Origin of the sequence: Ruegeria sp. Ofav3-42, from assembly GCF_022347725.1 — a bacterium.
In the GTDB taxonomy this organism is placed as follows: domain Bacteria; phylum Pseudomonadota; class Alphaproteobacteria; order Rhodobacterales; family Rhodobacteraceae; genus Ruegeria.
Genome location: NZ_JAKRGB010000010.1, coordinates 111,536 through 202,779 on the forward strand (window position 1 = coordinate 111,536; position 91,244 = coordinate 202,779).

A 91,244-nucleotide genomic window follows, 5' to 3' on the forward strand; every position below is an offset into this window, starting at 1 on the left:
GTCGCCGAACCTTCGGTTATCTTGCGTCGTAAAGCCGTCAGGCGCGACCATAGGTGCATTCTCTTCCCATACAACCAACGCGTCATCAGCTATCCATCCGCCTTCAATCGCCTTGGTCAGGGCTTTCTGGCCCAGGGACTTTCCGTAGGGTGGGTCCAAAAAAATCAGATCATAGGCTGCTTGGGTATTCTCGCCCAAGCGTGTCGCGTCGCGACGGATCAGGTCCGTGCGGTCAGCGCTGCGCGTCAGATCGATGTTCTTGCGGATCAATCCCTGTGCGACACGCCCGTCGTCGACAAAGGTGACATGCGCCGCACCGCGCGAGAGGGCCTCAAGCCCCAGCGCACCTGTTCCTGCGAACAGATCCAGCACACGCAGGCCATCAAAAGCGATTTGGTGGCTCAGAACGTTGAACAGGCTCTCGCGGACCCGGTCCGTGGTGGGGCGCAGATGCGCCCCGGCGTCGCCTTTGCCAACCGAGGCCAGAGCGCGGCCCCGGAACTCTCCGGCGATGATCCTCACGCCTTGAGCAGCGGTTTCAGATCCGCTTCCGGGTCCGCCACGATCGCGGGATCAGCGGTTTTACCGGCCTCGATCAGGCGTTTGCCGATCATGTAGGCGCGCGGGTCGTTCATCGCGTCCACGGCGATCAGCTGATCGCCTTTATAGTACCAGTACGACACCGTTTGCCCCTCACCCTTGCGGGTGATTACACGATCATATCCGGTATTTAGACCCGCAATTTGCAATTTGACGTCATACTGATCCGACCAGAACCACGGCGTCGCAACGTAGTCCTTAGCGGCACCCAGCATGTTCTGCGCAACGATCTCGGCCTGGTCTATGGCATTCGGCACGCTCTCCAACCGGATACGGCCGCCGTTATGCGGGAATGAGGCACAATCGCCAGCCGCCCAGATCGACGGATCGGACGTGCGCCCGTGGGCGTCGGTCTTGATCCCGTTGTCCAGCTCCAGCCCAGCCATCTCGGCCAGCTGTGTCGACGGAGCAATGCCTACGCCTACCACGACGAAATCGACCTCCAGCTCGGTGCCGTCGGTCAGGATGGCTCCGGTGACCTTACCATCTTGGCCCACCAGACGGTCCAGCCCGACCCCTTCGCGGATATCGGCACCGTACTCGCTGTGCAGAGCGCGGAAGTAATCGCTGGTTTCCGGCGCCGCGACACGTTGCAGGATGCGATCGGCCATCTCAACCAGAGTAACCTTGACACCGCGCTTGGCGCAAACGGCAGCCGCCTCAAGCCCAATGTAACCGCCACCAACGATCAGGGCGCGGGCGCCCTCTTTCACTCGGGGCTCCATCTCGTCGATATGCGTCAGATCGCGCACGACATGGACGCCTTCCAGCTCCCCGCCGATAGCGGCTGGCAGGTAGCGCGGGTCTGAGCCAGTGGTCAGGGCAAGTTCATCGTAGGAAATCACCTCATCGCCCAGCGATACGGTTTTAGCCTTAGGATCAATCGCGGTCACGCGCTGTCCCAGACGCAGCGTGATGTTGTTGTCGGTGTAAAAGCTCTCGGGACGCAGGAACAGACGCTCAAGCTCCATCTCACCCAGCAGATAGGCCTTGGACAGCGGCGGGCGCTGATAGGGCAGATGCGGCTCGGCCCCGATCAAAGTGATGTCGCCTTCAAACCCGTCCTTGCGCAGCCGCGCAACAAGCGACGATCCCGCCTGTCCGGCTCCGATCACAACAATATGGCTCATCTTCTTCCTGCCCCGTCAAATACCCGTGGTTTCATTCACGCGCTCACCTATATTGCGGCTGAGCCCGACTCTGCAAATCCAATCGACAGGAGGAACAAGATGATTTCAACAGGTGATATGCTTCCCGACGCAACGTTGACCCAAATGGGGGCGGAAGGACCCGAAGAGGTTCGGATTTCAGACAAGACCAAGGGCCGCAAAGTCGTGATCTTCGCCGTGCCTGGCGCATTCACGCCGACTTGCCATTCGGCCCATGTGCCCAGCTTTATGCGCACCAAGGACCAATTCGAAGCCAAGGGCGTGGACGAGATCATCTGCGTCTCCGTCAACGATCCCTTTGTAATGGGCGCGTGGGGAGAAGCGACAGGCGCGACCGGCGCTGGTCTGACCATGCTGGCCGATGCCGCATCCGAATTCACCAAGGCTATTGGCATGGATTTCGACGCCCCACCCGTGGGCCTGATCGCACGGTCGAAACGCTATGCCATGCTGGTTGAGGACGGCAAGATCACAGCACTGAACCTGGAAGAAAACCCGGGTGCCTGCGAGGTTTCGGCCGGCGAAGGTCTGTTGGATTCCATCTGAGGCAATCGGCCCCGGAACTGCCGGGGCCATTTGAATCCTATTTAACTTGATGCAACTCCCTGATGGGCCGATACTTGCCCTATTAAATCAGGGAGTTCGTTGATGAAACTGAAAGTAATCACACTTGTTCTGGGCTCAGCGGGCGCTTTGGCCGCTTGCGGTCCGGCCCCAACGCCCCAGCAGCAACAGGCGCGACAGCATGAAATTGCCTGTCTCAGCGGTACTTTAGGTGGTGCGCTTGTCGGCGGCGTCATTGGCAATCAGTTCGGCGGTGGCTCGGGCCGGGACATTCTGACCGCGGCCGGTGCCGTAGCGGGCGGCGCCTCGGGTCAGCGTTACGCGTGCTAAGGAGATTTGCGATGAAACTAGGAATTTTCACGGCAGCCGTCGTTATGTTGGCTAGTGCAGTTTCTGCGGAATCTGCAGGGGAACTGCACGAAAAGCAACTGAACGCCATTGATGCGAACAATGATGGTTTCCTGTCCAAGGATGAGTTCAACGCGTTTTCGGACTATGCCTTTCAGGAAATGGACGAAGACAAGAACGGAACGCTCGGGCTGGAAGAGGCAAAACCTTTTCTGGACATTAAGCAGTTCCAGAATGTTGACCAAAACAACGACGATCTTATTTCCAGGGCTGAATACAACGCGCAAATGAACGCTGATTTCTCATCGGCCGATCAGGACGGAAACGGCCAGTTGGATTGAACTCAGCCCCAGGCGGCACAGACAGGAGCGTAGAATGAAAAAGTGGTTTACCCTCGGCATTCTGGGATTTCTTGCCGCCTGTGACGCGCCACAGGCGCCCGTGGTGACCGGACCGGACGGACAGGCCCGAATTCAGATCAGCATCTCGGGCCTGACCTGCTATGAGACCCGCTGTCTGGACATCAATCCATCAGCACGCAGCGTGAGGTCGGTTGGAAACCGAACAACCCGTATCCCCGGCGACATTGACGTCAGCGACGGCACGCTCACGCCCGCCGAATTCCGGCGTCTTGGGGAAATCGCCACCCTCGCAGGAGGAATGGGATCAAGAGGAGACCGTTAGACGAGACTGTCCATCTTGCGCGCAAGCTTGGCGTCCTGCGCAGAAAGCCCGCCCACATCATGGGTCGACAGAACCACCTCGACCGTGCGGTAAACGTTTGACCATTCAGGATGGTGGTTCCATTTCTCGGCAAAGATCGCCACTTGGGTCATCCAACCGAATGCATGAACGAAATCCTCGAAAATAAAGGTTTTCGTCAACGCGTCCCGGTCCTTGACCATGGTCCAGCCGTTCTTGAACAGCGGGTCCAGAAGGGGGCCGCGCGTCTCGGTCGACAGTAACTCCGTCATTGCTGTTCCTCCGGGTTCGGTTTTCTGAACGGGCCATAGTCCGTCAGAATCTCGATCTCTTCTCCCACTGCGTTGGCCTCGGCGTCCAGGTATTTCTTGATCGCATCCGCAAAGCCCGGGTCGCTGACCCAATGCAAGCTATGCGTGCGCGTGGGCAGATAGCCGCGCGCCAGCTTGTGTTCGCCCTGCGCACCAGCCTCGACCCGTGCCAGACCGTCCGCGATGGCAAAGTCGATCGCCCTATAATAGCACAGTTCGAAATGCAGACAGGCGTGATGCTCGACACAGCCCCAGTACCGGCCATAAAGCGTTTCGCGACCGATAAAATTCAGCGCCCCCGCGATGGGGTGTCCATCCCGTTCCGCCAGCACCAGAGCCATATCATCTGTCATGGTTTCATGCGCAATATCAAAGAATTGACGGGTCAGATAAGGCATGCCCCACTTTCGTGACCCGGTATCCTGATAGAACTGCCAGAAGGCGTCCCAATGTTCCGGGCGCAGGTCTTCCCCCGTCAGAGTGCGGATTTCGCCACCAAAATCGTTGGCCTGCGCGCGCTCTTTGCGGATGTTCTTGCGTTTGCGCGAGGATAGTGCCGCGAGAAACCCGTCAAAGTCAGTGTATTCATCGTTCAGCCAATGGAATTGCTGCGAATGGCGCAGCATCAGACCCATTTGCTCTCCTGCCAGCGCCTCTTCTTCGGTGCAAAAGGTCGCGTGGATCGAGGACACCTGATTGTCGGCGGCCAGTTGTACGGCCCCCTGTACCAGCGCAGAAAGTCCAATCGCATCATAACCTGGTCGCACCAGAAACCTGCGACCTGTCGCGGGCGTGAACGGTACCGCGATCTGCAGCTTGGGATAATACCGCCCGCCCGCGTTTTCGTAGGCATGCGCCCAGTTGTGGTCAAAGATGTACTCGCCCTGGCTGTGGGATTTTGCGTACATCGGTGCCGCCGCGATCAGCATGCCGTCCAGATAAGCCGTCAGGTACTGAGGCTGCCAACCGGTGCCTCGCCCGACTGAACCGCTGTTTTCCAGAGCCGACAAAAACCGATGGGTCGTGAAGGGGTCAAACGGACGGCCGCCATCTGCAACCTCCGGGCAGGCGCAACTATCCCACTCTGCCGCAGGTATCTGCGACAACGAGCCCAGTATCCGAACTTCGATCTGTGCCTGATCCATATGCCCTCCGCGTCTGATCTTTATCTGTGACGACGTGGGGTTGGATCAACCCGAATGCGCGGCGAGATACCCTTCGAAGGTCACATTATCGGCAACTGCGCGCGCCTTTGCCTCTTGTTCGGGCGACCGCACCGTCCAGCACAGGATCGGCACGCCGCGCGCCTTCAGCTCGGCCACACGGGGGCGATCCAGATCCTCAACCTCATGACTGATGAAACTGGCACCGACGCGGTCGAAATCGGGGATGTCGCGCAGATGGTCACAGACGCTCTGAGGCAGCAGCTCGACCTTAGGCTGGTACGATCCTGTCACGATACCGCGCGGCAAATTCGGAGCCAGCCGCGCCAGTTCGGCCACGGAATTGGGGTTGAACGACATCAGCGCAACCGGCCCTTCATAGCCCTGCAAGGCGCGCACCGCGTCCTGTTCCAACGGACCCACGGATGTGCCCATGGTGCCATCCTGATCCTTGAATTCGATCAGCAGCGGCACTTTGCCCGACACGATGTCCAGCACCTCATCCAACGTCGGGATGCCATCATCTGCGTGCAGCAATGCCGTTTCCGAAGCCTGGGCCGACGTGATCTGCTGGATCGGTCCGGGCTGCCCGGTCAGACGTTTCATGTCGTAGTCATGAAACACCATTGCGCGGTTGTCTGAGGTCCGTTGCAGATCGATTTCGATCCCATACCCGGCTTCGACAGCGGCACGAATGGCCGCCCGGCTGTTTTCCGGGCGGTTGTCCTCTTTGTCGTGCAGCGCGCGATGCGCCAGCGGGACTTGAAGGAAGGCGTCAGGCAGCGAAGGCGTCATTGAACTTCGAAAATGCCTTCGATCTCGACAGCGACGCCCAAAGGCAACGCCGCCGCGCTGACGGCCGAGCGCGAGTGGCGACCCGCGTCACCCAGCGCTTCGACCAGGAAATCCGATGCGCCGTTGATCACCTGCGGTTGCGCGGTGAAATCGGCAGTCGAGTTCACGAAACCGGTCAGCTTGATAACCCGGACCAGCTTTTCGATGTCGCCACCGCAGGCTGCTTTGACTTGCGCCAGCAGGTTGATGGCACAGACCTTGGCCGCGGCAGCGCCCGCTTCCACCTCCATGTCATCCCCTAGCTTGCCGGTGATCAGATCATCATCCTTCGAGATCTGGCCCGAAACATAGACGATGTTTCCCACGCGCACGAACGGCACGTAGTTGGCAGCCGGCGCAGGTGCGTCCGGCAGGTTGACGCCCAGGCTTTCCAGTTTAGCCGCGATGCTCATGAAGTTTCCTCCCAATTTTGAGTCGGGGCGAAGCTAACCGGGAAGACCGGGATCGGAAAGTGAGAAAACAGCGATGTGATCCGCACCAAAAGTGGGCGTAACTTTTCTTATTCCGAACTGTTGAACTTGTGTCACTTTACCTAGACCCGTCGGGCGGGTTAAACGCTATCTGTTTCATATTGGTGGTGAAACGGATATGTGACATCGGATTAGGCCGGACAAAACGGCCACAGGCAGTATTGATTGAGCGTTCGGGCAGGTAACAACCGAACGGTTTGGAGTGGCAAAGACCGTGTTGAGCAGAATCAGCCTTAAACCCCTGATCGTCCTGTCCCTGATGGCAGTTCTCAGCGCTTGCACCACCCGGCCCCCGGAAGGGGCACCACAGGGTGAAGTGTTTGATCCGTATGAAAGAAACAACCGGGGCATCCACAAGTTCAACCTTGGCGTCGACCGGTTTCTGTTTCGCCCTGCCTCGAAAGGGTATGTGAAAATCGTCCCCGACCCGATGGTGACCAGCTTCAACCATTTTGCCGAGAACCTGACAATGCCAGGTCAGGCTTTGGACTACCTGCTGCAGGGCAACATCAAGCAATCGGGCAACGCATTGCTGCGGTTTGTGATCAATACCACTGTGGGCGGCGCGGGTCTTTCCGACCCAGCCAGCGAACTGAATCTTCCGCCCGTGGACACCGATTTCGGTGAAACCCTGCACGTCTGGGGCGTGGGCGAGGGCGCTTATGTTGAACTGCCCCTTTATGGCCCGTCCACTCAGCGGGACTCGATTGGTGTTATCGTCAACCTGTTCTCGAATCCGATCAACTTCTCTCCTGTCCGGCCGGTCGACAATATCGGCGTCTATGCCGAGGTCGTGCGCCGCATGGGCGATCGGGGGCGTTTCTCGGACACGGTCGACTCGATCTTGTATGAAAGCGCGGACAGTTACGCGCAGGCACGCACCATCTACCTACAAAATCGCCGCTTTGAACTGGCAAGAGACGATGAGGAAGCCTATCTGGGTCTGTACGATGACCCCTATGCAGACACCGGGACCGACCCTGTCAGGGACCCCTACCTTGACCCCTACGAGGACCCATATGAGGACCCATATGCCGAGTAATCATTTGAACCGTCGCGGCTTTGTCGCCTCCGGCCTTGCCGGTCTGGCACTGACCGCTCTGCCCCTTTCCGCCTTTGCCCAAACCGAAGCCAGCGCTAAGGCGCTGGTTGTCAGCGTCGTGGACGACATCAACCGCGTCATTGCCTCGGGCAAATCCGAAAAAGCAATGATCCGCGATTTCGAAAAAATCTTCGTACAATACGCGGATGTGCCAATCATGGCGCGCTATGTGCTGGGGGCAGATGCCCGTTCGGCCAGCCCGAACCAACTGAAACAGTTCACCAAGGCGTTTCAGGGCTACATCTCCAGCAAATATGGCCGCCGTTTCCGCGAGTTCATCGGCGGCACCGTAACTGTCCGCAACGCCCGCAAGATCAAGGCAGGATACGAGGTGCGCACCTCCGTCAAGCTGCAGGGTTCATCGCCGTTTGAGGTAACCTTTCTGGTCTCCGACAAATCCGGCCGCGACAAGTTCTTCAACATGTTCATCGAAGGCGTGAACATGCTGCTGACCGAACGCACCGAAGTCGGAGCGATGCTTGATGCCCGCGGTGGAGACTTGAACCGCCTGATCAAGGACATGAAACGGACCAGTTGATCTGGTTCGCAAGTTGAAAAAGCGCCGCGCGATACCCTCGCGCGGTGCTTTTGCATTCAGTTCAAGCGCTCGCCGGTTTCCTTGGCGAAATAGGACACTTTGCTCATGTCAAATGCCAGGTTCAGCATTTTGCCCGCCTGCGCACTGGTTTCTGCATGCAGACGTGCGGTGACCTGCTTGCCACCCAGTTCCGAGACCACATAGGTATCCGCACCTGCGGGTTCGACCATATCGACCAGGCACTCGGCCTCCTGCACACTAGCACCAGCGCGGAAGCCCGCCTCAGCGATATCTTCCGGGCGCAACCCGAGGATGACGTCCTGCGGCAGAGAAAGCTCACGCGCGTCGTTCAGCACAAGCGTTTCGCCGGTCTCGCGGGCAATCGAGATCTGCGTGCCCGAACCGTTCTTCACAGCCTGCGCCGGGATCAGATTCATCGCGGGTGAGCCCATGAAATCAGCCACGAACAGGTTAGCCGGGTTGTTATAGATCTCGGCCGGAGTGCCGATTTGCTGCACAATGCCACCTTTCAGCACAACGATCTTAGTTGCCAGTGTCATCGCCTCGATCTGGTCGTGAGTGACGTAGACGATTGAGGCATCCAGAGTCTGGTGCAGCTTCTTGATCTCGGTCCGCATCTCGACCCGCAGCTTGGCGTCGAGGTTGGACAGCGGCTCGTCAAACAGGAAGAGCTTGGGATCGCGCACCAGCGCACGACCCATCGCCACACGCTGACGCTGTCCACCTGACAACTGGCTGGGACGACGGTTCAGCAACTGCTCGATCTGCAGCAGCGAGGCGACCTCTTTCAGCTTGGCGTCCTGTGTGGCCTGATCGACGCCGCGCACTTTCATGCCAAAGGTGATGTTCTTGGCCACCGTCATGGTCGGGTACAGAGCGTAGGACTGGAACACCATCGCGATGTCGCGGTCCTTGGGGCTGACATGGGTCATGTCATTGCCACCAATGGACAGGGTGCCGCCAGTGATCGGCTCCAGCCCCGCAATACAGTTCAGCAGGGTTGATTTACCACAGCCCGAGGGGCCGACCAGCACCAGGAAATCACCCGGTTCGATCGAGATGTTGATGTCCTTCAGAATCTCGGTCGCGCCGTAATTCTTGTACAGATTGTTGATATCAAGGATGGGAGCCATGGGTTATCCCTTCACAGAGCCAGCGGTCAGACCGCGGATGAAATACTTACCGGCAACGACATAGACGAGCAGCGTCGGCAGCCCCGCGATGATCGCGGCAGCCATGTCGACGTTGTACTCTTTGACGCCGGTGGTGGAGTTTACGATGTTGTTGAGCGCCACGGTCACGGGTTGCGTTCCCGCCTGGCTGAACGACACGCCGAACAGGAAGTCATTCCAAATCTGCGTGAACTGCCAGATCACGGTCACCACGATGATGGGCAGTGACAGCGGCAGGAAGATCGACCAGAAGATCCGCAAGAACCCGGCCCCATCGACGCGGGCTGCTTTGGTCAGCTCGGACGGAATGGTGACATAGTAGTTGCGGAAGAACAGCGTGGTGAAACCCAGCCCGTAGATCACGTGGACAAAGATCAGGCCCGGAATGGTTCCGGCGATCCCCATCATGCCCAGCAGACGCGCCATCGGCAGCAGGACAACCTGAAACGGGATGAAGCAGCCAAACAGCATCAGCGAGAAGATGATGTTCGCGCCTTTAAACCGCCACTGCGCGACCACATAGCCATTCAGTGCGCCTAGCAGAGTCGACAGAACAACCGCAGGCACCGCGATCAGGACCGAGTTCCAGAAGTAAGGCCGCAGTCCTTCACACTGGATACCGGTACACGCGCCAGACCATGCGGTCTTCCAGGCATCGAAGCTGACTTCGCGCGGGAGCGAGATCAGGGACCCCGTGCGGATCTCCTCAAGGCTTTTCAGCGACGTGGTCAACATCACGAAAAGCGGCATCAGGTAATACAGCGCAAACAGGCCCAGCAGGACGTAAAGCAACCAACGCAGGGCGATCTTGCCAGTGGCGCTTTGCGTGCGGGTTTGGGTTTGGGGCATCGACAGATCAGTCATTTTTCGCCCTCAGCTCTGAGTAAAGGTAAGGAACCACGATGGCAAAGACGACCAGCATCATGATCATCGCAGACGACGCCGCCTGACCGATATCGCCGCGCGAAAACGCCATGGCGTACATATACGTGGCCGGAAGGTCAGTCGCGTAACCCGGACCGCCGCCGGTCAGGGCGATGACAAGGTCAAAGCTCTTGATCGCAAGGTGGGCAAGCACGATGAAGGCGGACAAGAAGATCGGAGCCATCGACGGTATGATGATCGCCGTATAGATGCGCCATGTGGGGATACCATCGACCTGTGCGGCCTTGATGATCTCTCCATCGACCGAACGAAGCCCGGCCAGAAACAGCGCCATGACAAAACCCGAGCTTTGCCAGATTGCGGCAATAACGATGGTGTAGATTGCGTAGTCGGGGTTCACCAACCAGTCGAACTCGAAATTCGGGAATCCCCAGCCCTGCACCATGGATTCAATGCCCAGACCCGGGTTCAGGATCCACTTCCACGCGGTACCGGTCACGATCATCGACAGCGCCATCGGGTACAGGTAGATGGTGCGGATCGCGCCTTCGACGCGGATCTTCTGATCCAGCAGGATGGCCAGCAACAGGCCCAGCACCATCGCGATAACGATGAACAGCGCACCAAAGATATACAGGTTGTTGATCGCCGTATCCCAGCGGGGCGAGTCAAACAGGCGTTCGTATTGGATGAAGCCCTTGATCTCGTATTTCGGCAGTAGTTTCGATCGGGTCAGCGACACCCACGCGGTCCATCCAATAAAGCCGTAGACAAAGATCAATACGGCGATGAACGACGGTGCCAGCACCACCTTGGGCAGGTGGTTTTCCAGCCATTCGGACATTTTAGCCTCCGGGGAAAGATGCTCTGCCCCGCATCATAGGGGGCAGAGCGTGTTGGATCAGTAGCTGTTTGCCACTGCGTCCGCCAATTGCTGAACCGCGTCAGCCGAGGACATATCCGAGTTAAAGTGCGCGGTCACAACATCGGTGATCGCACCGGCCTGCGACCCGCGCAGCGCCATGCCATGAGCGTAAGACGGCAGCAGCGAACCGCCAGCCGAGGTCGTGCCCATGTCTTCGGCCGAGATTTTGGCGCAGATGTCAAAAGCATCCAGTGCTACATCGGTCCGTGCCGGGATCGAGCCCTTGTTCAGGTTGAACACTTCCTGAAAGTTCGGCGCAACGATCAGCTTGGCCAGCAGTTCCTGACCGGCGCGGTTGTCGTCACCTTCAACTTCGAACATGGCAAAGCTGTCGACGTTGTACAGATATCCATCACCGGGGGTCGAGGCGCACAGGAAATCTTCGCCGGGCTTCTTGCCGGCTGCGAGGAATTCGCCCTTGGCCCAATCACCCATGATCTGGAAAGCCGCCTCGCCGTTCATCACCATGGCGGTGGCCAGGTTCCAGTCACGGCCCGAGAAGTTCTCGTCCACGTAACCACGCAAGGTGCGCATCTGGTCAAAAACCTGAACCATGGTGTCCGAGGTCAGCGCCTCGGGGTCGAGATCGACCAGAGCCTTCTGATAGAATTCAGGTCCGCCCAGACCCAAAGCAACCGCTTCGAATACAGTCGCGTCCTGCCAGGACTGACCACCATGGGCCAGCGGGATCACACCAGCGGCCTGCAGTTTCTCGGCTGCGGCGTTGAACTCTTCCCACGTGGTGGGCATTTCGATGCCGTTGGCGGCCAGCACGTCGGCGTTCGCCCAGATCCAGTCGATGCGGTGGACGTTCACAGGTGCGGCGCACCACGTTCCTTCGCACATCATGTGACCAGCGATCGACGCAGGCAGAACATCCGCCCAGCCCTCGGCCTCGGCCACATTGGAAATGTCGGCCAGAACGCCTTCTTCGTACCATTCCTGAATGGCGGGACCTTTCAGCTGAACGGCGGTCGGCGCATTACCGGCCAGAACGCGGGCACGCAGCGCGGTCATTGCCGCATCGCCGCCGCCACCCGCAACGGGCATATCAGTCCAGGTGCCACCATTCGAGGCGAACTCTTCCTGCAAAACGGCGACCGATTTGGCCTCACCACCCGAGGTCCACCAATGCAGAACTTCCGCCTGCGGTTCGGCCATAACCGACGACCCAGCCACAACGGCCAGTGTCGAAACGGTGGCAAATGCAAAACGCTTCATTTCTTGTCTCCTCCCAGAAAACTTCTGTGACTGCCAAAGCAGCGATGGGCGCCATTCTGGGACCAGATCACTTTCTGACAATGTAGAATTCACGGTAAGGCGCGGAATCCGACCAAATTTTCACCACTTCTGTTACAGCGTGTTACGTTAGCATTGAATCTGTTTCCGTTCGTTACAATGGACGGTAACGGGATAAGAAAATTGGGAGGACAGACAGAGTGAGCATTCCGCGGCTTCTGGTGGTGGATGACGACCCGGACATGCGGTCGATGATGACCCAGTTATTGCAAAAGAACGGCTTTATCGCTCTGCCCGCCAGTTCCGAAAAGGAAATTCGCGCACATCTGTCCAATGGTCGGATCGACCTGATCCTGTTGGATGTCATGCTTGGGGATGAAAACGGTATCGATATCTGTGCTCGGCTGCGGCGCGAACAGGATGTGCCTATCATTCTGGTCTCGGCCCTGTCCGCCGATCATCAACGGATGGCAGGCTACGAGGTCGGCGCGGATGACTACATTGCCAAGCCGTTCAACCCCCAACTGATGCTGGCCCGCGTCCGCGCGGTAATGCAACGCGCCAGACGCTCGTCCTCGCTGGCCTATCGCCGCCGCACGCGCACCTTCCGGTTCAACGGCTGGGTTTTTGATGGCAAACGCGATGACCTGCATTCGCCTGAGGGCTATCTAGTCGCGTTGTCACAACGGGAAACCGCATTGCTCAAGGTTCTGCTGGCCAACCCGCATATCCCGCTGACCCGCGATGAAATCGTTGCGGCACTGGATGTCACAGGAGACAGCGACAAACCCGAGGCACAGGGCCGCGCCATCGACATGCTGGTTGGCCGTTTGCGCTCCAAGATCGAAGCCAACCCAAAAGATCCGCAGATGCTGCGCACGGAACGCGGGGTCGGCTATATTTTTGCCGCCGAAATCTCGGTCGAAGAATGACTTTGCGCCTGCGCAATCTGGGGTGGTTTTGGACCCTCTCGGCTTTTGCCGCAGGCCTCATGTCTGCTGCAATATGGTTCGCCTCGGCCCGCGCCTGGAACGAATACCTGCTGCAATCCTTTGTTGCCGGGTTCACGGTCTACGAAGAGTTGCGGACCGGCATGGCCCCCTCCGAAGGTCTGTCGATCACGCCCTTGTCGCCACAAGATGCCGCCTTGGCCGAAAACGGCGAGTTCCAGCGGCTGCCCGGATTCTCGAACCGTCGCTTTGTCACCAACCTTTCGATCCTGACTGACAGTTCTTCACCCCTTAGCGGGCGTGAACTGACCGTCGCGATCCTGTCAGACCGGCTGGTTTATCCGGTGTCGGATATCGTATCGGGAATTGATCAGACCGGTCCCGAGAAGATGGGAAACCTGACCCGATTGCTGGCGACATACTGCAGCGAACCTATCCTGATTGCAAAATTCGGGCGCGAAGCCTGGCATCAGGTCGACGGAACGAGGATCTGGGGCTGTCAGGCAGCGCCCATGGATTTACGCCTGCCCGCGATCATTATGGGAATCGTAGCGCTGGCGGTCATCCTATCTTCCGTCAGCAATGTTTCAGATACGTTCACGCGATTTGCCCGCGCGTTACGTGAACGCCAGCGCCTTGGCGGGCCGGAAAGCTATGACGCGGATGGTCCGGATGAGCTGCGCGAAATCGTATCGGCGGTGAATGCCCATCTTGAGGCCGAACGCGCTCAGCTGGAAAAACGTGCGACGGTTCTGTCTGGCGTCAGCCACGATCTTGGAACGCCCGCCACCCGAGTACGCCTGCGCGCCGCTCTGATCCCCGACGATGAGCTGCGCGAAAAGCTTGAGGCGGATGTGGATCAGATGACCGGTATGATCGAAAGCGTTCTGACCTATACAAGATCCGAACTGGATGTCGAAGAACCGCGCCAGATTTCCCTGACGTCCTTGGTTGAGGCACTGGTGGCCGACTATCAGGATATGGACCTGCCGGTGACGCTGAAAAAGATCGATCCGGTTGCGGTCGAGGGGGCAACATCGGTTTTCATGTCTCGACGCGGCCATGGTCAGTTGCCGGAAACACGACGCATTCTGGTCATGGCCCGGCCGATCTCACTAAAGCGCGCGTTGACCAACCTGATCGACAACGCATTGAAATACGGGCGTCACGCCGAGGTGCAGTTGGAGACGGATGCCAGCACCGCGACCATCACGGTCGAGGATAAGGGCACCGATTTGTCCGTGTCGGATATCGAAAACCTGATGGCCCCGTTTCAGCGCGGCTCCAACACCGGGTCATCCGACGGGTACGGTTTGGGCCTGACGATCGCCGCCACCGTCGCCGAACAACATGGCGGCGAGATGAGTTTCGAGGCAGGAGATCGCGGACTGCGCGCCCGCCTGCAAATTGCCCGTCAGTAAGCGCCTAGGTCGTATAACTGCGCACCAGGGCACTGGCGATCAGAGACCAACCGTCGGCAATGACGAAAAACGCCAGCTTGAAGGGCAGCGACACCGTTGCAGGCGGCACCATCATCATACCCATCGACATCAGCACCGCCGCCACCACAAGGTCGATGATCAGGAACGGCAAAAACACAAGGAACCCGATCTGAAAAGCACGTGCGATTTCGGACAGCATAAAAGACGGCATCAGAACAGACAGCGGCGCCTCAGCGGACAGCGCGATAGCGTCGCCGCCGGGTCGCAGGGCCGCCATGGCATGAAAGGTATCGGGGTCCAACCGCGCGGCCATAAAGGCGCGGAACGGTTGCAAAGCGCGTACCAGCGCGGGTTCGACCTCCATCGTCTCGTCAACCATCGGCCGGATTCCGGTCGTCCAGGCCTCGGTAAACACCGGCTCCATGATGAAGTAGGTCAGGAACAGGGCCAGACTGACGATCAGCATATTGGGCGGAGATTGCTGCAACCCGATACCCTGCCGCAAAATGGCCAGAACGGTGATCAGGAACGGGAAACATGTGATCATGATCGCCAAACCAGGCGCGAGGCTGAGCACTGTGATCAACAGGATCAACTGGATCGTGCGTGCTGAAATCGACCCCCCTTCGCCCAGCGACAAAGATAGCTCTTGCGCTGTAGCCAATGACGGCGTCAAGGTCGTAAGCGCGACAGCCAGCAACAGAAGACGGAGCATCAACCGATCCCGTTTTGCAAATCCGCAATTTCGGTCAGGCGCACGGCCAGCTGCCCGGCCTGATCTCCTTCCATCTCTTCCAGCAGACCGCGTGCGACCAGTTGGTCTCCGACGTACAGGTCGACCGGATCCTCAATGCGTTTGTCCAGCGTCAGCACCGCGCTTTCCCCCAAGTTCAGCAAGTCCCGGATCAGAGGGCGCGCCCGACCGACCGATACGGTGACTTCGATTGGAACAGACTCGAACGGGTTGGATTTTTCCGGTTTTGGGGTTTGCGGATCACTCATTGTTCACTGCCTCTTTTGCCTGAAATACATACGCCTGAAACGCCTGATCAACCGCAGCCAACAATTCGCTGCAATCCACCTCGCGCTGGGAAATGCCCACTTTGAGTCGCGCCTGCCCGGTTTCCAGCGACGGATCTTCGACCACCTGCGTGGGGGATGAAAACTCACCGCGTATCAGAGCTTCCACCTCGACTACGCACCCTGTCGGGACGAAGATCTGCATGGGTTGCCCAATCTGCGTACGCGCCATGTCGGTAAGTTGTTCGACCAGCCGGACAGCAAACCCCCGATCCAACGTCTTGGGCAGAACCGCCTGCATCAGACTCTGAAACATGGGCTCCAGAGACAGGCTCATCCGATTCATGGCTTCATGATAGGTAAAGGACATGTCTTCGAGCGATTTGGCTAATTCGGCCGAAACCTGACCCTGGCTTTGTACCTGCGCCTGAACTGCGTCTTCCCAGCCTGCGCTATAGCCTTGCTCAAAAGCGGCCAGCCTCTGTTCCTCCAGCGCGTCTTCGTCCAGAAAGTGCAGCTTGCCGCCGCCAGCCTGCAGGGTGAAATCCTCAAGAAGATGGGTTATCGACATCAAACACGCTCCTCACCTTCTTCCAGCCAGCTGCGCAGGATTTCGACCGTTTCTTCCTGTTTGTCGCCAATCATCGCCCTCAGCCGATCCACTGGATCTGCCCCGGTTTGGGGCGCCAGCGCGGGAACGTTTCCAGTTGCGGGCTGCCCCGGTAGGGTCGTGAACTGTCCGCCCTCTTCAGATGCAATTTCCCCCGTCAGGTAGGATCCGGGCTCAGGCGGTCCACCTGCAGGCAACAAGGTCTGTGCCGTGGCGGGCTGGGTCAGGATCGGGCGAATGACAAACAGCCCGAGCACCAAGGACACGAGCGCCAGGACCGCCATCTGGATCAGCGTCATCGCATCAAAATGTACCCTATGCCAAAGCGAAGCGGTCGCCAACGTACCCTGCGGCTCGACCACTGGCATGTCCAGCGACTTCAGCGTTATCTCATCGCCACGTTCCGCATCAAAACCCACGGCCGAGGCCACAAGCTCCCGCAAGGCATCAAGCTCTGCCTGCGGCATCGGCGTGAATGTTTCAGCGCCCTCTGCGTTCACAGACCGGGTTCCGTCCACCAGCACCGCTACAGTCAACCGCTTGATCGCGCCGGGACCGTTATGCACCTCCAGCTCGGTTTCCGAGACCTCGTAATTGATCCGCTCGCGCGTCTGAGTGGCATTCGAGTTGGATTCGTCCCCGCCCGCGCCATCTCCGTCCGGCAGGTTCGATGCCACTGTGACGTCCGCTGACTGGTTACGGGCGCTGTCTGACCGCTCCTCTACGTCGGTACTGATGGCGACACGTCCATTGGGATCAAACCGCCGCTCGCGGATCGACTCAGTCTTGGTTACTGTGTCGACGCTGACTTCGACCACTGCGTTTCCAGCTCCGACCCGAGCTTCAATGAGGCGCAGAACCCGTTCCCTCAACTGACGCGATTTATCATCTGCTGTGTCGGCTGCCACCGGGTTATCCTGCGCGCCGATCACCGCACCGTTTGAGTCAATAACCGCGACATTTTCATGGGCCAGACCGCTGACGGCCGAAGACACCAGAAACCGAATTGCTTTGGCCTGATCCGAGGTGATGTCCGCGCCCGAAGCGACCAGATAGACCGAAGCTGTTGGCGCAACGCTGCGCTGGAAAGGATTCGATGACCCGTTGGCGATATGCACGCGCGCCTGACTGATATGCGGGCTGCCAACAATGGTTCGGGCCAGTTCACCTTCCTTGGCGCGCCAATAAGCAGCGTCAAACATCTGCGACGTGGTGCCAAACCCACTGAGCGAATCCAATAATTCGTATCCTCTGTTTCCGTTCGCGGGCAGGCCTTCGCTGGCCAGCGTCATGCGCAGTTCATCCCGCTGCGCACCGGGAACATAGATAGATCCGCCGCGAATCTCATATTGCACGCCGCGCTGATCCAGCGAGCGAACGATATCCCCCGCAGCCCCACTCTCTAACCCGGCATAAAGCAGGGTCATTGACGGCGCGGTCACCAGCCGCGACATCGCAAGGACACCCAGAAAGACCAGTACGACTGCACCGGCGACGATGATTTGTTTACGCCTGTCCAAACTTGCCCAGACAGTTCCGATCTGCTGCACGCTCACCTCCGACTCGCCGACATTCTGCCCGGCGCAGCCCCTGTTTGGACGATTGCCCTTAACAATCGGTTAGTTCCTGCCGGGTTATGACGTTTGCGAAATGCATGAATGAGGACGTCATGACCGACGCGACTGCAGAACAGGCAGAAGTCTCAGGAAAATCTGGGAAAAAGGGAATGATAATTGGGGTGATTCTGGCGATTGCCGGCGCGGCGGGCGGGTATTTCCTGACCGTGTCCGGCCTGTTGCCAATTGGCGGGGCACCCACGGCGCAAGAATCCAAGGAAACAGGCGAAGACACGCCCGCCAAGGCGTTGCCAAAGGTGGGATTTGTGGATCTTGCCCCGGTCATCGTCTCGGTAAACGCCAGCGATTCGCGGCATCTGAAGTTTCACGCTCAGCTTGAGGTGAACGACCAGTACATGGCGGACGTGGAAAAGATGAAACCGCGAATCATGGATGTGCTGAATGGATACCTGCGCGCGATCAAGGTGGCGGATCTTGAGGATTCTCTCGCGCTGATGCGCATCCGCGGCCACCTGTTGCGGCGTATTGAAATCGTCGTCGGCGAAGGTCGCGTGCGCGACGTTCTCGTCATGGAATTCGTACTGAACTAGGAGGCGAAGTTGGAGCTGATTGCAGATATTTTGCTGGTCGCCGGCGCGTTGGGTGCGGGTCTTTACTGTTTCGTTCTGTCCCGGCGGTTGAAACGTTTTACCGACCTTGAAAAAGGCGTTGGCGGAGCGGTGGCCGTTCTGTCGTCGCAAGCCGATGAGCTGAAAAGATCGCTGGATTCCGCGCGAGACGCCTCGGATCAATCAGGTGTGGCACTGAAAGAACTGACGGAACGCGCCGAAACGGTGGCTCAGCGACTGGAACTGATGATGGCCTCAATGCATGATGTCGTGCCGGAAGAAGATGCGCCTGCTGAATCTTCTTCAGCGAAACCGGAAACTGTCGAAAAAGCTCCTGAAGAAGCAGCCGAAGAACGCGGCGAACCCGAGACGGAGGAAGAACCCTCCGTAAAGGCCCCGCCCAAACGCACCGGTGGTCTGATGTTCCTGCGCCACAATCGCAGCGAGGCCCCGACATGACCGGGAAGCGCGCAGACAAGCGACCCAAAGGCGGCGTTCTCGCGGTGATTTCCATGCTGATGATCGGTTCTGCCGCGATCAGATTAGGGTTCGAGGCCGGGCCCGCGCTTGCCAAGAGCGGCGCCCCCCTCCCGCCGGAATCTGGGCAAAGCCAAGCGCAACGACCCGGCGCACAGGTGCTGCTGACAGAATTGCTGCGTCGAGAAGACGCCCTCAAGCAGCGAGAGGCCGCGCTGGTGGACAAGGAAAAAGCGCTGGATATCGCGGATCGGGCGATCGAGACCCGCCTGACCGCCTTGCAGGAGGCTGAGGATTCCCTGCGCGAAACGCTGGCGTTTGCCGAAAAGGCGGCGGAGACCGATCTGACGCGCCTGACGGATGTGTACCAGAGTATGAAACCCAAAGACGCGGCAGCGTTGTTCGAAACGATGGATCCCGGATTCGCGGCCGGTTTTCTGTCGCGGATGCCGCCTGATGCCGCCGCAGGCGTATTGGCCGGGCTCAGCCCCGAAGCAGCCTATACGATCAGCGTGATCATGGCCGGCCGCAACGCCGCAGCCCCGCAGGAATAACGCTCATGATTTTCACCCTCGCATCGGACTTTGCTGGAGGCCGCCCATGATCGGACTTATCGGAATCGTCGTCATTTTCGCCATGGTGTTCGGTGGCTATCTTGCTGCGGGCGGCAAGATGGCGATCATTCTAAAGTCGCTCCCGTTCGAGATGATGATGATTGGCGGCGCCGCCGTCGGCGCATTTATGATCAGCAACGATATGAGCGCTGTTAAACACACGATCAAAGACATGGGCAAAGTGTTCAAGGGCCCCAAATGGAAGCCCGAGGATTACCGCGATCTGCTGTGCCTTCTGTTTTCACTGATCCGTATCGCCAAAGCCAACCCGGTCGAGGTCGAACAGCATATCGAAGACCCGGAAAATTCAGTTCTTTTCTCGGCCTATCCGAGAATTCAAGCGGACAAGGAAGCCGTCGACCTGATCTGCGACACGATGCGCTCCGCATCAATGAACTATGATGACCCGCATCAGGTCGAAGAGGTTCTGGAAAAGCGGATGGAGGCAAACTTTCACCATGCCATGCATTCCAGCCACGCTTTGCAAACGGTCGCCGATGGTCTGCCTGCGCTGGGTATCGTAGCCGCCGTTCTGGGCGTTATCAAAACGATGGGATCCATCGACCAGCCACCCGAAGTGTTGGGCAAACTGATCGGGGGCGCTCTGGTCGGCACCTTTCTAGGCGTGTTTTTGGCCTATGGTCTGGTTGGCCCCTTCGCTGGCAAGCTGAAGGCTGTGGTCGAGGAAGACAATCATTTCTATCAACTGATCAAAGAGGTTCTGGTCGCCAACCTGCACAACCACAACGCGGCCATGTGCATTGAAGTCGGCCGTCAGAATACGCCGACGCACAACCGGCCGGGTTTTTCCGAGCTTGAAGACGCGTTGAAGGAACTCAAGCAGGCAGCGGCATGATTCGGAGCATTTTCATTGCGTTCGTGCTGAGCGCCGCTGCGGCGCAGGCCCAGGACATACAAGTGCGTTCGGGTGAGCATGACGGGTATACGCGTCTGGTCGCTCAGGTTCCGCCCGGCACCAGCTGGGTCTTGTCACAGACCAAAAGCGGCGCACGTCTGAGTGTTGAGCTGGACAAAGCGACATTCAATACGGGTTCTGTTTTTCGTCGCCTCACGAAAAACCGCCTCGCCGCTATATCACAGTCAAAGCCGGGTGGCGCCCTTGAGATGCAATTCGGCTGCGACTGTGTTGCTTCTGCATTTCTGTTTAAGAACACGATGATCGTCGTGGATATTGCACCGGGAACGGCACTTCCTCCGATCAGCGCCGAGATCCCTCCGCCCGTTTTGCCCAAAGCACCTAAAGAAAAAGACCCACTGGCAGAGGCGCAAGACCTAAAGGCGCTGGAGTTACCGTTGCTGGGCCTCAACGCTCAGCGATTTGAAAATCAGCTTTCGACACTGCTACTGCGGGGGGCTGACCGGGATCTGGTTGATCTGAACCTTGCACCGATCGGACCAAGACTGTCGGTCCCGGAAGACGGGCCACCCATTCCACCGGACTTGAACACAAACATCCACGTGACATCCGTGCTGGACGGGTTGAACGGCCTTCTGGGGCCGTCATTGCCGCAACTTGAAAAACGCCCGCCCTGCATTTCGAGCGCTGAGCTTGGTTTTGACAGATGGTCCGGCGCTGGCCCTTTTCCGGAACAGGTGGCCTCACTTCGAGGCGCTTTGTTTCAAGAGTTCGACCGCATAGACAAGGAAAAGGCGCTGAAACTGGCCCGTCTCTATGCCTATTCCGGATTCGGTGCCGAGGCCCTTCAGGCACTGGATTTACTCGGGCAACAATCACCGCAAGCGGATCGGGTAGCTGCCATAGCACGGTATCTGGATGATGGTCAGTTAACCGCGCCAAACCCGTTCACCAGCCTTCAGCGTTGCGAAAGTGACGCCGCACTATGGGCTCTTTTGATCGATGGGCGGGTGCAAAATGACGCTCGGTTGCAGTCGATCGAACAATCCTTTGTACGATTGCCAGACCATCTTAGGCGCCACGTCGGACCAACACTGGCCGAAATTCTGACGGATGCAGATAAGCTGGAAGCCGCCCGTCGCGTCTTGCGTGCGGTCGACCGGGTCGAGTCTGAGGTCAGTACCGATACGTCGCAGGCCAAGGCCAAGGTCGCGGCGGCCGAAGGCGATGGTCCCAGGGCCGAAGCACTGTTGAACAAAGTCATCACCTCTTCGGATGCTGATTTGGAGGCACCACTTGCTCTTGCGCGCCTCGTAGATAAGCGATGGGCAGAGCGTGGGTCGATCTCCCCACAGGAGCTTGATCTTGCGGCAGCCTACGTGGTGGAGTTACGCCGGTCGGAACTCGAGCCGCTTATGACGCGCACTCAGATCGTCGCCTTGAGCTTGAGTCATGAATTCGACGAAGCGGTGGATTTGCTCGATCACCACCCGTCAGAGGCTGAGAGCATTGAGACATTAAACCGTGTCGCTCAGATCCTGACCGAACGTGCCGACGACGCGACATTCCTGCGCCGGGCTTTGACCTTGTCGACCGGCCAAAGACTGGGCCTGACTACCGAAACCGCAGTTAAACTGGCCGAAAGGTTGGTCACACTCGGCTTCGCCGAGGCCGCACTGGACCTTGCCAGCCGGCCACAAGACAAAGCACGGCGCGCCGAGAGGGCCCGTTTACGTGCCCGCGCCGCCTTGTTGAAAAACCGCCCTCATCAAGCGATGCTTGAGCTGGCCGACGATCCGTCGGACACCGCCCAACTGTTGAGAGGGAATGCGATGCAGGCCATAGGCGACTATGTGGCCGCGGGTGAGCATTGGCGCGCTGCGGGAGAGCACGAACTTGCTGATCGGTTTTTCTGGCTGGCAGATCGTACCGAAGCGATCGACGATGTCCGCGGCACAAAATTTGTTGCGGTCAACCAAACGACAATGCGCCTGTCCAAGCCGCCCAGCCGAGTGCCGGACAAACCCTTGGCCGACGCCCACAATTTGCTGGCGGACAGCACGGAAACGCGACGGCGAATTTCAGAGCTGCTGATGACGGTAAGCCGATAGGAAAGCCGATGCGCTGATCTGGAGCGCTCTGACACCCACCCTATGACAGCTGGTTGCGCGTTGACCTAGCCATATCAACAACCTGCCAGCCGTTGCCTTTGGGGTTTATGGATCAATGACCAGGGGCATCAGATCTGACAATCGGGAAGCGGGGTCTGTCCAATCCAAAACGGCCGTTCGGATCGCATTTGCGCGGTTCAAACCAACGACGGGCGCTGCGAATTCGGTGTATTTGGCTATCACCTCGTCCCTGCTGATTGGTGCTTCGGGCCCACCACGCGCGTGAATGTCACCAGACTCTAACACGCGCCCATCGGTCAGTTTTAGACTGGCATCCGCCCATCGCCCATTCGGAAACCGCACGTTATGCCGGTCAACTTCAGAGACGCGAATGCGCGGCACCAAATCCGCCACAACAGGATCAGACAAACCTGCGCCCGAGATATGCTCGACCCCGATCCGGCCATAGATCGCCTGAACGGCCACCGCAAAAGGCAGCGAATACTGGGCTTGCGATGTGGTGTCCGGCATCCCATCGAACAAGCACGCAGCCTCGTGAAAGCTGTTGATCTGTATGGACTGGATCTGGTCGTGGGTTAGGTCATGCTCCAAAATCACCGCCCGAACGCCGTCGATAGCCGCATGGGCCCAACGACATATCGGGTAGGGCTTCACGTACTGATGCTCGACCTGCCAGAACTGGCCGAGGTCTAACCAATGCGACGCGATCTCGTCGGCCTCGATTGTGATCGCTGGCGCGCCGGTGAAACCGCGTTCGGCCAGGATCGCAGAGGAAATCCCGACCATTGCGCCCCAACCCGATCCGTCATGTAGCATCGTTGGGTTTGCGATCTCGCGCATCATTTGGCTTCGGGGGCCGTGATATTCGGCAATCCCAAGAGCCTGTCGAAACTGCTCGGCCGTGTGTCCACGCAACCGAGACGCCATGGCCACGACACCAAGCGCGTTCCACGCACCAGACGTGTGATAGTCGCTGACGGAGGCGTGCAGCGACAGGCCCGCGCGCCCCGCAATTTCGTAACCCGTGACAACTGCAGCCAGAGCTTCTGGTCCGGACAATTCCGGACAATGCGCCCCAAGGGAAACCAACGCGGGCAGCACAACAACACCGATATGTCCTTTGGTCGGGTTGTATCCGTCATGCCCATCCAAATTATCGGTTTGCGTGGCGGCTGCATAAGCTGCGCCCGCCATGCTGACTGACCGGCCGTCGAACATCATCGGCGCGCTATAGGCCGGATCGGTGCTTCCATAGAGCAGCGCGGCCGTGTCACGGGCGATCACGCCAGCCTCCATCGGACCGGACGCGATCACGATGCCCATTGTGTCCAGCATCATCAGGGCGGCCGCCTCTTTAGCGCTTTCAGGCATATCCCCGGCCGACCGGCTCAGGGCGAACTCCGCGACGCGGTCAAAGGTAGCGGTCATTTGGCTGTTTCCATGACTTTGGATTCGACGCCGCGCAACCGATGTCCCAATGGGTCAAAGGGCGGTTCGGCGAGGATTTTGGCTTTGTGAGGCTTACCGAGAATGAAGACCTCGACCGTATCGCCCGGCTGCGCGACCGCCGGGTTGGCGTAACCGATGGCCAGCGATTTGCCCACCGAATAGCCGTAGGCCCCCGAGGTCACGCGACCCACTGGTGTGCCGTCCGGGGTAAAGATCGGCTCGCCGCCGGTCGCATCGGCATCCGTCACCTCGACCTCGAAGATCGACAGAACCTCGCGCGCGGCGTTGTCCTTGATGGCCAGATAAGCGTCCTTGTGCAGGAAATCCTTGTCCAGCTTGATCAGACCCGCCAGTCCGACCTCCTGCGGCCAGTATTCCTGAGAATACTCGCGGCCCCACGAGCCATAGCCCTTTTCGATCCGCAACGACCCCAGCGCACGACCGCCCACAGGGCCACCGTCACACTCCTTCGCCGCCTCCAGCAGCGCGGAATAGAGCCTGATCTGATCTTCTTCGGCGCAGTGCAGCTCCCATCCCAGGTCACCGGTAAAGCTGACGCGGATTGCCAGACAACTCACGCCTGCGACCTCAATCGTGGCCGAGCGCATGAAGCGGAAGGCCTCGTTCGACAGGTCCGCGTTGGTCAGTCGCTGCAACAGGTCGCGCGATCTGGGTCCTGCGACGTTGAATCCCGCGATCCGATCCGTTGCCACCTCGAACGTGGTGCCCTCGGGCAGGTTGATCATGTTGAAAAACCGCTGATGATAGCGCTCGGCCATGCCCGAACCGATCATCATGTATTCTTCGTCGGCCACCTTGGTGATGGTAAAATCACCGGCCACGCCACCGCGTACAGAGATCAGCGGCGTCAGACAGGATCGGCCAACCACGGTCGGAACCCGGTTGGCAACCAGCTTGTCCAGCCACTCATAAGCGCCCGGCCCCTTGATCACGTAGTTGGCGAAGTTCGAGATATCGATCACGCCGACGCTCTCGCGCAGCATCTTCACCTCGCGGCCCACCGGGTCCCACCAATTCTGACGGGTGAAGCCGATGGTCTCTTCCGTGCCGGGCTGATCGGCAAACCACAGCGGATGTTCCCAGCCGCAGTTCAGGCCAAAGACGCAGCCCATGTCCTTTTGCATCTCATAGGCAGGGCGTACGCGGGCGGGACGGCCTGCGCTGCGTTCCTCGTTCGGGAAATGGATGGCGAACCGGTGGGTATACTGGTCCTCAACCCGGGCCTTGGTGAACGCCTTGTCCGCCCAGTCGCCAAACCGGGCCAGATCCCAGGCGAACATGTCGTATTGCGGCTCGCCCTCGATCATCCATTGCGCCGCCAGCAGGCCCAGACCGCCCGATTGCGAGAAGCCGGGGATCAGACCGCCGCACAGGAAATAGTTCTTCAGCTCGGGCACCGGGCCCCACAGGGCCGAACTGTCCGGAGACCAGATCATCGGGCCGTTGATAACCCGTTTGACCCCGGCGGTGGCGGCAACCGGAACGCGTTCGGTGGCACGGATAACGTTTTCCATGATCCGGTCCAGATCATCGGGGAACAGATCGTGGGCAAAATCCAGCGGCGTGCCGTCTTCGGCCCAGAACTTCATGTCCTTCTCATAGGCGCCGATCAGCAGACCGTTGCCTTCCTGCCGGAAGTAGTACTCGCCATCCCGATCCGCGATCGAGGGCAGACGGCGGCCCAGATTGGCGACCTCGTCAATGGCTTCGGTTACGAAATACTGGTGCTCGGTCGGCTGCAGCGGCAGGGTCAAACCGGCCAACGCCGCCACTTCACGACCCCAGAGACCAGCCGCATTGACCACCCATTGCGTGTGAATGTCGCCCTTTTCGGTGCGCACGATCCAAGATCCGTCTGGCTGTTGATCAGTCCCTAACACAGGGCAAAACCGTTCGATCGTGGCGCCCATGGCCCGCGCCCCGGCCGCATAGGCATGCGGCACGCCCGATGGGTCCACATTGCCGCCATCGGGTTCGTACATGATGCAGCGGATATCGTCGAACTGCGCCAGAGGGTGCAGTTCCTTTGCCTGTTCGCGGCTGACCTCGTAGAAGTTCAGCCCATAGAACCGGGCTTTTGCTTCTTGCAGTCTCAATTGGTGCTCGCGTTCTTCGGTCTGGGCCAAATACAGCGAACCGGGCTGGAAAACGCCACAACTTTGGCCCGTCTCCTGCTCCAGCTCTTTATACAGGTTCATCGTATAGTGCTGGATGCGAGTGATGTTATTATTGTCGTGCAGCCCGTGAATATTGGCCGCTGCATGCCAGGTCGAACCTGACGTCAACTCGTCTCGCTCAAGCAGGACAACGTCCCGCCAGCCGAGCTTAGCCAGATGGTATAGAATCGAACATCCAGCCAAGCCTCCGCCGATAACTACGGCCTGTGCGTGCGTTTTCATGAACTTGATCTCCTGCCGCTGGCGCCGAAATCAGCGCCCTTTGGCAGAAGTCAGCCACAGGTCGAAGGCAGCTTATGCTCTGTTCCCGACGTCAAATGTCGGGAACAGAGCCTTGATAGCCGGTTTTGATCAGTAGGGCGCTTCGACGTCGTTCATCGAAACGTAGACTGTCTTCATTTCACTGAAGTGATTGATCGCCAGTTTCGAGTTCTCACGCCCGACACCTGACATTTTAGAGCCGCCAAACGGAGCCTCAACCGGTGCCAGGTTATAGGTGTTGATATAGCAGGTGCCTGCCTCGAACCCGGCCACGATGCGGTGCGCACGGGTCAGGTCATTGGTGAACACGCCGGCGGCCAGACCGAATTCGGTGTCATTGGCACGAGCCATCACCTCTTCTTCAGTTTCGAAGTCCAGCACGGACATAACCGGGCCAAAGATTTCCTCGCACGCGATGGTCATGTCGTCTGCCACATCCGCAAATACGGTGGGCTGCATGTAGAAACCGTCGCCAGCAATCCGCTCGCCGCCAAAGACCAGACGCGCACCTTCGGCCCTGCCCTTTTCGACATAGCTCAACGCAATATTTAGCTGGTTTTCGCTGACCATTGGTCCAAAATTGACCTCTTCGTCCAGCGGATCGCCAATAACTGCGCTTTCAAGACGTTCCGAGAGGCGGTTGAGAAAGGCTTCCTTGATGCCTTTTTGCACAAAGACGCGAGTGCCGTTCGAACAGACCTGCCCCGAAGAATAGAAGTTGCCCAGGATCGCACCCGACACGGCGTTTTCGATATCCGCGTCATCGAACACGATCATGGGGGATTTGCCGCCAAGTTCCATCGTCACGTGTTTCATGCCATCGGCGGCAGCGGCATAGACTTTCCGCCCGGTGGGCACCGAACCCGTCAGCGATACTTTAGCGACGCGCGGGTCAGTCACAAGCGATGCGCCAACGTCGCCATAGCCCTGAATGACATTGTAGACACCTTTAGGCGCACCGGCCTCGATCAGAATCTCAGCCACTTGCAGGGCCGACAGAGGCGTGGTTTCCGAAGGTTTGAAGATCATAGTGTTGCCGCAGGCCAGTGCCGGGGCACCTTTCCAACAGGCGATCTGGGTTGGATAGTTCCACGCGCCGATACCGACACAAACGCCCAGCGCTTCGCGAATGGTATAAACAAAGTCACCTCCACCCAGCGGGATATGCTCACCCGTAAGTGATGCGGCCAAGCCCCCGAAATACTCCAGAGCGTCCGCGCCCGAGGTTGCATCGGCCACCAGAGTTTCCTGCAAGGGTTTGCCGGTGTCGTGAGTCTCCAGGATCGAAAGCTCGCGATTGCGGTCTCGCATGATGTCCGCAGCGCGACGCAGAACCCGTCCACGCTCGGTCCCGGACATGGCGGCCCACTCTGTCTGCGCATTTTTTGCACTGGTTAGAGCCTGATTCACGATGTCGGGTGTGGCCGAGTGCAGGCGCGCAATGACCTCACCGGTGGCGGGGTAAATCACGTCAATGGGTGCGCCGCTGGTATCTTCGACATACTCGCCGTTGATGAAATGGCTCGCCTTGGGCTGAAATTGCATGACGGGTCCTTTTAGGTTCAAAAGCGCCGTCTGAGCCGGGCGCCGATACGGTTTAAATCGCGTTTATCTTTTATTGATTGGTCAGTCAACAAAACGCGTGACCAGCAATTTCCTGCCGAGTCAAAACCACCCCCTCTTGAAAATAATGGTTAATGTTCCATTTATGTTCTACATAGTCAGAGGATCACCCGATGGCCCACACGACCCGAGAATCCGTCCTCGGCGGACCGACGAACGACTATCATCTGCTGCCTGTTACGGACCGGCAAATGCGCTATGCTCGCGCCATCGCGCAGCAGTCAGCTTTGGAAATCCCGGTCGAGGCGCAACGGGATCGCAAGTCAATGTCAGCTTGGATTTCCGCCCATAAATCCGTCGACCCGTCGCCCTTTGCGAATTACCCGACTGGTAAGCAGGTTGCCTTTGCCGAGCGGATTTCCCGCACCAAACGTCGACCAATTCCACCTGAGTGTTTCCGGGACAAGCAAGCCATGTCCCTGTGGATCGACCACAACAAGTAGCCCGTCAGGCGCGGGTGTGGCTGCGGGCATAGATTCCGACTGCGGCCGCGACAAACAATCCAAGCAGAATATAACCGGTGATCGCCTCGGCCACGGCCAGCCCCCGGCACAGGCCCGCAGGGTGCAGGTCACCAAAGCCGACGGTCGTAAAGGTGACGTAAGAGAAATACAGAACATCCGACGGCCCTTTGGCGCCGACAACGCACAGGTCGTAATACCCAAATGATCCGTAAACGGCTGCGAACAGGAACGGCACGACCTGAATAAAGGATATCCCCATCAGCAACAGCTGCCGCTTGGGCGATTTAACCTGAGTCATGTAATACCAGGTTTGCGAAATCAGCCAGAGTACAAGCAAAACGGTTGTCACTGTGCCGATCCTGTCACCGGCGGTGGCCTCGCTCAGCCGAGAAAATCCGTACCATGCCAAAAAGCTGACAACGACCAGACCAAGGGCTGCGACCAGTGTCGACTTCCACTCATCCAGGGTTTTCGGGTCGCTGTGCATGGTCACTCCGGTGTTTAGGGTCTGACAGGATCATCAGGATTCCGACGTGCGCCCGCAAGCCTTAACAATTGGCGACTATTCGAACCCAAGATGTTCCTGACCGCGCTGACGCGCCAGCAGGATCTGTTTTTGACGCTCGCGGAAACGGGTTTTGTCTGCCTCTGACGTCTCATCGATACATTGATGGCAAGACACGCCATGCTCGTATTCCGGTCGCTTCATGTCTTCAGGCAGGATGGGACGGCGGCAACCGTGGCACAGATTGTGCGGCCCCTTGACCAGTCCGTGACCGACGGAGACGCGATTGTCGAAGACAAAGCACTCACCCTGCCAGATGCTGTCGTCCGCAGGCATCTCTTCGAGATAGCGCAGGATACCACCCTTGAGGTGATAAACGTCCTCGACCCCCTGCCCCAGCAGGAAGTTGGTCGATTTCTCACAGCGGATGCCGCCGGTGCAGAACATGGCGACGCGCTTGTTGTGAAAGCGGTCCTTGTTTTCTTCCCACCACGCCGGGAAATCGCGGAAACTGGCCGTTTCAGGGTCTATTGCGCCCTCAAACGTGCCAATCGCCACCTCGTAATCGTTGCGGGTGTCGATCACCACCACATCATCGGATCGGATCAGATCGTTCCATTCCTCGGGCTCGACATAGTTGCCGACGCGGGCGCGCGGATCGACATCCGGCTGGCCCATGGTAACGATTTCTTTCTTCAGTCGCACCTTCATCTTGCCAAAGGGGGGATTATCAGACGTGGCTTCTTTCCACTCCAGATCGGCGCATCCGGGCAAGGCTTTGATATGGGCCAGAACCGCATCGATCCCGGCGCGGGGACCGGCGATGGTGCCGTTGATCCCTTCGGCGGCCAGCAACAATGTGCCTTTCACCGATTGCGCACGGCAAAGATCCAGCAGCGGCTCGCGCAGGGCAACGTGATCCGCAAAACGGGTGAAGTGATAAAGAGCAGCGATCGTATACATGCGCGCGGTCTAAACCTGCTGGCCAAGAGTCGCAAGGGACCGGATTGACGCCTTCCGCCCAGCCCCCTACCGATAAGACAATGCGAGGAGACCCCGATGACCCATGCCCTGATTGTAGTCGACGTTCAAAACGACTTTTGCCCCGGCGGAGCGCTGGCCGTACCAGGCGGCGATGAAGTCGTGGCACCCATCAACGCGATGATGGACGAGTTCGACACCGTGATCCTGACGCAGGACTGGCACCCGGCTGGGCATTCTTCCTTCGCCAGCGAACATGACAGCAAGAATCCTTTTGACATGACCGACATGCATTACGGACCGCAGGTCCTTTGGCCGGATCACTGTGTTCAGGGCACCGAGGGAGCCAGCTTTCACCCGGACCTGAAAACGCACGCCGATCTGGTCATTCGCAAAGGGTTTCGGCCCGGTATCGACAGTTACTCGGCTTTTTTCGAAAACGATCAGAAGACCCCAACAGGATTGGAAGGGTATCTGAAATCACGCGGCATCACCAAGCTGACCCTTGTTGGTCTGGCGACGGATTTCTGCGTGCATTTCTCGGCCGTTGACGCCGCTCGGTTGGGTTTTGATGTCACCGTTCGTTTGGACGCTTGCCGTGCAATTGACCTCGACGGTTCGCTGGCAGCGGCAGAGGCTGCGATGCGTGACGCTGGCGTTGCGCTGATCTAAGGCGCGGAACCTTTTTCGGCAAGATACCTGAGCACTGCAAACAAAATCACCGCCAATCCTAGTGCGATGCCAATTCGTCCCGGCAATGTCCGGCGCTCTGGCGTCGCGGGTGATTTGTAGCGTGGGTTTGGTTTCCAGTTTTCGACTTTCGGGCGTTGCTCGTTGCGCGGTTTGGCCGTTCTGACGTCATCCAAAAAGCGATGGAAATCGAACTCACCGCAATATTCGCCCTGAATTCCCATATCGCGAATATTGGCGAATAATGCGCGTAAAATCCGCTCGCGCTCGGGCATGTCGTGCGGCGGGAAGAACCCATGTGTCAGGTCACTGCTGGTGGATTCCAGATCAAACCCGGCATCCTGAAAGATTTTTCGGATTTTGGGCGATGCAGCTCTAAGGGCGTCAGCGGTTTTGACATTGCGAAACTGCGCGCGTGCAGTCGCACCGCTCGACGCGTCGGATTGCGCTGAATTGGGATCTTTTTCCCGCTGTTCACCAACAACGATGTCAAAATCGTACTCGAGAACCATTCACCAACTTAACCTTGTTCAACCATCCCTTTCTTTTCACTAAACGGTGAAAAGACTACACAATATGCTCGGATTGTGACCTGACCTTGTCATTGTTATCATTCTAGCGACTCTTGCCATTCCACGCACCGATTGATCTAACAACGGAAATCGCAGGAGTTCCCCATGGTCGATATTGCGACGCGTGTGTACAATCATAAATGGAAGATTGACCCGATTGTACGGTCTTTGATCGACACGGATTTCTACAAACTGCTGATGTGCCAGTCAGTGTTTCGAAATAAGCCCCAAACGGACGTGGCTTTTTCACTGATAAACCGGTCGAATCACATTCCGTTGGCCAAACTCATCGACGAGGGCGAGCTGCGCGAGCAGTTGGATCACATCCGCTCGCTCAGCCTCAGCCGGGGGGAAAGCACCTGGCTGCGGGGGAACACGTTCTATGGCAAACGCCAGATGTTTCGCTCGGATTTCATGGAATGGTTCGAAAGCCTGCGCCTGCCGCCCTATCACCTGGAACGGAAGGGTGATCAGTACGAACTGACCTTCGAGGGCAAATGGCACGAGGTCATGCTGTGGGAAATCCCGGCCCTGGCCGTTCTGATGGAACTGCGTTCGCGCGCGGTGCTGAACGACATGCGGCGGTTCGAACTGCAGGTGTTGTATGCCCGCGCCATGACCCGCGTTTGGGAGAAAATCGAGAAACTGCGGGAAATTGACGGGCTGGGGATCGCCGATTTCGGGACTCGCCGCAGACATAGCTTCCTGTGGCAGGACTGGTGTGTGCAAGCCATGATCGAGGGGTTGGGGCCGTCGTTTACCGGTACTTCGAACTGCCTGATCGCCATGCGGCGCGAGGTCGAAGCCATCGGCACCAACGCGCACGAGCTGCCGATGGTGTATTCTGCTTTGGCCAAGGATGACGCCCAGCTAGCGCAGGCCCCTTATGACGTGCTGAGTGATTGGCACGAGGAACATGACGGCAATCTGCGCATCATCCTGCCGGACACCTATGGCACTCAGGGATTTCTCGACCGCGCACCTGATTGGCTGGCGGGTTGGACCGGCATTCGGATCGACAGTGGCGATCCGGCGGCGGGCGCGGAAACGGCTATCGATTGGTGGAATTCGCGCGGGGAAGACCCCATGGAAAAACGCGTTATCTTTTCTGATGGGTTGGACGTCGAAAAGATCCGAGAGTTGCACACACAGTTTGCCCAACGCACCAAAGTCTCGTTTGGTTGGGGCACTTTGCTGACCAACGATTTCCGCGGGCTTGTGCCAAATGACGCGCTGGCACCGTTCTCTCTGGTCTGCAAAGCGGTTTCCGCCAATGGTCAGCCAACCGTGAAACTGTCGGACAACCCCGAAAAGGCGATGGGACCAAAGGATGAAATCGCACGCTACAAACGTGTGTTTGGAGTGGGCATACAAGAGGCAATCGAGGTGATCGTTTAGTCTCTAGCCATGAAAGGCTGCGACGGTTTTCAGCTGTGAGAACCCGTAAAGGGCCTCGAACCCCTTTTCGCGACCGTGGCCGGATTTTCCGACGCCGCCAAAGGGCAGTTCAACACCGCCGCCCGCACCGTAGTTGTTGATAAACACCTGCCCCGAATGCAGCTGCTTTGCCAACCGCATCTGCCGCGCACCATCGCGTGTCCAGACGCTGGCCACCAGCCCATAATCGGTGCCGTTGGCGATCCGCACCGCTTCTTCTTCGGTGTCAAACGGGATCAGAACCTGAACCGGGCCGAAGATTTCGTCCTTGGCCAGAACGTGATCCGGGGGGACATCTGCGAACAGCGTCGGCAGAACATAAGCGCCCTCGGGCGGGGTGCCATCGGCAATCTGCCCCTGGCCCGCAACAGATAGGTCCGCGCCCTTGGCCAGAAACCCCTCAACAATGTCCTTCTGACGAGCGGAAATCAGGGGACCAACGCCCAGATCCTCTTGCGCCGGGCCAACGGTCAGGTCCGCATAGGCCGCCGCCATGCGCTGTCTGACCTGATCATAGACGCCCCGCTGCACCAGAATGCGCGATGAGGCCGAACAGGTCTGCCCCGCATTCTGAATGCCCGCATTGACCAGAAATGGCAGCGCAGCGTCCAGATCGGCATCGTCGAAAACCAGCTGGGGCGACTTCCCCCCCAGCTCCAGCGTAACCGGCACCACATTGCGCCCCGCCGCCTGTTGCACAAGCGCGCCGGTAGCGACCGAGCCGGTGAACGAGATATGGTGCACGTCTGGATGACCCGACAGTGCAGCCCCGGCCTCTGCCCCTAATCCGGGGATAACGTTCAACGCACCGGCGGGTAAACCTGCCTCTTGTGCCAGATGCGCAAAGGCCAACGCGGTCAGACAGGCCTCTTCCGCAGGTTTCAGAACACACGCATTGCCCATCGCCAGCGCAGCGCCGACTGAACGGCCAATGATCTGCATTGGGTAATTCCAAGGCACGATATGCCCGGTCACGCCATGCGGTTCGCGCAGGGTATAGACAGTATAACCGTCCAGATACGGGATGGTCTCGCCCATCACCTTGTCCGCAGCCCCGCCGTAGAATTCACAATACCGTGCCAGAGCCACGGCGTCTGCCCGCGCCTGGGTCAGTGGCTTGCCCACATCCATGGCCTCAAGCGCCGCCAACTCGTCGACGCGCGCGGTCACCAACTGCCCCAGACGGGTCAGGATACGGCCACGTTCCAGCGCCGTCATGCACCCCCATTCACCGCTCAGCGCGGTTTGCGCAGCGATGACGGCGGCGTCCACGTCCTGCGCATCACCCGCAGCGATCCGGCAGATTTCCGAACCTTCCGAAGGGTTGATCAACGGCAAAGTCTTTTGCGACGCAGGCGCAATCCAGCTGCCGCCAATCAGACACAGGCTGGGATCAAACCAAAGGGGGCAGGACATGTGAGTCTCCTTATTCGGCTCTAACACAGGGTATTCATGCTACTTCCTGACCAAAATCCGGTAAAGTCGGCGCAGCATTGATCAGGTCTTTCGTGTATTGATGTTGCGGGTCAGAGAAGACGCTTTCCGTGTCCCCTTCTTCCACGATCTTGCCAGCCCGCATCACCATTACGCGATCGGTGATGGTGCGTACGACGCTCAGATCGTGGCTGATAAACAGGTAGGTCAGATCATAGGCCTCGCACAGTTCGGCCAGCAGATCGAGGATCTGCGCCCGGACCGAAACGTCGAGGGCCGAAACCGCCTCATCAAACAGGATCAGTTCCGGGCGAATAATCAAGGCACGTGCGATGGCGATCCGCTGCCGTTGACCGCCGGAAAACTCATGGATGTACTTTCCCATGTCATCGGGGCTCAGGCCCACAGCTGTCAGCATTTCTGCGATCCGGTCTTCCATCTCCCTTCCCCTGGGTGGGGAGTCGAGCAGGTGAAACGGCTCAGTAACCAGACGGGCAACGCGGTGACGAGGGTTGAAGCTGCCGTAGGGGTCCTGAAAGACCACCTGCATCTTGCGGCGCACCGCCAGATTGGGTTTGTGGCCCGAAAACACTGGTTGACCGTCCAGACGAATGTCGCCGACCTGTACCTCCTCAAGCCCCAATATCGCCCGAGTTAGGGTCGATTTCCCGCATCCGGATTCCCCAACCAACCCCAAGCGCTCACCCCGGTTGAGGGTAAAGCTGACGCGATCCACAGCCCGGTGATGTTGTGGCGTATCGAACAGCCGTTTCCGAGGTAATCGGTAGTCGCGCACGACGTTGGTCACCTCAAGCAGCGGCTGCGACTGCGCAGTTTCGGGCAACGCTACCTGATGGCCCGAAGCTTCGAACAGCATGCGGGTGTATGGATGCTGCATATGACGCAACAGATGACTGGTCGCGCCGGTTTCAACCACTTCGCCGTGACGCATCACAACGATCTGGTCGGCCATACCTGCAACGACAGCCAGATCATGGGTGATCATCAGCAGGCCCATGCCGTATTCTGATACCAGCCCTTTGAGCAGGTCGAGGATTTGCGCCTGTGTCGTCACATCCAGCGCGGTGGTCGGTTCATCCGCGATCAGAAGTTTCGGGCGCAAGGCAATGGCCATGGCGATCACGACGCGCTGGCGCTGACCGCCGGACAATTCGTGAGGGAAACGGGATAGAGGAAATCGATCCGGAGGCAGCCCAACCCGGCTCAGCACTTCCGCAGCCCGGTCGTGGGCGTGCGCGCGCGGCATGGCCTTGTGGATCAAGATGGATTCCATCACCTGATCGCCGATGGTTTTGACCGGGTTCAATGCGGTCATCGGCTCCTGAAACACCATGCCGATCGAGGCACCACGCAGGGCGCACATGTCACTCTCGGGACGGTTCACCAGATCATGGCCATTCAATCGGATCGCACCCTCCGCTTCAGCCCCGTTCGGCAAAAGCTGCATTACCGCGAGTGCAGTCATCGACTTGCCCGACCCGCTTTCACCCGTAACGGCCACGATCTGACCCGGTGCAATGGACAGATTAACTTGTTTCAGGATGTCCGCCCCGTGAATGGACAGCGACAGGTTTTCGATCTGAAGCAAACTCATGCGCGCGCCACCCTGATCCGGGGGTCCAGCCAGTCGCGAAGGCCGTCGCCCAGCAGGTTCAGCCCAAGCACTGTAACAATGATCGCCAGACCGGGAATCAGAGCCAAATGCGGGGCAAAACTGAACATTGTCTGCGCGTCAGCCAGCATTCGCCCCCAGCTGGGCGTCGGTGGTTGTGCCCCAAGACCAACATAGGACAAGCCCGCCTCAGCCAGAATACCCAGCGAGAACTGGATAGTACCCTGAACGATCAGAAGGTTGGCCACATTGGGCAAGATATGCTCGGCCGATATCCGTGCAGCCCCTTTGCCCGAGACCCGCGCGGCCAAAATAAACTCACTCTCCCATAGTGACAGGGCCGCGCCACGAGTGATGCGGGCGAAGACGGGGATGTTGAAGATGCCGATGGCGATTATGGCGTTGATGGCTCCGGCACCGAGTACGGCAGTGATCAGGATGGCGATGACCAATGAAGGGAAAGCAAAAACCAGATCGTTGCCGCGCATGATCAACTCGTCCAGCCAGGATCCCTTGCGCGCGGCTGCTGCCAGGCCCAAAGGCACGCCCAGCGCCATGCCGATACCAACCGCCACCAGAGCCACCGCAATAGATGTGCGCGCGCCAACCATGATCATCGAGAACATGTCCCGGCCGAAATGATCTGTGCCGAACCAGTGCTGCGCGCTTGGTGGTTGCAGCTTGTCGGGGATGTTCAGCGCGGCGTAATCGTAGGGCGTCCAGACAAATGACACCAGCGCTGCCAGCAGGACCAGCGATGACAGGAATGCACCAAGGATCAGGCTACGGCTCATGTCCGGCTCCTTAACCTTGGATCAACAGCGGCATAGGCCAGATCGACCAAAAAGTTCACCGTGATGACGGCAAAGACCAGCAGCATGACCACGGATTCCACCACGATCAGATCGCGGGCCGAGATCGCTTGAAACACCAGCCGCCCGAGGCCGGGCAGATAGAACACCTGTTCGATGATGATTGATCCCGCCAGCAGGAACGAAAACTGCAAACCGATGATGGTCAGAACCGGAATCAGCGCATTGCGTACCCCGTGCTGCCACAGCGCTTGACGACGCGAAAGCCCTTTGGCCCGCGCAGTGCGCATGAAATCCTCACCCAGGATATCCAACAGGGACGACCGCATAACCCGCGCCAGAATGGCCGCCTGCGGCAGGGCCAGCGCGATTGCTGGCAAGGTCAGGGAGTGTATCCCGGTCCAGAATCCTTTGTCCCAGCCTGAGAACCCTCCGGCATTGAACCAGCGCAGGTTGATGGCAAAGATCAGGACCAGCATCATCGCGAACCAGAAATTCGGCACGGCAATACCCAGTTGCGTTGCCCCCATCACCGTCAGATCGCCCGGCTTACCCCTGCGGGCGGCAGCATAGATACCTACCGGAAATGCAATTGCTGTCGACAAGGCCAGTGCATACAGCGCCAAGGGCAGCGAGACCCACAGCCGGTCCGCGATCATCTGCGAAACAGGTGTGCGATAGGTGTAGGATGTTCCGAAGTCCCCCACCAACATCCCGCTGACCCAGTTGAAATACCGCTGAACCTTGGAGACATCCAATCCCAGCTCGGCCCGTAACGCTTCGAGCGTATCTTCCTGCGCGTTGACGCCAAGCATGAAGGATGCCGGATCGCCCGGTGCCACCTCGATCACGGCGAAGATGACCACCGAGGCAACAGCCAGGCTGATTACCAGCGATATCAGACGTTTGAGAGCATAGCGAAGCATTGAGGCCACGTTAGGGTCACATATGCCGCGGGTCCAGCACCTATGGCACCAGAAGATAGGCAAATACCGCGTAACCGACGATTGCAGCATAGCCCAGCGGATAGATCCACTTGATCGCGTAGTTGTCCAGCTTACGCGCGCCGGTTTCGCGCCCCGAGATCTTCAATCTGCGCAGGGCAACGTTGAACACGATCAGTGCCCCTGTCATCAGGAACATGCATTGCAGAACAAAATCCAGAAATGTCAGGTAGCCCAGCTTTGGCAGGTCTGCGGAAATGGCCCAGTTGAAGGCCACGAACACCAGCAGATTGCCCCCGGCAATTTCGATCCGACGACGGTATTCATCCAGAAAGAACAATGCCCAGCCGACCGTGATCAGCACCAGCATCGGCAGGAACACTCGGATAACGTAATAGGTCAGGTGCCGGTGCCCCTCAAACACCAGAGCGACCTGATCGCTGTTCTGACCTGACAGGCCGGTCACCTGAGACGTCTCAATTCGCGCATTTTCAAGGATCCACTCCTCCTCGCCCAGCAAATCCCCCAGGCCCGAGAACTCTTCCAGCGGGTAGTAGGACACATATTGGGACGGAAAGATCGAAACGACCTCGAAATAAAACTCCTGCGTGTCGAACGGGTATTTGCGAAAGTCGAAATGCGGGGCTTGCAATGTCAGCGAGGATTTCTCGACGTAAAGCACACGGCCATCGTACCGCAACGAAGCAGCGGATTCGTGTATCCACCTGTTGGATTGTTGATTGTGAATGACGAATGCAGGCACCACCGTCCCGATCTCAGCGGCATGATCGGCCAGCGCCGGAGGATTAAACACCCGGATATCCCGCCCCACTTCTTGTGGGTCAAAAGCCAGCGCCGGATCGGTCCATTCAACACGCAGCACGACAACGGCGCCGTAATTCTCGGCCTTCTGGTCGACGCTGGTGATCTGATCGATCTTGATGCCGATACCGACGTCCAGCGGGTTTTCGGGTGTGCCAACCAGAGCGTCCAACCGATTATCCAGAATGTTCTGTGCTCTGACCGGCCCCAGCGACGCTGCCATCATCGCGGCGGTCAAAAAGGTCAGGGTCAGGGCACGAAACAAAGTCATCAGTAACTTACTCAATACACAGGGCGCAGGGACCCGGAACTATGGGTCCCTGCTTCAGATTACTCGGACCAGCTGATCTGTGTCAGGTCAATTGCAGCGGTAGGCGCATTTTTCCAAAGCCCCTGCACACCGGCCTTGGCCACGCCCAGCTTGGCCAGCTGGAACAGGTACCCGTTGACGTAGTCAGTTGAGATCAGGCGCTGTGCCTCCCCCAGCAGGCGGGTTCGTTCTTCGGGGTCCGTGGTCGAATTCAGCGTATCCATCAGCGCCTGGAAATCGGTGCTGTCATATTGGAAATAATAATCGGGCCGCGCATAGATCCCGATGTCCATCGGCTCGGTGTGGCTGACGATGGTCAAGCCGAAATCCTTGCCCTTGAACACGGTTTCCAGCCACTGGGCCCACTCTACATTGATGATTTCAGCGGTGATCCCAACCTCGGCCAACTGCGCGGCCACGATTTCCCCTCCACGTCGGGCATAAGATGGTGGCGGCAAGTGCAGCGTCGTTTGAATTCCGTCAGCATATCCTGCGTCAGCCAGCATCTGAGCCGCTTTCTTGGGGTCGTAGGCCGATTTCCCGGTCAGATCGACATAGGCAGGGTTATGCGGGGCAAAGTGCGTACCGATGGGCGTGCCATAACCAAACATGGCACCATCTATAATCGCCTGGCGATCAATGGCGTGGGCCAAAGCCTGTCGCACCTGAATATCATCGAAGGGTGGCATCTTGTTGTTGGTCGACAGAATGGTTTCCCCCTCGGTCGATCCGACAAGCACCTGAAAACGCGGATCAGCCTCAAATTGAGGCAGGTTCTCTGGCGCGGGGAAATTGTCGAACACATCGATATCCTCGGCCATCATCGCGGCAAAAGCCGCCGTCGGGTCCGAGATAAATTTAAACGTAGCAGTCTCTAACGCAGGTTGATTACCCCAGTAGTCCGGGTTCCGGTTCAGCGTGATGCTGTCGCCCTGCACCCATTCGCCAAAGGTAAAGGCTCCGGTTCCGACCGGGTTGGTCTTGATATTCTCAATACTCTCGGGCGCAACGATCACCGCGTCGCCCCAGGCTAGGTTGAACAGGAAATTTCCATTCGGCTCGGACAGAGTCACTTTGACGGTCAGTGGGTCGACCACTTCGATGCTTTCGATCCCGGCAAACAGGGCCTTTTGCGCGTTTGCGCTGTCCTCGGACCGGGCGCGATCCAAGCTGAACTTGACGTCCTCGGCATCCATCGTGGTGCCGTCGTGGAATGTCACCCCATCGTGCAGCTTAAAAGTATAGACGGTGCCGTCGTCCGAAATTTCCCAGCTTTCCGCCAGACCGGGGACCACCGATCCGTCGCCCATAAAGCGGGTCAGGCCTTCGAAGATATTGGTATAGACCACCGAATCGATGGCTTGCGCCGCGGCGCTGGTCGGGTCCAGATGCGGCGGCTCAAGCTGCATCGCGATCGTAATGTCGGATTTGGCGAATACCTGTGTGCCAAACAGGCTGGCGCTGACCGCCAGCACCGAAGCAAAGGACCGAAATGTCTGCTTTGTCATGTAAATATCTCCCCACTGAAACATGGAACCCTGTGATTTTTTGGGCCTTTCTGTAACCAATTTCCCCGTAAACCTCAGGTCATTCAAGGAAATGTTCGCGCAACCGGGGTTTCTATGGCCCGTTCCCTTCTGCTATGCCGCGCTGCAACATGACAACCGGAGGAGCGACGATGAGCGCCACGGCCCGCAAAAAAGCCCCGAACGCCGAGGATATTCGCGCCCGAAAAGGTGGCGATCCTCTGGTCAGCCTGACCGCCTATACGACGCCGATGGCGCGGTTGATGGATGCCCATTGCGATTTTGTACTGGTGGGCGACAGCGTCGGCATGGTGCTGCACGGCCTGGAATCGACGCTGGGCGTGACGATGGAGATGATGGTGATGCACGGTCAGGCCGTTTCGCGCGGTCTGAGCAAGGCGATGATGGTCATCGACATGCCCTTTGCCAGTTATGAGCATTCGCCGGCGGAGGCGTTCCGCAATGCCGCGCGGCTGATGTCGGAAACCAGCGCAGGTGCGGTCAAGCTGGAGGGGGGCGTCGAAATGGCCGAAACCATCCGCTTTCTGGTCAAGCGTGGCATCCCGGTGATGGCGCATATCGGTCTGACGCCGCAATCGATCAACACGCTGGGTGGCTACAAGGTTCAGGGTCGCGACGAACAGGCCGAGGCCGTTCTTGCCGATGCCCGCGCTGTAGCGGAAGCCGGTGCGTTCTCGGTCGTGCTGGAAAAAGTACCGCAAGGTCTGGCCGATCAGATCACCGCTGAAATCACCATCCCGACCATCGGTATCGGAGCTTCGGCCGGATGCGACGGCCAGATCCTGGTCGTGGACGACATGGTCGGTTTTTTCACCGCCTTCAAACCGAAATTCGTCAAGCGCTATGCTGAGCTTGGTCCATTGGCCGAAGCCGCCATCGCCGAATACGCCGCCGAAGTGCGCGCAAGAACCTTCCCGGCGGACGAACATGTCTTTGCCGATCAGGCCCCGACCAAAGGACCCAAGACATGACTGCCCCAATTCTGCGCCGTCTGGCCGACCTGCGTGCTTTGACCTCGGACTGGAAGCGCAAGGGCGAGTCGATCGGCGTTGTCCCGACCATGGGCGCATTGCATCAGGGCCACTTGTCTCTGGTTGAGGCCGCTAAGGCAGGTTGCGACCGCGTTATTGTGACGATCTTTGTGAACCCCAAACAGTTCAACAATCCCGAAGATCTTGAGAAATACCCACGCACCGAAATCGAAGATGCGCAGAAACTGGTGCCTTACGGCGTCGACGCGATCTACGTGCCGGAACCCGAAGAAATCTATCCGCAGGGCTTTGCCACCACCGTATCTGTTGCGGGTCTGACTGATGTGATGGAGGGTGAATTTCGTCCCGGCCATTTCGACGGAGTCGCCACGGTCGTGGCCAAGCTGTTCCTGCAAACGCAGGCAGATCGAGCCTATTTCGGGGAAAAAGACTATCAGCAGCTGATGATCGTGACCCGCATGGCCCGCGATCTGGACATTCCGACCGAAGTGGTCGGCTGCCCCACGGTGCGCGAGCCGTCCGGTCTGGCCATGTCCTCGCGCAATCTGCGCCTGTCGCCCGAAGGGCTGGATATCGCTGCCAACAAGCACCGCATCATGCGCGATCTGGCCAACGCCCTGAAAGACGGTGCGCAATTTGATCAGCTGGCGGCAAAAGCCGAAGCCGATCTGCTGGCCGCCGGCTTCACGCAGGTGGAGTATGTGCAACTGCGCTGCGCCGAAAACCTGGAGCCACTGTCCCACGCAACCCGACCCACCCGACTGTTTGCTGCGGCCTGGGCGGATGGCGTGCGGCTGATCGACAATATTCCTGTCTGAACGCTCTGGCACGAGTGTTATTGTTTGCGCTAAAGTCCCGCAAAACGAAACGGGAGGGGCGCAGGCGTGACCTATATTCTTGCCATTGATCAGGGCACCACATCATCGCGGGCAATTCTTTTCGACGCAGACATGCAGCGCGCAGGTACCGCGCAGCAGGAATTCACCCAGCACTTTCCGCAGGAAGGTTGGGTCGAACACGACGCCGAAGAAATCTGGACCAGTGTCCTGGCAGTCTGCCGCGAGGTTATGGAAACCACCGGTGTCACGCCAGATCAGATCGCCGGTATCGGCATCACCAACCAGCGCGAAACCACAATTGTGTGGGATCGCGCCACAGGTGAACCCGTTCATAATGCCATCGTCTGGCAGGACCGCCGCACGGCCGAGATTTGCGCTCGCTACAAACAAGCTGGATGCGAGGATGATGTGACTGGCCAGACCGGGCTTCTGCTGGACCCCTATTTCTCGGGCACCAAGGTCAAATGGCTGCTGGACACTGTTCCCGGCGCGCGGGAACGTGCCGAGGCCGGAGAGCTGATGTTCGGCACTATCGATAGCTTCCTGATCTGGCGCCTGACCGAAGGCCGCAGCCACGCCACCGACGCCACCAATGCCGCGCGCACCCTGCTGTTCGACATCCATAAGGGCGAATGGAGCGCTGAGATCTGCGACCTGCTGGACGTGCCCATGAACATGCTGCCCGAGGTACATGATTGCGCCTCGGACTTCGGAGAAACGACTCTATTTGGGGGAAATATCCCAATTTTGGGCGTGGCAGGTGACCAGCAGGCGGCCACGATCGGACAAGCCTGTTTTCAACCAGGCATGATGAAATCGACCTATGGCACGGGTTGTTTCGCGCTGCTGAACACGGGCGACAAACCGGTTGAGTCGAAGAACCGCTTGCTGACCACGATTGCCTATCAGTTGGACGGCAAACGAACCTATGCGCTGGAGGGCTCGATCTTTGTGGCAGGCGCTGCGGTGCAATGGCTGCGTGACGCGTTACAGATCATCGAAACCGCCCCGGAAAGCGGCGAGTTGGCGCAGCAAGCCGACCCAAATCAGCACGTGGTACTTGTGCCCGCGTTCACCGGCCTCGGCGCGCCCTATTGGAAACCCGATTGCCGGGGTGCGGTCTTCGGACTAACCCGAAACTCGGGCCGGGCTGAGTTTGCCCGCGCAACACTGGAAAGCATCGCCTACCAGACTCGCGATTTGTGGCACGCCATGCAGGGCGACTGGGGCGCGGATACCGATGTCACCCTGCGCGTCGATGGCGGCGCCAGTGCCTCGGACTGGGCCATGCAGGGACTGTCGGATTATCTGGGGGCCGAGGTTGACAGGCCGGTGATGCAGGAAACCACAGCCTTGGGCGCGGCGTGGCTGGCCGGAATGCGGGCCGGCATTTACCCGGACCAACAAGGTTTCTCGGAAACCTGGGAGTTGGACCGCCGGTTCAAACCAGAATTGTCCGCCAAAGAACGGGACGCCGCCTACGACCGCTGGAAACGCGCCGTTTCCGCCGCCATGGCGTTCTGAAACCGGTGAAGGATCAGCTGTGATCCTTCATCAACCGCTGTTTCTGACGTGACCAATCCCGTTTGGCCTGGGTTTCACGCTTGTCGTGCAGCTTCTTACCCTTTGCGATGCCGATTTTAAGCTTCGCCCGGCCCTTGTGGTTAAAATACAAAACCAGCGGCACCAGCGTCATGCCTTTGCGCTGGGTCGCGTTCCACAGATTCGACAGCTCTTTGCGGGACACCAGCAGCTTGCGACGGCGACGTTCTTCATGCTTGAAGACCTTCGCCTGCTCATAGGGCGCGATATAGCTGTTGATCAGCCAAAGCTCCCCATCATCAACCGAGGCATAGCTTTCGGCGATGTTCGACCCGCCCGCGCGCAGGGATTTGACCTCGGACCCCTCCAGAACGATGCCGCACTCGATATCCTCTTCGATCGCGTAATCGAAGCGGGCACGCCGGTTTTCGGCGATGACTTTGTAATTCGGGTCAGTCTTCTGCTTTTGCTTGGCCATGACGCGTTGATTTAGGCGGCTTGAGCGCCCCTTGCAAGCCGAAGCCGTCAGGACTTGGCCGAGATAATCAGATCGGGGCCGAAAATCGTGTCGGCATGATTGTGCAGATAGATCTTGAGCCACGGCGTAAACCGCTCGGGGTGGCGCTGCACCTCGGCCAGAAGATCGTGGTAGTCGGTCCAGCGGATATCCATGACTTCTTCCGGATTAGGCTCGATTTTCAACGGGCCACGGACATGCGCCAGAAAGATGTCGACCACTTCGTGCTCAATCATGTTGTTGCCGACATCGGCGTGATATTCCAGCCGGTGACGGTATTCCGGGTAAAGGCCGGTGATCCCCAGTTCTTCCTTCAATCGGCGCACCGCGCATTCCGAGGGCGTCTCGCCCCAGTCAGGATGGGTGCAGCACGTATTCGCCCACAGGCCGGGGGTGTGGTATTTACCCATGGCCCGGCGCTGCAGCAAAATCTCGGTGCCGCGCACGACAAAGACCGACACCGCCTTGTGCCGCAGGCCCTTTTCATGCGCCTCGAGCTTGTCCACTGGGGTCAACTCGCCATCAACCCAGGCCGGGATCATGATTCCCATCTGTCGTCTCCTGCTGCCGATCCGCGTGAAAGGCCAGAAATTCGAAATTGGCTGCGGCCGGGTCGGCTTGGCTCTGCGAAGCCATGCGTGCAATGCATGAAAAACTGCGCGCGTCCAAGGTGGCGCTGATCCACACGGTTATCAAGCGCACGAAAGGCCGCAGGGGCTGCGGCCTTTTGTAACCTCATGGGGTGCGATGTATCAGGCGTTATTCGCCGGAAACGCTGGCGATATAGGCGTAGACGTCTTCGGCACCCTTCTTCAGCTTGAAGGTCATCTTGGACTTGGCCGAAGTTTCACCCAGATAATCTTTCAGGAACGCTTTGGGGTCCTGAGCGTATTCCACAAAGGTGGCCTCGTCCCAGACCAGACCGTTTTCGCCAGCGGCAACGATGCTGTCGCCATATTTGAACCCTTCAACGGTGCCCGCGGTGCGGCCAGCGATTCCGTAAAGGTTCGGACCGGTCTTACCGCCTTTGACGATCACTTCACCTTCCGGGTCAGCAATCTGGTGGCAGGATTTGCACTTGTTGAAGGTTTTCTTGCCGGCTTCGGCGTCACCTTCGGCATATGCGGGAAGGGCCAGCAGGCCGACGATTGCGGTCGCGAGGATGCGATTCATAGCTTTTGCTCCGATACGAATTGGCTGCACCGAATGGACCGTCGGCGCAATAAAGAGTCAACGCGCAGATTGCCGCGCGAGGGCACTGTGCCACTGCGGCATATGGGCCGTCCTTAACTTAAGTCATGTGAGCCGGACCAACAGGGCAAAAGATCGCCCATTGCCGGCGAGGCCAGATACACCGCTCGGGCAATGGCCCGCGCGAGGCACAGCGAGGCCACGTGTCCCAAAAGGCCCAGATCAGCGTCCGTCTGAAGTTCCCGTGCGCCGGTACTGACACCAAACACCAGATCGCCATCGCCCGGCGTATGCGCGGGAACAATGGAGCGCGCGATGCCATCATGTGCCGCCACGGCCAGTCGCTGGCACTGCGGTTTGGTCAAGGTCGCATCCGTGGCAACAATGGCGATCGTGGTGTTGGCCTTGTCTGGTTCGGCCGGCCGCATCGCTTTCGCCTTGCGGCTGTCGACCGTGCGACCAAGGCCAGTGCTGGAATCAGGCCCCAATCCGCCGAATTCATCGCCGATTTCAAACGGAGCCGCCCAGAAATGGCGGTCTCCGGGCGTGGTGACGCTGCCCAACGGATTGGCCGCAACCAATGCGCCGACCGTGACCCCGTTCTCCATCACCATCGAGGCCGACCCCAGCCCGCCTTTGTGCATGGCGGCCAGTGCCCCGGTGCCCACGCCCGCGGTTCCCAGATCGAACTCCTCTGAGGCGGCGGCGAGGGCCCGACGCCCGAGGGCCCGATAGGGGTTTTCGCCCCACCCTTTGTCGCCGCCATTCAGCAGGTCAAACAGGATCGCGCCGGGCACGATGGGCACAACCGCGCTGCCAACCTGAAACCCGCGACCCTGCGCGTGCAATCCATCGGATACCCCGGAACAGGCGTCCAAGCCAAACGCCGAGCCTCCCGAAAGAACGATGGCATCAACACGCGAAACCGATTTGTCCGGGGCCAGCAGATCGGTTTCCCGCGTTCCGGGCGCGCCGCCCATGACGTGAACCGAGGCCATGAAGGGGTCCGCCGCCGTCAGTACCGTAGTGCCGGATTTCAGCGCATCATCCTGCGCATTGCCAACCAGCAGGCCGGGGACATCGGTGATTAGGTTTCGGGGTCCGGGGTTCATCGCTATCTTTGACATTGAGGCCGGAAAGCGCGCGGGCGCGCTGCCTCCGGCGGAGGTATTTTTGGCCAGATGAAGAGCGGATCAGATACAGCGGCCACCGTCGACCTCTAGCGCTGCGCCGGTGATCATGCTGGCCTCATTCGAACACAGGAAACAGGCCGCATTCGCCATGTCTTCGGGTGTTGAAAAGCGGCCCAGTGGGATTGTCGAAAGGAACTTGGCGCGTACTTCGGGCGTATCTTCTCCCATAAAGGATTTGAGCAGTGGCGTTTCCCCTGCCACCGGACAGATCGCATTCACCCGGACCCCCGATGGAGCCAGCTCAACCGCCATGGTCTTGGTTGCGGTGATCATCCAACCCTTGGAGGCGTTGTACCAGTTGAGGTTCGGACGCGGCGACAGCCCCGCAGTCGAGGCAACATTCAGGATCGCCCCGGTGCCGCGCGATTTCATATGTGGAACCAATGCGCGCGCAGTCAGATATACGGACTTCATGTTCACGTTGAACACGCGGTCGAAATCCTCTTCGCTCACATCCTCAAGCGGGGTGGGCAGATGGGTGACGCCGGCGTTGTTGACCAGAATGTCGAGATGTCCGAGCCGGTCAAAAGCCGCATCCGCCATTCCTTGCACTGATGGGCCGTTGGCCAGATCAACCTGATGGGCAAAGGCGTTCGGCCCCAGCTGATTGGCCTGAACCTCGGCCGCATCGCCATTGATATCAGCGATCATGACCCGCGCGCCTTCGGACAGGAACTTCCGCGCGATACCGGCGCCAAAGCCTGATGCGCTACCGGTCACGATTGCGGTTTTTCCCTCTAACCTCATGATCTTGTCCTCTTGCAGCTGCGCCGGGTCAGAGTAGCGAAGCGCCGCAAAGATACCAGATCAATCTTCGGACACCTTGCCGCGCAGGGCCTTCACGTCCGACCGTGCCTTTTTGGAAGCCAAACGTCGCTTGACCGAACCATAGGTGGGTTTGGTGGCGATACGGCGCTTGGGCTTAACCGTAGCGCGGACGATGAGCTCGGCCAGTCGGTTACGTGCAATTTCACGGTTGCGCGCCTGGCTGCGGGTCTCGTCGCATTGAATGATGATCGCACCCTCTTTGGTCCAGCGCCGCCCTGCCAGCCGCTTGAGCCGCGTCTTGACCGGGTCGGGCAACGAAGGAGAACGCGCTGCCTCGAACCTCAGCTCAACGGCGGTGGACACCTTGTTCACGTTCTGCCCGCCGGGACCCGATGAGCGGACAAAGCTCTCGGTCATCTCCCAGTCCTGCAGGGTGATATCGTCGTTGATACGCAGCATGGACGCGATCTTACAGGCTTGATCCCAAAACAAAAAGGGCCGCCCCAATGGGACGGCCCTTCGAAAGCTCAGGAGGTTGGGTCGGTTAGATCAATCGACCAGCCGGAGCGAACGCTCCGCCAAGGGCTACCTTAACAGGCGGTCCCCCCGGTTGTTCCAACACCTCTCTCCAATCCCTTTCTCGACATTGGGTCACCTCCTTTCAAACTGTTTCCGTTACTGGAATCGTGCCACGAGTTGCACGAAATTCAAAACGTTTTTTTACGCGGGCTGAGCGGTCAACCGCGCAACGATCACCTTGAACGGGATCAGCGCGATCAGGGCAAGCGACAGTTTCACCAGCCAATCGGCAAAGGCCAACGTCACCCACAGCGGTGCCATCGGACCGGTCAGCATGAAGGGTACAGGCTCCCACGCCCAGCTGATTGCGGCGTCGGCGTCCGCGCCGAAAATCGTGACCGAGGCCGAAAAGGCGATGGTAAAGAACAACGTGGTGTCCAGCGCAGACCCCACCAGGGTCGACGCCAACGGGGCACGCCACCAGCGGCCACCACGCAGCGAATTGAATACAGTGATGTCAGTCAATTGCGCGATCAGGAATGCGGTACCGGATGCAACGGCGACACGCAAAGGCACGGCAGCATAGGTGAATCCGTCGCCCTGAAGCATGATCTGCGTTCCGATCAGCGAGCAGACGACACCTGTCAGGAAACCGGCAAACACAACTTTGCGGGCCGGACCTACGCCATAGACGCGATTCATGATGTCGTTGACGAGGAAGGCCAGCGGATAGGTGAATGCGCCCCAGGTCAAAAGACCATCAAGCAGCAGAAACTGGACCAGAATGTTCGAGGCCACGACAATGGCGGCCATGGCAATGATGCCGGGAATGTAAGCGCGTTGCATTTTCAGATGCCCGTTTTGACAAGGTAGCGGCGACTTGGCCAAGGGCTCATCCCAAGGCAAGCCGCGCTTCTAGACTTTTGCTTTGGACGAGTCAATCGGGCAGCAGATATTCGACCAATTCGGTGCGCTGAAGCGCCAGAAAATTGTCATCGGACACCATCGTCGCGCGCAAACGGCCCTTGTCGTCGCGCCAGATCGACACCCCCTCGAGATTGTCATGCGCGCCGGTTCCTGATTGAAACACAACCTCTTCAGCGCGCAGGGTATCCCCGTCGACCTGCCATCGGCGAAGTCGCGAGCGGAAACCGGTCCAGCCAACGTCGCGTTCCAGTACATAGAGCCTGCCGTCGGGGCCGAAATCGGCCGCAACCGGCAGGTATTTTCCCCGTTGCGGCAAGACAAAAGGCGTCGACCATGCTTGCCCGTCCCATCGATAGACCGGGATATCGCCTGCGTTCGTGCGGTTTTCCTCGGGCATTGTATAGAGATGGCCGAATTTATCGATTGCCAAAGCTTCGAGCGACCCGTTGCCTTCAAAGCCGTCAAACACTTTGGGTCGCGGCAAAACCCGCGCCCATGCACCCGGAGCCGAATAATAGGCCACGCGGTGCGTGCCTTCGAACGAGATAAGAAGACCACCATCCGGCGCAACAGCTATGCCTTCGGAATCCCCGTTACGTTTGGTCAACGTCCGACCTTTGCTGGAAAGAAGCGGCCAGTGCCCGGTGATTTGGATGTCTGCAATACTGCCAGCCTCGCGATTTACCCGGGCGGTCACCAGTGTCGCCCGATCGGTCACGGCGATCATTTCGCGACCGCCATTCTCTATGTGGATGGCGGAAAATCCGCCAAACCACTCGGCCGTGTGACGCCAGGTGAAACTGCTCAGACGGCTGGTCGCCTTGTTATCGACTGCCCAAACTGCACCGGCCAACAACACCGCGATGATCAGTTGGATTGTAGAACTTGTGCGCATTGCTGAGGTAGATCGGCCAATCGGTATTCCCGTCGTGGCTTAGGTGCAGGGGCGTTCGGGTCGGGCGGGGGCGGGTTGAGGATGTTGTTGACCCATTGCTGCGCCTCGGCACAGCCATCGCCTTTTGGCGGAGGATCCTGGTTAACGCAACCACGGGATCCCCGCGGGCATTTCAGCCGCACGTGGAAATGGTAGTGATGGCCCCACCAAGGCCGGATCTTGCGCAGATAGGCGCGATTGCCTTTCTCATTCTTGCACATTTCGACCTTGGCGCCGGGAAACACGAAAATTCGCGCGACCCGCTTGTCCTTGGCCGCCTCGCGCAGCACCGCATGGTGCTGTTTGGTCCAGTTTTGGTTGACGAAGGCCCCGTTGGACCGGCGCAGCGAAATGGACGAGATATTCTCGCGCGATTTGCGCGACAGGCGCATGTTGTCCCCGGGCAGCATCCAGATATCGATGTCCAGACCCATTTGATGGCTGCGGTGCCCGGATGTCATCGGTCCACCGCGCGGTTGGCTGATATCCCCAATATAGAGACCATTCCACCCAGGTTGCTTGGCCGCGAATCGGCTGAGGTCCTGTACATAGTCAATCGCAGCCGGATGCCCCCAGTTGCGGTTGCGCGACAGCCGCATCGCTTGCCATGTCGGCCCGGTCTCGGGCAATTGCACGGATCCAGCTGCGCACCCGCGCGAATAACTGCCGAAGGCGGCCGGTTTTTGCTGTGAACTCACTTTCTGAGCCCCGAACAACTGCTTTGCCAGGGGCTGTGCCGAGGCTGTGTTCGCCAGGGCAATTGTTGCCAGTATTGCCAAAAAACGTAGTATTATCATCTGCTCTGATCCCCTTCCGGTTTCACCCAGCGCATCAGGAATAATCCCAGAATAAACAACAGAACGATTGGTGACACCCCCAGTCTCGCGCTGCCGGTCGCCGTTGTGGCAATCCCGATCAGTAGAGGGGCCGCAAAAGCAGTGGCGCGACCGGACAGGCCATAGAGGCCAAAGCTTTCGACCGGTGCCTCGGGGTCGGTATGGCGCACCATCATCGAACGGCTGGCCGATTGCAAAATGCCGCCCATGCCGCCGATCAGAACACCGCAGCCAAAGAAGACCAGATCAGGCAGGCCGGACCCCTCAGGCAGTGAGATTCCGTAGATTTGCGTCCGGTCCATCGACACCACCGTGACGCAGACGAAGATCAGAACCCAGATGGCCACCAAAATCACCGGTTTAGGGCCATATTTTCGATCCATCTTGCCTCCGATCCACGCAAAGATGGCCGAAGCCAGCACGCTGACGATGCCAAAGACGCCGATCTTGATCAGGTCCCATTCCAGCACCAGCCGCGCATAGACACCGCCAAAGCTGTAAAGCCCGTTCAGCGCGTCGCGGTAGAACATGGACGATCCCAGATAGCTGGCGAGACTACCTCGATAACGCAGAGCGGCAACGGATTTGCCCAAAAGGCGCAGAGCTTCGCCCACACTGCCTTTCTTTTCCATTTGCGCGTCATCGCGCACCCACAGGAAATACGGAACCATGAACAGGATGAACCACCCAGCAGTGAAGGGACCAACAAAACGCGTACCCTCGCGCGTGGCGGCGTCCAGACCAAACATCGGATCCATCCCGATCAGGGTCTTGCCGTTGGGTTGCTCGACAAACAAGGCCAGCATGATCGCCAATGAGATCAAGCCGCCGAAATAGCCAAAGGCAAAGCCCGAGCCCGAAATCTCACCTACTTCACTGTCGTCACCCAGATCGGGCAGTTGCGAATTGATGAAGATCAGGGCGTATTCCGCACCGACGAAACCAAGCCCAAAGGCCGACAGCATCAGCCACATGTTGGACCCGTCCGGCATTGTGAACCACAACGCGGCGGAGCCCACGGCATACATGACCGAAAACGCGAAGATCCACGGTATACGCCGGCCCGAGACATCGGCCATGGCCCCCAACAAAGGCGCGCCAAAAGCGATGATAAGCCCGGTGATCGTCAGGCAGTTGGCCCAGACCGTCTGTGCCCGCGCTGCGGCGGCTTCGGCATCAAGACCGGTTTCCGCAAAATACCCGGCGGCAACCCCGGCGAAGTATGGTCCAAAAACAAAGGTGACGAGCAATGTGTGGTAAGGCTGGCTGGCCCAATCGAAAAACCACCAGCCCCATATGCGCTTGCGCTTGGAAATTTCTGCCATGACCGCCCCTGTTTTTTATTGCCCTCATAAGACGGGTCTTTGGGCTAATTCGCAAGCGTTCTATTGCTGCGCACTTGCTCTTTGCCACAGAGGCGCTTAGGTCTCGGCTAGTTAGAAATCGGAGTGCCCATGCTGTCGCTGATCCAAATCCTCCTGCTGATCCTGGACATCGTCTGGTTCATCATTCTGGCCCATGTGATCATGAGCTGGCTGATCAACTTTCAGGTTCTCAATCTGCATCAACAGTTGGTTGCGCAAATCTGGTACGGGCTGAACCGCATATTAGAGCCTATCTATGGCCCGATCCGCCGCGTACTGCCCAACATGGGCGGGCTGGACCTGACGCCTCTGGTTGTACTGGTGGCCGTCTACGCCCTGCGGATTATCCTGATCAACAATGCGGTCTATTTCGTCTGAGGCCTTGTTCACAGAATCTTAGTATGTGATGGTCCTGTCTTAAGAGCAGATAAACCTTAAAACAGGGCCACCCCGCATATGTTTGACGCCGCACCTATGCTGCGAGATGTCTTTGGATTCGACGCCTTCCGCCCCGGGCAGGAAGAGATCGTCGATGCCGTGACCGCAGGCGAAAATGTGCTGGCGATCATGCCGACTGGCGGCGGCAAATCCCTGTGTTATCAACTGCCTGCACTGATGCGGGACGGCGTGACAGTGGTGATCTCACCTCTGATCGCCCTGATGCGCGACCAAGTGCGCGGGTTGCAGGAAGCTGGGGTCGAGGCCGGTGCCCTGACCTCCGGCAATACACCCGAGGAAACTGATGCGGTGTGGGAGGCGCTGGAAGCCGGGCGGTTAAAACTGCTCTATATGGCCCCAGAACGTCTGGCGGCCGGGTCGGCGCTGGGGATGCTGCGTCGGATCAACGTGAATCTTATCGCCGTGGACGAGGCGCATTGCGTCAGCCAGTGGGGCCATGACTTTCGCCCCGATTATCTGCGGATCGGAGAACTGCGCCGCACGCTGAACGTGCCCTTGGCGGCGTTCACAGCAACAGCCGACGCCGAAACGCAGGATGAGATCGTCGAAAAGCTGTTCGACGGCACCCCGCCCAACAAATTTCTACGCGGATTTGATCGCCCCAACATCCACCTGGCTTTTGCTGCCAAGGATGGCCCCCGCAAACAGATCCTCGATTTCGCCGAAGCCCGCAAAGGCCAGTCCGGCATTGTCTATTGCGGCACCCGCAACAAAACCGAAGTACTGGCGCAGGCTCTGTGTGCGGAAGGGCACTCGGCCTGCCACTACCACGGCGGGATGGAGGCTGAGGACCGCCGCATCGTGGAAACCCGCTTTGCCCGCGAGGATGGCCTGATCGTGGTTGCAACGGTGGCGTTCGGCATGGGTATCGACAAGCCCGATATCCGTTGGGTCGCCCACGCCGACCTGCCCAAATCCATCGAGGCATATTATCAGGAAATCGGCCGCGCCGGTCGTGACGGAGGCCCAGCCGAAACCCTGACCCTGTTCGGGCCTGATGATATCCGTTTGCGCCGCTCGCAAATCGACGAAGGATTGGCCCCGCCGGAACGGCGTATGGCCGATCATGCACGCCTGAACGCCCTGCTGGGACTGGCCGAAGCGCTGGAATGCCGCCGTCGGACACTGTTGGGCTATTTTGGCGAACAGGCCGCGCCCTGCGGCAAATGCGATTTGTGTGACAGCCCGCCCGAGGTGTTTGACGGCACCACACCGGTCCGCATGGCCCTGTCCGCCATTCTGCGCACAGAGGAATGGTTCGGGGCCGGTCATCTGATCGACATCCTGCTGGCCAATGAAACCGACAAGGTTCGCGCCCGACGTCACGATGAGCTTTCGACCTATGGGGTCGGCAAGGAGTGGTCTCGCCCGCAATGGCAGGCGATATTCCGGCAGATGATGGGTCACGATCTGGTGCGTCCCGACCCTGAACGTCATGGCGCGTTGCGCATGACCGAAACGGCCAAACCGATCCTGAAAGGCGAGGCGCAGATCAACCTGCGAAAGGACACGCTGCGCAAAGCCGGACGGCGACCCGCGGTCAAGATGATGGTGTCGGAAGAAGACGCTCCACTGCTCTCCGCGCTCAAGGCCAAACGGCGTACGCTTGCAGAATCCGCACGTGTCCCGGCCTATGTCATCTTTCCGGATCGCACGCTGATCGAGATGGCTGAGAAACGTCCGGCAACGCTGGACGACATGGCACGCATCGGCGGTGTCGGTGCAAAAAAACTGGAACGCTATGGCGACACGTTCCTAGAAGTCCTTGCCGGTGCAGTCGAGGCCGTTCATCCTGCAAGGCGCAAACTGGCCGGTCGGGATCAAGGCGAGATCTATGACCGGTTGCTCGAAGTGCAATCGCAATTGTCGCGCGGACCGGATGGGATCGATAAACCGCTCACCTGCTCGGCCTCGCAACTGGCCAAGGTCGCGCAATTGCGCACAGACGATCCGCAGGCGATAGAAAAATTGTTGGGCGACCGTCGTCACGAAAGGTTTGGTGCCGCCTTTCTGGACGTGCTGCGCATGTCGGGCTAGATACGCCGGAACAGGCAAGGAAAGAGGGCGTACATGCTGGTAGTGATTTCCCCGGCCAAACGGCTGGACTGGGCAGAGCGGGACGTCGAGGTCACGCAACCGGACTTTCAGGACGATGCGATCCGCCTGTCAAAAACCGCCCGCAACCTGACGCTGGGCGATCTGAAAAAGCTGATGGATCTGAGCGATGATCTGGCGCGCCTGAACCGCGACCGGTACCGCGCCTTTTCCGATGTCCCCGAAGCCGAGATAACCCGCCCTGCGGCACTGGCTTTCGCTGGCGACACCTATCAGGGTCTCGAAGCGACCTCTCTGGGCGAAGAAGAAATGGCATGGGCACAAGATCATCTGCGCATTCTGTCCGGCCTTTACGGCGTGCTGCGTCCGCTGGATGCAATTCAGGCCTATCGGCTAGAAATGGGCAGTAAGCTGAAAACCCGGCGCGGTAAGAACCTGTATGAATACTGGCGCGATCAGTTAAGCAAAGCGTTGAACACACAAGGTGATCAGGTCGGCTCGGACGTATTGGTGAACTGCGCCAGCCAGGAATATTTCGGCGCAGTAGACCCTAAAGCGCTGAAACTGAGGGTCATCACCCCCGTATTCATGGAAGACAAAGGCGGTACGCCCAAGATCGTGAGTTTCTTTGCCAAGAAAGCCCGCGGCGCCATGGCGCGTTACATTATTCAGCACAGATTGACCGAACCCAAAGGGCTGCTGGATTTTGACACTGGCGGCTATGAATACCGTCCTGACCTGTCAGAAGAGGACAAGCCTGTCTTTTTGCGCCCCTATCAGGCCTGATCCAGCATCGACGGGTCGTAAGCAACCAGTTCGACGGTATTGCCCTCGGGGTCTTCGGTGAAGATGCCGCGCCATCCGATCCAGCCGAAATGCTCAACGCGGTACGGCTGGCTGATCCGATCGTACCAGCGCATCACTGCCTCCTGCTCGTCAAAAGGCAGGGACAGGGCGATATGATGCAGCGACGATGCGCCACCCGTTACCGGATTTTGCGGCCCCGTCGGGTGCAATCCTGGTCGTGGCGCGGTCGTGTGGTGAAACAGGGCCAGAACCTGCGTGTGCCCGCCAAAACCCGGCGCGACCTGAAAGAATGTTATTGCGCTGTTGTGATCCCCGCTCAGGCGCGTTAGCCCAATAACCTTCTCATAAAATTCGACCATCGCGCCCATATCGGCGCAGCGAATGGCAATCTCGCCCAGCGCGCGGGGCTGGAAACCTCGATCTTCAGTCATAAGCGCACCCTATTCAGACTGGCTGTCCTCGGCAATGGCAGGGGAGCACTCTTCCGGTCTGTGCGTCAGGATTATTTGATGAATCTTTTGCTTTTGCAACGGCTTGGTCAGGTAGTGATCCAGTCCGGCCGACAAGATACCCTGATCGTCCCCGGCCATCGCATGCGCTGTCAAAGCAACGATTGGAACGTGTCGCCCGGTGTCAATCTCGCGCCGTCGGATTTCTGACGTCGCCTGTTTGCCGTCCATTTTCGGCATCGAGATGTCCATGAAGATCAGATCCGGCTGGAATTCCCGATACACTTGGACAGCTTCAGCACCATCACTGGCAAACCGCAATTCTATGTCCAGATCCTTGAGCATTTTCCTGAGGATCAGCTGATTGGTCCGGTTATCCTCGGCCGCAAGCACGCGCATTTTGCGCGGACTTTCATCCAGCGCTGCTCGGTTTGGCCGGTCATTAACTGGAATATCTTCTGAAAACGTGTCAGGTCGCTGCGACCGATCAAGCGCCATCAGCCGTGCGTACAGCTCGGCCCTTGGGATCGGTTTTTGCAGAACGCCTTCGATCAGATGGCGTGCCGGGTGCGCGTGAATGACACCGGGATTGGCCGACATCACCACTAGCGGTAGGTCCCCCCATCCCCGATCTCTGAGCGTTACGGCCAGTTCCAGCCCATCCATGTCAGGCAAGTCATGATCACACAGCAGAAGATCTACGCTTTCATCCAGCGCGGCCAATGCCTCACGACCAGAAGCGCAGACCGTCACCTGAGACCCCAACCGGCCCAATTGCTTGGACAGGATCGCCCTGTTGGCGGCCAGGTCCTCGACGATCATGACGTGACGCAGGCGCCCATCGAGGTCTGGCGGAACGGGTTGCGGACCCTCGGCCGTGGGCAGCGAAACCCGGAACCCGAAACAGGACCCCTGCCCCGGATCGCTTTCCACCCAGATGGACCCGCCCATTAGCGTGATCAACCGCTTGGTGATGGCCAGACCCAGACCGGTTCCTTCGAACGCACGGTTTCGTTCATCTTCGACCTGATTGAACTCGCCAAAGATGTGCCCGATCTTGTCTTCATCGATTCCAATACCGGTATCCTCGATTGCAACATGCACGTCGCAGGATTGCGTGTCCGGGTTGGGCACGCCGGTGACGCGGATCAGGACGTGGCCTTCGGACGTAAACTTAACCGCATTGCCGACGAGATTTGTCAGAACCTGCCGGACCCGGCCGGGATCCCCTACAAACAATGTTGGTAGGAACAGGTCGTAGTCCACAAGCAGTGTCAGCCCCTTGTCGCGGACGCTGGGTTGCAACAGCATCGCAACCTCAAGAATGCAGCGCTCGAAATCGAACTGTTCAGGATGCAGGGTCAACTTGTCAGCCTCGATCTTCGAGTAATCCAGAACGTCGTTGATGATGACCAGCAGCGCTTCGCCTGAATTTCGGATGGTGTTCAGGTAAAGCCGTTGCTCTTCGTCCAGAGGCGTTTCTGACATCAACTCGGTCATGCCCACGATGCCGTTCATCGGGGTCCGGATTTCATGGCTCATATTGGCCAGAAAGGCCGATTTGGCACGGTTCGCAGCCTCGGCCCGTTCCCGGGCGGCCGTCAATTCGGCCTCATGGCGAACGGACGCAGTGATGTTCAGGGCCAGACTTACGACGTCACCGCCATGGCCGCGTTGGTCGATCAGCTTGATGTAGTGGCCGTTCCACAATCGAATGACCTCGGGCTGAGGATGCGGGACAGCCCACCGTTTCAGTAACCTGTCGCACCAACTGGAGGCAGTTTCCGACCCGATATCAACAAGCCCTTCGGTGGTCAGAATTTCAAGAAGTCGGGGATAAGTGACACCTGGCGCGACCTCTTCCAACCCGTCAAACACACTCAGGTAAGCCGCGTTTGCCCCGATCAGACGGCCTTCCTCGTCAAAAAACGCGAACCCGTCCTGAATGGTCTGAATGGAATGCCACAATCGGCGCTCAGCCACTTCGATCTTGGCGTTTGCGACCGTCAGATCGGATTTGACCTTTTCATTCTCGCCCCGAACCGTTTCGACCTCAGCCTGGGTTTCGCCGATCCGTTTGGTCAGCGCCATCGCGTGTAAGCCCAGTTTGCGGTTGGCGGCAGACAATTCAGCCTGTTTCATTTCCAGCAGCCGTTCGGCCGCCAGCCGCGCGCGCCGTTCCTGTGCCAGTTTTCCTGCAAGACTCATTTTTGGTGATCCCGGGATAATCCGCGCCTAGCATCCGGGCAGAGCGTGAAGAACTGCTTAAATCGTTGCCCAAAGATCGGCGCCCATGTCAGGTTTGGCAAAACGGAGGTGTGCTATGCGTGTCTTACTAGCTGCTTTGATGGTCGCTGGAGTGACTATCCAACCCGTGGCCGCGGGTTGTGCAACGGATGTTCAGATCGACCAGTTTGTTACGGACTACATGTCTAATTCGCCCACCGCAGCTCTGTCGGCTAATGGCACGATTGAGGATGCATTGTGCGCGCAAAAGCGCATAGTTGCCGCGTTAGAGCCGCATATGGGTCCGGTCATCGGCTATAAGGCCGGGCTAACCAGCGCTCCGGCGCAGGAAAGGTTTGGTGCATCCGAACCGGTGCAAGGTGTTCTGTTTCGCGACATGATGTTGCAAGATGGTGCTTCGGTGCCCTCGGACTGGGGCGCAAGACCTGTCTTTGAGGCCGATCTTGTGCTGGTCGTTGGCGCGGCGGATATCAATAACGCCACAACCCCCGAAGAGGTGCTGACGCATGTCTCAACCATTCGCCCCTTTATCGAACTGCCCGACCTGACCCTCGCCGAAGGAGAACCGATCACGCCGGTCACTCTGACCGCAATCGGTGTCGCCCCGAAACTTGGCGTGTTGGGTGCCGAAATTCCCGTCTCCGACCCGGCAGCAATGTCACAAGCGTTGGCAGACATGACCGTCGTCCTGAGCGCGGCAGATGGAGATGTTCTGGCAGAGGCACCGGGCCGCGCGGTGTTGGATCACCCAGCCAATGCGGCCCTTTGGCTGATATCCAAAGGGGTCGAATTCAAACCCGGCGATCTGATTTCCGTCGGCTCGTTCGGCCCGCTGTTTCCGCCCGCCAAAGGCAAAGGCGGTGCATCTGTCACATACGAAGGTTTGCCCGGCGATCCAACTGTCAGCGTGGTGTTCGACTGACCTAGCGCCGCCCCTCGCGCAACCAACCGGCCAACAGGAACCCACCCGCCAGCAGCAGCACCAGCCAAGGCGGCAGCAGCCCGGCTTGGGTCACATCGCGTGTTTCATATGCATTCCTCGGGGTCAGTCCGATCCATCCGCGCCCTGCTGCGGGACGCCCCGATCGCACGTTGCGGATAGACGGCAAGCCGTCCTCCAACCGCATTGCGCCGCCGCGCAACTCAGCCACCACAGGTTCAAGAACGTCAGGCGTGGCAATTGTGCGCTCGAACTCTTTGGGTGCTGCCGGACCAAGGCCGATTACAGTGGATTGATCGCCTTCCTGCAGGCGATAGAGGCCGATCTCGGGCCCGTAATACTGCGCCTCGAACCGCCCCGGAGAGACTTCGTTTAACGTTATCTCCTGCGTTTCACCGTTCGGGCGGATTACGGTTACCGGCCCGACCTCATCGCCAAGCGTTTGGCGGATGATACGCATCACCTGACCGTTTGCTTCGGCCCACAGGGCCTCTTCCTCAAGCTCGGGTTCTTTCATCATCCAGTGGGCTAGCCTGCGCAGCAGTTCCAGCTGCGGGCCGCCACCTTCGAAACCCCGGCTCCACAGCCAGGCATGATCCGAAGCCAAAAGCGCCACGCGGCCTTCGCCAACCCGGTTGAGCACAAGCAGAGGCCGATCATCGACGCCCGTCATCAACACTTCACCGGTGCGGTGGTTAACGTCGATCTGACGCAACCACGCGCCCCAATCCTCGGAATCGCCCAGATCGGTTGTGACCGGATGACGATGCCCCAGATCGGTGACCATCGGCACATAACGCTCCTCGATCACGCGCGCAGTGGGCTGTGCGGGCAGGATTGGTGCCAGCGGTGAGCGGAAAATGCTGTCGGCGCTCGCGAAATCCGGTCCGGCGGCAATCAGAACAGCACCGCCTTCGTTGATATAGTTGGTGACGTTGTCCAGATAGATCGCCGGCAGAATGCCGCGACGCTTGTAACGGTCAAAGATGATCAGGTCGAAATCGTTGATCTTTTCCAGAAACAACTCCCGCGTCGGGAAAGCGATCAGAGAAAGTTCGTCCACCGGCACACCGTCCTGTTTTTCCGGCGGACGCAGGATGGTGAAATGCACCAGATCGACCGAGCTGTCGGATTTCAGCAAGTTGCGCCATGTCCGGCCACCAGGATGCGGCTCACCCGAAACCAACAAAACGCGTAAACGGTCACGGACCCCGTTCATCTGGATCAGCGCAGTGTTGTTGCGGTCAGTCAGCTCGCCTTCGGCCTCTGGCACCGTGAACTGAATCACGTTGCGCCCGCCGTGGGGCAGAGTGATCGGCAGTTCGACGTCGATACCGATGGGAATATTGAATTGCTCGGCCTCGCCCCCGTCTACCGAGATCTCCAACGGCGCAGTTGTGGCACCTACGGGCGCGGCACCGCTGTCTTCGACACGAAGGGTCAGAGTGACGGGTTCGCCGATAATGGCAAAAGCCGGTGCGTTGCGAACGATCAGGCGCCGATCCCAATCCGTTTCCCGTCCTGTTTGCAGCAAGTGCATGGGCGCAGGCAGATCGGGGGCCTGATCGGCATCATGCACGATACCGTCCGACAAAACCAGAATACCAGCAATCCGGGCGCGCGGCTCTTCTGCCAACGCTTCGTTCAGCGCGGCCATCACCTGCGTTCCTTCATCCCCGTCGCCGTCGCCTACGCGAATGCGACGCAGTTCCGTGTTGTCGCGGGATTCGATTTCGGCCGCCAGTTCCTCGGCCGCTAGTGCGGTCTGATCCGCCCGGTCCGAGAGTGTCTGACTGGCGCTTTCATCCTCGATCATCAGCACGATATCTGTCAGCGGCGCGCGATCCTCGATCTGGTAGACGGGACCAGCCAGTGCAGCGATCACAACCAAGGCCGCAAGCCCGCGCAAAGCCCAACCCGACAGGCCACGCCAAAGGGCCAGAACGACACCGCCCACCGCAATAGCGGCTACGATGGCCAAAATGGGCCAAGGGATCAGCGGATCAAATATGACGGTTCCAGTCATTGTCCCAACCTGTCCAGCAGCGCAGGCACGTGCACCTGATCGGATTTGTAATTCCCGGTCAGCACATGCATCACCAGATTGACGCCAAAACGGTTAGCCAGTTCACGCTGACGCTCGCCAGCATAACCGCGACCGACCGGCAGCAACGCCTGCCCGTTGCGATCCACTGCCCAGGCCCCGGCCCAGTCATTACCGCCAATCACCACAGGCGTCACGTTGTCGTTGAGGTTGCGGAACGGCATGCCTTCGATTTGCTCAGCATCCATCGGAGCGGCTTCGACCCAGACCTCGGTGCCGGCATACCGCCCGGGGAAATCCTGTAGCAGATAGAAGGTTCGGGTCAGAACGTGGTCTCGGGGAATAGGCTCTAACGAAGGGATATTCAGCGGGGCTGCGATCTGTTGCAGCTTGCGCCCGTTTGGGCTCGCGGTGCCAAACCGGGCGACATCGGCATCGCGTGTGTCGAACAGGATCATGCCACCCGACCGCAGATAGGCGTTGAGCTTGGCGTAAGCTTCGACCGACGGCTGTGGCTGATCCGGCGAGATCGGCCAGTAGAGCAACGGGAAAAACGCCAGTTCGTCGCGTTCCAGATCAACGCCAAAGGGTTCGGCGGGTTCCACCGAGGTTCGGTAGAATAGCGTCTGCGCCAAACCACGCATCCCGGCGGCAGCAACATCGTCGACCTGCGCATCTCCGGTCAGAACATGGGCCAGAACCAGTTCCTTTGTCGCGTTCAATGCGAAATCCGTTTCCTCGGGTGTCTGTGCTTGTGCCTCAGGAACCAGCAGCGTCGCACCCAGCGCAACCGCTGCGGCCTTGGCCAGTCCAAGCCTTCCGGACAAAGCCAGCGAAGCGATCACGTCGATGGTCAACAACAGCAGCGCAAGACTGAGTAGAATGCCCCCGATGGGGGTTTCGGTACTGATCTCTTGCCCCTTGATCGGAACATCCGATGGCCAGATCGCGGGGGTGAGCACCGCCTCGTCATTCAACACGTTCAGCGCCAGCTTCTGCTTGCCGCTTTCGTACAGACCCGGCCGCAGATCAGGGCCGATCTTGCCGGACACCAGTTCCACCCCATCAACGCCCGCCAGATTGCCCGCATCAGACAGGGTGCCAAAGCCGTCCATAACTTGAATTGGCTCCCACGTGGTACCTTGCAACTGTGACTCCTGCCGGGATTTTGCCGCCGATGCCACCGCAAGCCGGTCCAACATCTCAACGAACAGGCCGGACAAGGGCAGGCTGGACCATTCGGCATCCGCAGTCACATGGAACAGCACCACCTGCCCCAAACCCAGCGCTTTACGTGTCACCAGAGGGGTGCCATCCGACAGCGAAGCAATAACCCGATCCGCCAGATTAGGGTCTGGTTGTGCCATAACCTGGGTGGTAACAGTCACATCCTCGGGCACCTGAAGCCCAGAGAAGGGCGAGCTTTCCGGGAACGGCGCCAAACCTTTGGCCTCGCCCCAGCTCATCGCACCTCCGACCGAGCGCCCGCCACTACGCAGGCGCACCGGCAACAGGGCATCCTCGGAATCTCGGCCCAGATCGCTGGCGGCCATACGGGGGCCGGCAAAGCGCAATAGAAGGCCGCCCTGTTCGACCCATTCAACCAACGCCGCTTGTTCTGAACCGGCCAGTTTCGCCACATCAGAAAGGACAATCACGTCTGGGTTGGCAGGCAAGACTTCCAGCAATCCGCCTTCGACGAAATCCGCTGTGGGGATCAGAACCTGCGTCAGATAATGCAGCGGCGACAGCAGCTCCAAACCTTCGCGGTTCAGCGTTCCGGCAATCAGGGCAACCTCGCGCCGGCGCAGGCTGTCATCGGTCAGCGTCACAGCCCCTGCCGAGCGCTGACCCTGAATTTCAAATCGTGTGATCCGCGCGCGCAGCTCTGACGGCAGGGCCAATTCAACCTCAGCCAGCGTCTCTCCGCTTGCAAACTCCATATCAACCGATTGCAGTATTCGCATGGCACCAGCAGGGTCGCGGCCCTGCGCCAGAATGGTGATGCGCTCGGTTGGTCCGGGTTCTGCCCGCTGGGCCGTCAATTGAATAACACCGTCCTGATAGGCGGCGGGCAGTATGGCAACCGCAGGCGTCGGGGCCTGGTACACCGTGACCTCGCCGCGCGCGCGCAGTGCGGACAGGATGGCATCATGCCCCTCATAGCTAAGGCGATCACTGAACCAATGGGTATCGAACCCGCCCTCCACCTGATCCAGCGCAGACAGAGTCTGATCGATCTGCGCGTCGGTTGGTTGCCACGGCATCGGGACCAGCCCGGGTAAACGCCCGCGCCATGCCTCCGCTGCCTGAAATACCGGGGCTTCGGGCTCGGTCAGACGCAGGATTGCAACCGTGCGACCCGCGCGGCCGGCCTCGGTCAATTGCGCGTCGATCTGATCCAGAGTTGACGACCACCGCGTAGCCCCGCCCCAACTGGCGTCAAGCACCAGCAACAGCGGACCCGTTCCCGTCTGATCGCGCGATGGGTTCAAAACCGGCCCAGCCAGTCCGATGATAATCGCCGCAGCCGCCAGCATCCGCAGCAGCAACAACCACCATGGGGTTCGGTCGGAAACGCTCTCATCATCTTTCAGTCCCAGCAACAATGTCACTGCCGGGAACAACCGGCGGATCGGTGCGGGTGGTACGGCACGCAGGATCAGCCATAGGATCGGCAGGGTCAGAAGACCCAGCAACACCCATGGTGCGGTAAAGCCGATGCCCGCCAGAACCGTCATCCCGTTCCCCCATCAAGTGCCCGATAGAGCCACAACAGAGCCGCTTGTGCGCTGTCACCGGTGTGATGAAGCCCCAGTTGCCAGCCCGTTGCACGACACAATTGCGTCAGCGCGTCCTTGCGTTTGGCCAGCCGCTCCAGGTACCGTTCACGCAAATCTCCGGCCTTGAGCGTTTCGTGTCGGACGGACCCGCCGACGCTCTCAAAAATCGTGCGGCCCCGGTAGGGGAATGCTTCTTCGCCGGGATCCAGAACTTGCAGGATCAGACCCCGTACGCCCCGGTCGGCGGCTTTGGTCAGGGCCAGTTCAACCTCGTCCATCGGACCAAGAAAATCGGAAACGAAAACAGCTCGCGCGTGTGGGATCATGGCTCGGTGTTCAGGTGGGGCGTAGTCAGCCTCGGCATCCTCGGACCATGCCTGCGCAAGCCGGATGATCTGGGCATTGCCACGCCGCGGCGGCAGAGTTGTACCGGTCAGGCCCACCCGTTCGCCACCACGAACCAACAGGATCGCGGTCGCCAGGCCCAGCAAGCGGGCGCGGTCGGCCTTGGTGGGCAGGTTCTTGTCCGACGCAAACCGCATCGACGCGCCCTGATCGACCCACAGCATAACCGATTGAGCAATCTGCCACTCGCGCTCGCGCACAAATTGCTGATCGCCCCGCGCCGACCGGCGGTGGTCGATCATACGGCGGCTATCCCCGATCTGAGCCGGGCGGTACTGCCAAAAGTCATCACCAAGACCAGAACGCCGACGTCCGTGATCACCCAGAAGGACAGTTCCCGCCAGATGTTCGGCCCGCGCCAGCAAGGGCGGTAGCCGGGACGCCTCGGCCTCGGATCTTTCGCGAAGGGTCAGCGCGGCATTCACGCCGCAGCCTCGGTGCGAACCAGACCGGCAGCGGTGGTTTCGATCAGGTCAGCCAGACTGTCGCCGCGCGCCCGCGCCGCAAAGTTCAGCGCCATCCGGTGGCTGAGAACCGGGCGCGCCATGTCCAGAACGTCCTCGGCATTCGGTGCCAGACGCCCCTGCAACATCGCCCGCGCCCGCACCGTCATCATCAGCGCCTGCGCTGCGCGGGGACCAGGACCCCAGGCAACTGTTTCGGCAACACGTTCGGAAACGCCTGCCTCTTCCGGCCGGAAAGCACGAACCAGATCCAGGATCAGTTCCACAACCGAGTCGCCGACCGGCATTCGACGCAGCAACACCTGTGCGGCCAGCAGTTCCTCTCTGGTGAATATCTGATGCGCCGCGTCTTCTTCGACGCCCGTCGTGGCCAGCAAAATATCACGCTCGGTCTGGCGATCGGGATATTCCACGTCGATCTGAACAAGGAAACGGTCAAGCTGCGCCTCGGGCAACGGATAGGTACCTTCCTGTTCGATCGGGTTTTGCGTCGCCAAAACGTGGAACGGCTCATCCAATGCTCGATCTTCACCCGCGACGGTCACGGTGCGCTCTTGCATCGCCTGCAACAGGGCTGACTGCGTACGCGGGCTGGCACGGTTAATTTCATCCGCCATCAGCAATTCGCAGAAGATCGGGCCGGGAATAAACCGGAAGTGGCGGCTGCCATCCTCGGCAGTGTCCAAAACTTCGGAGCCCAGAATATCGGCGGGCATCAGGTCGGGTGTGAACTGGATGCGGTTGCCTTGCAGCCCCATCACAGTCGACAAAGTCTCGACCAATCGCGTCTTGCCCAATCCCGGCAGACCGATCAGCAGGGCATGGCCACCACAAAGCAACGCGGTCAGAGTCAGGTCCACAACCCTTTCCTGTCCGATAAAGCGACGGGTGATCGAGGCCTTGGCCTCTTGCAGTTTGGTTTCCAGCGCTTCGATCTCGGACACGAGGTCGGCAGGTTCGGTCATGACTTTCCCTTCCGTGGACTAATATGATTGAAGTGTATCGCGCGAAAAGGAAATGGCAAAAGCAATGAGCGGACAAAAACCTGTGACACCCTCTCCGGACGGGCTGGCGGCCTCGGTCAAGGCGGCCAAAACCAGGGGTTTACCCCCTGTTCACCTATGGAATCCTCCGTTTTGCGGCGATCTGGACATCAAGATCGCAAAAGATGGCACTTGGACTTACTTAGGATCGCCCATCAACCGGTTCGAGCTTGTGAAGCTTTTTTCCTCAATTCTTAAGAAAGAAGACGGAAAATACTATCTGGTGACCCCGGTCGAGAAGGTGGGAATCACCGTCGAAGATGCGCCCTTTATCGCGGTAGATTTCGATGCGAACGGTGAAGGGCAAGCGCAAACCCTGACTTTCACGACCCATGTCGGCGATACAGCGATTGCAGGGCCTGACCACCTGATCCGGATTGTCATTGATCCCGAGACAGATGAGCCATCTCTCTATGTATTGGTTCGCGCAAACCTTGAGGCGCGGATAGATCGCAAAAGCTTTTACCGGCTTGTGGACATCGCCACGCACAAGGACGGCTGGTTCGGCGTCTGGTCCAGCGGGCAGTTTTTCCCGCTTATCCGATCGGATGATTTGCCGGATTAGGCGGACTGCGCGGATCGGCGCTCTTGCGCCAGTAGAACGGCCATTGCGACGATCCCGGCGCCCAGCGCCCGGGTCCAGTTCCACTCTTCACCCAGCACCAGCATGATCAACATCACGTAAAAGGGCGCGATGTTGATGTGGAAGGACGACAGCGCAACACCCAGCCTGCCGATCGACGCAATGAACAAAACCTGGCTTAGGCCCATTGCAACAAGCGCGTAGATGACCAGCATCCCCGCCTGTTGGAGGTCAAACGGGGTCGCAGGCATCACATCCATGCCAACTTGCGTTGCCCCCAGTATCATCAGTGTCGCCATGACAAGTCCCCCGACAAAGGTGATCGTTGTGCGCCCGGTCTGGCTTAACTCAGGGAAATCCCGGGCCGTCGCCATGCTGGCCCAGCAGAACAAAGCGGTTGATGCAACGGCGCAGGCCGCCCCCATCCCCAGCTGGGCTGGTGCCAGAGCGCTGGTGGCGATCAAACCGCCGACAATCGAGACAAGCACGCCCAGAGCAAAGTTCCACTTCAGCCGACGCGTTCCCGCTGCCAGTTCAAGCAGCGTGGCCATCAACGGCGCGCATGAGGCGATGATCGCCACCGTCACCGGGTCGGTCAGCTTTTGCGCCAAGATCATCAGGAACATGCCCGACCCAAGCCCAAATCCCCCGACCAGCATCGCGTGCCCCCAGCGCGCGGACACGACGCGGCGCGGACCATCGATCAACATCCAGAGCGGCAGCATGACAACAACGGCCAATGCCAGCCGCGCGGCCAGCAAGGCCACCGGAGGCCACGTCTGCAACAGCACCTCGGCTGCCGGAAAACCGGCTGCCCATGTCAGCATCGACGCCACTGCCAAGCCGTTGCCGGACAATGCAGAACTCTGTCCTGCAGGCGCAGAAAGAGTGTTCCCGCGCACGGGGTCTGGGCTCATCGCCATCGTGATCAAACCTTCTGTTGGCACGGCGCAGTTGAAATGATTCGCCGTGTTGTGATGAACCTCTCTGATTCAATCGGCGCGATCTGGTCGAATTTCGACAAACTGTCGTTTTCAGTCTCTTTCGCTGAAATTGCCTCGCGGATAAGGTCGGCCTATCAGCTATCCAAAGGCCACCAATGCCAAAATTCGCAGCGAATATATCTCTGCTCTTTGCCGAACTTCCCTACCTGGACAGGTTTCAGGCCGCAGCAGATGCCGGGTTCAAGGCGGTCGAGATTCTGTTCCCCTACGAACTGGCCGCAAAGGAAACTCAACGTGCTCTGCTGGCCAGCGGGCTCGATCTGGTTCTGATCAATGCGCCGCCGCCCAATTACACGGGCGGCGACCCCGGTTATGCGGCCATCCCCGGTGGAGAGGCACGGTTTCAATCAGATATCCACCGCGTTCTGCGATATGCCGAAGTCCTGCGCCCTGAACTGATCCACATCATGTCAGGCTATTCCGCTGGGCCGGATGCTTTTGACTGTATGGTGCGGAACCTGCAATGGGCGGCTGACCATGCACCGCAACAGCAGTTCACGATTGAACCGCTCAACCCTGTGTCTCAGCCGGACTATTTTCTCAACGATTATAATCTGGCGCTCGAAGTTCTGGACCGCGTGGACCGCCCGAATGTTGGCCTGCAATATGACAGCTTCCACGCCCATATGATCCACGGTGACGCGTTATCAGTTTGGGAGAAGTTCTACCCAAACGTCGTGCACGCCCAGATCGGAGCAGCGCCCGACCGGTCCGAACCGGGGCGCGGATCGACAGACTTCACACATCTTTTCAATGCGATGAAGGCCTCGGGCTATTCCGGTTGGGTCAGTGCCGAATACACTCCGTCCACCCCGCGGACAGTACAGTCACTGGGCTGGATGTGACGGCAATTCACCTATTCCGGCTGGCAATTAGCCCGAAAATATCTAAAACCGAAGCGTCGCGACTTTGAGGATGCCTGAAATGATCCCAGCCCGCTTTGCCCACGCCGTGTTTGGCCTGATCATGTCTGGCCTGATGTCCTGTATCGTAACCGGTATAGCCACGGTCAAAGCGATCGGGTTTGGCCCTGGCACGCTTGGTGACTGGATGGCCTCATGGGCCTTTTGCTGGCCCATCGCATTTGCGGTGATCCTGACGCTTGGTCCAACCGTAAAACGCATGGTCGAAGGGTGGGTCAGACCGCAGGGCTGACCCGGTGCGAAGATGGCCCGCCGGGCCTGATGAGCAGCGCCGCCCTTAATGCGCCTCGGCCCAATTGGCGCCTTGTCCTGCATCCACGCTCAGCTTCACGTCCAGCTTCACCGCCGGGTCAGAGGCACCCTCCATCACGTTGCGTGCGACGTCGATCACCTGATCCACGGAGTCTTCGGCCACTTCGAAAAGCAATTCGTCGTGTACTTGCAGCAGCATCTTTGCAGGCAGCCCGTTGATCGCATCCGGCATTCGCACCATCGCGCGCCGGATCACATCCGCCGCCGTTCCTTGAATCGGCGCGTTGATCGCCGCCCGACGCGAGAACCCCGCATGCGGCCCCTTGGCGTTGATCTCGGGCGTATGGATTTTGCGCCCGAACAACGTCTGCACATAGCCATGCTCTTTGGCGAAGGCGACTGTGTCGTCCATATAACTGCGAATACCTGGGAAGCGTTCGAAATACCGGTCGATGAACCCCTGCGCCTCGGCGCGCGGGATGCGCAGGTTGCGCGCAAGGCCAAAGCCCGAGATACCGTAGATCACACCAAAGTTGATCGCCTTGGCCTGACGGCGGATATCTGGCGTCATCTCGTCCAGCGGCACATCGAACATCTCGGAGGCGGTCATGGCGTGAATGTCCAACCCGTCCGCAAAAGCCTGTTTCAATGCAGGGATATCGGCAATATGCGCCAGAATCCGCAGCTCGATCTGGCTGTAGTCGAGGCTGACCAGCACGTTCCCCGGCTCGGCAATGAACGCCTCACGAATGCGCCGCCCTTCTTCGGTGCGCACCGGGATGTTCTGCAGGTTCGGATCGGTTGAGGCCAAACGGCCCGTATTCGCACCGGTGATCGAATAAGACGTATGCACGCGCCCCGTATCCGGATTGATGTGGGTCTGCAGCGCATCCGTGTAAGTCGATTTCAGCTTGGACAGTTGCCGCCAGTCCAGCACCCGGCGCGGCAACTCATGCTCGGTCGCCAGATCCTCGAGGATATCCGCCCCGGTTGAATATTTCCCGGTTTTTCCCTTCTTGCCGCCTTCCAAACCCATCTTGTCGAACAGGATCTCACCCAGCTGCGCGGGTGATCCGACGTTGAAATTTTCACCCGCCAACTCGTGGATTTCAGCCTCTAATCCGGCCATTTTCTGCGCAAAGGCGTTCGACATCCGGCTCAGCACGTCGCGGTCGACCTTGATGCCATACATTTCCATCTGGGCCAGAACCGGCACCAGCGGGCGCTCGAGCGTCTCGTAAACCGTCGTCACCTGTACCTGATGCAATTGCGGCTTGAACAGCTTCCATAGGCGCAGGGTGATATCCGCATCCTCCGCTGCATAGGCCGTTGCCTCATCAATCGGAACCTTGTCGAAGGTGATGGCGGATTTGCCTGTTCCCAGCAGCGGTTTGATCGGGATCGGCGTATGGCTCAGATACCGCTCGGACAGCGTGTCCATACCGTGGCCATGCTCACCGCCGTGCATCGCGTAAGACATAAGCATCGTGTCGTCGATCGGCGCGACGGATACCCCATACCGCTTAAAAATCTTGGCGTCATACTTCATGTTCTGCCCGATTTTCAGGATCGACGGGTCCTCGAACATCGGTTTCAGCAGTGTCAGAGCCTCATCCAGCGGCATCTGCCCTTCGGCCAGCGCATCCGAGCCGAACAGATCGTCGCTTGCGCCGTCGCGGTGGGTCAGTGGGATATAGCAGGCTTCACCCGGCTCAACCGACAGCGAAATGCCCACCAGATCGGCAATCATTTCGTTCAGTCCGGTGGTTTCGGTATCAACCGCGATCCAGCCGCGCTCATAGGCCTGATCGATCCATTTCTGCAGCGCCGCCGCATCCCGCACGCAGTCATATTTGGACGCGTCGAACGGGATTACTTCGGCCTCGACCACTTCAGCCGCAGGTGCGGGCGCGTCTGCAATCACCGGGGCTTCGGCTCCCAACTTGTCTGCGATCCGCTTGGTGAGCGTGCGAAACTCCATATCGGCCAGAAAGCCCAACAAAGTATCCGGCTCGGGATCTTTCACCTCAAGATCGTCCAGCGTGAAGTCCAGCGGTGTGTTTTCGTCCAACTGCACGAGTTTCTTCGACAGTTCGATCTGGTCACGCTTTTCGATCAGGGTCTGGCGGCGCTTGGGTTGTTTGATCTTTTCGGCATTGTCCAGCAGCGTTTCCAGATCGCCGTATTCGTTGATCAACAGGGCCGCCGTCTTGATTCCAATCCCCGGAGCCCCCGGCACGTTATCCACAGAATCGCCGGCCAAAGCCTGAACATCGACCACCCGCTCTGGCCCGACGCCAAATTTCTCAACCACCCCATCGCGATCGATGCGCTTGTTCTTCATCGCATCCAGCATTTCCACGCCGCCGCCAACCAACTGCATCAGGTCTTTGTCAGAACTCACGATGGTCACACGCCCGCCCGCGTCACGCGCCTGAACGGCCAGCGTGGCGATGATGTCGTCGGCCTCATAGCCCTCAAGCTCTTTACAGGCGATGTTGAACGCTTTGGTCGCCTCGCGGGTCAGCGGCATCTGCGGGCGCAGATCCTCGGGCATCGCCTCGCGGTTGGCTTTGTAAAGATCGTAAAGGTCGTTGCGGAAGGTGTGCGAACCCTTGTCAAAGATCACCGCCACATGAGTCGGCGCGTCCGGCCCCGCGTTCCCCTCGACATATTTCTGCAGCATGTTGCAGAACCCCGAAACGGCGCCAATCGGCAACCCGTCCGATTTCCGCGTCAGCGGTGGCAGCGCGTGATAAGCCCGAAAGATAAAGGCCGATCCGTCGATCAGATGCAGGTGGCACCCTTTTCCGAATTCGCTCTTGCTCATGCTGGTGCGCCTCATAAGATCGTGGTCATGTTCAGTCTGCACGTTTTATCGGTCATCGCGCCCGCAACCGCAATCACTCTCATGGCAACAACTGTATTGGCAGGCCCGAAACTGCCATCCGACTGCGTTGGCACACATAGCAGCACCTCCAACTGCGCGCCGATACTGGCATGTTTGGGGAGTAGCGGTATCTGTTTCACAGGTCGCGCCATTGGCTGGGGAAGCGGCACCCACGCCGGGCGCACCAGTGCTGATTTCGGGTGCAATGGCGAGTGGACGGCAAACGGAAGTCTCGGCTTTGGGGAAGCCACGCTTGAATGCGATAATGGGCTGACCGGGCGTGCCTTTTTCACCTACCAGCACCCGGAAACCGGCACGGCCAGCGGTTTGGGCAAACTTAGCAATGGCGAGACATTTCACGTTTGGTCCGGCGCCAATGTCGATCAGTTCCTGATCACCAAATACGGCGACGTCGATGCAGGCGCGCTCTGTCAGAGTTTTACCAAACCCGGTGCCTGACGGGCGATCAACCCTGTTCCCTGCCCTTCAGAACATATTTGCAGTCACAATAGGGGCATTCGACCCAACCGGCATCCTCGGGGATCTGCAACCAGACGCGCGGATGGCCCAATGCACCCTCGCCACCGTCACAGGCGACACGGGCGGTTTCGACGATCTGGGTTTCCGGCGCTTCGATAGTCACGGCTGGCGATCCTTCACTGGTTGTCGGCCTCGCGGGCATGCATTAGGTGCGTTTATGAGCGATGAGCAAACCGGGGGCAAGAGCCACATGGCAGATGCGGCAATCAGGATCGAAGGACTGCGCAAGACCTATCGTGGCGGCAAGGGGCAGCCCGAGAAACAGGCGCTGAAGGGCATCGATCTGACGATTCCGCGTGGGTCGGTCTTTGGTCTGCTGGGTCCGAACGGGGCCGGTAAGTCGACCCTGATCAACATCCTGGCGGGTCTGGTGGTGAAATCGGCTGGCAGTGTTTCGATCTGGGGCTTCGATCAGGACCGAAATCCCCGCCAATCTCGTGCTTCGATTGGCGTCATGCCACAGGAACTGAACCTTGACCCATTTTTCACTCCGCGCGGCGCGCTAGAAGTTCAGGCAGGGCTTTATGGCGTGCCCAAGGCGCAGCGCCGCAGCGACGAAATCCTCGAACTGGTAGGTCTCAGAGACAAGGCCGAGGCCTATGCCCGCACCCTGTCGGGCGGCATGCGACGGCGCTTGCTGTTGGCCAAGGCCCTCGTGCATCATCCCAAGATTCTGGTGCTGGACGAACCCACTGCGGGGGTCGACATTGAGCTGCGTCAGATGCTGTGGACCAACGTGCGCAAGCTGAACGAACGGGGCATGACCATCATCCTGACGACCCACTACCTGGAAGAAGCGCAGGAGATGTGTGACGAGATCGCCATCATCAACCACGGTGAGAAGGTGACGCAAGACAGCACCAGCAATCTGCTGTCTCGTATGGATAGCCGTACCATGGTCATTGTTCCCGACGGCCCCATTTCTGATCTGCCCGCCACCGACGGCGTCGAGGCCACCCTGCGCGACGATGGCAACCTTGTGCTGCAATACCGCAGCACCCTGACCAGTGCCGAACGGGTGCTTGAAGCCGTACGTTCCGCCAATATCCGCATTCGCGACGTCCGCACCGAGGAAGCGGATCTTGAGGATGTGTTCCTCGAACTGACCTCCAGCCGAGCCGAGGACCTCCTGGCGGGTGATCAGGATCAGCCGCACCGGGGAATGCATCGGGTCAAACTTTAGGCGCGATCAACCCGCGCCTGATAGCAGTTGTTCCGCGCAGACCGTACGTGGATATAGGCGACGTCCGCTCGGGCAAATATATCGCGGACCGCCGCACCGATCTGATCCGTAGGCGTTATTGCACCGGTGCCATACACGATCCGGTCATCCTCGCCATAGCCTTTGATCAGGTAGTCCGGTGAAGTGGTCAGAATCTCAGGCATCCCGTCGCCCTCATACCGGTGGCATGGCTTGGCACACAGAAAGATCGGGCCGGTTTCGGCATAGGGATGTGACTCTAAAAAAGGCCGATGTGCCAATATCAACATCTCAGCGCCTTCGGGGATGTTCTGCAGACAATGACGGCAGGGATTGCCTGCACCTTTCGAAACGGCGCGCTCTGGTGCCGCGCCATAAGCATCCGGGCCGCCCGCCTGCAGTGCGCGCACCTCTTCTGTGGGTAGGGCAGTGATCTTGAACATCTCAGGTCTCCTTTTTCGTGACCATGCCCATGTGCCCCGGCCCGCGCGACCCGTTTCCTGCGGAAAGGACTCGAAAAAGAACAAAACGTGAATATAATATGGAATCGCCATGTATGCCGAGCTATCGATCACGTCGAATTTCACCTTCCTCACCGGGGCCTCTCACCCTGAGGAGTATATGGAGCGTGCCGTCACCCTGGGCCTGCCCGCCATTGCGATTGCCGATGACAACTCGGTCGCCGGGATTGTCCGCGCCCATACGCAGGGGCGCGAGATCGCCCGCAAGGTCCGCGAACGGTTGGAGTGGGAGGCGCAGAACACGTCCATAGGCCCGCCCTACCCCGATCACATCCCCAAACCGCCCTCTTACCCGATCCAAACGGTGCCACGCCTGATCCCGGCGGCGCGGCTGATCTTCACCGACGCGCCTACCGTCACCGCCCTGCCTCTGAACCGGCAGGGCTGGGCCAACCTATGCCGCATCTTGTCAAAGGGCCGCCTGCGCGCCGAGAAAGGCGACTGCATCCTGCACCTGTCAGACCTCCTGGAATTCTCCGACGGCCTGCACCTGCTGCTCTGGCCACAAGCGAACCGGTCTCCTGGCGGCGCGAGCGCATGGCGAACACAGGCGCAACAGTTGACGCGCCGCTTTGCCGGACGGATGCACCTGTTGATGCACCCCCGGTATGATGGTGCAGATACTGCCTATTTCTCTTTATTAGAGACTGAATCAAAGGAACTTGGCATCTCCACCCTCGCCAGTGCCACACCGCTGATGCATCACGGCACCCGCCGCAAGCTGGCCGACGTCCTGACTGCAATTCGCCTGCGCCGTAAGGTCGACGATCTGGGCCGGGACGCACTGGCCAATGGGGAACAACGCCTGCGCTCGGAACCCGAGATGCTGCGCATCTTCAAAGGTCATGAGGGTGCCGTTGCCCGCGCCCATGCGCTCAGCGAACAACTCACCTTCTCGCTTGACGAGCTGCGTTATGAATATCCAAGCGAGGGCAGCGAACAAGAAACTCCGACCCAGCGCTTGCATCGGCTGGCGCAGGAAGGGTTGAAATGGCGTTATCCGGCGGGCGCGTCGGAGAAGGCGCAAAAGATGCTGGCGCATGAGCTCGCGCTCATCGGCAAGCTGAAATACGAACCCTACTTCCTGACCGTCCGCGACATCGTCCATTTCGCCCGGTCCCGCAATATCCTCTGCCAGGGGCGCGGCTCGGCAGCCAATTCGGTGGTCTGCTTCTGCCTCGGCATCACCGAGGTCAGCCCCGAGATGGGTACGATGGTCTTCGAACGCTTCGTCTCCGAGGCGCGCGACGAGCCGCCCGATATCGACGTCGATTTCGAACATGAACGGCGCGAAGAGGTGATCCAGCACATCTACGACCGCTATGGCCGCGAACGCGCAGGCCTCTGCGCCACGGTCGTACACTATCGCGGCAAACGCGCCATCCGCGAGGTTGGTCGCGCCATGGGCCTGACCGAAGACACCATCTCAGCGCTGTCTTCGCAGCTTTGGGGGTTCTTTTCGGCCGATGGTCTGGAAGCGCAGCGCATGCGCGAGATTGGCCTCGACCCCGAGGATCGCCGCCTGAAACAGACTCTAATGCTGGTCTATGAGATCGACGGTTTCCCTCGACATCTGTCTCAGCACGTGGGCGGATTCATTATTACCGAGGGGCGCTTGGACGAACTTGTTCCCATCGAAAACGCCACAATGGAAGACCGTACGGTCATCTGCTGGGACAAGGATGACATCGACTCGCTGGGCATCCTCAAGGTCGATGTGCTCAGCCTCGGGATGCTGACCTGTATCCGCAAAGCGTTCGATCTGATCGGTCAGCACCACCAGACCAGTTATACGCTGGCGACCCTGCCGCCCGAGGACCCCACGGTCTATGACATGCTGTGCAAGGCAGACTCAGTGGGCGTGTTTCAGGTGGAATCACGTGCACAGATGAACTTCCTGCCCCGGATGCGGCCGCGTAATTTCTATGATCTGGTGATCGAGGTCGCCATCATCCGCCCCGGACCCATTCAGGGTGACATGGTCCACCCCTATATCCGCCGCCGCAACGGAGAAGAAGAGGTCAGCTTTCCCTCGGACGAACTGGGCGAGGTGCTGGGCAAAACACTGGGCGTGCCGCTGTTTCAGGAACAGGCGATGCAGATCGCCATTGTCGGCGCGGGTTTCACCCCGGAACAGGCGGACCGGTTGCGGCGGTCGCTGGCGACGTTCAAGAAACACGGCAATGTCAGCGAATTCCGCGCCCTGTTCCTGCGCGGGATGAAGCGCAACGGATATGACGATGACTTCGCCGAGCGCTGTTTCTCGCAGATCGAAGGTTTTGGGTCCTATGGCTTCCCCGAAAGCCACGCGGCCAGCTTTGCGCTGCTTGTCTATGCCTCGGCCTGGATCAAATGCCACCATCCCGGCATTTTCGCCTGCGCGCTGCTGAACTCGCAGCCGATGGGCTTCTACGCCCCGGCGCAAATCGTGCGAGATGCGCGCGAACACGGCGTTCAGGTGCGCCCGATCTGCATCAATGCCAGCTTCTGGGACAATGTGATGGAGCCCGACGGCCATGGCGGGCTGGCCCTGCGGCTGGGTTTTCGCCAGATCAAGGGCCTCAGCGAGGAAGACGCCAGCTGGCTCACCGCAGCACGCGGCAACGGTTACCATCAGGTCGATGATGTCTGGCGCCGAGCTGGACTGGGGCCATCGGTGATTGAGCGGCTGGCCGAGGCCGATGCCTTCGCCGCCTGCGACCTGACCCGACGCGAGGCGTTGTGGCAGGCCAAGGCAATTGCGACTGCTAAGCCTCTGCCCCTGTTCTCGCAGGATCTGGAGGGCGAAGCGCTGAATGAACCCGAAGCCTATCTGCCCCGGATGACATTGGGTGAGCAGGTGGTCGAGGACTATGTCGCCACCCGCCTCAGCCTCAAGGCGCATCCGGTAGCCCTGCTGCGGCATCTGCTGACGCCCGAGCAGCGCGACAAAACCACGCCTGTTGCCTGACGCCTGAACCGGGTATCCGCCCAGAACAGAGTCGAAATCGGACCCGTAATGACCAGACCCACCCTACCTCCGCGCTTTCCTGCAATGCCAGACCAGATCAACGCCCAGGTCCGCGCGTTTTACGCCCGTGTGCGCGAGGACGCGATACTGGGGCCGGTCTTCAACAAACATGTCGACGACTGGCCCGCGCATGAGGAAAAGATCGCCGCCTTCTGGCGCAACGCCATCCTGTTCGAGCGCAGCTATGACGGCAATCCTCAGCGCGTGCATATCGAACGGCCCGATGTGAAACCCGAATTCTTCGCCCACTGGCTGGACCTGTTCGAAGAGGTCGCGACCCAGACACTGCCCCCGGAAACCGCGACCCCATGGGTCGCTCTGGCCCGGCGTATCGGTGTGGGGATGAAGGCCGGCGTCCAATCAGCGCGCCAACCCAAGGATGCACCGCCGATCCTGCGATGATCCCGCATCATAGCGGCCATGCGATGTTAGCGGTAAATTAGGGGCTATGCGCGCCGTCAAAATGGGTTTACTCAAAGGCAAGCCAGCCGCAGCGCCCGCGATGTGGTGGCATGTCACAACACCGACACATCACCCGAGGCCGCAGCGATGAGCACTCAGAACTCCACCCTTCGGGGACTTGGCTACGCGTTTGTGGGCTTTGCCGTCTTTGCCAGCCATGACGCCCTGATCAAGGCGCTGGGTGCCAGCTATTCGGTGATGCAGATCATCTTTTTCGCGACACTGTTTTCCTTTGTGCCGATGGCGGTTTCCATGCTGGCCGACCGGACACCCAGCAACTTCCGCCCGCATCACCCCTGGCTGGTGATGTTACGCTCAGCCCTTGTGGTGACGGCGATGACCTGCGCGTTTTACGCCTTTTCGGTCCTGCCACTGGCCGAGGTCTATTCGCTGCTATTCTCTTTCCCCCTGATCGTCACTGTCCTGTCGATTCCGATATTGGGCGAGGTCGTGCGTGCTCAGCGATGGGCGGCCGTCGGCGTCGGCCTGATCGGCGTTTTGATCGTGCTGCGCCCGGGCACGACTGAGATCACTCTGGGCCATCTGGCTGCGCTGACGGCTGCATTCTGCAGCGCGTTCGGGTCGGTTCTGGTGCGCAAAATCGGGAATGAAGAGCGCTCCGCTGTCCTGATCCTCTACCCGATGCTTCTGGCGATCGTCGTCATGAGCGCCGCGCAACCCGCCGTGTACCAACCCCCGTCCCTGCTGCATCTGGCGATGATGGCGTTGGTGGGGTTGTTCTCCGTCATCGCACAACACCTGATCATCCTGGCCTATCGCGCAGCGCCCGCCGGTGTTGTCGCCCCCAGCCAGTACAGCCAGATCATCTGGGCCACGATCTTTGGTATGGTTTTCTTTGGCGAACGCCCGGATGTTTGGGTCGCGGTGGGTGCAAGCATCATCATTGCGTCAGGCGTATTTGTCGTCTGGCGGGAAAGCCGTGCAGATGTTTCCCCCAACAAACCGGTTCTGCGCGTGCGCTCGCCACGGGTCGACACGGGGGCATCGGCTAGACCCAACAGAAATACAGACGCGAAAAACTGAAACGGCGCGCTCAGGAAAGCGCGCCGATAGAGCTGTTTTTAACTATTTAGGGCCTGTTTCCGGTCAGTAAACGACCACAGACCGGATACTCTCGCCTTTGTGCATCAGGTCAAAACCATGGTTGATATCATCTAAACCCATGGTGTGAGTGATCATCGGATCGATCTCGATCTTCCCTTCCATGTACCAGTCGACAATCTTCGGCACGTCGGTCCGACCACGCGCGCCGCCGAACGCGGTACCGCGCCAGGAACGGCCGGTGACCAGCTGGAACGGACGGGTCGAGATTTCGGCCCCTGCAGGTGCCACGCCGATGATGATCGACTCACCCCAGCCCTTGTGCGCCGACTCCAGCGCGTCACGCATCACGCCGACATTGCCGGTGGCGTCAAAGGTGTAATCCGCACCGCCCTTGGTCAGGTTGACCAGATAGGGAACCAGATCGCCTTCGACCTCTTTGGGGTTCACGAAATCGGTCATGCCGAACTTGGTGGCCATCTCGACCTTCGAGGGGTTCAGGTCGACGCCGACGATCTGATCGGCTCCGGCCAGACGCAGGCCCTGAATCACGTTCAGGCCGATGCCGCCCAGACCAAACACAATGGCGCGGCTGCCGATCTCGACCTTGGCTGTGTTGATGACGGCTCCGATGCCGGTGGTCACGCCGCAGCCGATATAGCAGATCTTGTCAAAGGGCGCGTCCTCACGCACTTTGGCCAACGCGATCTCAGGCAGAACTGTATGGTTCGAGAAGGTCGAGCAGCCCATGTAGTGCAGGATCGGATCGCCATCCAGTGTCGAGAAACGCGAGGTGCCATCGGGCATCAGGCCCTTGCCCTGCGTTTCGCGGATCGCCTGACACAGGTTGGTCTTGGGGTGCAGACAGTATTCACACTCACGGCATTCCGGGGTGTAGAGCGGGATCACGTGATCGCCGGGCTTCAGGCTTGTTACGCCCGGGCCGACCTCGACCACCACGCCTGCGCCTTCATGGCCCAGAATGGCCGGGAACAGCCCCTCCGGGTCAGCACCCGACAGGGTGAATTCATCGGTGTGGCAAATGCCGGTGGCTTTGATTTCGACCAGAACCTCGCCCGCCTTGGGGCCTTCGAGGTTCACATCCATCACTTCCAAAGGTTTGCCCGCCTGAACGGCGACGGCGGCACGGGTACGCATGGTCGTTGTCTCCCTGTCTTATTTGCCCCGACCCTGCGTCAATTGCAGGGCATTTTCAACTGCGCTTTGGTGACAGGTTGGCTAATTGTTTGATATTGCAGTAACGACATTGTCAGAAGGAGAAACGCCAATGCACCGATTTATTCCAGCTCTGGTCCTGCTGGCAGCCTGCGCCGAGACAACTGCGCCTGTCGACACGCCGACTTCGACGGACGCCCCGGTTGATCTGGCCTTTTGTCAGGGTGAAGCTTTTGCGGATTCCATTGGTCAGCCGGTTTCGACCATTCAGGCCCAGTTGCCCGAACGGTCGCGTGTTCTGGGCCCCGATGACATTGCCACACAGGATTACCGCATCGACCGCCTGAACGTCTATGTAACCGGATCGGGGAACATTCAGCGCCTGACCTGCGGGTAAGCGTGGACTCAGGCGTTGATTCTGCGGTAAGAACAAAGTGGGAACATTTTGATGTCTGCTGATGCCCAAACGCCGAATACTCTCGCTATGGTTCCCCCGTCTGGGGGCTGAACGGCTGGTCCGCGCCGCACGGGGCCTGCATGCCGGTCCTTTGGCCGTGGTAGCCGAGCAGGCGAACATGCAGGTGGTCACCTCTCTGAACGCCGAAGCTCAGGCCGCCGGGCTGCGCGTCGGCCAGCCGGTGCGCGACGCCCATGCCATGTGCGCCAACCTGATCACCCGCCCTCGCAACGCCCCGGCCGAAGCCGCGTTCCTGACCGCACTACGCCGCTGGGCGGGCAAGTTCAGCCCATGGGTGGCCGAAGAGGCTCCGGATGGGCTGATCGTCGACCTGTCGGGTTGTGCGCATCTGTTCGGTGGTGAGGAAACCCTGCTGAGCGTCCTCGAAACCGACTGCGCCGATATGGGGCTTAGCGTGCAGATGGGCATCGCGGACACGCTGGGGGCCGCATGGGCACTGGCGCGCTATGCGGGGCAAGAGGCCACATCCGACCGCAACGGCGACGCCATCAGTCAGGAGGCCCGCGCCACCCGCGCCCGGGCGGGCAAGCGGCGACACTGGACCAAAGGCGGGGCCGCGCCGCAGGTGATGGCCCTGGGCGGTGGCGCGCGGATCGCAGCGCCGGGGCAGTCTTATGGCGCGCTCAGCCCCCTGCCCATCACAGCGCTGCGGCTTGAGGATCAAATCGTGGCGCAACTGAACCGCCTGGGTCTGCGCCGGATCGGCGATCTGCTGGGCCAGCCGCGCGCCAGTTTGGCACGGCGGTTCGGGCGGGGGCTGGTGCTGCGGCTGGATCAGGCGATGGGCAGCGCGCCCGAGCCGGTTTCACCCGCCCGTCCGCCGCATCACTTTGCGGTACGGATGACACTGCCCAATCCCATCGGTTTGATCGAGGACGTGATGGCCGCCATCGACCGGGTTCTGCCTACGCTTTGCACGAAGCTTGAGGAGAAAGGCCGCGGCGTCCGCACCCTGCGAATTGAGGCGCATCGCGCCGATCAGGCGGCTGAGATTGTCGAGGTCGGCCTGGCCCGTCCAACCCATGACAAACACCGCATTCGCCCTTTGTTAGAGATGAAAATTGACAAGATTGATGCCGGCTATGGCATCGACATGCTGCGACTTGAGGCGGTGCAGACCGAACCCATCCATGCCCGCACCATGGCTGGCCATGCTGAGGCCAGCCGCGCTGTACGTGACCGGCTGGCGGGCAATACGGCCGTGGATGACCTGATCGGCAAACTGGGTGCGCGGGTGGGCTTGGAGGCGATCACAAGGCGTCATCCGGCGGCCTCTCATATCCCCGAAAAGACGGCGCAAACGCTGGCCGCCGCATGGTCGGAACCCGCGCGCGACTGGCCTGCCCCGCCGCGCCCCCGGCCCTTGCAGATGTGGCAGCCCGAGCCGGTCATGGCACCGGAAACCCCGGATGTTCCAAGCGCCTTTCGCTGGCGCGGGCGCGACTGGCAACTGGCGCAGGCCACCGGCCCGGAACGCATCGCACCGGAGTGGTGGCTGGACGACCCCAACTGGCGCAGCGGCGTGCGCGATTACTGGGTGGTGGTGACCGAACAGGGTGAGCGGCTATGGCTGTTCTACGGCCATGGCGGCACCATGTCGGCTGGCTGGTTCTGTCAGGGGCAGTTTGGTTAGAGTCTATTTACCGCGATAAACCAGAAAATCCGGCAGAAAATCGATCAGCCGGATCACCCAGGAAAACGGCGCCGGGAAATCGGTGCGGAAGCGACGGCGCGACAATGCCTTGACCACCCGATCCGCCGCATCTTCGGGTGTCATCAGCATCGGCATCTTGAAGTTGTTTTTCTCGGTTAGGCGCGTCTTGATAAAACCCGGATTGACGATCCGAACCGTCACGCCAGTGCCCGCCAGATCATGCCGCATGGTTTCCGCCAATGAAATCAGCGCCGCCTTGCTGGCCGCGTAGCCCACCGCCGCAGGAAGACCGCGATAGCCGGACAGAGACCCGATCAGCGTGATATCCCCTTGGCCTGCACGCACGAACCTGCGCACCGTCTCGCCGAGAACTCGCAGCGCGCCGATGTAATTCACATCCGTCATCGCCAAAACTGCCTCGGTATCCCAATCGCCCGTGCGCATCGGCTCATAGGCCCCGGCGTTGTAGACCAGCCCGTCGACCTCTCCGGCCTCAACCGCAGCACGACGCACCGAATCCAGATCGGTCACATCGCAGGGAACGGCCTCTGCATTGGGCAGGGCCGCACAGATCTCGGCCAGACGGTCGGTATTGCGGGCCGACAGGATCAGGGTGGCGCCCTGACGGCTCAACGCCTCGGCCAGCGCGCGGCCCAGCCCTTCGCTGGCGCCGACGATCCAATAGGTTTTTCCCTCAAAACTGCTCATGCTCTGGTCATCCGGAATGTCGGGGACCACCGGCCCGGGACATGGGTTGCGTCAAATTCGTCATGCTAAGGATTTTACGGAGTGGCGACAAAGACGGATCACATCAGCGCCGAATAAATCCAGACCAGCCTTCAAATTATAGAGCGTAGGAAAAATAAACCAACATAATTGATCCGCATGCGGACCCGCTGCGTAATCCTCTGTAAAATGTCGCACTAAGAGGATCACATGTTCGACGAACCACGGGGCGTACGTAAGAAAATCGCAATAGTAGGTGCAGGCATTTCAGGTCTATCCGCAGCTTACTACCTTTCAGAAGACCACGATGTAACGGTGTATGAAGCCGAGCCAAGGCTTGGCGGTCACGCCCGAACAGTGATGGCTGGCAAGAACGGGGATCAACCGGTAGATACCGGTTTCATCGTGTTCAACTATGCCACCTACCCCAATCTCACCCGGCTGTTCGACGAGCTGAACGTTCCGGTCATCAAAAGTGAGATGAGCTTTGGGGCCACGATCGACAATGGCCGCATCGAGTACGGATTGAATAACCTGCGCACCCTGACCGCGCAAAAGCGCAATCTGGCGCGCCCGGCGTATTACAAGATGATCTCCGATATCCTTCGGTTCGGGAAAGAAGCCCCCGAAGCAGCCAAGGATGATGACACGACCATTGGTGAGTTGATCGACGAGTTGCGATTGGGCCACTGGTTCCGGCATAATTATCTGATGCCCATGTGCGGGGCGATCTGGTCGACGCCAGTCGAATTCATTGATCGCTTTCCGGCGCGCTCGCTGGTGCAGTTCTTCCGCAATCACGCGCTGCTGGCCGGAGATCGCTCGAAGCAGCATCAGTGGTGGACGGTTAAAGGCGGCAGCATCGAATATGTTCGCCGGATTGAGGCCGCCCTGCGCGGTCGTGGCTCCGAGATCCGCGTAGCCTCGCCAGTGCAACACATTCAGCGTGACGAACTGGGGATCACCGTGCACAGCGATGGGCAGGTCGACCTGTATGATGAAATTATCCTCGCCACCCATTCCGACCAGTCGCTGGCCATTTTGGGTGATAGCGCAACGGTCGCGGAAAGATCCGCCCTGGGCGCGATCAAGTACCAACCCAACAAGGCCGTTTTGCATTGCGACCCGGGCCAGATGCCGAAACGACGCGCATGTTGGTCCAGCTGGACCTATCGCTCGCAGGCCGGGAATGTCGGGGTCACCTATTGGATGAACCGGCTGCAAAACATTCCAGATTCGGATCCGATGTTTGTGACGCTCAATGTCGCTGCAGATATTCCCAAGGACAAAATCTACGACGAGGTCGAGTTTGCCCATCCGGTGTTCGATCAGGCAGCCCTAAAGGCACAAGGGCAAATTCGTGGAATGCAGGGACAGAACAGAACGTGGTTTGCCGGCGCATATAACCGGCACGGTTTTCACGAAGACGGGATTGCCAGCGCGATGCATGTTGTCGAGCGCTTGAAAGGCACCCCGCAAACCATCGGAGCTGACAATGGCACTCTTGCAAAAGACCCGGCCATCCCTGTCCCGGCCGAATAACAGAATCTGGCGCGCAGCGCTTTTGTCGCTGACCTTGCTGGCCCCTGGCGGGCTGGCGGCGTCAACGGTGACGGACCAACTGCCAAACGCCGAGCTTCGCGGATCAGCGACCTTTCGCTACTTGGGCCTGCCGATCTATGACGCAAAGCTCTACACACCAGACGGTGCGGCATTCAGCTGGAACGAGAATTTCGGGCTGCAACTGACCTACCGCAAAAACCTGAAGCAGAAGGCGTTGGTTGAATCGACACTCGATGAGATAGAACGGCAAGGCAATAGCGCGCCGTCGCAGGCACAGCTGGAGCAATGCTTTCAGGCCGTCAGCAAAGGCGACAGCTACCTCGCCATATCGGAAGGACCGAACGCGGTCGGGTTCTGGCGTAACGGGCGCAAGACCTGCACTCTGACCAACCCGGGCGTGAAAAAATCGTTCATGTCGATCTTCCTCGGGAACAACACCAGATCCGCAAGCTTTACGCGGCAATTGAAGGGTCAGTGATGCTGTATCCCCGGGTCAGCCTTTATGCGCTGATGCTCGCAGCGGCGGGCATACCCCTCTATATTCACTTGCCGCGCTTTGCCTCGGTGAATCTTGGCATCAGTCTAGGGGTGCTGGGGACGGTTTTGCTGGTGATCCGGTTGGTTGATCTGGTGCAGGACCCGCTGATTGGCTGGGCAATCGACCGCTGGCCGGGTGGTCAATTGTTGTTTGCCTTTGCCGCGTCGCTTGGGCTGGCGGTTGGCTTTCCCTTGCTCTTCTCTCTGCCAGCGGGTGCGAGCGTTACATCGCTGGTCCTCATCCTGATCCTGCTGTTTTCGGCTTATAGTCTGGGGACTATCCTGCTGTATGGCCGCAGCGCCACCCTGGCCAATACACCTGATGCGAAAGAGCTGATGACGCTCGCCGCATTCCGCGAGGGCGGACAATTGACAGGTGTTGTCATCGCCGCCAGCGCGCCTGCCCTATTCGTCGCGTTAGGAGCCGGAGCGCAGGGTTATCCCGCATTCGGACTATTCCTTGGCGTTCTTGCCATTGTGACCATCATGTTGACCTTCCCGATGTGGCGGCGCACGCCGATCACGGGCGATGGCCTGTCCTTTTCAGGCCTCGGTCAGGCCGGAGCACTACGCCTGCTGGCGCTGGCTTTGGTGAACAGCCTACCGGTCGCCATCACTTCGACCCTGTTTCTGTTCTTTGTCGAGGACAGGCTGCAATTGCCGGGCAAAGCCGGTCCTTTGCTGATCCTGTTTTTCCTCAGCGCCGGGGCCAGCGTGCCGCTTTGGGCCAGGCTCAGCAATCGAATTGGCCCGAAACAGACTCTGATCATCGCCATGCCACTGTCCATTGCCAGCTTTATAGGGGCCGCAATACTGCCTGCGGGTGAGCTTCTGGGCTTTGCCGTGATCTGCCTCGCCTCAGGGGCCGCGCTTGGGGCCGATATGGTGGTCCTGCCAGCGATGTTCTCGGTTGTTCTGACCCGCGCAGGCCTGAATGCTTCGGCCGCGTTCGGCATCTGGTCTTTTGCCGGAAAGCTGGGTCTCGCGCTCGCGGCCTTTTTCACTCTGCCCCTGCTCGAACGCAGCGGCTTCAACCCCGGACAGTCAAATTCCGCACAGGCGCTGGAAACACTCAACCTGGCTTATGCGGTACTGCCCTGCATCCTGAAACTCGGCGCGTTCGGAATGGTTCTAACGCTGCCAACTGAGGTCACAGCCAAATGACGATCACACTGATCATACTGCTCGCCATCCTCGCGCTGCTTGCGGCCAAAGGCCGGTTCTTAAGCTTCCGATCCCAGTCCCCCAGTGATTACGCCAGTACAGGGCCTGCGTTCCGCATGAAAGAAAACCTGAACGGAGAAATCCTGTCCGAAGGTCTGATCTATGGGCCAAACGGCAAGGTGACGAACAGCTTCGTTGCCAGAATGGTCGGGGAATGGGACGGCAACAAAGGCACGTTGGCCGAGTATTTCACTTATTCCAACGGCAAACAGATGACGCGCAAGTGGTACCTGACGCTGGGCACCGGCAATACGTTTACTGCGATGGCAGACGACATCGTGGGCGAAGGTCAGGGAATGATATCAGGCTCAACCGTCAAACTGTCCTACCGGATCATCCTGCCAAAAGACGCTGGCGGTCATACTCTGGACGTCACTGATTGGATGTACCTCACCGAAAACGGTGTGATCATGAACCGGTCCGAGATGCGCAAGTTCGGCATCAAAGTCGCCGAGCTGGTCGCCACCATGCGGCCCGCGCCCGAAGTTAAAAAAGCACACCTGAACGGCGCAAACGGCTATGACGTGGATTCTGAACAGAGGCCGCTGCAGTGATTTCGCATCGGGTTCTGATTTCAGCGATTGCCTTAGCCGGTCTTGCGGCTTTAGCGGCCTGCTCGGCCAAACCAAGGGTTCCCAAAACCTTCCTTTCTGACAGGCAACTGAACCTCGAAGACTTCTTTGAGGGCAAAACCGTCGCCTACGGTCAGTTTCAGGACGTACTTGGCAACGTACCGCGCCGCTTCACGGTCGACATCGACGGCACCTGGGATGGCGAGACCCTGACCCTTGTCGAGGACTTCGTTTACGATGACGGCGCGACCGAGCAACGCATCTGGACCCTGACCAAAACGGGCGAGGATACGTGGACCGGCACCGCCCCGGGCGTTCTGGGCACCGCTACCGGCGTCGAGCGGGGCGATACCTTCAATTGGAAGTACAAGATCGACCTGCCGATCAAAGATGGCACCATGCGGGTCAATTTCGACGACTGGATGTGGCTGCTGAAAGATGACCGCCTGCTGAACCGGGCCTATGTCTCGCGCTACGGCGTACGGCTGGGAGAAGTCATTCTGTTCTTCGAAAAGAAGTGAGCAACCACGAAAAAGGGCAGGTCCGAAGACCCGCCCTTGAACCTTGTGGTTCAGATCAACTTAGAAGTTGAACTGAGCACCGAAGTCAGCACGGATGCGACCGTCTGCGTCACCCGTTTTGATTTCGCCGATACCACCGCGCAGCGATGCACCGCCGCCCAGGTCATAGATGGCGCCGATACCGATGTTGCGCTCATCATTGTCAGCCGAACCGTCACCGTATGCAAACTGCAGGGTGGTTGCAGCGCCGAGGTTGTATGCCAGCGACAGACCGTATGCAGTACCGTTTTCTGCGTCATCAACAACGTCATCGTCTGCAACAAACAGGGTACCCGAGAAGTCACCCCATTCACCACCCAGGGTCAGAACGGTCAGCGACTGCTTTTCGCTGCTGCTGTTCACGTTCGCTTTGGTCTGACCGTAGGCCAGAGCAGCGGTGATGTTGTTGAAGGTGTAGGTTGCGCTGATGTCCCAACGGTCTGCATCCTGCGGAACCCCATCAAGTGCGACGGTTGCCTGGTCGTAGGACGCGCCGAGAGCAAAGTCGCCAACTGCGTACTGGAAGAACACAGCGTTGGCACCCGAACCGGTCGAGGTGTATTCGAGGAACTCGTAGTTCACCCCCGAATACTGACCCAAAAACTCTTCCAGGCCGGGTTCGTTACCGAAGTAGTTTGCCAGGTTGTCGAACGAACCAGCAACGTTGCCGGCGTCAACACGCAGACCACCGTAGATGACCGAGAAACGTGCGCCGTTCAGGCCAGCACGGTTCTGCTCACCGTTGCCGGAATTGTCGTCAGCCTGCAGACGAACACGTGCCTGGAACTCAACGCCGCCATCGGTTTCGGCAGTACCGTCGATGTTCAGACGGAAGCGCGAGACCAGGATGGTGTTGTCGGTGTCGACGTCTGCAGTTGCGTTCGGATCGGCAACGCCGTTGTTTCCGCGAACAACTTCACCGTTCACAGTTGTGAAGTTCGGAACGTCGCCCGAGCGGTCTTCTTCGTAGCCAATACCAAAACGGCCGTAGCCGCTGAAGCGTACGTCAGCCGCTGCAACGCTTGCAGTTGCGACCAACGCTGTCGATGCAATGAGAAGTTTTTTCATGGTAAACCCATAAGTTTTGAGAGGAGTGCAGCCGCCAAAGCGACTGCTGGCCTACTCGGACAATTTCCGAGCACACGCAATGGTTTCGCGGCATTCCTCTGCGGCCGGGGCGGATACTTGTTGCATCTTTGCAAATGCAGAAAACGACCGATGGCCCAATTTCCCGAGTAAATACGTGCGTTTTTGCAGTCATCCGGGTTTCGTTACAAAGATTTGATCACAGAAATGCGACGATACCCCTTTAAATGCCAAAAATCTTACATGTCCACAATTGAGACTTCCCGCAGCGTGAACTCCCACATCATCAAAGCGCAGATTCGGGCGGATTATTGCCGAAAACAGCTGTTTTTAAGCGCAAATGAGAAACTGAGGCCCGCCGGTCAATTGCTTGTGTAAAAGAAAGACAGCTTGCGGCTGACGCCTCCGGGCGGCAGCGGGAACGGTGATGCGGCCCGCACCTGCGCCCTGGCAGCGCGCTCGACTTCGGACGATCCGGAACTGTCCACGATGTCGACCCAGGCCAGTGTTCCGTCAGGGTTAATCTCAAAAAAGACCTTGGCAAATCCCCGGGCGGACACAAAGACCACGGGCGCCCTGTTCAGGTGGACCAACACTTTGCCGGCGTAATTGGTGGTGTCCGAATTTCCGGGACCTCGCCCGCCCGAACGGCTGCCGCTGTTACCGGATGTGAAGGCATCCAACCCTTCGCGCCTGTAGGCATAAAGCGGCGATTCAATTTCTTCCGGGAACGCCAGTTCGCTAAAATCACGTGACCCACTCAGCACCCCCTGCCGCTCTGGCGTAGGTCGCCTGTCAGGAACCCTAGGACGGATTGACGACGTCACAGCCAGGTTTGATCCTTCGTCGGCGGTGTCGGGATCCGGCGCGGGTTCGGTCGGTGCGACGGGCGTGTCGGGATCGATGGCCTCGGTTTCCAACGGAACAACAGGAATAGCGGCTTCGGGCGAAGGCGTGACCGGCAGCGCGGCAAGCTCTTGCGGCTCGGGGGGCACTGGCTGAACCTCAGTTGCGACCTCGGGCAGGGTTGTGGCAGCGTCCGGATCTCCCTCCGCAATTTCGGTTGCAGTTTCCGTTTCTGGCGGAGGGGTTTCGTCCACGGCTTCGCTGGCGGAGGCATCCCCCTCCGAAGTGTTGTCGGTGTCCACCGCATCCGGCTCGACCGGCTCTGTCGCAACCGGGTCCACAACTTCGGCCTCGCCGATATCCGGTGCAGATACCTGTTGCGGGTTATCAGATGCCACAAGCGCCTCGCTGACCGGGATTTCAGGCGTTTCGGGCGGCGTTTCCAAGGGCGGTTCCGGTGCCTCAGCCGGTTCAGGCTCAACAGGGTCCGCGACGACCTCGGCAAGATCCTCGAACGTTGTGCTCAGCTCAATCGCGTCGGGCGCGCTGCTGCCCGGCAAGTCTTTGGACAGCCGCGGGCCGGTATAGCTCAGACCCATGAGGTGCAGGATCAGCGACACCAGAATGGCCGCTGCTGCGATGATGGCCGACGTCCGGATCATTCCAGAGCTTTCTCAGTCACTACCAGGACCGACGTGGCCCCAAGACGCCGCAATGCGCCGGTTACTTCGATCAGCCGGGGGCCGGGTGCCTGCCGATCGGGAACAATGCGCACAGGTTCCGATCTGCGCCCCAGCATATGGGTTTCGGGGTCGGTTGGAATGCCCTGAAAGGTCAGCGTTCCGTCCTTGTGCAAAACCAGCGCGTTTGGCGGTTCGCGCCCTTCAAGTTCCGACGTGTTCACCAATTCCAGATCAGGGTCTAATGGCGGGGCCAGCGTACCGGTAATCAGAAAAAAGATCAGCATCAGGAACACGACATTGATCAGAGCAATAGTCGAGTCGCGTTTGCGTTTGGGGCGACGGTACTTGATCATTCCAGCACCAGAACGCTGAGCCCGTCCCGCCCGCGCAGCCGGACAAGCAGGTCAATTACACGTTGGGCCGTTGTGTCGGGGTCCAGACTGACCAGAACCTGCCCGGTCTCTAACTGTGTTTCCAGATCATTCAAAGTAACGGCCTGTCCATTAAGAACCAGCCGTTCCGGTCCCAACTGAACAAACAGTCGCTCGGAAGTTGCGTCTGAGGCAGCGCCACCGCCGACTGCGTTGCTCAATTCAATCTCGCCGTATTTCGAAAAGGTCGAGGACAGCATGAAGAACAGCAACAGCAAGAATATTACGTCGATGAGCGGAGTCATCGACATAGGACGCCGAACAAAGGGGGCTGGGTTACGCATGTCCGGGCGCGGTCACCATGGTTGTGGCGTCTTCAGCTTGCGGAACGGCCTGCCCCGGAACCAAAATCGTCCGCAGTGCCTTGTCCGCAAACACCCGCTCGCGCGCCGTGCGGCTTTCGAACCAGGACAGAACCATCGAGGTCGGCATTGCCACCGCCAAGCCCACGGCCGTCGTCATCAGCGCCACCCAGATACCACCCGCTAGCAGCGAGGGATCGACCGAAGATCCCGCCGCCTGCAAGCTTCGGAACGCCTCGATCATGCCAAGAACTGTGCCAAACAACCCCAGCAATGGCGCAAGCTGTGCCACCGTGTCCAGTAGCCGAAAACCGCGTTCAAGCCCTGCAAGCGCCAGACCGGCCTCGGCATCCAGCCTTTGGTCCAGACCGGGGGTATCCGGTGCCTCCATCGCGACCTGAACGAGGGGCGCAAGGTAACTGTGGCTTTTAGCCAGCCGCGCACGAGCGGTCTGCGGATCACCTGCGTCCCAGGCCGCAAGCGCCTGCGACAGCACCCGGTGACGCCCAACGCCCGATGCAGCGAACTGCCAGAGCTTGTAGAGCGTGACTGCGACGGTCACGACCGACATCGCGATCAGGATCGCAACGACAGGCCCACCAAGATCAAGGATTTCTCGTAGCGCTTCCAAGGGGCTCATCCGATCAACTCCACATCTGTCCGGCTTTGCAGTTTCAGCCCGTCATCACATACCGAACTGTCCGACCCGGCCACGACGCAGGTATTCGTACCGTTGATCAGAGCCCGACCGACCGAACTGCATTCCATGCCCGGCAAATCAAACTGGCGCACGCGCGGGCGGTCCGCCGGGAGATCACGGAAATTGAATAGCGAAAGGCTCACCACACTACCGGAGGCGTCGAAAATCACGGTTTCAAAACTGGCCTCGTCGATTGCCGTTCCAGTTTGGTTTTCGACGACAAAGGTCAGTCGGCATGCCTGACCAACATCCTGTACCGTATTCAGTTCCAGAAGAAGACCTGCCGTCGCATCCTCGTGGGACTGCGCCATCGCTGACATCGGCAGTGAACAGACACATAGTACGGCAAGGGCCGGACGGAGAAACAACATTGACGCGCTCCCGATTGTTCAACGCGGACATCAAGGGCCGGCGAAGCTCCGCTGGCGTTCAGCTACACATAGTAAATGCAGGGAACTGGCGAAAGGGGGACCGACACCTTTGTGAAAATTGGCCTGTGGGGCACATATCGACCTGCAACAAAGGGTCATCGACAACTGGAACCACAAGACCCATAAGGCGATCTTTGTGCCGACCAGTGACTGGGAGTACGACGTTCTATCCAGCCTTCACAACCAGCCCCAACCATTCATATCGATGGACAAGGTGGTGAAGAATCTACGGGAAGCCATAGCGACCATGAGTCCGTCCAGTAAGAGGGTTCTTGCGGAAAAAGGGAGCGCAACCATCCACTCCTGCCGCGATACTTATGCCACCCGTCTGCTCTGAAACCCGATTTTCCTGCCATTTGTGATTAGAGTTTTCCGGGACGAATCCTTTGCTGGGAAAAGGAACGGAAGCGATGAAAGCAGCGAGATTTACGGACGCGCAGAAAGCGTTTGTTTTGA

At 59.2% G+C, this 91,244-nt stretch carries 93 protein-coding genes (1 of these 93 cut by a window edge); 38 read left to right on the forward strand and 55 right to left on the reverse strand.

The genetic code is table 11. The annotated features are described in order from the left end of the window. Together rsmD and MHN28_RS15525 are read right to left on the reverse strand one after the other, a co-directional pair. Positions 1–522, reverse strand: partial view of a 16S rRNA (guanine(966)-N(2))-methyltransferase RsmD gene (gene rsmD / locus MHN28_RS15520; protein WP_239343333.1) — the 5' portion only. The gene continues 39 nt to the left of window position 1, outside the view; only the first 522 of its 561 coding nucleotides appear in the window; its start codon is at positions 520–522; its stop codon lies off the left edge, out of view. Next, a complete protein-coding gene (locus MHN28_RS15525; RefSeq protein ID WP_239343335.1) occupies positions 519–1,730 on the reverse strand; it encodes an NAD(P)/FAD-dependent oxidoreductase in 1,212 nt (403 codons plus the stop codon). The genes rsmD and MHN28_RS15525 overlap by 4 nt, the downstream gene beginning before the upstream one ends. Positions 1,731–1,829: 99 nt before the next feature. Here MHN28_RS15525 and MHN28_RS15530 point away from each other — a divergent pair, with 99 nt between their 5' ends. The 4 genes from MHN28_RS15530 to MHN28_RS15545 all read left to right on the forward strand — a co-directional run bounded on the left by MHN28_RS15530 (position 1,830) and on the right by MHN28_RS15545 (position 3,365). After that, positions 1,830–2,315, forward strand: a complete 486-nt coding sequence (locus MHN28_RS15530; protein ID WP_239343337.1) for a peroxiredoxin — start codon at positions 1,830–1,832, stop codon at positions 2,313–2,315. 102 nt (positions 2,316–2,417) lie between these two features. After that, positions 2,418–2,663: a glycine zipper 2TM domain-containing protein gene (locus MHN28_RS15535; protein WP_239343339.1), complete on the forward strand. Its 246-nt coding sequence runs from the start codon at positions 2,418–2,420 to the stop codon at positions 2,661–2,663. An 11-nt stretch (positions 2,664–2,674) separates the two neighbouring features. Beyond that, positions 2,675–3,022 (forward strand): hypothetical protein, encoded by a 348-nt coding sequence (locus MHN28_RS15540; RefSeq protein WP_239343341.1) that lies wholly within the window; start codon positions 2,675–2,677, stop codon positions 3,020–3,022. 34 nt (positions 3,023–3,056) lie between these two features. Then, entirely contained in the window at positions 3,057–3,365 is a 309-nt protein-coding gene (locus MHN28_RS15545; protein ID WP_239343343.1) for a hypothetical protein, read from the forward strand. On the opposite strand, the gene MHN28_RS15550 is transcribed toward MHN28_RS15545, so the two are convergent. The 4 genes from MHN28_RS15550 to MHN28_RS15565 are packed head-to-tail and all read right to left on the reverse strand — an operon-like array spanning position 3,362 to position 6,104. After that, a complete protein-coding gene (locus tag MHN28_RS15550; protein ID WP_239343345.1) occupies positions 3,362–3,655 on the reverse strand; it encodes a 4a-hydroxytetrahydrobiopterin dehydratase in 294 nt (97 codons plus the stop codon). The genes MHN28_RS15545 and MHN28_RS15550 overlap by 4 nt on opposite strands. Continuing rightward, positions 3,652–4,839: a GNAT family N-acetyltransferase gene (locus MHN28_RS15555; protein ID WP_239343347.1), complete on the reverse strand. Its 1,188-nt coding sequence runs from the start codon at positions 4,837–4,839 to the stop codon at positions 3,652–3,654. Before MHN28_RS15555 ends, MHN28_RS15550 begins: the two co-directional genes overlap by 4 nt. A 45-nt stretch (positions 4,840–4,884) precedes the next feature. Then, positions 4,885–5,652 (reverse strand): glycerophosphodiester phosphodiesterase family protein, encoded by a 768-nt coding sequence (locus MHN28_RS15560; RefSeq protein ID WP_239343349.1) that lies wholly within the window; start codon positions 5,650–5,652, stop codon positions 4,885–4,887. Continuing rightward, positions 5,649–6,104, reverse strand: coding sequence for a RidA family protein (locus tag MHN28_RS15565; RefSeq protein WP_170411616.1), 456 nt, complete (start codon positions 6,102–6,104; stop codon positions 5,649–5,651). The genes MHN28_RS15560 and MHN28_RS15565 overlap by 4 nt, the downstream gene beginning before the upstream one ends. Positions 6,105–6,441: 337 nt before the next feature. Between MHN28_RS15565 and MHN28_RS15570 the strand changes: the two genes are divergently transcribed. Further along, a complete protein-coding gene (locus MHN28_RS15570; protein ID WP_239343510.1) occupies positions 6,442–7,224 on the forward strand; it encodes a VacJ family lipoprotein in 783 nt (260 codons plus the stop codon). Further along, entirely contained in the window at positions 7,214–7,822 is a 609-nt protein-coding gene (locus tag MHN28_RS15575; protein WP_239343351.1) for a phospholipid-binding protein MlaC, read from the forward strand. Before MHN28_RS15570 ends, MHN28_RS15575 begins: the two co-directional genes overlap by 11 nt. Before the next feature lie 56 nt (positions 7,823–7,878). Here the strand turns inward: MHN28_RS15575 and MHN28_RS15580 are convergent, their stop codons facing one another. Genes MHN28_RS15580 through MHN28_RS15595 form a run of 4 tightly spaced genes read right to left on the reverse strand, consistent with a single transcriptional unit; the run spans position 7,879 to position 12,046 of the window. After that, the gene (locus MHN28_RS15580) at positions 7,879–8,976 is read right to left on the reverse strand and encodes an ABC transporter ATP-binding protein (protein WP_239343353.1); all 1,098 of its coding nucleotides are present in this window, start codon (positions 8,974–8,976) and stop codon (positions 7,879–7,881) included. 3 nt (positions 8,977–8,979) lie between these two features. Continuing rightward, positions 8,980–9,879 (reverse strand): carbohydrate ABC transporter permease, encoded by a 900-nt coding sequence (locus MHN28_RS15585; protein ID WP_239343355.1) that lies wholly within the window; start codon positions 9,877–9,879, stop codon positions 8,980–8,982. Further along, on the reverse strand, positions 9,872–10,744 hold the full coding sequence (locus tag MHN28_RS15590; protein ID WP_039543053.1) for a carbohydrate ABC transporter permease: 873 nt from the start codon (positions 10,742–10,744) through the stop codon (positions 9,872–9,874). The genes MHN28_RS15585 and MHN28_RS15590 overlap by 8 nt, the downstream gene beginning before the upstream one ends. Before the next feature lie 57 nt (positions 10,745–10,801). Continuing rightward, a complete protein-coding gene (locus MHN28_RS15595; protein WP_239343357.1) occupies positions 10,802–12,046 on the reverse strand; it encodes an ABC transporter substrate-binding protein in 1,245 nt (414 codons plus the stop codon). 218 nt (positions 12,047–12,264) lie between these two features. Here MHN28_RS15595 and MHN28_RS15600 point away from each other — a divergent pair, with 218 nt between their 5' ends. After that, complete coding sequence (locus tag MHN28_RS15600; protein WP_239343359.1) at positions 12,265–12,996, forward strand: response regulator transcription factor; 732 nt, start codon at positions 12,265–12,267, stop codon at positions 12,994–12,996. Next, positions 12,993–14,435, forward strand: a complete 1,443-nt coding sequence (locus tag MHN28_RS15605) for a HAMP domain-containing sensor histidine kinase (protein ID WP_239343361.1) — start codon at positions 12,993–12,995, stop codon at positions 14,433–14,435. Before MHN28_RS15600 ends, MHN28_RS15605 begins: the two co-directional genes overlap by 4 nt. Positions 14,436–14,439: 4 nt before the next feature. Here the strand turns inward: MHN28_RS15605 and fliP are convergent, their stop codons facing one another. Genes fliP through fliF form a run of 4 tightly spaced genes read right to left on the reverse strand, consistent with a single transcriptional unit; the run spans position 14,440 to position 17,636 of the window. Next, positions 14,440–15,171 (reverse strand): flagellar type III secretion system pore protein FliP, encoded by a 732-nt coding sequence (fliP, locus tag MHN28_RS15610; RefSeq protein ID WP_239343363.1) that lies wholly within the window; start codon positions 15,169–15,171, stop codon positions 14,440–14,442. Next, the gene (locus MHN28_RS15615; RefSeq protein ID WP_239343365.1) at positions 15,171–15,458 is read right to left on the reverse strand and encodes a FliM/FliN family flagellar motor C-terminal domain-containing protein; all 288 of its coding nucleotides are present in this window, start codon (positions 15,456–15,458) and stop codon (positions 15,171–15,173) included. The genes fliP and MHN28_RS15615 overlap by 1 nt, the downstream gene beginning before the upstream one ends. Next, on the reverse strand, positions 15,451–16,047 hold the full coding sequence (locus tag MHN28_RS15620; RefSeq protein WP_239343367.1) for an ABC transporter ATP-binding protein: 597 nt from the start codon (positions 16,045–16,047) through the stop codon (positions 15,451–15,453). Before MHN28_RS15620 ends, MHN28_RS15615 begins: the two co-directional genes overlap by 8 nt. Next, positions 16,047–17,636: a flagellar basal-body MS-ring/collar protein FliF gene (gene fliF / locus MHN28_RS15625; RefSeq protein WP_239343369.1), complete on the reverse strand. Its 1,590-nt coding sequence runs from the start codon at positions 17,634–17,636 to the stop codon at positions 16,047–16,049. The genes MHN28_RS15620 and fliF overlap by 1 nt, the downstream gene beginning before the upstream one ends. A gap of 119 nt (positions 17,637–17,755) precedes the next feature. Between fliF and fliL the strand changes: the two genes are divergently transcribed. From fliL to MHN28_RS15650, 5 genes are read left to right on the forward strand one after another with little or no spacing between them, the layout of a single operon-like run. Next, complete coding sequence (gene fliL, locus MHN28_RS15630) at positions 17,756–18,253, forward strand: flagellar basal body-associated protein FliL (protein WP_239343371.1); 498 nt, start codon at positions 17,756–17,758, stop codon at positions 18,251–18,253. A 9-nt stretch (positions 18,254–18,262) separates the two neighbouring features. After that, complete coding sequence (locus tag MHN28_RS15635; protein WP_239343373.1) at positions 18,263–18,730, forward strand: DUF1664 domain-containing protein; 468 nt, start codon at positions 18,263–18,265, stop codon at positions 18,728–18,730. After that, on the forward strand, positions 18,727–19,302 hold the full coding sequence (locus MHN28_RS15640; protein WP_239343375.1) for a MotE family protein: 576 nt from the start codon (positions 18,727–18,729) through the stop codon (positions 19,300–19,302). The genes MHN28_RS15635 and MHN28_RS15640 overlap by 4 nt, the downstream gene beginning before the upstream one ends. Positions 19,303–19,348: 46 nt before the next feature. Further along, positions 19,349–20,218, forward strand: coding sequence for a flagellar motor stator protein MotA (gene motA, locus MHN28_RS15645; RefSeq protein ID WP_239343377.1), 870 nt, complete (start codon positions 19,349–19,351; stop codon positions 20,216–20,218). Next, on the forward strand, positions 20,215–22,350 hold the full coding sequence (locus MHN28_RS15650; RefSeq protein WP_239343379.1) for a hypothetical protein: 2,136 nt from the start codon (positions 20,215–20,217) through the stop codon (positions 22,348–22,350). Before motA ends, MHN28_RS15650 begins: the two co-directional genes overlap by 4 nt. A 105-nt stretch (positions 22,351–22,455) precedes the next feature. Here MHN28_RS15650 and MHN28_RS15655 read toward each other — a convergent pair whose 3' ends face one another. The 3 genes from MHN28_RS15655 to betB form a co-directional block, all read right to left on the reverse strand. Next, entirely contained in the window at positions 22,456–23,799 is a 1,344-nt protein-coding gene (locus tag MHN28_RS15655; protein WP_239343381.1) for an MmgE/PrpD family protein, read from the reverse strand. Continuing rightward, on the reverse strand, positions 23,796–26,240 hold the full coding sequence (locus MHN28_RS15660) for an FAD-dependent oxidoreductase (RefSeq protein ID WP_239343383.1): 2,445 nt from the start codon (positions 26,238–26,240) through the stop codon (positions 23,796–23,798). The genes MHN28_RS15655 and MHN28_RS15660 overlap by 4 nt, the downstream gene beginning before the upstream one ends. Before the next feature lie 129 nt (positions 26,241–26,369). Further along, positions 26,370–27,824, reverse strand: coding sequence for a betaine-aldehyde dehydrogenase (betB, locus tag MHN28_RS15665; protein ID WP_239343384.1), 1,455 nt, complete (start codon positions 27,822–27,824; stop codon positions 26,370–26,372). Between the two features lie 191 nt (positions 27,825–28,015). Between betB and MHN28_RS15670 the strand changes: the two genes are divergently transcribed. Further along, positions 28,016–28,345 carry a hypothetical protein gene (locus tag MHN28_RS15670; protein WP_239343386.1) on the forward strand — a complete coding sequence of 110 codons (330 nt, stop codon included), beginning with the start codon at positions 28,016–28,018 and terminating at the stop codon, positions 28,343–28,345. Between the two features lie 4 nt (positions 28,346–28,349). Here MHN28_RS15670 and MHN28_RS15675 read toward each other — a convergent pair whose 3' ends face one another. Beyond that, positions 28,350–28,853 (reverse strand): potassium channel family protein, encoded by a 504-nt coding sequence (locus MHN28_RS15675; protein ID WP_239343388.1) that lies wholly within the window; start codon positions 28,851–28,853, stop codon positions 28,350–28,352. A 75-nt stretch (positions 28,854–28,928) separates the two neighbouring features. Beyond that, on the reverse strand, positions 28,929–29,834 hold the full coding sequence (locus tag MHN28_RS15680) for a rhodanese-related sulfurtransferase (protein ID WP_239343390.1): 906 nt from the start codon (positions 29,832–29,834) through the stop codon (positions 28,929–28,931). A 96-nt stretch (positions 29,835–29,930) separates the two neighbouring features. Here MHN28_RS15680 and pncA point away from each other — a divergent pair, with 96 nt between their 5' ends. Continuing rightward, complete coding sequence (gene pncA, locus MHN28_RS15685; protein WP_239343392.1) at positions 29,931–30,524, forward strand: bifunctional nicotinamidase/pyrazinamidase; 594 nt, start codon at positions 29,931–29,933, stop codon at positions 30,522–30,524. On the opposite strand, the gene MHN28_RS15690 is transcribed toward pncA, so the two are convergent. Continuing rightward, positions 30,521–31,054 (reverse strand): hypothetical protein, encoded by a 534-nt coding sequence (locus MHN28_RS15690; protein ID WP_239343394.1) that lies wholly within the window; start codon positions 31,052–31,054, stop codon positions 30,521–30,523. The genes pncA and MHN28_RS15690 overlap by 4 nt on opposite strands. 165 nt (positions 31,055–31,219) lie before the next feature. On the opposite strand from MHN28_RS15690, the gene pncB reads away from it, so the two are divergent. Further along, the gene (pncB, locus tag MHN28_RS15695) at positions 31,220–32,512 is read left to right on the forward strand and encodes a nicotinate phosphoribosyltransferase (RefSeq protein WP_239343396.1); all 1,293 of its coding nucleotides are present in this window, start codon (positions 31,220–31,222) and stop codon (positions 32,510–32,512) included. Positions 32,513–32,515: 3 nt separating this feature from the next. Here pncB and MHN28_RS15700 read toward each other — a convergent pair whose 3' ends face one another. Genes MHN28_RS15700 through MHN28_RS15725 form a run of 6 tightly spaced genes read right to left on the reverse strand, consistent with a single transcriptional unit; the run spans position 32,516 to position 40,014 of the window. After that, positions 32,516–33,967 carry an aldehyde dehydrogenase family protein gene (locus tag MHN28_RS15700; RefSeq protein ID WP_239343398.1) on the reverse strand — a complete coding sequence of 484 codons (1,452 nt, stop codon included), beginning with the start codon at positions 33,965–33,967 and terminating at the stop codon, positions 32,516–32,518. A gap of 34 nt (positions 33,968–34,001) precedes the next feature. Further along, positions 34,002–35,600, reverse strand: coding sequence for an ABC transporter ATP-binding protein (locus MHN28_RS15705; protein ID WP_239343400.1), 1,599 nt, complete (start codon positions 35,598–35,600; stop codon positions 34,002–34,004). Then, positions 35,597–36,412 (reverse strand): ABC transporter permease, encoded by an 816-nt coding sequence (locus MHN28_RS15710; protein ID WP_239343402.1) that lies wholly within the window; start codon positions 36,410–36,412, stop codon positions 35,597–35,599. The genes MHN28_RS15705 and MHN28_RS15710 overlap by 4 nt, the downstream gene beginning before the upstream one ends. Then, the gene (locus MHN28_RS15715; protein ID WP_239343404.1) at positions 36,409–37,356 is read right to left on the reverse strand and encodes an ABC transporter permease; all 948 of its coding nucleotides are present in this window, start codon (positions 37,354–37,356) and stop codon (positions 36,409–36,411) included. Before MHN28_RS15715 ends, MHN28_RS15710 begins: the two co-directional genes overlap by 4 nt. A gap of 40 nt (positions 37,357–37,396) precedes the next feature. Continuing rightward, on the reverse strand, positions 37,397–38,467 hold the full coding sequence (locus MHN28_RS15720; protein ID WP_239343406.1) for a hypothetical protein: 1,071 nt from the start codon (positions 38,465–38,467) through the stop codon (positions 37,397–37,399). A 59-nt stretch (positions 38,468–38,526) separates the two neighbouring features. After that, on the reverse strand, positions 38,527–40,014 hold the full coding sequence (locus tag MHN28_RS15725; RefSeq protein WP_239343408.1) for an ABC transporter substrate-binding protein: 1,488 nt from the start codon (positions 40,012–40,014) through the stop codon (positions 38,527–38,529). Positions 40,015–40,184: 170 nt separating this feature from the next. Between MHN28_RS15725 and panB the strand changes: the two genes are divergently transcribed. From panB to glpK, 3 genes are all read left to right on the forward strand, one after another. Then, positions 40,185–41,024 (forward strand): 3-methyl-2-oxobutanoate hydroxymethyltransferase, encoded by an 840-nt coding sequence (panB, locus tag MHN28_RS15730; protein WP_239343410.1) that lies wholly within the window; start codon positions 40,185–40,187, stop codon positions 41,022–41,024. Beyond that, the gene (panC, locus tag MHN28_RS15735) at positions 41,021–41,863 is read left to right on the forward strand and encodes a pantoate--beta-alanine ligase (protein ID WP_239343412.1); all 843 of its coding nucleotides are present in this window, start codon (positions 41,021–41,023) and stop codon (positions 41,861–41,863) included. The genes panB and panC overlap by 4 nt, the downstream gene beginning before the upstream one ends. A 66-nt stretch (positions 41,864–41,929) precedes the next feature. Further along, positions 41,930–43,408: a glycerol kinase GlpK gene (glpK, locus tag MHN28_RS15740; protein WP_239343414.1), complete on the forward strand. Its 1,479-nt coding sequence runs from the start codon at positions 41,930–41,932 to the stop codon at positions 43,406–43,408. Between the two features lie 13 nt (positions 43,409–43,421). Here glpK and smpB read toward each other — a convergent pair whose 3' ends face one another. The 10 genes from smpB to MHN28_RS15790 form a co-directional block, all read right to left on the reverse strand. After that, a complete protein-coding gene (smpB, locus tag MHN28_RS15745) occupies positions 43,422–43,904 on the reverse strand; it encodes an SsrA-binding protein SmpB (protein ID WP_170382128.1) in 483 nt (160 codons plus the stop codon). 47 nt (positions 43,905–43,951) lie between these two features. Continuing rightward, a complete protein-coding gene (gene idi, locus MHN28_RS15750) occupies positions 43,952–44,494 on the reverse strand; it encodes an isopentenyl-diphosphate Delta-isomerase (RefSeq protein WP_239343416.1) in 543 nt (180 codons plus the stop codon). A gap of 208 nt (positions 44,495–44,702) precedes the next feature. Beyond that, positions 44,703–45,116 (reverse strand): cytochrome c family protein, encoded by a 414-nt coding sequence (locus MHN28_RS15755; protein WP_239343418.1) that lies wholly within the window; start codon positions 45,114–45,116, stop codon positions 44,703–44,705. Positions 45,117–45,229: 113 nt separating this feature from the next. Continuing rightward, positions 45,230–46,246: a P1 family peptidase gene (locus tag MHN28_RS15760; protein ID WP_239343420.1), complete on the reverse strand. Its 1,017-nt coding sequence runs from the start codon at positions 46,244–46,246 to the stop codon at positions 45,230–45,232. 81 nt (positions 46,247–46,327) lie between these two features. Continuing rightward, on the reverse strand, positions 46,328–47,074 hold the full coding sequence (locus MHN28_RS15765) for an SDR family oxidoreductase (RefSeq protein ID WP_239343422.1): 747 nt from the start codon (positions 47,072–47,074) through the stop codon (positions 46,328–46,330). Between the two features lie 60 nt (positions 47,075–47,134). After that, a complete protein-coding gene (gene arfB / locus MHN28_RS15770; protein WP_239343424.1) occupies positions 47,135–47,554 on the reverse strand; it encodes an alternative ribosome rescue aminoacyl-tRNA hydrolase ArfB in 420 nt (139 codons plus the stop codon). Between the two features lie 261 nt (positions 47,555–47,815). After that, positions 47,816–48,460, reverse strand: a complete 645-nt coding sequence (locus tag MHN28_RS15775) for a queuosine precursor transporter (RefSeq protein WP_239343426.1) — start codon at positions 48,458–48,460, stop codon at positions 47,816–47,818. A gap of 91 nt (positions 48,461–48,551) precedes the next feature. Beyond that, positions 48,552–49,436, reverse strand: coding sequence for an esterase-like activity of phytase family protein (locus tag MHN28_RS15780; protein ID WP_239343428.1), 885 nt, complete (start codon positions 49,434–49,436; stop codon positions 48,552–48,554). Then, complete coding sequence (gene mepA / locus MHN28_RS15785) at positions 49,409–50,272, reverse strand: penicillin-insensitive murein endopeptidase (protein ID WP_239343430.1); 864 nt, start codon at positions 50,270–50,272, stop codon at positions 49,409–49,411. Before mepA ends, MHN28_RS15780 begins: the two co-directional genes overlap by 28 nt. After that, positions 50,269–51,636 (reverse strand): MFS transporter, encoded by a 1,368-nt coding sequence (locus MHN28_RS15790; RefSeq protein ID WP_239343432.1) that lies wholly within the window; start codon positions 51,634–51,636, stop codon positions 50,269–50,271. Before MHN28_RS15790 ends, mepA begins: the two co-directional genes overlap by 4 nt. A 129-nt stretch (positions 51,637–51,765) precedes the next feature. Here MHN28_RS15790 and MHN28_RS15795 point away from each other — a divergent pair, with 129 nt between their 5' ends. The 3 genes from MHN28_RS15795 (at position 51,766) to yaaA (ending at position 54,975) form a co-directional block, all read left to right on the forward strand. Beyond that, positions 51,766–52,053 carry a YggT family protein gene (locus MHN28_RS15795; protein ID WP_239343434.1) on the forward strand — a complete coding sequence of 96 codons (288 nt, stop codon included), beginning with the start codon at positions 51,766–51,768 and terminating at the stop codon, positions 52,051–52,053. Positions 52,054–52,131: 78 nt separating this feature from the next. Then, complete coding sequence (gene recQ, locus MHN28_RS15800; protein WP_239343436.1) at positions 52,132–54,171, forward strand: DNA helicase RecQ; 2,040 nt, start codon at positions 52,132–52,134, stop codon at positions 54,169–54,171. Between the two features lie 33 nt (positions 54,172–54,204). Next, positions 54,205–54,975, forward strand: coding sequence for a peroxide stress protein YaaA (yaaA, locus tag MHN28_RS15805; RefSeq protein WP_239343438.1), 771 nt, complete (start codon positions 54,205–54,207; stop codon positions 54,973–54,975). On the opposite strand, the gene MHN28_RS15810 is transcribed toward yaaA, so the two are convergent. Beyond that, the gene (locus MHN28_RS15810) at positions 54,966–55,427 is read right to left on the reverse strand and encodes a VOC family protein (protein ID WP_239343439.1); all 462 of its coding nucleotides are present in this window, start codon (positions 55,425–55,427) and stop codon (positions 54,966–54,968) included. The genes yaaA and MHN28_RS15810 overlap by 10 nt on opposite strands. Positions 55,428–55,436: 9 nt before the next feature. Further along, a complete protein-coding gene (locus tag MHN28_RS15815; RefSeq protein ID WP_239343441.1) occupies positions 55,437–57,653 on the reverse strand; it encodes a response regulator in 2,217 nt (738 codons plus the stop codon). Positions 57,654–57,768: 115 nt separating this feature from the next. On the opposite strand from MHN28_RS15815, the gene MHN28_RS15820 reads away from it, so the two are divergent. Beyond that, a complete protein-coding gene (locus MHN28_RS15820) occupies positions 57,769–58,614 on the forward strand; it encodes a 2-keto-4-pentenoate hydratase (RefSeq protein WP_239343443.1) in 846 nt (281 codons plus the stop codon). A gap of 1 nt (position 58,615) precedes the next feature. On the opposite strand, the gene MHN28_RS15825 is transcribed toward MHN28_RS15820, so the two are convergent. The 4 genes from MHN28_RS15825 to MHN28_RS15840 are packed head-to-tail and all read right to left on the reverse strand — an operon-like array spanning position 58,616 to position 65,293. After that, positions 58,616–60,658, reverse strand: coding sequence for a hypothetical protein (locus MHN28_RS15825; RefSeq protein ID WP_239343445.1), 2,043 nt, complete (start codon positions 60,656–60,658; stop codon positions 58,616–58,618). Further along, on the reverse strand, positions 60,655–63,417 hold the full coding sequence (locus tag MHN28_RS15830; RefSeq protein ID WP_239343447.1) for a DUF4159 domain-containing protein: 2,763 nt from the start codon (positions 63,415–63,417) through the stop codon (positions 60,655–60,657). Before MHN28_RS15830 ends, MHN28_RS15825 begins: the two co-directional genes overlap by 4 nt. Then, the gene (locus MHN28_RS15835; RefSeq protein WP_239343449.1) at positions 63,414–64,289 is read right to left on the reverse strand and encodes a DUF58 domain-containing protein; all 876 of its coding nucleotides are present in this window, start codon (positions 64,287–64,289) and stop codon (positions 63,414–63,416) included. The genes MHN28_RS15830 and MHN28_RS15835 overlap by 4 nt, the downstream gene beginning before the upstream one ends. Further along, positions 64,286–65,293: a MoxR family ATPase gene (locus tag MHN28_RS15840; RefSeq protein WP_239343451.1), complete on the reverse strand. Its 1,008-nt coding sequence runs from the start codon at positions 65,291–65,293 to the stop codon at positions 64,286–64,288. The genes MHN28_RS15835 and MHN28_RS15840 overlap by 4 nt, the downstream gene beginning before the upstream one ends. A gap of 64 nt (positions 65,294–65,357) precedes the next feature. On the opposite strand from MHN28_RS15840, the gene MHN28_RS15845 reads away from it, so the two are divergent. Beyond that, a complete protein-coding gene (locus MHN28_RS15845) occupies positions 65,358–65,936 on the forward strand; it encodes a DUF1285 domain-containing protein (protein WP_239343453.1) in 579 nt (192 codons plus the stop codon). On the opposite strand, the gene MHN28_RS15850 is transcribed toward MHN28_RS15845, so the two are convergent. After that, on the reverse strand, positions 65,933–66,877 hold the full coding sequence (locus MHN28_RS15850) for a DMT family transporter (protein ID WP_239343455.1): 945 nt from the start codon (positions 66,875–66,877) through the stop codon (positions 65,933–65,935). The genes MHN28_RS15845 and MHN28_RS15850 overlap by 4 nt on opposite strands. Before the next feature lie 176 nt (positions 66,878–67,053). Between MHN28_RS15850 and MHN28_RS15855 the strand changes: the two genes are divergently transcribed. Then, positions 67,054–67,803, forward strand: coding sequence for a hydroxypyruvate isomerase family protein (locus tag MHN28_RS15855; protein ID WP_239343457.1), 750 nt, complete (start codon positions 67,054–67,056; stop codon positions 67,801–67,803). Between the two features lie 79 nt (positions 67,804–67,882). Further along, positions 67,883–68,113 carry a DUF2798 domain-containing protein gene (locus tag MHN28_RS15860; RefSeq protein WP_239343459.1) on the forward strand — a complete coding sequence of 77 codons (231 nt, stop codon included), beginning with the start codon at positions 67,883–67,885 and terminating at the stop codon, positions 68,111–68,113. Between the two features lie 45 nt (positions 68,114–68,158). Here MHN28_RS15860 and polA read toward each other — a convergent pair whose 3' ends face one another. Next, a complete protein-coding gene (gene polA, locus MHN28_RS15865) occupies positions 68,159–70,963 on the reverse strand; it encodes a DNA polymerase I (protein WP_239343461.1) in 2,805 nt (934 codons plus the stop codon). A gap of 27 nt (positions 70,964–70,990) precedes the next feature. Between polA and MHN28_RS15870 the strand changes: the two genes are divergently transcribed. Beyond that, on the forward strand, positions 70,991–71,482 hold the full coding sequence (locus MHN28_RS15870; protein WP_239343463.1) for a hypothetical protein: 492 nt from the start codon (positions 70,991–70,993) through the stop codon (positions 71,480–71,482). Positions 71,483–71,489: 7 nt separating this feature from the next. On the opposite strand, the gene MHN28_RS15875 is transcribed toward MHN28_RS15870, so the two are convergent. Next, the gene (locus tag MHN28_RS15875; protein ID WP_239343465.1) at positions 71,490–71,666 is read right to left on the reverse strand and encodes a zinc-finger domain-containing protein; all 177 of its coding nucleotides are present in this window, start codon (positions 71,664–71,666) and stop codon (positions 71,490–71,492) included. 87 nt (positions 71,667–71,753) lie between these two features. Between MHN28_RS15875 and MHN28_RS15880 the strand changes: the two genes are divergently transcribed. Then, entirely contained in the window at positions 71,754–72,746 is a 993-nt protein-coding gene (locus tag MHN28_RS15880) for an ABC transporter ATP-binding protein (RefSeq protein WP_239343512.1), read from the forward strand. On the opposite strand, the gene MHN28_RS15885 is transcribed toward MHN28_RS15880, so the two are convergent. Beyond that, positions 72,743–73,207, reverse strand: a complete 465-nt coding sequence (locus MHN28_RS15885; RefSeq protein ID WP_239343467.1) for a DUF1203 domain-containing protein — start codon at positions 73,205–73,207, stop codon at positions 72,743–72,745. The two genes, MHN28_RS15880 and MHN28_RS15885, sit on opposite strands and share 4 nt — an antisense overlap. A 109-nt stretch (positions 73,208–73,316) precedes the next feature. Here MHN28_RS15885 and MHN28_RS15890 point away from each other — a divergent pair, with 109 nt between their 5' ends. From MHN28_RS15890 to MHN28_RS15900, 3 genes are all read left to right on the forward strand, one after another. Further along, a complete protein-coding gene (locus tag MHN28_RS15890; protein ID WP_239343469.1) occupies positions 73,317–76,235 on the forward strand; it encodes an error-prone DNA polymerase in 2,919 nt (972 codons plus the stop codon). Positions 76,236–76,283: 48 nt separating this feature from the next. Next, positions 76,284–76,697, forward strand: a complete 414-nt coding sequence (locus tag MHN28_RS15895) for a group III truncated hemoglobin (RefSeq protein WP_239343471.1) — start codon at positions 76,284–76,286, stop codon at positions 76,695–76,697. Positions 76,698–76,844: 147 nt separating this feature from the next. Continuing rightward, positions 76,845–77,801, forward strand: coding sequence for a DMT family transporter (locus MHN28_RS15900; protein WP_239343473.1), 957 nt, complete (start codon positions 76,845–76,847; stop codon positions 77,799–77,801). A gap of 63 nt (positions 77,802–77,864) precedes the next feature. On the opposite strand, the gene MHN28_RS15905 is transcribed toward MHN28_RS15900, so the two are convergent. After that, positions 77,865–78,977, reverse strand: a complete 1,113-nt coding sequence (locus MHN28_RS15905) for an S-(hydroxymethyl)glutathione dehydrogenase/class III alcohol dehydrogenase (RefSeq protein ID WP_170488149.1) — start codon at positions 78,975–78,977, stop codon at positions 77,865–77,867. A gap of 130 nt (positions 78,978–79,107) precedes the next feature. Between MHN28_RS15905 and MHN28_RS15910 the strand changes: the two genes are divergently transcribed. Both MHN28_RS15910 and MHN28_RS15915 read left to right on the forward strand, forming a co-directional pair. Then, entirely contained in the window at positions 79,108–79,392 is a 285-nt protein-coding gene (locus MHN28_RS15910; RefSeq protein ID WP_239343475.1) for an I78 family peptidase inhibitor, read from the forward strand. 61 nt (positions 79,393–79,453) lie between these two features. Further along, positions 79,454–81,106 carry a DNA polymerase Y family protein gene (locus tag MHN28_RS15915; protein WP_239343477.1) on the forward strand — a complete coding sequence of 551 codons (1,653 nt, stop codon included), beginning with the start codon at positions 79,454–79,456 and terminating at the stop codon, positions 81,104–81,106. 3 nt (positions 81,107–81,109) lie between these two features. On the opposite strand, the gene MHN28_RS15920 is transcribed toward MHN28_RS15915, so the two are convergent. Continuing rightward, positions 81,110–81,835, reverse strand: a complete 726-nt coding sequence (locus tag MHN28_RS15920; protein ID WP_239343479.1) for an SDR family oxidoreductase — start codon at positions 81,833–81,835, stop codon at positions 81,110–81,112. A gap of 228 nt (positions 81,836–82,063) precedes the next feature. Between MHN28_RS15920 and MHN28_RS15925 the strand changes: the two genes are divergently transcribed. From MHN28_RS15925 to MHN28_RS15945, 5 genes are read left to right on the forward strand one after another with little or no spacing between them, the layout of a single operon-like run. Continuing rightward, positions 82,064–83,395 (forward strand): NAD(P)/FAD-dependent oxidoreductase, encoded by a 1,332-nt coding sequence (locus MHN28_RS15925; RefSeq protein WP_239343481.1) that lies wholly within the window; start codon positions 82,064–82,066, stop codon positions 83,393–83,395. Beyond that, positions 83,349–83,894: a hypothetical protein gene (locus MHN28_RS15930; protein WP_239343483.1), complete on the forward strand. Its 546-nt coding sequence runs from the start codon at positions 83,349–83,351 to the stop codon at positions 83,892–83,894. Before MHN28_RS15925 ends, MHN28_RS15930 begins: the two co-directional genes overlap by 47 nt. Beyond that, on the forward strand, positions 83,894–85,117 hold the full coding sequence (locus MHN28_RS15935) for an MFS transporter (RefSeq protein WP_239343485.1): 1,224 nt from the start codon (positions 83,894–83,896) through the stop codon (positions 85,115–85,117). The genes MHN28_RS15930 and MHN28_RS15935 overlap by 1 nt, the downstream gene beginning before the upstream one ends. Continuing rightward, positions 85,114–85,731 carry a DUF3833 domain-containing protein gene (locus tag MHN28_RS15940; RefSeq protein ID WP_239343487.1) on the forward strand — a complete coding sequence of 206 codons (618 nt, stop codon included), beginning with the start codon at positions 85,114–85,116 and terminating at the stop codon, positions 85,729–85,731. The genes MHN28_RS15935 and MHN28_RS15940 overlap by 4 nt, the downstream gene beginning before the upstream one ends. After that, on the forward strand, positions 85,728–86,270 hold the full coding sequence (locus MHN28_RS15945; RefSeq protein WP_239343488.1) for a DUF3833 domain-containing protein: 543 nt from the start codon (positions 85,728–85,730) through the stop codon (positions 86,268–86,270). The genes MHN28_RS15940 and MHN28_RS15945 overlap by 4 nt, the downstream gene beginning before the upstream one ends. Before the next feature lie 60 nt (positions 86,271–86,330). Here MHN28_RS15945 and MHN28_RS15950 read toward each other — a convergent pair whose 3' ends face one another. From MHN28_RS15950 to MHN28_RS15980, 7 genes are all read right to left on the reverse strand, one after another. Next, a complete protein-coding gene (locus MHN28_RS15950; protein WP_239343490.1) occupies positions 86,331–87,377 on the reverse strand; it encodes a porin in 1,047 nt (348 codons plus the stop codon). A gap of 380 nt (positions 87,378–87,757) precedes the next feature. After that, complete coding sequence (locus tag MHN28_RS15955) at positions 87,758–88,903, reverse strand: energy transducer TonB (protein WP_239343492.1); 1,146 nt, start codon at positions 88,901–88,903, stop codon at positions 87,758–87,760. Continuing rightward, a complete protein-coding gene (locus MHN28_RS15960; protein ID WP_239343494.1) occupies positions 88,900–89,277 on the reverse strand; it encodes a biopolymer transporter ExbD in 378 nt (125 codons plus the stop codon). The genes MHN28_RS15955 and MHN28_RS15960 overlap by 4 nt, the downstream gene beginning before the upstream one ends. Then, a complete protein-coding gene (locus MHN28_RS15965) occupies positions 89,274–89,600 on the reverse strand; it encodes a biopolymer transporter ExbD (RefSeq protein ID WP_239343496.1) in 327 nt (108 codons plus the stop codon). The genes MHN28_RS15960 and MHN28_RS15965 overlap by 4 nt, the downstream gene beginning before the upstream one ends. A 31-nt stretch (positions 89,601–89,631) precedes the next feature. Further along, positions 89,632–90,297, reverse strand: coding sequence for a MotA/TolQ/ExbB proton channel family protein (locus MHN28_RS15970; RefSeq protein WP_239343498.1), 666 nt, complete (start codon positions 90,295–90,297; stop codon positions 89,632–89,634). Next, a complete protein-coding gene (locus MHN28_RS15975; protein ID WP_239343500.1) occupies positions 90,294–90,728 on the reverse strand; it encodes a hypothetical protein in 435 nt (144 codons plus the stop codon). The genes MHN28_RS15970 and MHN28_RS15975 overlap by 4 nt, the downstream gene beginning before the upstream one ends. 286 nt (positions 90,729–91,014) lie before the next feature. Beyond that, a partial coding sequence (locus tag MHN28_RS15980; protein WP_239343502.1) for a hypothetical protein occupies positions 91,015–91,244 on the reverse strand: 230 nt, incomplete at its 5' end.

Bases quoted from the DNA above. Each gene is read 5' to 3' on its own strand.
- MHN28_RS15525 (WP_239343335.1), bottom strand. From the start codon at position 1,730: ATGAGCCATATTGTTGTGATCGGAGCCGGACAGGCGGGATCGTCGCTT.
- MHN28_RS15530 (WP_239343337.1), top strand. From the start codon at position 1,830: ATGATTTCAACAGGTGATATGCTTCCCGACGCAACGTTGACCCAAATG.
- MHN28_RS15535 (WP_239343339.1), top strand. From the start codon at position 2,418: ATGAAACTGAAAGTAATCACACTTGTTCTGGGCTCAGCGGGCGCTTTG.
- MHN28_RS15540 (WP_239343341.1), top strand. From the start codon at position 2,675: ATGAAACTAGGAATTTTCACGGCAGCCGTCGTTATGTTGGCTAGTGCA.
- MHN28_RS15545 (WP_239343343.1), top strand. From the start codon at position 3,057: ATGAAAAAGTGGTTTACCCTCGGCATTCTGGGATTTCTTGCCGCCTGT.
- MHN28_RS15550 (WP_239343345.1), bottom strand. From the start codon at position 3,655: ATGACGGAGTTACTGTCGACCGAGACGCGCGGCCCCCTTCTGGACCCG.
- MHN28_RS15555 (WP_239343347.1), bottom strand. From the start codon at position 4,839: ATGGATCAGGCACAGATCGAAGTTCGGATACTGGGCTCGTTGTCGCAG.
- MHN28_RS15560 (WP_239343349.1), bottom strand. From the start codon at position 5,652: ATGACGCCTTCGCTGCCTGACGCCTTCCTTCAAGTCCCGCTGGCGCAT.
- MHN28_RS15565 (WP_170411616.1), bottom strand. From the start codon at position 6,104: ATGAGCATCGCGGCTAAACTGGAAAGCCTGGGCGTCAACCTGCCGGAC.
- MHN28_RS15570 (WP_239343510.1), top strand. From the start codon at position 6,442: ATGGCAGTTCTCAGCGCTTGCACCACCCGGCCCCCGGAAGGGGCACCA.
- MHN28_RS15575 (WP_239343351.1), top strand. From the start codon at position 7,214: ATGCCGAGTAATCATTTGAACCGTCGCGGCTTTGTCGCCTCCGGCCTT.
- MHN28_RS15580 (WP_239343353.1), bottom strand. From the start codon at position 8,976: ATGGCTCCCATCCTTGATATCAACAATCTGTACAAGAATTACGGCGCG.
- MHN28_RS15585 (WP_239343355.1), bottom strand. From the start codon at position 9,879: ATGACTGATCTGTCGATGCCCCAAACCCAAACCCGCACGCAAAGCGCC.
- MHN28_RS15590 (WP_039543053.1), bottom strand. From the start codon at position 10,744: ATGTCCGAATGGCTGGAAAACCACCTGCCCAAGGTGGTGCTGGCACCG.
- MHN28_RS15595 (WP_239343357.1), bottom strand. From the start codon at position 12,046: ATGAAGCGTTTTGCATTTGCCACCGTTTCGACACTGGCCGTTGTGGCT.
- MHN28_RS15605 (WP_239343361.1), top strand. From the start codon at position 12,993: ATGACTTTGCGCCTGCGCAATCTGGGGTGGTTTTGGACCCTCTCGGCT.
- fliP (WP_239343363.1), bottom strand. From the start codon at position 15,171: ATGCTCCGTCTTCTGTTGCTGGCTGTCGCGCTTACGACCTTGACGCCG.
- MHN28_RS15615 (WP_239343365.1), bottom strand. From the start codon at position 15,458: ATGAGTGATCCGCAAACCCCAAAACCGGAAAAATCCAACCCGTTCGAG.
- MHN28_RS15620 (WP_239343367.1), bottom strand. From the start codon at position 16,047: ATGTCGATAACCCATCTTCTTGAGGATTTCACCCTGCAGGCTGGCGGC.
- fliL (WP_239343371.1), top strand. From the start codon at position 17,756: ATGACCGACGCGACTGCAGAACAGGCAGAAGTCTCAGGAAAATCTGGG.
- MHN28_RS15640 (WP_239343375.1), top strand. From the start codon at position 18,727: ATGACCGGGAAGCGCGCAGACAAGCGACCCAAAGGCGGCGTTCTCGCG.
- motA (WP_239343377.1), top strand. From the start codon at position 19,349: ATGATCGGACTTATCGGAATCGTCGTCATTTTCGCCATGGTGTTCGGT.
- MHN28_RS15650 (WP_239343379.1), top strand. From the start codon at position 20,215: ATGATTCGGAGCATTTTCATTGCGTTCGTGCTGAGCGCCGCTGCGGCG.
- MHN28_RS15655 (WP_239343381.1), bottom strand. From the start codon at position 23,799: ATGACCGCTACCTTTGACCGCGTCGCGGAGTTCGCCCTGAGCCGGTCG.
- MHN28_RS15660 (WP_239343383.1), bottom strand. From the start codon at position 26,240: ATGAAAACGCACGCACAGGCCGTAGTTATCGGCGGAGGCTTGGCTGGA.
- betB (WP_239343384.1), bottom strand. From the start codon at position 27,824: ATGCAATTTCAGCCCAAGGCGAGCCATTTCATCAACGGCGAGTATGTC.
- MHN28_RS15670 (WP_239343386.1), top strand. From the start codon at position 28,016: ATGGCCCACACGACCCGAGAATCCGTCCTCGGCGGACCGACGAACGAC.
- MHN28_RS15675 (WP_239343388.1), bottom strand. From the start codon at position 28,853: ATGCACAGCGACCCGAAAACCCTGGATGAGTGGAAGTCGACACTGGTC.
- MHN28_RS15680 (WP_239343390.1), bottom strand. From the start codon at position 29,834: ATGTATACGATCGCTGCTCTTTATCACTTCACCCGTTTTGCGGATCAC.
- pncA (WP_239343392.1), top strand. From the start codon at position 29,931: ATGACCCATGCCCTGATTGTAGTCGACGTTCAAAACGACTTTTGCCCC.
- MHN28_RS15690 (WP_239343394.1), bottom strand. From the start codon at position 31,054: ATGGTTCTCGAGTACGATTTTGACATCGTTGTTGGTGAACAGCGGGAA.
- pncB (WP_239343396.1), top strand. From the start codon at position 31,220: ATGGTCGATATTGCGACGCGTGTGTACAATCATAAATGGAAGATTGAC.
- MHN28_RS15700 (WP_239343398.1), bottom strand. From the start codon at position 33,967: ATGTCCTGCCCCCTTTGGTTTGATCCCAGCCTGTGTCTGATTGGCGGC.
- MHN28_RS15705 (WP_239343400.1), bottom strand. From the start codon at position 35,600: ATGAGTTTGCTTCAGATCGAAAACCTGTCGCTGTCCATTCACGGGGCG.
- MHN28_RS15710 (WP_239343402.1), bottom strand. From the start codon at position 36,412: ATGAGCCGTAGCCTGATCCTTGGTGCATTCCTGTCATCGCTGGTCCTG.
- MHN28_RS15715 (WP_239343404.1), bottom strand. From the start codon at position 37,356: ATGCTTCGCTATGCTCTCAAACGTCTGATATCGCTGGTAATCAGCCTG.
- MHN28_RS15720 (WP_239343406.1), bottom strand. From the start codon at position 38,467: ATGACTTTGTTTCGTGCCCTGACCCTGACCTTTTTGACCGCCGCGATG.
- MHN28_RS15725 (WP_239343408.1), bottom strand. From the start codon at position 40,014: ATGACAAAGCAGACATTTCGGTCCTTTGCTTCGGTGCTGGCGGTCAGC.
- panB (WP_239343410.1), top strand. From the start codon at position 40,185: ATGAGCGCCACGGCCCGCAAAAAAGCCCCGAACGCCGAGGATATTCGC.
- panC (WP_239343412.1), top strand. From the start codon at position 41,021: ATGACTGCCCCAATTCTGCGCCGTCTGGCCGACCTGCGTGCTTTGACC.
- smpB (WP_170382128.1), bottom strand. From the start codon at position 43,904: ATGGCCAAGCAAAAGCAGAAGACTGACCCGAATTACAAAGTCATCGCC.
- idi (WP_239343416.1), bottom strand. From the start codon at position 44,494: ATGGGAATCATGATCCCGGCCTGGGTTGATGGCGAGTTGACCCCAGTG.
- MHN28_RS15755 (WP_239343418.1), bottom strand. From the start codon at position 45,116: ATGAATCGCATCCTCGCGACCGCAATCGTCGGCCTGCTGGCCCTTCCC.
- MHN28_RS15760 (WP_239343420.1), bottom strand. From the start codon at position 46,246: ATGAACCCCGGACCCCGAAACCTAATCACCGATGTCCCCGGCCTGCTG.
- MHN28_RS15765 (WP_239343422.1), bottom strand. From the start codon at position 47,074: ATGAGGTTAGAGGGAAAAACCGCAATCGTGACCGGTAGCGCATCAGGC.
- arfB (WP_239343424.1), bottom strand. From the start codon at position 47,554: ATGCTGCGTATCAACGACGATATCACCCTGCAGGACTGGGAGATGACC.
- MHN28_RS15775 (WP_239343426.1), bottom strand. From the start codon at position 48,460: ATGCAACGCGCTTACATTCCCGGCATCATTGCCATGGCCGCCATTGTC.
- MHN28_RS15780 (WP_239343428.1), bottom strand. From the start codon at position 49,436: ATGCGCACAAGTTCTACAATCCAACTGATCATCGCGGTGTTGTTGGCC.
- mepA (WP_239343430.1), bottom strand. From the start codon at position 50,272: ATGATAATACTACGTTTTTTGGCAATACTGGCAACAATTGCCCTGGCG.
- MHN28_RS15790 (WP_239343432.1), bottom strand. From the start codon at position 51,636: ATGGCAGAAATTTCCAAGCGCAAGCGCATATGGGGCTGGTGGTTTTTC.
- MHN28_RS15795 (WP_239343434.1), top strand. From the start codon at position 51,766: ATGCTGTCGCTGATCCAAATCCTCCTGCTGATCCTGGACATCGTCTGG.
- recQ (WP_239343436.1), top strand. From the start codon at position 52,132: ATGTTTGACGCCGCACCTATGCTGCGAGATGTCTTTGGATTCGACGCC.
- yaaA (WP_239343438.1), top strand. From the start codon at position 54,205: ATGCTGGTAGTGATTTCCCCGGCCAAACGGCTGGACTGGGCAGAGCGG.
- MHN28_RS15810 (WP_239343439.1), bottom strand. From the start codon at position 55,427: ATGACTGAAGATCGAGGTTTCCAGCCCCGCGCGCTGGGCGAGATTGCC.
- MHN28_RS15815 (WP_239343441.1), bottom strand. From the start codon at position 57,653: ATGAGTCTTGCAGGAAAACTGGCACAGGAACGGCGCGCGCGGCTGGCG.
- MHN28_RS15820 (WP_239343443.1), top strand. From the start codon at position 57,769: ATGCGTGTCTTACTAGCTGCTTTGATGGTCGCTGGAGTGACTATCCAA.
- MHN28_RS15825 (WP_239343445.1), bottom strand. From the start codon at position 60,658: ATGACTGGAACCGTCATATTTGATCCGCTGATCCCTTGGCCCATTTTG.
- MHN28_RS15830 (WP_239343447.1), bottom strand. From the start codon at position 63,417: ATGACGGTTCTGGCGGGCATCGGCTTTACCGCACCATGGGTGTTGCTG.
- MHN28_RS15840 (WP_239343451.1), bottom strand. From the start codon at position 65,293: ATGACCGAACCTGCCGACCTCGTGTCCGAGATCGAAGCGCTGGAAACC.
- MHN28_RS15845 (WP_239343453.1), top strand. From the start codon at position 65,358: ATGAGCGGACAAAAACCTGTGACACCCTCTCCGGACGGGCTGGCGGCC.
- MHN28_RS15850 (WP_239343455.1), bottom strand. From the start codon at position 66,877: ATGGCGATGAGCCCAGACCCCGTGCGCGGGAACACTCTTTCTGCGCCT.
- MHN28_RS15855 (WP_239343457.1), top strand. From the start codon at position 67,054: ATGCCAAAATTCGCAGCGAATATATCTCTGCTCTTTGCCGAACTTCCC.
- MHN28_RS15860 (WP_239343459.1), top strand. From the start codon at position 67,883: ATGATCCCAGCCCGCTTTGCCCACGCCGTGTTTGGCCTGATCATGTCT.
- polA (WP_239343461.1), bottom strand. From the start codon at position 70,963: ATGAGCAAGAGCGAATTCGGAAAAGGGTGCCACCTGCATCTGATCGAC.
- MHN28_RS15870 (WP_239343463.1), top strand. From the start codon at position 70,991: ATGTTCAGTCTGCACGTTTTATCGGTCATCGCGCCCGCAACCGCAATC.
- MHN28_RS15880 (WP_239343512.1), top strand. From the start codon at position 71,754: ATGGCAGATGCGGCAATCAGGATCGAAGGACTGCGCAAGACCTATCGT.
- MHN28_RS15885 (WP_239343467.1), bottom strand. From the start codon at position 73,207: ATGTTCAAGATCACTGCCCTACCCACAGAAGAGGTGCGCGCACTGCAG.
- MHN28_RS15890 (WP_239343469.1), top strand. From the start codon at position 73,317: ATGTATGCCGAGCTATCGATCACGTCGAATTTCACCTTCCTCACCGGG.
- MHN28_RS15895 (WP_239343471.1), top strand. From the start codon at position 76,284: ATGACCAGACCCACCCTACCTCCGCGCTTTCCTGCAATGCCAGACCAG.
- MHN28_RS15900 (WP_239343473.1), top strand. From the start codon at position 76,845: ATGAGCACTCAGAACTCCACCCTTCGGGGACTTGGCTACGCGTTTGTG.
- MHN28_RS15905 (WP_170488149.1), bottom strand. From the start codon at position 78,977: ATGCGTACCCGTGCCGCCGTCGCCGTTCAGGCGGGCAAACCTTTGGAA.
- MHN28_RS15910 (WP_239343475.1), top strand. From the start codon at position 79,108: ATGCACCGATTTATTCCAGCTCTGGTCCTGCTGGCAGCCTGCGCCGAG.
- MHN28_RS15915 (WP_239343477.1), top strand. From the start codon at position 79,454: ATGCCCAAACGCCGAATACTCTCGCTATGGTTCCCCCGTCTGGGGGCT.
- MHN28_RS15920 (WP_239343479.1), bottom strand. From the start codon at position 81,835: ATGAGCAGTTTTGAGGGAAAAACCTATTGGATCGTCGGCGCCAGCGAA.
- MHN28_RS15925 (WP_239343481.1), top strand. From the start codon at position 82,064: ATGTTCGACGAACCACGGGGCGTACGTAAGAAAATCGCAATAGTAGGT.
- MHN28_RS15930 (WP_239343483.1), top strand. From the start codon at position 83,349: ATGGCACTCTTGCAAAAGACCCGGCCATCCCTGTCCCGGCCGAATAAC.
- MHN28_RS15935 (WP_239343485.1), top strand. From the start codon at position 83,894: ATGCTGTATCCCCGGGTCAGCCTTTATGCGCTGATGCTCGCAGCGGCG.
- MHN28_RS15940 (WP_239343487.1), top strand. From the start codon at position 85,114: ATGACGATCACACTGATCATACTGCTCGCCATCCTCGCGCTGCTTGCG.
- MHN28_RS15950 (WP_239343490.1), bottom strand. From the start codon at position 87,377: ATGAAAAAACTTCTCATTGCATCGACAGCGTTGGTCGCAACTGCAAGC.
- MHN28_RS15955 (WP_239343492.1), bottom strand. From the start codon at position 88,903: ATGATCCGGACGTCGGCCATCATCGCAGCAGCGGCCATTCTGGTGTCG.
- MHN28_RS15960 (WP_239343494.1), bottom strand. From the start codon at position 89,277: ATGATCAAGTACCGTCGCCCCAAACGCAAACGCGACTCGACTATTGCT.
- MHN28_RS15965 (WP_239343496.1), bottom strand. From the start codon at position 89,600: ATGACTCCGCTCATCGACGTAATATTCTTGCTGTTGCTGTTCTTCATG.
- MHN28_RS15970 (WP_239343498.1), bottom strand. From the start codon at position 90,297: ATGAGCCCCTTGGAAGCGCTACGAGAAATCCTTGATCTTGGTGGGCCT.
- MHN28_RS15975 (WP_239343500.1), bottom strand. From the start codon at position 90,728: ATGTTGTTTCTCCGTCCGGCCCTTGCCGTACTATGTGTCTGTTCACTG.